This is a genomic window from Polaromonas sp. (genome assembly GCF_016185115.1).
In the GTDB taxonomy this organism is placed as follows: domain Bacteria; phylum Pseudomonadota; class Gammaproteobacteria; order Burkholderiales; family Burkholderiaceae_C; genus Polaromonas.
The window spans coordinates 57,391-170,862 of sequence record NZ_JACPOF010000021.1; the positions used below are offsets into that span (position 1 = coordinate 57,391).

General features: G+C 61.4%; 109 protein-coding genes (2 of these 109 cut by a window edge). 53 read left to right on the forward strand and 56 right to left on the reverse strand.

All coding sequences use genetic code 11. From position 1 onward, the window contains the following. Together HYX42_RS15665 and HYX42_RS15670 are read right to left on the reverse strand one after the other, a co-directional pair. Positions 1–1,155 carry the 5' portion of a type II toxin-antitoxin system HipA family toxin gene (locus HYX42_RS15665; protein ID WP_293404673.1) on the reverse strand. Its footprint begins 123 nt before the window's first position, so only the first 1,155 of its 1,278 coding nucleotides appear in the window; it begins with the start codon at positions 1,153–1,155; the stop codon falls past the left edge of the window. 12 nt (positions 1,156–1,167) lie between these two features. Next, entirely contained in the window at positions 1,168–1,488 is a 321-nt protein-coding gene (locus tag HYX42_RS15670) for a helix-turn-helix transcriptional regulator (protein ID WP_293404675.1), read from the reverse strand. Positions 1,489–2,131: 643 nt separating this feature from the next. On the opposite strand from HYX42_RS15670, the gene HYX42_RS15675 reads away from it, so the two are divergent. The 4 genes from HYX42_RS15675 (at position 2,132) to HYX42_RS15690 (ending at position 4,768) form a co-directional block, all read left to right on the forward strand. Next, a complete protein-coding gene (locus tag HYX42_RS15675; RefSeq protein ID WP_293405424.1) occupies positions 2,132–2,314 on the forward strand; it encodes a hypothetical protein in 183 nt (60 codons plus the stop codon). Between the two features lie 256 nt (positions 2,315–2,570). After that, positions 2,571–2,774, forward strand: a complete 204-nt coding sequence (locus tag HYX42_RS15680) for a hypothetical protein (RefSeq protein WP_293404676.1) — start codon at positions 2,571–2,573, stop codon at positions 2,772–2,774. Positions 2,775–3,011: 237 nt separating this feature from the next. Continuing rightward, positions 3,012–3,242, forward strand: coding sequence for a hypothetical protein (locus HYX42_RS15685; RefSeq protein ID WP_293404677.1), 231 nt, complete (start codon positions 3,012–3,014; stop codon positions 3,240–3,242). Between the two features lie 104 nt (positions 3,243–3,346). Beyond that, entirely contained in the window at positions 3,347–4,768 is a 1,422-nt protein-coding gene (locus tag HYX42_RS15690; protein ID WP_293404678.1) for an FAD-linked oxidase C-terminal domain-containing protein, read from the forward strand. Here the strand turns inward: HYX42_RS15690 and HYX42_RS15695 are convergent. Next, entirely contained in the window at positions 4,760–5,665 is a 906-nt protein-coding gene (locus tag HYX42_RS15695; protein WP_293404680.1) for a LysR family transcriptional regulator, read from the reverse strand. The two genes, HYX42_RS15690 and HYX42_RS15695, sit on opposite strands and share 9 nt — an antisense overlap. An 89-nt stretch (positions 5,666–5,754) precedes the next feature. Between HYX42_RS15695 and HYX42_RS15700 the strand changes: the two genes are divergently transcribed. Genes HYX42_RS15700 through HYX42_RS15715 form a run of 4 tightly spaced genes read left to right on the forward strand, consistent with a single transcriptional unit; the run spans position 5,755 to position 9,221 of the window. Beyond that, positions 5,755–7,095, forward strand: a complete 1,341-nt coding sequence (locus HYX42_RS15700; protein WP_293404683.1) for an acyclic terpene utilization AtuA family protein — start codon at positions 5,755–5,757, stop codon at positions 7,093–7,095. Positions 7,096–7,113: 18 nt separating this feature from the next. Beyond that, complete coding sequence (locus HYX42_RS15705; protein ID WP_293404685.1) at positions 7,114–7,440, forward strand: hypothetical protein; 327 nt, start codon at positions 7,114–7,116, stop codon at positions 7,438–7,440. 27 nt (positions 7,441–7,467) lie between these two features. Continuing rightward, positions 7,468–8,457, forward strand: a complete 990-nt coding sequence (locus tag HYX42_RS15710; RefSeq protein WP_293404688.1) for a tripartite tricarboxylate transporter substrate binding protein — start codon at positions 7,468–7,470, stop codon at positions 8,455–8,457. Beyond that, positions 8,454–9,221 carry an SDR family oxidoreductase gene (locus HYX42_RS15715; protein ID WP_293404690.1) on the forward strand — a complete coding sequence of 256 codons (768 nt, stop codon included), beginning with the start codon at positions 8,454–8,456 and terminating at the stop codon, positions 9,219–9,221. Before HYX42_RS15710 ends, HYX42_RS15715 begins: the two co-directional genes overlap by 4 nt. Before the next feature lie 27 nt (positions 9,222–9,248). Here HYX42_RS15715 and HYX42_RS15720 read toward each other — a convergent pair whose 3' ends face one another. The 8 genes from HYX42_RS15720 to HYX42_RS15755 all read right to left on the reverse strand — a co-directional run bounded on the left by HYX42_RS15720 (position 9,249) and on the right by HYX42_RS15755 (position 15,881). Continuing rightward, positions 9,249–10,187 carry a ParB/RepB/Spo0J family partition protein gene (locus tag HYX42_RS15720; RefSeq protein WP_293404692.1) on the reverse strand — a complete coding sequence of 313 codons (939 nt, stop codon included), beginning with the start codon at positions 10,185–10,187 and terminating at the stop codon, positions 9,249–9,251. A gap of 27 nt (positions 10,188–10,214) precedes the next feature. Then, on the reverse strand, positions 10,215–10,766 hold the full coding sequence (locus HYX42_RS15725) for an alpha/beta fold hydrolase (RefSeq protein WP_293404694.1): 552 nt from the start codon (positions 10,764–10,766) through the stop codon (positions 10,215–10,217). A gap of 66 nt (positions 10,767–10,832) precedes the next feature. Next, positions 10,833–11,618, reverse strand: coding sequence for a ParA family protein (locus HYX42_RS15730; protein WP_293404696.1), 786 nt, complete (start codon positions 11,616–11,618; stop codon positions 10,833–10,835). A gap of 25 nt (positions 11,619–11,643) precedes the next feature. Continuing rightward, complete coding sequence (locus tag HYX42_RS15735; RefSeq protein WP_293404698.1) at positions 11,644–12,270, reverse strand: LysE family transporter; 627 nt, start codon at positions 12,268–12,270, stop codon at positions 11,644–11,646. Positions 12,271–12,398: 128 nt separating this feature from the next. Continuing rightward, positions 12,399–13,061, reverse strand: coding sequence for a 16S rRNA (guanine(527)-N(7))-methyltransferase RsmG (rsmG, locus tag HYX42_RS15740; protein WP_293404700.1), 663 nt, complete (start codon positions 13,059–13,061; stop codon positions 12,399–12,401). After that, positions 13,058–15,058, reverse strand: a complete 2,001-nt coding sequence (gene mnmG, locus HYX42_RS15745) for a tRNA uridine-5-carboxymethylaminomethyl(34) synthesis enzyme MnmG (protein ID WP_293404702.1) — start codon at positions 15,056–15,058, stop codon at positions 13,058–13,060. The genes rsmG and mnmG overlap by 4 nt, the downstream gene beginning before the upstream one ends. 89 nt (positions 15,059–15,147) lie before the next feature. Further along, positions 15,148–15,642: a type II toxin-antitoxin system VapC family toxin gene (locus tag HYX42_RS15750; protein ID WP_293404704.1), complete on the reverse strand. Its 495-nt coding sequence runs from the start codon at positions 15,640–15,642 to the stop codon at positions 15,148–15,150. Continuing rightward, positions 15,639–15,881 carry a type II toxin-antitoxin system Phd/YefM family antitoxin gene (locus tag HYX42_RS15755; protein ID WP_293404706.1) on the reverse strand — a complete coding sequence of 81 codons (243 nt, stop codon included), beginning with the start codon at positions 15,879–15,881 and terminating at the stop codon, positions 15,639–15,641. Before HYX42_RS15755 ends, HYX42_RS15750 begins: the two co-directional genes overlap by 4 nt. A gap of 167 nt (positions 15,882–16,048) precedes the next feature. Between HYX42_RS15755 and HYX42_RS15760 the strand changes: the two genes are divergently transcribed. After that, positions 16,049–16,999 (forward strand): tripartite tricarboxylate transporter substrate binding protein, encoded by a 951-nt coding sequence (locus tag HYX42_RS15760; protein ID WP_293405426.1) that lies wholly within the window; start codon positions 16,049–16,051, stop codon positions 16,997–16,999. Positions 17,000–17,328: 329 nt separating this feature from the next. On the opposite strand, the gene HYX42_RS15765 is transcribed toward HYX42_RS15760, so the two are convergent. After that, entirely contained in the window at positions 17,329–17,760 is a 432-nt protein-coding gene (locus tag HYX42_RS15765; protein WP_293404709.1) for a surface-adhesin E family protein, read from the reverse strand. A gap of 225 nt (positions 17,761–17,985) precedes the next feature. Here HYX42_RS15765 and HYX42_RS15770 point away from each other — a divergent pair, with 225 nt between their 5' ends. From HYX42_RS15770 to hprK, 5 genes are all read left to right on the forward strand, one after another. Beyond that, positions 17,986–18,768, forward strand: coding sequence for a class II aldolase/adducin family protein (locus tag HYX42_RS15770; RefSeq protein ID WP_293404711.1), 783 nt, complete (start codon positions 17,986–17,988; stop codon positions 18,766–18,768). Next, a complete protein-coding gene (locus HYX42_RS15775) occupies positions 18,765–19,646 on the forward strand; it encodes a bile acid:sodium symporter family protein (protein WP_293404713.1) in 882 nt (293 codons plus the stop codon). Before HYX42_RS15770 ends, HYX42_RS15775 begins: the two co-directional genes overlap by 4 nt. 274 nt (positions 19,647–19,920) lie before the next feature. Next, the gene (gene raiA / locus HYX42_RS15780; RefSeq protein ID WP_293404715.1) at positions 19,921–20,262 is read left to right on the forward strand and encodes a ribosome-associated translation inhibitor RaiA; all 342 of its coding nucleotides are present in this window, start codon (positions 19,921–19,923) and stop codon (positions 20,260–20,262) included. A 120-nt stretch (positions 20,263–20,382) separates the two neighbouring features. Further along, positions 20,383–20,856, forward strand: a complete 474-nt coding sequence (locus HYX42_RS15785) for a PTS sugar transporter subunit IIA (RefSeq protein WP_293404717.1) — start codon at positions 20,383–20,385, stop codon at positions 20,854–20,856. Positions 20,857–20,897: 41 nt separating this feature from the next. Next, complete coding sequence (gene hprK, locus HYX42_RS15790) at positions 20,898–21,848, forward strand: HPr(Ser) kinase/phosphatase (RefSeq protein WP_293404719.1); 951 nt, start codon at positions 20,898–20,900, stop codon at positions 21,846–21,848. A gap of 143 nt (positions 21,849–21,991) precedes the next feature. Here hprK and fur read toward each other — a convergent pair whose 3' ends face one another. Continuing rightward, on the reverse strand, positions 21,992–22,411 hold the full coding sequence (gene fur / locus HYX42_RS15795) for a ferric iron uptake transcriptional regulator (protein ID WP_293404721.1): 420 nt from the start codon (positions 22,409–22,411) through the stop codon (positions 21,992–21,994). Positions 22,412–22,622: 211 nt separating this feature from the next. Here fur and HYX42_RS15800 point away from each other — a divergent pair, with 211 nt between their 5' ends. The 14 genes from HYX42_RS15800 (at position 22,623) to gshB (ending at position 40,932) form a co-directional block, all read left to right on the forward strand. Next, positions 22,623–23,126, forward strand: a complete 504-nt coding sequence (locus HYX42_RS15800) for an outer membrane protein assembly factor BamE (RefSeq protein WP_293405428.1) — start codon at positions 22,623–22,625, stop codon at positions 23,124–23,126. After that, a complete protein-coding gene (gene dapB / locus HYX42_RS15805) occupies positions 23,123–23,938 on the forward strand; it encodes a 4-hydroxy-tetrahydrodipicolinate reductase (protein ID WP_293404723.1) in 816 nt (271 codons plus the stop codon). Before HYX42_RS15800 ends, dapB begins: the two co-directional genes overlap by 4 nt. 5 nt (positions 23,939–23,943) lie before the next feature. Further along, the gene (locus HYX42_RS15810; RefSeq protein WP_293404725.1) at positions 23,944–24,588 is read left to right on the forward strand and encodes a MotA/TolQ/ExbB proton channel family protein; all 645 of its coding nucleotides are present in this window, start codon (positions 23,944–23,946) and stop codon (positions 24,586–24,588) included. A gap of 14 nt (positions 24,589–24,602) precedes the next feature. After that, complete coding sequence (locus HYX42_RS15815) at positions 24,603–25,061, forward strand: biopolymer transporter ExbD (protein WP_293404727.1); 459 nt, start codon at positions 24,603–24,605, stop codon at positions 25,059–25,061. A gap of 120 nt (positions 25,062–25,181) precedes the next feature. Beyond that, positions 25,182–27,851: a leucine--tRNA ligase gene (gene leuS / locus HYX42_RS15820; protein ID WP_293404729.1), complete on the forward strand. Its 2,670-nt coding sequence runs from the start codon at positions 25,182–25,184 to the stop codon at positions 27,849–27,851. A gap of 32 nt (positions 27,852–27,883) precedes the next feature. Next, positions 27,884–28,390, forward strand: a complete 507-nt coding sequence (gene lptE, locus HYX42_RS15825; RefSeq protein WP_293404731.1) for an LPS assembly lipoprotein LptE — start codon at positions 27,884–27,886, stop codon at positions 28,388–28,390. Positions 28,391–28,393: 3 nt separating this feature from the next. Continuing rightward, positions 28,394–29,500 carry a DNA polymerase III subunit delta gene (gene holA, locus HYX42_RS15830; RefSeq protein WP_293404733.1) on the forward strand — a complete coding sequence of 369 codons (1,107 nt, stop codon included), beginning with the start codon at positions 28,394–28,396 and terminating at the stop codon, positions 29,498–29,500. Positions 29,501–29,756: 256 nt separating this feature from the next. Continuing rightward, positions 29,757–30,764, forward strand: coding sequence for an HlyD family secretion protein (locus HYX42_RS15835; protein ID WP_293405430.1), 1,008 nt, complete (start codon positions 29,757–29,759; stop codon positions 30,762–30,764). Then, complete coding sequence (gene rbbA, locus HYX42_RS15840) at positions 30,761–33,520, forward strand: ribosome-associated ATPase/putative transporter RbbA (protein WP_293404735.1); 2,760 nt, start codon at positions 30,761–30,763, stop codon at positions 33,518–33,520. The genes HYX42_RS15835 and rbbA overlap by 4 nt, the downstream gene beginning before the upstream one ends. Positions 33,521–33,530: 10 nt before the next feature. Beyond that, complete coding sequence (locus HYX42_RS15845; protein ID WP_293404737.1) at positions 33,531–34,658, forward strand: ABC transporter permease; 1,128 nt, start codon at positions 33,531–33,533, stop codon at positions 34,656–34,658. A 55-nt stretch (positions 34,659–34,713) separates the two neighbouring features. Further along, a complete protein-coding gene (locus tag HYX42_RS15850; RefSeq protein WP_293404739.1) occupies positions 34,714–36,006 on the forward strand; it encodes a glutamate-5-semialdehyde dehydrogenase in 1,293 nt (430 codons plus the stop codon). Between the two features lie 460 nt (positions 36,007–36,466). Then, positions 36,467–37,762, forward strand: a complete 1,296-nt coding sequence (gene gshA, locus HYX42_RS15855) for a glutamate--cysteine ligase (protein ID WP_293404741.1) — start codon at positions 36,467–36,469, stop codon at positions 37,760–37,762. A 262-nt stretch (positions 37,763–38,024) separates the two neighbouring features. Continuing rightward, entirely contained in the window at positions 38,025–39,893 is a 1,869-nt protein-coding gene (locus HYX42_RS15860; protein ID WP_293404743.1) for a potassium transporter Kup, read from the forward strand. A gap of 82 nt (positions 39,894–39,975) precedes the next feature. Then, entirely contained in the window at positions 39,976–40,932 is a 957-nt protein-coding gene (gshB, locus tag HYX42_RS15865; RefSeq protein WP_293404745.1) for a glutathione synthase, read from the forward strand. On the opposite strand, the gene HYX42_RS15870 is transcribed toward gshB, so the two are convergent. From HYX42_RS15870 to HYX42_RS15880, 3 genes are all read right to left on the reverse strand, one after another. Beyond that, positions 40,929–41,732 (reverse strand): class II glutamine amidotransferase, encoded by an 804-nt coding sequence (locus HYX42_RS15870; protein ID WP_293404747.1) that lies wholly within the window; start codon positions 41,730–41,732, stop codon positions 40,929–40,931. The two genes, gshB and HYX42_RS15870, sit on opposite strands and share 4 nt — an antisense overlap. Before the next feature lie 2 nt (positions 41,733–41,734). Further along, the gene (locus HYX42_RS15875; RefSeq protein ID WP_293405432.1) at positions 41,735–43,186 is read right to left on the reverse strand and encodes an MFS transporter; all 1,452 of its coding nucleotides are present in this window, start codon (positions 43,184–43,186) and stop codon (positions 41,735–41,737) included. Between the two features lie 73 nt (positions 43,187–43,259). Next, positions 43,260–43,448 (reverse strand): 4-oxalocrotonate tautomerase, encoded by a 189-nt coding sequence (locus HYX42_RS15880; protein WP_293404749.1) that lies wholly within the window; start codon positions 43,446–43,448, stop codon positions 43,260–43,262. 381 nt (positions 43,449–43,829) lie between these two features. Here HYX42_RS15880 and HYX42_RS15885 point away from each other — a divergent pair, with 381 nt between their 5' ends. After that, positions 43,830–45,173 carry a putative zinc-binding metallopeptidase gene (locus HYX42_RS15885; protein ID WP_293405434.1) on the forward strand — a complete coding sequence of 448 codons (1,344 nt, stop codon included), beginning with the start codon at positions 43,830–43,832 and terminating at the stop codon, positions 45,171–45,173. A 22-nt stretch (positions 45,174–45,195) separates the two neighbouring features. Here the strand turns inward: HYX42_RS15885 and HYX42_RS15890 are convergent, their stop codons facing one another. Beyond that, positions 45,196–46,011 (reverse strand): fused MFS/spermidine synthase, encoded by an 816-nt coding sequence (locus HYX42_RS15890; protein WP_293404751.1) that lies wholly within the window; start codon positions 46,009–46,011, stop codon positions 45,196–45,198. A 72-nt stretch (positions 46,012–46,083) separates the two neighbouring features. Here HYX42_RS15890 and HYX42_RS15895 point away from each other — a divergent pair, with 72 nt between their 5' ends. Beyond that, positions 46,084–46,419 (forward strand): hypothetical protein, encoded by a 336-nt coding sequence (locus tag HYX42_RS15895; RefSeq protein WP_293404753.1) that lies wholly within the window; start codon positions 46,084–46,086, stop codon positions 46,417–46,419. A 22-nt stretch (positions 46,420–46,441) separates the two neighbouring features. Here the strand turns inward: HYX42_RS15895 and HYX42_RS15900 are convergent, their stop codons facing one another. From HYX42_RS15900 to HYX42_RS15915, 4 genes are all read right to left on the reverse strand, one after another. Continuing rightward, positions 46,442–46,726 carry a hypothetical protein gene (locus HYX42_RS15900; RefSeq protein ID WP_293404755.1) on the reverse strand — a complete coding sequence of 95 codons (285 nt, stop codon included), beginning with the start codon at positions 46,724–46,726 and terminating at the stop codon, positions 46,442–46,444. A 76-nt stretch (positions 46,727–46,802) separates the two neighbouring features. Next, positions 46,803–49,337 (reverse strand): DUF1631 family protein, encoded by a 2,535-nt coding sequence (locus HYX42_RS15905; protein WP_293404757.1) that lies wholly within the window; start codon positions 49,335–49,337, stop codon positions 46,803–46,805. Between the two features lie 485 nt (positions 49,338–49,822). Further along, on the reverse strand, positions 49,823–51,019 hold the full coding sequence (locus HYX42_RS15910; protein WP_293404759.1) for a metallophosphoesterase: 1,197 nt from the start codon (positions 51,017–51,019) through the stop codon (positions 49,823–49,825). A 134-nt stretch (positions 51,020–51,153) separates the two neighbouring features. Next, positions 51,154–51,510: an EF-hand domain-containing protein gene (locus HYX42_RS15915; RefSeq protein ID WP_293404761.1), complete on the reverse strand. Its 357-nt coding sequence runs from the start codon at positions 51,508–51,510 to the stop codon at positions 51,154–51,156. A gap of 259 nt (positions 51,511–51,769) precedes the next feature. Between HYX42_RS15915 and HYX42_RS15920 the strand changes: the two genes are divergently transcribed. Then, positions 51,770–52,336, forward strand: a complete 567-nt coding sequence (locus HYX42_RS15920) for a cob(I)yrinic acid a,c-diamide adenosyltransferase (RefSeq protein WP_293404764.1) — start codon at positions 51,770–51,772, stop codon at positions 52,334–52,336. Between the two features lie 8 nt (positions 52,337–52,344). On the opposite strand, the gene HYX42_RS15925 is transcribed toward HYX42_RS15920, so the two are convergent. Further along, the gene (locus HYX42_RS15925) at positions 52,345–53,190 is read right to left on the reverse strand and encodes a class I SAM-dependent methyltransferase (protein WP_293404766.1); all 846 of its coding nucleotides are present in this window, start codon (positions 53,188–53,190) and stop codon (positions 52,345–52,347) included. Positions 53,191–53,274: 84 nt separating this feature from the next. Next, positions 53,275–53,697 (reverse strand): hotdog fold thioesterase, encoded by a 423-nt coding sequence (locus HYX42_RS15930; protein WP_293404768.1) that lies wholly within the window; start codon positions 53,695–53,697, stop codon positions 53,275–53,277. Positions 53,698–53,836: 139 nt separating this feature from the next. On the opposite strand from HYX42_RS15930, the gene HYX42_RS15935 reads away from it, so the two are divergent. After that, positions 53,837–55,153 carry an AsmA-like C-terminal region-containing protein gene (locus HYX42_RS15935; protein WP_293404770.1) on the forward strand — a complete coding sequence of 439 codons (1,317 nt, stop codon included), beginning with the start codon at positions 53,837–53,839 and terminating at the stop codon, positions 55,151–55,153. Positions 55,154–55,198: 45 nt separating this feature from the next. Next, positions 55,199–55,534, forward strand: coding sequence for a hypothetical protein (locus tag HYX42_RS15940; RefSeq protein WP_293404772.1), 336 nt, complete (start codon positions 55,199–55,201; stop codon positions 55,532–55,534). Between the two features lie 21 nt (positions 55,535–55,555). Here the strand turns inward: HYX42_RS15940 and HYX42_RS15945 are convergent, their stop codons facing one another. The 3 genes from HYX42_RS15945 to HYX42_RS15955 all read right to left on the reverse strand — a co-directional run bounded on the left by HYX42_RS15945 (position 55,556) and on the right by HYX42_RS15955 (position 58,619). Then, positions 55,556–56,842, reverse strand: a complete 1,287-nt coding sequence (locus HYX42_RS15945; protein ID WP_293404774.1) for a solute carrier family 23 protein — start codon at positions 56,840–56,842, stop codon at positions 55,556–55,558. Between the two features lie 80 nt (positions 56,843–56,922). After that, the gene (locus HYX42_RS15950; RefSeq protein ID WP_293404776.1) at positions 56,923–57,807 is read right to left on the reverse strand and encodes an alpha/beta fold hydrolase; all 885 of its coding nucleotides are present in this window, start codon (positions 57,805–57,807) and stop codon (positions 56,923–56,925) included. 209 nt (positions 57,808–58,016) lie between these two features. Then, positions 58,017–58,619: a TetR/AcrR family transcriptional regulator gene (locus tag HYX42_RS15955; RefSeq protein ID WP_293404778.1), complete on the reverse strand. Its 603-nt coding sequence runs from the start codon at positions 58,617–58,619 to the stop codon at positions 58,017–58,019. Positions 58,620–58,717: 98 nt separating this feature from the next. Between HYX42_RS15955 and HYX42_RS15960 the strand changes: the two genes are divergently transcribed. The 8 genes from HYX42_RS15960 to HYX42_RS15995 all read left to right on the forward strand — a co-directional run bounded on the left by HYX42_RS15960 (position 58,718) and on the right by HYX42_RS15995 (position 68,586). Then, positions 58,718–60,733: an acetoacetate--CoA ligase gene (locus HYX42_RS15960; RefSeq protein WP_293404781.1), complete on the forward strand. Its 2,016-nt coding sequence runs from the start codon at positions 58,718–58,720 to the stop codon at positions 60,731–60,733. Between the two features lie 319 nt (positions 60,734–61,052). After that, on the forward strand, positions 61,053–62,003 hold the full coding sequence (locus HYX42_RS15965) for a tripartite tricarboxylate transporter substrate binding protein (protein ID WP_293404783.1): 951 nt from the start codon (positions 61,053–61,055) through the stop codon (positions 62,001–62,003). A gap of 88 nt (positions 62,004–62,091) precedes the next feature. After that, entirely contained in the window at positions 62,092–63,522 is a 1,431-nt protein-coding gene (locus HYX42_RS15970) for an FAD-dependent oxidoreductase (RefSeq protein ID WP_293404785.1), read from the forward strand. A gap of 9 nt (positions 63,523–63,531) precedes the next feature. Then, entirely contained in the window at positions 63,532–64,350 is an 819-nt protein-coding gene (locus tag HYX42_RS15975) for a hypothetical protein (RefSeq protein WP_293404787.1), read from the forward strand. A 1-nt stretch (position 64,351) separates the two neighbouring features. Beyond that, entirely contained in the window at positions 64,352–65,365 is a 1,014-nt protein-coding gene (locus HYX42_RS15980) for an electron transfer flavoprotein subunit alpha/FixB family protein (protein WP_293404789.1), read from the forward strand. A gap of 30 nt (positions 65,366–65,395) precedes the next feature. After that, positions 65,396–66,190 (forward strand): aspartate/glutamate racemase family protein, encoded by a 795-nt coding sequence (locus HYX42_RS15985; protein ID WP_293404790.1) that lies wholly within the window; start codon positions 65,396–65,398, stop codon positions 66,188–66,190. A gap of 82 nt (positions 66,191–66,272) precedes the next feature. Then, positions 66,273–67,253 carry a tripartite tricarboxylate transporter substrate binding protein gene (locus HYX42_RS15990; RefSeq protein ID WP_293404792.1) on the forward strand — a complete coding sequence of 327 codons (981 nt, stop codon included), beginning with the start codon at positions 66,273–66,275 and terminating at the stop codon, positions 67,251–67,253. Between the two features lie 13 nt (positions 67,254–67,266). After that, positions 67,267–68,586, forward strand: a complete 1,320-nt coding sequence (locus HYX42_RS15995; protein WP_293404794.1) for an MmgE/PrpD family protein — start codon at positions 67,267–67,269, stop codon at positions 68,584–68,586. A gap of 33 nt (positions 68,587–68,619) precedes the next feature. Here the strand turns inward: HYX42_RS15995 and HYX42_RS16000 are convergent, their stop codons facing one another. From HYX42_RS16000 to HYX42_RS16075, 16 genes are all read right to left on the reverse strand, one after another. Continuing rightward, positions 68,620–69,495, reverse strand: coding sequence for an N-acyl homoserine lactonase family protein (locus tag HYX42_RS16000; RefSeq protein ID WP_293404796.1), 876 nt, complete (start codon positions 69,493–69,495; stop codon positions 68,620–68,622). A 14-nt stretch (positions 69,496–69,509) separates the two neighbouring features. Beyond that, the gene (locus HYX42_RS16005) at positions 69,510–71,117 is read right to left on the reverse strand and encodes an FAD-binding oxidoreductase (RefSeq protein ID WP_293404798.1); all 1,608 of its coding nucleotides are present in this window, start codon (positions 71,115–71,117) and stop codon (positions 69,510–69,512) included. A gap of 21 nt (positions 71,118–71,138) precedes the next feature. After that, a complete protein-coding gene (locus HYX42_RS16010) occupies positions 71,139–72,689 on the reverse strand; it encodes a class I adenylate-forming enzyme family protein (RefSeq protein ID WP_293404800.1) in 1,551 nt (516 codons plus the stop codon). Beyond that, positions 72,682–73,185, reverse strand: coding sequence for a MaoC family dehydratase (locus HYX42_RS16015; RefSeq protein WP_293405436.1), 504 nt, complete (start codon positions 73,183–73,185; stop codon positions 72,682–72,684). The genes HYX42_RS16010 and HYX42_RS16015 overlap by 8 nt, the downstream gene beginning before the upstream one ends. A gap of 5 nt (positions 73,186–73,190) precedes the next feature. Then, entirely contained in the window at positions 73,191–73,742 is a 552-nt protein-coding gene (locus tag HYX42_RS16020) for a MaoC family dehydratase N-terminal domain-containing protein (RefSeq protein WP_293404802.1), read from the reverse strand. Beyond that, the gene (locus HYX42_RS16025; protein ID WP_293404804.1) at positions 73,739–74,704 is read right to left on the reverse strand and encodes a hydroxymethylglutaryl-CoA lyase; all 966 of its coding nucleotides are present in this window, start codon (positions 74,702–74,704) and stop codon (positions 73,739–73,741) included. Before HYX42_RS16025 ends, HYX42_RS16020 begins: the two co-directional genes overlap by 4 nt. Positions 74,705–74,736: 32 nt before the next feature. Further along, entirely contained in the window at positions 74,737–75,540 is an 804-nt protein-coding gene (locus HYX42_RS16030; RefSeq protein ID WP_293404806.1) for an aspartate/glutamate racemase family protein, read from the reverse strand. Between the two features lie 78 nt (positions 75,541–75,618). Beyond that, on the reverse strand, positions 75,619–76,602 hold the full coding sequence (locus tag HYX42_RS16035) for a tripartite tricarboxylate transporter substrate binding protein (protein ID WP_293404808.1): 984 nt from the start codon (positions 76,600–76,602) through the stop codon (positions 75,619–75,621). A 154-nt stretch (positions 76,603–76,756) separates the two neighbouring features. After that, entirely contained in the window at positions 76,757–77,212 is a 456-nt protein-coding gene (locus HYX42_RS16040) for a MaoC family dehydratase (protein ID WP_293404810.1), read from the reverse strand. Then, entirely contained in the window at positions 77,209–77,628 is a 420-nt protein-coding gene (locus tag HYX42_RS16045; protein WP_293404812.1) for an OB-fold domain-containing protein, read from the reverse strand. Before HYX42_RS16045 ends, HYX42_RS16040 begins: the two co-directional genes overlap by 4 nt. Beyond that, positions 77,625–78,785, reverse strand: a complete 1,161-nt coding sequence (locus tag HYX42_RS16050; RefSeq protein WP_293404814.1) for a thiolase domain-containing protein — start codon at positions 78,783–78,785, stop codon at positions 77,625–77,627. Before HYX42_RS16050 ends, HYX42_RS16045 begins: the two co-directional genes overlap by 4 nt. After that, positions 78,782–80,950, reverse strand: coding sequence for an acetate--CoA ligase family protein (locus tag HYX42_RS16055; RefSeq protein WP_293404815.1), 2,169 nt, complete (start codon positions 80,948–80,950; stop codon positions 78,782–78,784). Before HYX42_RS16055 ends, HYX42_RS16050 begins: the two co-directional genes overlap by 4 nt. Next, positions 80,947–82,104 carry an acyl-CoA dehydrogenase family protein gene (locus tag HYX42_RS16060; RefSeq protein WP_293404816.1) on the reverse strand — a complete coding sequence of 386 codons (1,158 nt, stop codon included), beginning with the start codon at positions 82,102–82,104 and terminating at the stop codon, positions 80,947–80,949. Before HYX42_RS16060 ends, HYX42_RS16055 begins: the two co-directional genes overlap by 4 nt. Positions 82,105–82,112: 8 nt before the next feature. After that, positions 82,113–83,312, reverse strand: a complete 1,200-nt coding sequence (locus HYX42_RS16065; protein WP_293404817.1) for an acyl-CoA dehydrogenase family protein — start codon at positions 83,310–83,312, stop codon at positions 82,113–82,115. 39 nt (positions 83,313–83,351) lie between these two features. Further along, a complete protein-coding gene (locus HYX42_RS16070) occupies positions 83,352–84,287 on the reverse strand; it encodes an SDR family oxidoreductase (RefSeq protein ID WP_293404820.1) in 936 nt (311 codons plus the stop codon). A gap of 3 nt (positions 84,288–84,290) precedes the next feature. Continuing rightward, entirely contained in the window at positions 84,291–85,322 is a 1,032-nt protein-coding gene (locus HYX42_RS16075; RefSeq protein WP_293404822.1) for a tripartite tricarboxylate transporter substrate binding protein, read from the reverse strand. Between the two features lie 283 nt (positions 85,323–85,605). Here HYX42_RS16075 and HYX42_RS16080 point away from each other — a divergent pair, with 283 nt between their 5' ends. Then, the gene (locus HYX42_RS16080; protein ID WP_293404824.1) at positions 85,606–86,493 is read left to right on the forward strand and encodes a LysR family transcriptional regulator; all 888 of its coding nucleotides are present in this window, start codon (positions 85,606–85,608) and stop codon (positions 86,491–86,493) included. 29 nt (positions 86,494–86,522) lie between these two features. Here HYX42_RS16080 and HYX42_RS16085 read toward each other — a convergent pair whose 3' ends face one another. Next, positions 86,523–87,056, reverse strand: a complete 534-nt coding sequence (locus tag HYX42_RS16085) for a flavin reductase family protein (protein ID WP_293404826.1) — start codon at positions 87,054–87,056, stop codon at positions 86,523–86,525. 74 nt (positions 87,057–87,130) lie between these two features. On the opposite strand from HYX42_RS16085, the gene HYX42_RS16090 reads away from it, so the two are divergent. Beyond that, entirely contained in the window at positions 87,131–88,072 is a 942-nt protein-coding gene (locus HYX42_RS16090) for a M14 family murein peptide amidase A (RefSeq protein ID WP_293404828.1), read from the forward strand. Between the two features lie 19 nt (positions 88,073–88,091). Here the strand turns inward: HYX42_RS16090 and HYX42_RS16095 are convergent, their stop codons facing one another. Then, positions 88,092–88,400 (reverse strand): hypothetical protein, encoded by a 309-nt coding sequence (locus tag HYX42_RS16095; RefSeq protein ID WP_293404830.1) that lies wholly within the window; start codon positions 88,398–88,400, stop codon positions 88,092–88,094. 241 nt (positions 88,401–88,641) lie between these two features. Between HYX42_RS16095 and bktB the strand changes: the two genes are divergently transcribed. Together bktB and HYX42_RS16105 are read left to right on the forward strand one after the other, a co-directional pair. Continuing rightward, positions 88,642–89,826 carry a beta-ketothiolase BktB gene (gene bktB / locus HYX42_RS16100; RefSeq protein WP_293404832.1) on the forward strand — a complete coding sequence of 395 codons (1,185 nt, stop codon included), beginning with the start codon at positions 88,642–88,644 and terminating at the stop codon, positions 89,824–89,826. Between the two features lie 24 nt (positions 89,827–89,850). Further along, positions 89,851–90,171, forward strand: a complete 321-nt coding sequence (locus tag HYX42_RS16105; RefSeq protein ID WP_293404834.1) for a hypothetical protein — start codon at positions 89,851–89,853, stop codon at positions 90,169–90,171. Positions 90,172–90,495: 324 nt separating this feature from the next. Here HYX42_RS16105 and HYX42_RS16110 read toward each other — a convergent pair whose 3' ends face one another. Both HYX42_RS16110 and HYX42_RS16115 read right to left on the reverse strand, forming a co-directional pair. After that, the gene (locus tag HYX42_RS16110) at positions 90,496–91,662 is read right to left on the reverse strand and encodes a PHB depolymerase family esterase (protein ID WP_293404836.1); all 1,167 of its coding nucleotides are present in this window, start codon (positions 91,660–91,662) and stop codon (positions 90,496–90,498) included. A gap of 242 nt (positions 91,663–91,904) precedes the next feature. After that, positions 91,905–92,468, reverse strand: coding sequence for a hypothetical protein (locus tag HYX42_RS16115; RefSeq protein ID WP_293404839.1), 564 nt, complete (start codon positions 92,466–92,468; stop codon positions 91,905–91,907). A gap of 356 nt (positions 92,469–92,824) precedes the next feature. Between HYX42_RS16115 and HYX42_RS16120 the strand changes: the two genes are divergently transcribed. Then, on the forward strand, positions 92,825–93,397 hold the full coding sequence (locus tag HYX42_RS16120; RefSeq protein ID WP_293405438.1) for a helix-turn-helix domain-containing protein: 573 nt from the start codon (positions 92,825–92,827) through the stop codon (positions 93,395–93,397). Between the two features lie 34 nt (positions 93,398–93,431). Here the strand turns inward: HYX42_RS16120 and HYX42_RS16125 are convergent, their stop codons facing one another. Together HYX42_RS16125 and HYX42_RS16130 are read right to left on the reverse strand one after the other, a co-directional pair. Continuing rightward, the gene (locus tag HYX42_RS16125) at positions 93,432–94,277 is read right to left on the reverse strand and encodes a metallophosphoesterase (protein ID WP_293404841.1); all 846 of its coding nucleotides are present in this window, start codon (positions 94,275–94,277) and stop codon (positions 93,432–93,434) included. A gap of 75 nt (positions 94,278–94,352) precedes the next feature. Next, a complete protein-coding gene (locus tag HYX42_RS16130; RefSeq protein ID WP_293404843.1) occupies positions 94,353–95,882 on the reverse strand; it encodes an ATP-binding protein in 1,530 nt (509 codons plus the stop codon). A gap of 193 nt (positions 95,883–96,075) precedes the next feature. Here HYX42_RS16130 and HYX42_RS16135 point away from each other — a divergent pair, with 193 nt between their 5' ends. Continuing rightward, the gene (locus HYX42_RS16135; RefSeq protein ID WP_293404845.1) at positions 96,076–96,258 is read left to right on the forward strand and encodes a hypothetical protein; all 183 of its coding nucleotides are present in this window, start codon (positions 96,076–96,078) and stop codon (positions 96,256–96,258) included. Positions 96,259–96,300: 42 nt separating this feature from the next. Here the strand turns inward: HYX42_RS16135 and HYX42_RS16140 are convergent, their stop codons facing one another. Then, a complete protein-coding gene (locus tag HYX42_RS16140) occupies positions 96,301–97,299 on the reverse strand; it encodes a tripartite tricarboxylate transporter substrate binding protein (RefSeq protein ID WP_293404847.1) in 999 nt (332 codons plus the stop codon). A gap of 85 nt (positions 97,300–97,384) precedes the next feature. Further along, on the reverse strand, positions 97,385–98,341 hold the full coding sequence (locus HYX42_RS16145; RefSeq protein WP_293404848.1) for a LysR family transcriptional regulator: 957 nt from the start codon (positions 98,339–98,341) through the stop codon (positions 97,385–97,387). A gap of 198 nt (positions 98,342–98,539) precedes the next feature. Here HYX42_RS16145 and HYX42_RS16150 point away from each other — a divergent pair, with 198 nt between their 5' ends. Then, positions 98,540–99,046 carry a hypothetical protein gene (locus HYX42_RS16150; protein ID WP_293404849.1) on the forward strand — a complete coding sequence of 169 codons (507 nt, stop codon included), beginning with the start codon at positions 98,540–98,542 and terminating at the stop codon, positions 99,044–99,046. A 106-nt stretch (positions 99,047–99,152) separates the two neighbouring features. Here the strand turns inward: HYX42_RS16150 and HYX42_RS16155 are convergent, their stop codons facing one another. The 4 genes from HYX42_RS16155 to HYX42_RS16170 all read right to left on the reverse strand — a co-directional run bounded on the left by HYX42_RS16155 (position 99,153) and on the right by HYX42_RS16170 (position 104,743). Next, on the reverse strand, positions 99,153–101,012 hold the full coding sequence (locus tag HYX42_RS16155) for a phosphoenolpyruvate carboxykinase (GTP) (RefSeq protein WP_293404850.1): 1,860 nt from the start codon (positions 101,010–101,012) through the stop codon (positions 99,153–99,155). A gap of 442 nt (positions 101,013–101,454) precedes the next feature. Beyond that, positions 101,455–102,996 carry a FecR family protein gene (locus HYX42_RS16160; RefSeq protein ID WP_293404851.1) on the reverse strand — a complete coding sequence of 514 codons (1,542 nt, stop codon included), beginning with the start codon at positions 102,994–102,996 and terminating at the stop codon, positions 101,455–101,457. A 29-nt stretch (positions 102,997–103,025) separates the two neighbouring features. Then, entirely contained in the window at positions 103,026–104,417 is a 1,392-nt protein-coding gene (locus HYX42_RS16165) for a hypothetical protein (RefSeq protein ID WP_293404853.1), read from the reverse strand. 155 nt (positions 104,418–104,572) lie between these two features. Continuing rightward, on the reverse strand, positions 104,573–104,743 hold the full coding sequence (locus HYX42_RS16170) for a hypothetical protein (protein ID WP_293404855.1): 171 nt from the start codon (positions 104,741–104,743) through the stop codon (positions 104,573–104,575). 109 nt (positions 104,744–104,852) lie between these two features. On the opposite strand from HYX42_RS16170, the gene HYX42_RS16175 reads away from it, so the two are divergent. Next, entirely contained in the window at positions 104,853–105,314 is a 462-nt protein-coding gene (locus HYX42_RS16175; RefSeq protein WP_293404857.1) for a glycine zipper family protein, read from the forward strand. Positions 105,315–105,450: 136 nt separating this feature from the next. Here the strand turns inward: HYX42_RS16175 and HYX42_RS16180 are convergent, their stop codons facing one another. Further along, positions 105,451–106,653, reverse strand: a complete 1,203-nt coding sequence (locus tag HYX42_RS16180) for a threonine ammonia-lyase (RefSeq protein ID WP_293404859.1) — start codon at positions 106,651–106,653, stop codon at positions 105,451–105,453. 206 nt (positions 106,654–106,859) lie between these two features. On the opposite strand from HYX42_RS16180, the gene HYX42_RS16185 reads away from it, so the two are divergent. The 4 genes from HYX42_RS16185 (at position 106,860) to HYX42_RS16200 (ending at position 112,459) form a co-directional block, all read left to right on the forward strand. Continuing rightward, positions 106,860–109,226 carry an ATP-binding protein gene (locus HYX42_RS16185; protein ID WP_293404861.1) on the forward strand — a complete coding sequence of 789 codons (2,367 nt, stop codon included), beginning with the start codon at positions 106,860–106,862 and terminating at the stop codon, positions 109,224–109,226. A gap of 203 nt (positions 109,227–109,429) precedes the next feature. Next, a complete protein-coding gene (locus HYX42_RS16190) occupies positions 109,430–111,061 on the forward strand; it encodes an FAD-binding protein (protein WP_293404863.1) in 1,632 nt (543 codons plus the stop codon). Beyond that, positions 111,058–111,387, forward strand: a complete 330-nt coding sequence (locus HYX42_RS16195; RefSeq protein WP_293404865.1) for a 4Fe-4S binding protein — start codon at positions 111,058–111,060, stop codon at positions 111,385–111,387. The genes HYX42_RS16190 and HYX42_RS16195 overlap by 4 nt, the downstream gene beginning before the upstream one ends. Positions 111,388–111,448: 61 nt before the next feature. Further along, positions 111,449–112,459, forward strand: coding sequence for an ABC transporter substrate-binding protein (locus HYX42_RS16200; protein ID WP_293404867.1), 1,011 nt, complete (start codon positions 111,449–111,451; stop codon positions 112,457–112,459). A 242-nt stretch (positions 112,460–112,701) separates the two neighbouring features. On the opposite strand, the gene HYX42_RS16205 is transcribed toward HYX42_RS16200, so the two are convergent. Further along, a protein-coding gene (locus tag HYX42_RS16205; protein WP_293404869.1) for a 7TM diverse intracellular signaling domain-containing protein crosses the window boundary here: on the reverse strand, positions 112,702–113,472 show its 3' end. 996 nt of this gene lie beyond the right edge of the window; the window shows 771 of its 1,767 coding nt (coding positions 997–1,767); its start codon lies off the right edge, out of view; the stop codon is at positions 112,702–112,704.

A 113,472-nucleotide genomic window follows, 5' to 3' on the forward strand; every position in this document is an offset into this window, starting at 1 on the left:
TGGCTGAATGCGGTAGTAAGCCGCTGTTGCCTTGAGTGCATCTATGTCGGGCTCTGCGGTCTTGCCGTCCCAGGTCAGTGCGTGCTGGTGTTTGTCGCGGTTGGGGTTCATGTCAAAGGCCGGGCTCAGGCGCCAGCCGTCGGGCAGGCGAACAAACCCGTGGTTGCGAAGATGATCGTCGCGGTTGCCGGCGAGCAGGTTGAAGACGGCGCGGCGAAAGAGTTGCGCGAGGTCTTCCGTCAGGCCTGTGCCGCCCTGGGTCTCCAGCACTTCCACAAGATCGAGATAGCTGGCGCCGGGATCGCCGTCGGTGCGCTCGAGCAGGGTCATGGCCGATGCGTACATGCGCCTTGCCTGCGGGTTGCCATTGACGTTTCGGTCGAAGCGCTGAACGCAGAAGGTGTGGTACCTGTCGCTGAGAGCGAGCCTGCTTGAGGCGGGCACGTGGATGCCTGCTTCACGCGCGAGCTGGTGGGTGAGGTATTCCCAGCTGCCCCAGTCATAACGGTCGTTGTGGGCGGGGAATTTCGCCAGCCACAGGGTGCCATCGGCGGCGGTGTAGCTTGCCTTGGGCCTGGCCCCGCCCAGCGAGCTGCCGGGGGCAATGAGCATGGCGAGCCACTGTTCGTATTCGGGCAGTTCTTCTACGCCGGGTGCGTCGAGCTTTTGCGCAATCGCGGCCAGCTCGCGCAGGTCGGTCAGCGGTGGCGCCGGCAGCGGGTGGTCGTCCATGAAAGGCGCGTCTGGCCCGGCGCGGTACCTGAGCGCGCCTGTGCGGGTGAAGTCGTGTACGCCGAGCATGAAGTCCAGGTCGTTCAGGTGGCGCATGGTGCGCCCTTCTTTTCTGGCCTGGCTGGCCTCGCGGCGCTCCATGAGCACCCGGCCCCAGCGGTGAGGTGCTGAATCCAGAAAGATGCCGAAGCCCCGTGTTTGCGCGGCGTGTTGCTCGCCGCCGTACAGGTCCAGTCGCGGGTCAAGCAGAAAACGCCGGGCGTTGCCCAGCCAGTCTGCGGTGTATTCGAACGAGGGGGCGAGATTGATGCGGGCGTCGTTGGGGTAGAGGGTGCCGATCTGTATGGCCTTGCCAAGTTCGGGTGCGTCCAGATGGATCTCAATGGCGGCCCGTGCCTGCTGTATGTTTTTTGGACTGGCCATGATGCGCCGGCGCTAGGGCTGTGGCAGCACGGGGGTGGCCCGGTGACCCAGTGATTTCAGGTCCTGCAGCTTGCGGCCCAGCTGGTCGTCACTGGCGATGCTGTCGAGGTCGGTCTCCAGCCCCAGCACGCGCATCGCCCGCAGGTAGGTGCCGAGAGAGACGTTGGGGTCGCCCTCTTCCAGCCGCTTGAGGGTGTTGCGGGAGATCCCCACTCTTTCGGCGAAAACGGTGGTGGAGAGTTCGCGCCTGCAGCGTGCGAGCTGAAGCCGCTGGCCCAAGGACCGGGCCAGCCTGGTCAATGAAGGCGAAAGCGGAAGGTGGACGCGGGGCATGGCAATACTTTGAGTAGAAAGCAGTTATTTTGCTCATTATATGTACGGCTGCTGGTGTGAACCACTTTGATTGGTTTATATATTGAACATAAATATCGATTTTGCTCAATATATGTGGCTGAAAATCTATAGATGCAGGGCTTACAAGCCTGGCGTGGCCGAATCAGGGTGGCGTGCGCTGTGGCAAAACGCCCTTGTTCGCACTGGCAAGTCGGGGGCATGGCGCTGAGCGATTTTGCTGCGTACGTTAATTTTTTAACGTACACGTTAATATTTTCGGAAAAGTTAAGTTCCTAGTTAACTTTTGCCATTTTGGGCGTCTGGAGCAGGTCAAAAATGCCTCCAAAAGCCGAAAAACAGGCCTTTTCAGGGGCCAAAAACGGCTGCAGGCCAATAAATACGCACGTGAGCTGCTACTAAAACAGTAGCAATTTGCTTGCCCGCGCCCGTCACACCCGCATACGGGGCGATGTCTGACACCCGCGCCAGGAGGCTTGCACAGAATGGACTTGTGCTCACCCGGGCACTTGTTCATCCAACCATCCCCAAGGAGACCCTCATGGCAGCGAAGCAGACCAAACGCATCAACACCCACGACCAGACCGCCCAGGCGCAGCAGGAAGTGAGCCCGCAGGAGGAGTCGATGGAAGAAAGCGGCAAACCCGCTGGCCATGGCGGCAAGGTGGAAAACGACCACAACCAGACCGGCGACAAAAAACCGACCCAGCGCAACGAAGGCCAGCGTACCGCCAACAGCCGCAGCGACCGTGAATCACATGTGGGCGGCGGCAACCAGCTGCAGTCGCGGCGCGGCGGGCGGCATTGAGACCGTTGAGCCCGGCCCTTCACGTGTCATCCCGGACTCGATCCGGGATCCATCCCCCTCCTCTGGTTTAGAGCACAGGGTCATGGATTGCGGATCGAAGTCCGCGATGACATCGCTCTTGCAAGGCGCACAGGACACCCGGTTGCGGCCTTGTCCTACAAGCGGAAATTTCTGCTTCCCCAGAATGAACTGCAAGGCGGCGGGTTGTCACAGCCAGACACCCGCCGGTAACTCAATGCCAATTTAAGGAAGCAGCATGGCAGACAGGTTTAACTCGCGTGACAGACAACGCCACCAAGGCGACACAGACAGCGAATTCGGCGGCCGAGTCAGTGTGCACCGCGCCCGCCAGATGAATGATGGCGACTACCGGCAGCAGGGCCACAGCGACCGCGACAAGCAGTTGCATGGCCGCGAGCCTGCCCGCCCCCGTCACAGCGACGGCTGGCACGCACGCTAGTCATAAGCAAGTTTCGAGGCCTGGGCCTGTCAGAGATGGCAGGCCCTTTTTTTTTCATCTGCACCAGTCGGCCTGTGTAAAGAAGATGCCCGGCAAACCGCGCCAGCGCAGCATTGGCGCAATTGCTTACAGGCGTCAACCTGCCAGACACAAGGCGTTTAACGGCGCCGTCCATGATGTCCTCTCCGGTTCACAAAACGGTTCACAAGAAGAAATCAACCGAAAGGATTCAACACTGTGAAAACCATCAACTCCCTGACCTTTTTTGCCCGCCCGCGCTACCTGCGCGCGATACCCTCGCTGGTGCTGCTGACCACCGCGATGGCCTGGGGCATGGCGCCTGACGGCACAGATGGCGATGGTGATGCTGCGCAGAAAAAAGCGCGCGTCACGATGAGCCACAACGCGCCGGCAACGGCTGGTGCACCCCAGTTGCCCGGCGTGTCGTCGAGGACTTTCAAAGGCTGACAGCACGGGGTTATCCGCCTCGCCCGCACGTGGGCCCTGCTCCATAATGTTTGCTGACAGCCAGTGCCCCGCGGCACCGGCATTGAAGCACCTGGAGAGACCCCATGAACGCCCCCCTGCCCAGCCACCTGCTCCCCGACATTGCCCAGCGTGAAACACCGCAGGCGCTGCTTGATGCATTGAAGGCGCGTTTTGGCGACCGCTGCTCCATCGCGCTGGTGGTGCGTGAGCAGCATGGCCGCGATGAATCATCGTTTGCCGCACCGCCGCCGTCTGCCGTGGTGTTTGCCGAGAGCACGCTTGATGTTTCAGATGCGGTGAAGCTCGCATCGCAATACAGCGTGCCGGTGATTCCTTTCGGCGTGGGCACCTCGCTTGAAGGCCACCTGCTGGCCGTGCAGGGCGGCATCAGCATTGACCTGGGCCGCATGAACAAGGTGCTGCACATCAACAACGATGACCTGACGGTGACGGTGCAGCCGGGCGTGACGCGCAAGCAGCTCAATGAAGAAGTCAAAAGCACAGGCCTCTTCTTTCCCATAGACCCGGGCGCTGATGCAACGCTGGGCGGCATGTGCGCCACGCGCGCCAGCGGTACCAACGCCGTGCGCTACGGCACCATGCGCGAGAACGTGCTGGCGCTTGAAGTAGTGACGGCCTCGGGCGAGATCATCCGCACCGGCACGCGCGCCAAAAAATCATCGGCGGGCTATGACCTGACGCGCCTGATGGTGGGCAGCGAGGGCACGCTGGGTGTGATCACTGAGGTCACGGTGCGGCTTTACCCCCTGCCCGAAGCGATATCGGCTGCGGTGTGTTCATTCCCCAGCATTGAGGCGGCGGTGTGCAGCACGATTGAAGTGATACAGATGGGCGTACCGATCGCGCGCGTCGAGCTGATAGACCACAACACCGTGCGCATGGTGAATGTGCATTCAAAACTGAATTTGCGTGAAGAGCCCATGCTGCTGATGGAGTTTCACGGCTCGCCTGCCGGTGTGAAAGAGCAGGCCGAGCTGGTGCAGGAGATTGCCAGCGGCCACGGCGGCAATGCGTTTGAATGGGCCAGCACGCCTGAAGAGCGCACACGGCTGTGGACCGCGCGTCACAACGCTTTTTTTGCGGCGATTCAATCGAAGCCGGGCTGCAAGGCGATCTCGACCGATACCTGTGTGCCGATCTCGCGCCTGGCCGATTGCCTGCTTGAATCAGTGAGCGAGGCCGATGCCAGCGGCATTCCGTACTTTCTGGTCGGCCATGTGGGTGATGGCAACTTTCACTTCGGCTACCTGATTGACCCGAACTCGCAGGCCGAACGCGAAACCGCTGAGGCGCTGAACCACAAGCTGGTGTCGCGTGCGCTGGCGCTTGAGGGCACCTGCACCGGCGAGCACGGCGTGGGCCTGCACAAGATGGACTTTTTGTTGAGCGAGGCCGGTGACGGCGCGGTCAACATGATGCGCACCATCAAGCGTGCGCTTGACCCGAAGAACATCATGAACCCGGGCAAGATCTTTTCACTTTAAGTTGGTGGTCAGCTGACGGCCTGCTTCGGTGAGCCGCTTCCACATTTCTGCCGCGGCCACCGACAGGCTGCGGTGTTTGCGCTTGATCATGTAGATGGGCCGGCGCGCCTTGGTGTCACGCACGGGCACCACCGCAATGCCGGGACGCCGGCACAGCTCCACCGCAAACTGCGGCACCACGCTGATGCCGAAGCCGTTGGCGATGAGGCCGGACATGGTCGCGAATTGCGTGACCTCCAGCCCGCTGTCGCGTATGCCGGCCGCACTTACCACCGGCAGCATCTGCTGCCAGACGCTGCCGCTGCGCACGCTGTGGATGAACTCGTGGTGCCGCAGGTCTTTCATGCGGACGCTTTTGTTTTGCGCCAGCTGGTCGCCTGCCTGGCAGATCAGGTAGAGGCGCTCATTGAACAGCAGCTGCGCCTCGAACTCCAGCACGTTGCCGCGCTGCGCATTGAGGCCGAAGTCGACCTCGCCGCGCGCCACCATTTCAAGGCAGCGGTCTGACACCACATCATGCAGGCGCATCGCAATGCCGGGGTAGTCGCTGCGAAAGCTGGCCATCTGCTGCGGTAGCCAGGATGCGGCGAGTGAGGGCGGGCCTGCAATGCTCACCCGGCCGACGTTGCGCTGTGCGCGGTCGCGCAGCTCGTGCAGGGAGGCATCCATCTCGGCGGCGATGCGGTGCGCACCCTGCGAGAACACCTCGCCCTCAGGCGTCAATGCCACATTGCGCGTGTCGCGGTCAAAGAGGCGCGCACCGACCTGTTCTTCAAGGCGGCTGATCATCTGGCTGAAAGCCGACGCTGAAACGTGGCAGCGCTCGGCAGCCACGGCAAAGCGCCGGGTTTCTTCCAGCGCCAGAAAGGCATCAATCAAACGGCCAGACAGATTCATCAGGAAAACGGGATAGTCCTTTGGATAATTTCAGTTTACATACATAAGCCAAAGGTGCAAAGTCAGGGGCTGAAAAACAAGGACGTGTGATGGAGACATTGGCCGTAGGTTGCGGTGCCGGATTTTCTGGCGACCGGGTGGATGCAGGTGCGCCTGTGGTGCGAACCCTGATAGCACGTGGCGGCCCGGCTGCGCTGATATTTGAAAACCTGGCCGAGCGCACGCTCGCCACACAGCAGCTGGCCAAACGCGCCAATCCGCAGGCAGGCTATGAACCACTGCTTGAGTTGGAACTGCGCCCCGTGCTGGCCGATTGCCTGAAGCACGGCATCACCATCGTCGGCAACTTCGGTGCGGCCAACCCTGACGGTGCGGCGCAACTCATACAGCGGCTGGCGAAAGAGCTTGGTCTGCCCACGCCACGCATCGCCGTCGTCAGGGGCGATGACCTGTCAGATACCAAAGGCCGCGCCATCGTCAAGCAACACCTGGGCGCGGGTTTTGATGAAGCGCGTTTTGTGTGTGCCAACGCTTACCAGGGCGCGTTTGAAATTGCAGAGGCCATCAAGGCCGGTGCGCAGATTGTGGTGACTGGCCGCGTGGCCGACCCGTCGCTGACGCTGGGCCCGGCGATGGCACATTTCGGCTGGGCGCACGACAACTGGGACGCGATGGCGGGTGCGACCATGGCCGGGCATTTGCTGGAGTGCGGCGCGCAGGTCAGCGGCGGTTACTTCGCCGACCCGGGTAAAAAAGATGTGTCGGGGCTTGAAGACGTGGGCTTTCCGATTGCGGAGATTTCTGCAGACGGCAGCTGCGTCGTCACCAAGGCCAGCAATACCGGTGGCCTGGTTGATGAGCGCACGGTGAAGGAGCAGCTGCTGTATGAGCTGCATGACCCGGCGACCTACATCACGCCTGATGTGGTGGCCGATATCACCGGCGCTACCGTGACGCAGCTTGGGCCTGACCGCGTGCGGCTTAGCGGCGTGCGCGGTCACGCGCGTACCGCCACGCTGAAGGCGAATGTGTTTTTTGACGGCGGCTGGTTTGGTGAGGGCGAGATCTCTTATGCCGGGCCCAACGCCGAAGCGCGTGCGCGGCTGGCGATGGACATCATGCAAAAACGCATGGGCCCATTGCTGCCGCTGCGCTTCGATTTGATAGGCGTGAGCAGCGTGCTGGGCGATGACGGTAACCGCATGCTGGGCGCTGCGCCTGTGGGTCAACTCACAGACCTTCGTTTGCGCGTGGCAGGCCAGCACCTGGAGCTGGCGGTGATTGACCGCCTGCTGCGCGAGGTCACTGCGCTATGGACGGGCGGGCCTGCGGGTGGCGGCGGTGTGCGTGTGGCCAGGCGCCAGCGGCTGTCGACACAGTCATGCCTGATTGCGCGTGCGCAGGTGCCGGCATCCTTCAGCTTTGCCTGAACCACATCAGCGAACACCATGAAACAGAACACCCTTTACGACTACGCCCACGCACGCACCGGTGACAAGGGCAACAAGGTCAACATCAGCGTGATTGCCTATACGCCTGAAGACTACGACCTGCTGGTGCAGCAGGTGACAGAAGCGCGTGTGGCTGAACACTTTGCGCATCGCAAGCCGACAAAGGTTGTGCGTTACCTGCTGCCGCTGCTGGGCGCGATGAATTTTGTGATTGACGATGTGCTTGATGGCGGGGTCAATGATTCATTGAACCTGGACATGCACGGCAAGGCGCTGTCGTTTCACCTGCTCACGCTGGGCATTGATGCATCTGCAAAAAACTGATCAACGATTCATAACAAAGGAGACAAGATGAAAAAACTGAACAAGCGCTCTGTGCTCAAGGCATTGGTAACTGCGCTGGGCGCGGCCTCTCTGGTGGCTGTCACCATGGGCAGCGCGCAGGCGCAGGGCTTTCCGGCCAAGCCTGTGCGGCTGGTGGTGCCCTTCCCTGCCGGTGCTGCAACTGACCTGGCCGCGCGTGTCGTTGGCCAGCAGTTGAGCGCTGTGCTGGGCCAGCCCTTTGTGGTCGACAACAAACCCGGTGCGGGCGGTTCGATTGCGGCCATGGAAGTCATACGCGCTGCGCCTGATGGCTACACGTTGCTGTTTTCTTCGAACTCTGCGATCTCGTCAAACGTGGCGCTGCTCAAGAAAATTCCGTATGACCCGAACAAGGATTTTTCGCCGGTGGCGGGCATAGGCGAGACCGTGCTGGTGCTGATGGTCAAGGCCAACGCGCCGCAAAAAACCGTGCAGGACCTGGTGGGTTATGCAAAGCAGCGGCCCGGCAAGGTGACGGCGGGTTATGGCTCGTCAAGCTCGCAGGTGAGTATTGCGGTGCTCAACAAGCTGGGCGGCATGGAGACGCTGCCCGTGCCTTACAAGGGCATTCCGCTGGCGGTTAATGATGTGCTGGGCGGCACACTTGACTACACCTTTGTGGATGCGGGCAACGCACTTGCGCAGTCCAAAGGTGGTGCGATGCGCGCGCTGGGCGTGACGTCGCCCAAACGCACGCCACTGGCGCCCGACTGGCCGGCACTTGCCGAGGCGCTGCCCGGCTTTGACGTGACGGCATGGTTTGCCATCGTCGGCCCTGCAGGTTTGCCCAAGGATGTGGTCGACAAACTCAATGCGACGACCAACGCCGCGCTCGTGCAAGCCGAGCTGAAAACAAAGCTGGCCGGCATAGGCATTGCACCCATGCCCATGCAGCCGGACCAGCTCAAGACCTTTATCGGCACCGAAGTTATCAAGTGGACACGGCTGGTGAAGGAAGCCAACATCCAGCCTGAATGAGCACACTGATGGGCAAGGCCAAAAAAACAATGCTGGTCACGGGCGCCAGCCGCGGCATAGGTGCAGAGATTGCGCTGCTGGCAGCACGCTCGGGTTACCGCGTGGGTGTGAATTACCTGCGCAGCGAGAAGGCCGCGCACGATGTGGTGAAAGCCATCGCGGAGGAAGGCGGCGAGGCTGTTGCGCTGCAGGCTGACGTCAGCCGGCTTGATGAAGTGGTAACCATGTTCGAGCGGCTGGATGCTGCGTTTGGCAAGCTCGATGTGCTGGTCAACAACGCGGGCGTGCTCGCCAACTTTCGTGTCGATGCTGTGGATGAACACAACGTGGCCGATGTGTTTGCGGCGAATGTGTTCAGCACTTACTACTGCTCGCGCGAGGCCATCAGGCGCATGTCCACCATGCAGGGTGGCAAGGGTGGCGTCATCATCAACATGTCATCAGTAGCGTCGCGCCTGGGCGGGCTGGGCGGTGGGGCTGCGTATGCGGCATCAAAAGCGGCGATAGACACCTTCACGCTGGCGCTGGGCAAGGAGGTGGGCGGTGAAGGCATACGCGTGAATGCGATACGCCCCGGCCTGATTGCGACCGAGATTCACGATCTGCACGGCGGCATTGAAAAAATGCAGCAGATGGCCAGGACAGCTGTGCCCCTCGGGCGTTCGGGCTCTGCGGCGGAGGTAGCCGATGTGGCGCTGTGGCTGGCGTCGGATGCCTCGTCTTATGTGCACGGCACGGTGATTGATGTGGCGGGCGGGCGCTGAAAGACGCCGCGCTCTCAAACTACATGACTACTTCGAGCCCCTGAGCCGCTCGATCAGTCCGTTCAGTTCGTCCATTGAGCCGAAATGAATGGCGACCTCGCCCACGTCCTCGCGCCTGCCGTTGCGCTTGACCTGCTTTTTGATGCGCACCTCGACCTCGGCCGTCAGCAGGTCGGCAAGCTCTTCTTCCACCCGGCGCGTGTCGCGGGATTTCTCCTTGCTGGCCTTTTGGGGCTGCAGCGAGAATTCGGCGCTGAGTTTTTTGACCAGGCTTTCGGCTTCGCGCACTGACATCTTTTTGGCGCTGATCTGGTTGGCCGCCGTGATCTGGGTGGCGCGGTCCAGGCCCAGAAGCGCCCGGGCGTGGCCCATGTCGATGTCACCGGCCATCAGCATGGTCTGCACCGGCTCGGCCAGGTTCAGCAGGCGCAGCAGGTTGGACGCTGCGCTGCGCGAGCGACCGACGGCTTGCGCTGCAAGTTCATGAGTGAGCCCAAACTCTTTCACCAGACGTTGCAGGCCATGGGCTTCTTCAAGCGGGTTGAGGTCTTCGCGCTGTATGTTTTCAATCAGCGCCATGGCGGCGGCGGACTCGTCAGGCACGTCGCGCACCAGAACCGGCACGCTGTCCAGGCCGGCAATTTTGGCCGCGCGGAAGCGGCGCTCACCGGCAATGATTTCGTATTTGCCGTCGTTAGCGCCGCTGGTTAGCCGCCTGACCAGAATGGGCTGCATGATGCCCTGGACCTTGATGGACTCGGCCAGCTCGTACAAAGCGCCCTCGTCCATACGGGTACGCGGCTGGTACTGGCCGGCCACCATGTCTGAAAGCCGCAGCGATGCAGGCAGGCCGGGGCCGCTCACGCTGCTGGTGTTGTTGTCGGCATCGGATGAGTTTTCACTGACCTTGGGGCCCAGCAATGCTTCGAGTCCGCGGCCCAGGCCTTTTGGTTTTTTGGTGACCATGCTTGTGTTTTCTTTCTGGATGTCGGTTCAGGCGGCAGGGCTGCAAGCCATGAGTTGTTGTAACTGTGCAAACGCTTCGGGCCATTCGCCCAGGCCGCTTTCGCTGTTGAGGTGACCGAGTTCGCCGGTATTGTGTAACTGCGAACCCCATGCGTTAGCCATCTGCCGGGCGCGCTCAAAGCTGCACCAAGGGTCGTTGCTGCTGGCGAACATGACGGAGGCAAATGGGAGTTTGTTCATCGCCACGGGTGTCCAGCTGGACAACATCTGGCTGAGGTCTTCACGTTCAAGGTCAGGCGGCGCGGCGAACAAGGCTGCTTTCACGCGGTGCGTGTTTTTTGAATGTGAGGCCCATGCGGCAGCATGGATGCAGCCCAGGCTGTGGGCGACCAGCACGGCAGGCTCGTCACACGAAAGCAGCACATCTTCAAGCCGCGAGAGCCAGTCGCCGCGCAGGGGCCTCTCCCAGCTGTGCTGCTCGACCCGCGTATAGCCGTGCGCGTTTTCCCACAGGCTCTGCCAGTGGTCCGGGCCGCTGTTGTGCCAGCCGGGAAGAATGAGGACGTTGCGCGGGTTCATGCTCGAATAAATCTGCTATTAAATTTGTAGCGCCCGTGGTTTTTGATGGCCACGGCGGGGGTCTGCCTACATCGCCTTGATGCGGGCGACCATTTCTTCGGCGAAAGCTATGAAGGCCTGTGCACCCTTGGAAGATGGGTCGAAAACCACGCCCGGCAAACCATAACTCGGTGCTTCGGCCAGCCGCACGTTGCGCGGTATGACGGTGTTGAACACCTTGTCGCCAAAGTGGTCCTTGAGCTGGTCGCTGACCTGCTGCTGCAAGGTGATGCGCGGGTCGAACATGACGCGCAGCAGGCCGATGATGGCCAGGTCTTTATTGAGGTTGGCGTGCACCTGCTTGATGGTGTTGACCAGGTCGGTCAGGCCTTCGAGCGCAAAGTATTCACACTGCATGGGCACGATCACGCCATGCGCGCAGCACAGGCCGTTGAGCGTGAGCATGCTCAGCGATGGCGGGCAGTCTATGAGGACAAAGTCGTAGTCCTTGTCGGCTTCAGCCAGTGCCAGCTTGAGGCGCTTTTCGCGGCGCTCGACATCGACCAGTTCAACCTCTGCACCTGCCAGCTCACGATTCGCCCCGAGGATGTCGTAGCTACAGCCGCCGTCAATCAGCTTCTGGCTTTTGACGCGCGCTTCTGCAATCGTGGCGGACTCAAGCAGCACGTCGTACACCGTGTGCTCCAGCTTGCGTTTGTCCACACCCGAGCCCATGGTGGCATTGCCCTGTGGGTCGAGGTCAATCATCAGCACGCGCTGGCCGACCTTGGCAAGTCCCGCGGCCAGATTGACAGTCGTTGTGGTTTTGCCGACGCCGCCTTTTTGATTCGCGACACAGAAAATTTTGGCCATGTGTATACGTGCTTCTTGTTATTGCTTATTTGGACATGGCCAGTTTGAGACCAAAACCGATGAGGAAAATACCCGCTGCCTTGTTGAGGAAGGCCGAGACTTTTGGGTTGGCTCGAATGCGTTCAGCCAGGTAGTAGGTAATCAGCACTGAGGTCAGGCCATACATAAAGGTCAGCACGGCAATGGTGGCAGCCATGACGCCGAAAGTCTTGAGGCCCTGGTGTGTGGCCGGGTCAACGAACAGCGGGAAGAAGGCCATGTAGAAAACAATCGCCTTGGGGTTGAGCAGGGTTATGAGCAGTGTCTGGCGGAAGAAATGGCGGGGCTTCATTTGCAGGATGGGCGCGTCACCCGGTTTGGCCATCAGTAACTTGATGCCCAGCCAGGCCAGGTACACGGCACCCGCCCACTGAACGATATGAAAGGCGGTTGGGTAGGCGGCCATCACGGCGGATACACCGGCCACTGCCGCCCAGAGCAACACCTGGTCGCCAGCGATCACGCCAAAGGTGGCGCCCAGCCCGCCGGGAATACCGCCCTTGCTGGTCGAGGTGATGAGTGCGAGGTTGCCTGGCCCGGGAATCAGCAGAAAAACAATGATGGCGACGACAAAAGCGCCGTAATCTGCGACGCCAGCAAATGAGCCGAGCATGAAAACCCTCTGAAAGTGGAGGTGTGAGTTTAAGGCATGGCCCCACGCTTTTCACTTCGTGTAAGGCGCTGCCCCCCGAGGGGGCGCATTTTTTCTTGGGGCGGCCCGGCGAAAAAACATGCTGCGGTCTATTGGTCTGCTTTTTGTCGCATCCAGACGATGCAGCGCTCGGCATCCAGACCCGGAACGTTCAACTGTTCCACGTGAAACACCTCAACCGTAGCTGGCAGGGTCGCAACCTCGTCTGCCGGATGTTTGCCCTTCATCGCCATCCATACCCCGGAGGATGAAAGTGCGGCGGCCGACCAGTTGGTGAAGTCAGGCAGTGAGGCGAAGGCGCGGGAGCAGATCACATCGAAAGTCTCGGTGATGTTTTCGACCCTTGAATGCAGCCCTGTCAGGTTGGGCAACTTCAGGGCCAGTGCCGCTTGCTTGATAAAGGCGGCCTTTTTGGCGACGGTGTCCACGCAAGTCACTGCGACATTCGGGCAACAAATGGCAATCACCACACCGGGCAGGCCTGCGCCCGAGCCAACATCGAGCAGTCGGCTGCCCTGCTCCAGTCCGGCTTTTTGCAGATGCCGCATCAAGGGTGTGATCGCGGCGAGGCTGTCGAGCAGGTGATGCGTCATCATCTCTGCCGGGTCTCGCACGGCGGTCAGGTTGTAGACCCTGGTCCATTTGGCTATCAGGTCCTGATAGTCCAGCAGCTGGCTTACCTGCACATCGCTCAATTGAAGTCCAAGCGTCGCCAGCCCCTGCCTGAGGGTTTGTTCCGAAGCTCCGCTCATGCTTCAGCGGAGTCCGTAGCTTTGACCGGAACAGTGTTCTTCCACAGGTTCTTTTTCAGGTGAACGAGAAGGAGCGACACGGTTGCGGGTGTGATGCCGGAGATTCGCGAGGCCAGGCCCAGGGTTTCAGGCCGGTGTTTGGCGAGCTTCTGCCGGGCCTCAAAACTCAGGGCCGACACCTGCAAGTAATCCAGGTCCGGGGGCAGTTTGAGGTTTTCGTAGTGCGCGGCACGCTCGACTTCGGTCTTCTGCAGGTCGATATAACCGGCGTACTTGGCGGTGATCTCGATCTGCTCGACCACACTTTTCACCAGATCCGGCGGCAGCATGGTGGGGCTTGTTTCACGTGAAACGTCTGCGTTGAGGGGAATGTCCGGGTTGGCGTACTTGCCTTCGCCCAGTGACATCAGCCCTGCATAGTTCACATCGGGGCGTCTGAGCAAATCCGCAAAGTTGTACTCACGCTCGATGGCCTTGCCCAGAACGCGCTCGGCCTCAGGCGCAGACAGGGTGTTGGGGTTCACCCAGATGGCGCGGAGCCGTTCTGTTTCACGTGAAACAGCGTCGCGTTTGCGGTTGAAAGCGTCCCAGCGCTCGTCGTCCACCAGCCCCAGCTCCCTGCCCTTTTCGGTCAGGCGCATGTCGGCGTTGTCTTCACGCAGCATCAGGCGGAACTCGGCCCGGCTGGTAAACATCCGGTAAGGCTCGGTCACGCCCTTGGTGATCAGGTCGTCGACCAGTACGCCGAGGTAGGCTTCGTCGCGCTTGGGCAGCCAGCTTTCCTTGCCCTGGCACTGCAGCGCGGCATTGATGCCGGCGAACATGCCCTGGGCGGCGGCCTCTTCATAACCCGTGGTGCCGTTGATCTGTCCGGCAAAGAACAGCCCTCCGATAGCGCGTGTTTCAAAGCTGGTTTTCAGTGCGCGCGGGTCGAAGTAGTCGTACTCGATGGCGTAGCCGGGCCGCAGGATGTGGGCGTTTTCCATGCCCGCCATGGAGCGCACCAGCTCGTACTGGATGTCGAAAGGCAGGCTGGTCGAGATGCCGTTGGGGTAAATTTCGTGGGTGGTCAGGCCTTCCGGCTCCAGGAAAATCTGATGGCTGTCCTTCCCGGCAAAGCGGTTGATCTTGTCTTCAACACTCGGGCAATAACGCGGGCCCACGCCGTCTATCTTGCCGGTGAACATGGGGCTGCGGTCGAAACCCGAGCGGATGATGTCGTGGGTACGCTCATTGGTATGGGTGATCCAGCACGGCACCTGCCTCGGGTGGGCAATCCTGCCGCCCATAAAACTGAAGACCGGCACATCACCTTCAATGCCCCCGGGCATGCCGTCGCCGGGTTGTTCGGTGCATTTGCTGAAGTCTATGGTCCGGCCGTCTATGCGCGGCGGCGTGCCGGTTTTCAGCCTGCCCTGCGGCAGCTTCAATTCCTTCAGCCGCGCCGAGAGCGACACAGCCGGCGGGTCGCCCGCCCTGCCTGCTGAATAGTTCTGCAGCCCCACATGGATCTTGCCGTCAAGGAAAGTGCCTGCCGTCAGTACCACGGTGCGCGAGCGGAACTTGATACCGACCTGGGTGACGGCGCCGATCACGCGGTCGCCCTCCACCATCAGGTCGTCCACCGCCTGTTGAAAGAGCCAGAGGTTGGGCTGGTTCTCAAGTTTGCGGCGTATGGCGGCCTTGTACAAAATGCGGTCGGCCTGCGCCCGGGTGGCGCGCACGGCCGGGCCCTTGGAACTGTTGAGGATGCGGAACTGTATGCCGCCCTCGTCGGTCGCCAGCGCCATCGCGCCGCCCATGGCATCGACCTCCTTGACCAGGTGGCCCTTGCCTATGCCGCCTATCGAGGGGTTGCAGCTCATCTGCCCCAGCGTCTCGATGTTGTGGGTGAGCAGCAATGTCTTGCAGCCCATGCGTGCCGAGGCCAGCGCGGCCTCGGTGCCGGCATGGCCGCCGCCGACGACGATGACGTCAAATTCCTGTGGGTAAAACATCAAGGCTCCGTAGGGCCGCCCCAGGGACGACTTGCGCCCCCTCGGGGGGCAGAGAGGCGGCAAAGCCGCAAACGTGGGGACAACATTTTTTAACTTTCTATCAATTCAGTCTGCAAACCCATGCCGCGCGCGACCTGGGCCTGGCGGCGGTCAGCCGTCACAAACAAATCCACACGGGTGGCCAATGCGCTCCCCACATGCAGGGCATCCATGCCGCGCAAGGGGCCCTGCTCCATGGCCGCAAAGGCAAAACGCTCGACATGCACATCCAGGGGCACCAGCGTCATGTCGGCCACATCGCGTTGGGCTGCTGTCCAGGCGCGGTCAAACTCGGACGCCGGCAGGCTGCCCTCGCGTCGGCGGCGAAGCAGCGCGGAGGCCACCTCTGTTTTGCAATGCGCCGCCACCAATAACTCGCTGGCAGCCTCGAACAAGGCCAGCACCCGCTCGCGCCCGGCTTCGCTGGCATAACGTTTGGTCAGCGCCGAAGCGTCGAACATGAGCCGGGCGTCGCCATCACGGGCCGTCACACGCGTGGGCAATGAAGCCGTAGCGTAGGCAGCTTTTGCGGCTTTGGCCTTCAAAACGGCGCCTCATTGCGTTCGTCCAGAACGGCTTGCGACAGCGACACACCTTCCGGCAAAACCACCGGTTCAAAGGGCCGCTTCCAGCTCGGCACTTTGGCGGGCTCTTCAGCGGCCACCGGCACCAGCTGCGCCACAGGTTTGCCATGCCGCAAAATGCGCACGGTTTCGCCCTTCTGGACCAGGTCCAGCATGGCAGAGGCGTTGGCGCGGAATTCACTCAGGGGAATGGAATGCATATTTGTACAAATTCATGATTTTGTACATTTTAGCAGTTTGGTCGCGTTGCCGCCCGCTGGCATTTGATTCCCGCACAGCTATGGTGAAATGTCCTGATCAACAGGAGACAGACATGCACATCAAACGCCGTCTCGCGGTCCAGGCCGGGCTTAAAACCGGCGTCCTCATGGCTGCGGCGATTGCGCTGCCGGGGCTTGTGGGCAAGGCCCGGGCCCAGGGCGCGTGGCCCAGCAAACCGATACGCCTGCTGGTGCCCTTCGCGCCCGGCGGCAGTTCTGAAATCGTGGCCCGCTCCGCTGCCAACGAGCTCACCAAAAGCCTGGGCCAGAGCGTGTTTGTCGAGAACAAGCCCGGAGCCAGCGGCAATATTGCGATGCAGGAATGCGCCATCGCCAGTGACGGCCACACCATCATCCTGGGCCACATCGGCACGCTGGCGGTGAACCCCTATATCTTTGAGCGGCTGCCCTTCGACACCAACAGGGATTTCAAACCCATCTCGCTGCTGGCCAAGGTGCCCAGCCTGTATGTGGTCAACAGCGAGGTGCCTGCAAAAAACCTCAGGGAGTTCATCGCGCTGGCCAAATCAAGACCCGGCCGCATGAATTACGGCTCTGCGGGCAACGGCAGCGCCGGCCACCTGGCGTTTGAATACCTCAAGATGGCGGCCGACATCTATGTGCTGCATGTGCCCTACCGCGGTACCGGCCCGCAGTTGACCGACCTGCTGGCGGGCCGGCTCGACGCCGCCGCCGTGGGCGCACCTGCCATCCTGGCGCATATCAAGTCGGGCAAGCTGCGCGCGATTGCCACCGGCACCAAAGAGCGCCTGCCCCAGTTGCCCGACGTGCCCACAGTGGCTGAAAGCGGATACCCCGGCTTCGAGATGACACAGTGGTACGGCCTGAATGCGCCTGCCAGCATGCCCCAGTCTTCCATCGACAAAATTGCCGAGGCCTGCGGCAAGGCCATGCGAAACGCCAGCGCCACCGAACGCCTGCGTGGCGACACAGCCCAGCCCGTGGGCGACACGCCGGCGCAATATGGCGCCTTCATCACTGCCGAACAGGCGCGCTGGAAGCAGGTGGTGGCCAGGGCGAAGATCAAGCCCGATTAGGGCACGAATTGATTGCTATCGATTTAATAGCTACTCACGTGCGTATCTATTGGGCTTGAGGCCGATTTGATGCCTGAAAACACCTTCAAAACCATTAAAAGTTAAGTTCCATATTAACTTTTTGGGTTTTGGCCGGGCTCAATGGCCCAAATGTTAACTTCCATATTAACAATTCACGGTTTTCAGGGCGATTTCAGGTGCCAAATATGGCCCTGGGCCAATGAATACGCACGTGAGCAGCTACTGTTTTTATAGCAAATCGCTGCCGCAATGGACGTGCGAGGCGGAGACGACCCTCGAGCTGATCCGGTTCAAGGCTTTGCCCTGATTTATTTCCTGTCGCCGTCAGTCACCACGCAGGCCGCGCGGATGATGCGCGCGCTCGGGTTGGGGCTGACGTCGCGGAACAGCATGGGGCGCGGCGTGCCTGTGGTGTAGTCAGCCGTTTTGTGCGACTCGCCCTTCCAGAGCGCCTGCATGAAGTAGGTGATGGACACATACCGTGCGCTGCGGTTCACGCAGTCAAAGGTGACCAGTGAGCGGTATGAGCGGTATGGCACATTGTCCCAGCTCGTGCGCGTCGCCGCGCGGTTAACCCGGACGCGAAGCGTGCGCATGTCACCCGAGGTCATCGATTCGGGGTCGACCTGTATGGTGTCAAGCGCAGCGTCCCTGTCGTCCCCGATAACGGTGAACCAGTGCGCCTGGGCGTGTGCCCCGGAAGCACCCAGCAGACAGAGCAGAGCAGCGATGATTCTCATGGAGGGCCCTGTTGTGGGGATGGCGTGGTGCAGACGGCACGGCGCAAGGGGAAATCATACCCAGAGCTGTCAACGCCTGCAATGCTCCATGACATGCCTGCAGCCCTGTTGCCACATGCTGCGGTGTCGCCGGTTTGCCTGGCATGCGGCTGGTTTGTGGGCTACAGTGGCCCGAAAAGAAGCCGGGCTCATTCAAGCAACGCCCCACAACAGGAGACAAGGCACATGCACATCCCTTCACTGAAAGAAGCCGTCAGCGCGGAAGAATGGCAACTGCGCTGCGACCTCGCGGCCTGCTACCGGCTGGTCGCGCTTTATGGCTGGAGCGACCTGGTTTTTACCCACATCACGGCCAAGCTGCCCGAATCGGTGTCCGGCTCCGGGGGCCATCACTTCCTCATCAACCCCTACGGCCTGATGTTCGACGAGATCACGGCGTCCAGCCTGGTCAAGGTTGACGGCCAGTGCAACAAAATCATTGAATCACCCTTCCCGGTCAACCCTGCGGGTTTTGTGATTCACAGCGCGGTGCATGAGGCGCGCGCGGACGCGGGCTGTGTGCTGCACACCCACACGCGCGCCGGCGTGGCTGTCAGCGCGCAGAAGTGCGGCGTGCTGCCCATCAGCCAGCAATCGACCTTTGTGCTGGGTTCGCTCGCGTATCACGAGTACGAAGGCGTGGCCTTCAGGGATGAAGAAAAACCGCGCCTGCAGGCCGACCTCGGCAAGGCCAACTTTCTGATGCTGCGCAACCATGGCCTTCTGGTCGTCGGCAAGACGATTGCCGATGCGTTTCTGAGCATGTACACCTTCGAGAACACCTGCCGCATACAGATAGACGCCCAATCAGGCGGATACACGGGCGGTGAGCTGACCAGCGTCAACCCGCAAATCGTCAAGGGCGTGGCCGAGGCGATGCGTGTGCAGACCGGCGGCCTGGGCGGCTCCTTTGTCTGGCCGTCGCTGCTGCGCAAGCTCGACAGGATTGATGAAGGCTACAAGTCATGAACGGCAACCTTCTCGTCACACAGTTGCTGGTGATCGCGCTGGCGCTGGTGATGTTCGGGCTGGGCCTGTCGCTCAGCACGCAGGACTTCACGCGGTTGCTCAAGCACCCCAAAGCGGTCATCATTGCGCTGGCGCTTCAGATCATTTTGCTTCCGCTGGCCTGCTACCTGCTGATCGTGGCGCTGAATGTGCCGCCGCTGTTTGCGGTGGGGCTGATGCTGCTGGCCGCCTCGCCGGGCGGCATCTCGGCCAACCTGTTCAGCCACCTGTTCGGCGGCAATGTGGCGATGAACATCTCGCTGACGGCGATCAACACCGTGCTGTCCATCGTCACCCTGCCCGTCATCAGCAACTGGGCCATCAATACCTTTGCGAAAACCGGCCAGGTCGTACCGCTGCAGACCGGCAAGGTGGTCGAGGTCATCGTCATCGTGCTGGTGCCGGTGTGCATTGGCATGTGGGTGCGTACCTGGAAACCGGCTTTTGCGGCGCGTTCTGAAAAGCCCATGAAGATCTTCAGCGCCGTGGTGCTGGCCGTGGTGGCGATTGGCGCGCTCCTGAAAGAGTGGCAGGCGCTGAGTACAAGTTTTGCCAGCGTCGGCCCCGCAGTGGTCGCTTTCAACATCGTCAGCCTGCTGGCCGGTTATTACCTTTCGCGCGTCGCCGGCCTGGACAAACCCATGTCAACTGCCATCAGTTATGAAATCGGCATACACAACTCGACGCTGGCGATTTTTATTGCGCTGGCTGTGCTGAACAACTTCCAGCTGGCGCTGCCTGCGGCGATTTATTCCGTCAGCATGTATGTGACGGCGACGCTGTTCGGTCTGCTGGTCCTGAGACGCGGTGATACGTCAGCGGTGATCGCCCCGCACTGAACTGCTGGGCAGGGGCTGCGCGCCCTGTTTTACGCGCCGGGAATTTGCCCAATAGATGATTTTAGGCAGTTATTTGGCTGCAAACATACCCGCAAGCCCTGTCCACCGCGGGTTTTTGAGCCAGCGCAAATAGTTGCACTTATTGTGCGCTGCAGGATTGCTTTTGCCCGGCTTCAGGCGCATAGTGAATTCAAGAGAGTGTCCCGTTGCCACTCGCCTTGATGGGCAGGTGGCTTTTTCAACCCGTTCCATTTTGTGGAAAAGGAGTCTCTTTATGAACTTGACGATCAGCGGTCACCATCTTGAAGTTACGCCCGCGCTGCGTGGTTATGTGACAAGCAAGCTGGATCGGATTACCCGGCACTTTGACCAGGTAGTGGACGTAAAAGTCCTGTTGACGGTAGACAACATGAAGGAAAAGGAAAGACGCCAGCGTGCCGAGTGCAATGTGCATGTCAAGGGACGCGATTTGTTTGCCGAATGTTCCCACGCTGATCTCTATGCAGCTGTTGACGAGTTGACCGACAAGCTGGACCGCCAGGTGAGCCGGTATAAAACAAAAACCCAGGACCACCACCACCAGGCCACCAAACGACAGGAAATACCGCTGGCCTGAATACAACGGACATGGGCAGTAGAGCCCCAAAAAGCAAGCCGCCACTGCCTGGCGGCTTTTTTATGTGCGCAATGGCGTCGAACTCACGGTAAAGTGCATAATTCGCCCTCTAACAATGCCATGAACCGTCTTTCGCAAATTTTGCCTCCCTCGCAGGTGCTGGTCAGTGTTGAAGCAACCAGCAAAAAGCGCGCTTTTGAAGAAGCCGGGCTGCTGTTTGAAAATCTGCACGGACTGAACCGTGCGCTGATTACAGACAGCCTGTTTGCCCGCGAGCGCCTCGGTTCCACCGGCCTAGGCCATGGCGTGGCCATACCGCACGGGCGCATCAAGGGGCTCAAGGCGCCCATGGCGGCCGTCTTCCAGCTGCATGCGGCCATCGGGTTTGATGCTCCGGACGAGCAGGCCGTCGCCCTGCTGATCTTTTTGCTGGTGCCCGAAGCGGCGACGCAAAAACACCTTGAAATACTGTCTGAAATCGCCGAGTTGCTGAGCGACAGCGTGCTGCGTGAACAGCTCAAGACCAGTACCGATGCGGCAGCCCTGCACCAGCTGATTTCGTCCTGGCGTTCGGCCCATCAGGCCAGCGCCTGATTCCGGTTTTCTTTTTTCCCTGATTTTTTGAGCCCGCAGGCATGAAGCCCACCGCCATCAGCGCCGACGTCCTGTTTGAAGACCACAGGGCGGCACTGAAGTGGGAGTGGGTCGCCGGACTGGGGGCTTCCGAACGGCGTTTTGACGAAGTGGCGGTTCGTGCGGCACGTTCCGGCGCCGACCTGGTCGGTTACCTCAATTACATCCACCCCTACCGGGTGCAGATTCTGGGCGAACGCGAAGTTGCGTACCTGACCAGCGCCAGCCCCGAGGACTGCGCCCGCCGCATCTCGCGCATCATCACGCTGGAGCCGCCTGTGCTCATCGTGGCCGACGGCCAGACTGCGCCAGACACGCTGTTGTCGATGTGCGAACGCGCACAGATGCCGATGTTCGCCACGCCGGAATCGGCCGCGTTTGTCATTGACGTGCTGCGCGCCTACCTGTCAAAACACTTTGCCGACCGTACCTCCATGCACGGTGTGTTCATGGACATCCTGGGCATGGGTGTGATGATCACGGGTGAGTCCGGCCTTGGCAAAAGCGAGCTCGGCCTGGAGCTGATCTCACGCGGCCACGGACTGGTGGCCGACGACGCGGTTGACCTGTACCGCATCAACCAGACCACGATTGAAGGGCGCTGCCCCGACCTGCTGCAAAACCTGCTGGAAGTGCGCGGCATAGGCCTGCTCGACATCAAGGCGATTTTTGGCGAAACGGCTGTGCGCCGCAAGATGCGGCTCAAGCTCATCGTGCACCTGGTGCGGCGCGAAACGCTGGAGCGCGAGTACGAACGAATTCCCTATGAACCGCTGACGCAGGACGTGCTGGGCATACCGGTGCGCAAGGTCATCATCCAGGTGGAGGCCGGCCGCAATATCGCCGTGCTGGTCGAAGCCGCCGTGCGCAACGCCATCCTGCAGCTCCGCGGCATCCACACCTACCAGGAATTCGTCGAACGCCACCGCCGCGCGATGGAACAAGACGAGTAGCTAAAGGCGCTCGATTATCCGTCCCCGTCTTCGCAAGCAGGGGCCGCGGAACTGGCTTCGCCAGGCCGCAGGCGCAGCGGCCCCCTAGGGGGGCAGGGCGCTACACGAAGTGAGCAACCGTGGGGGCTATTTCCGTGGGGTCTCTACTTCTTTTCAGCGCAGGTTGAGCACAAGCCGTAAAGCGACATGGCGTGATCCTGCAGGATCCAGCCTTTGGCCTTGGCCACTATTTGCTGGCGTTTTTCGATTTCGGCGTCGTAAAACTCTTCCACCCGGCCGCATGAGGTGCAGATGAGGTGGTCGTGATGGTGGCCTTCGTTGATTTCGTAAACCGCCTTGCCGCTCTCAAAATGGCTGCGGCTCAGGATGCCGGCTTGCTCGAACTGTGTCAGCACGCGGTAGACCGTGGCCAGCCCGATATCGGTGCGGTCTTCGAGCAGGACACGGAACACGTCTTCAGCTGTCAGGTGCCGCCGCGTGCTTTTCTGGAACACATCCAGAATCTTCAGCCGCGGCAAAGTGGCCTTGAGCCCGGTGCTTTTGAGTTCGTCGATGTTGCTCATTGAATTTCTCTCGGAAATGCGGCCCGGTCACCCGTCTGGCACCCCCCGGCCGGGACGGGCGCAGAGGTACCCAGCCGCTACAATGGTCAATCATATCGCTACACCCCATCCCATGCCCGAAAATCATCGTTACAGCATTCGCTCAGTGTTTCAGGTGTCGGCGCTTGCGTCTGTCGCCGTCCTGATGACGGCGTGCAGCTCCTTCAAGGGCATGAGCGCCTCGTCCGTCAATCCGGTGAACTGGATCACGCCCTACAAGGTTGATGTGGTTCAGGGCAACTTCATTTCCAAGGAACAGGTTGATCTGCTCAAGCCCGGCATGACGCGCGCGCAGGTCAAGGATGTTTTGGGTACACCATTGCTGACCAGTGTTTTTCATGCTGACCGCTGGGACTATGTTTTTACCCTGAAGCGCCAGGGCACGGAGCCCCAGTCGCTCAAGTACACCGTGTATTTCAAGGGTGATGTGCTGGAGCGGTCCGAAGGCGACACCATGCCAAGCGAGGCAGAATTCATCTCCAAGCTCGACGCCCGCCGCAAGCTGGGCACGGTGCCTGTGCTTGAAGCGACTGAAGAGCAGCTCAGGAATGCGGCCGCGAAGGCCCCCTCCACCATTCCGAATGCGGGCGCTCCCACGGCACCCCGCACCAGCGGCGCTGCTGCCATTGGCGCCCCGTCCGCGGCTTACCCGCCACTCGAAAGCCCGTTGCGGTGAGCGGCGCGGCGGTACACAGGCTGGCAATTGCCGGCGCCAGCGGGCGCATGGGCCAGATGCTGATAGAGGCGGTCAAAAACAGCGATGACTGCCGGTTGGGCGGTGCGCTTGATGTGGCGGGCAGCCCGGCCATAGGTACTGACGCTTCGGCGTTTTCTGGCCATGCCAGCGGTGTGCTGATCCAGTCGGACCTCCGTGAAGGCCTGAAAAACGCCGAAGTGCTGATTGACTTCACGCGCCCGGAAGGCACCATGGCGCACCTCGCGGCTTGCCGCGAGATGGGTGTCAAACTGGTCATAGGCACGACAGGGTTTTCGGATGCCCAGAAGGCTGAAATCGCTGCGGCATCCAAAGACATCGCCATCGTCATGGCGCCCAACATGAGTGTGGGCGTGAACGTCACGCTCAAGCTGCTGGAGATGGCGGCCAAAGCGCTCAACTCCGGATACGACATCGAAATTATCGAAACGCACCATCGTCACAAGATCGACGCTCCTTCAGGCACGGCGCTCAAAATGGGCGAGGTGGTAGCCCAGGCTTTGGGTCGTGATCTTAAAGGCCATGCGGTGTTTTCCCGCGAAGGCATCACTGGCGCGCGCGATCCTTCGGCGATTGGCTTTTCCGCCATTCGCGGCGGCGATATTGTGGGCGACCATACCGTGATGTTTGCCGGTATTGGCGAGCGCATTGAAATCACCCACAAGTCATCGACCCGCGAAGGTTACGCCGACGGCAGCCTGCGTGCGGCACGCTTCCTGGCTGGCCACAAGACGGGCCTGTTCGACATGTTCGACGTCCTGAACCTGAAGTAATTCATATGAACCTGCCCGGCGTTCTGGCTCAGGGAGGCCTCATCAGTGTGCTGGTGGCCGTGCTGCTGCTGCTGATGTCTGTCGCCAGCTGGGTGGTGATTGTCTGGAAAGCCTGGATGCTGCACCGCGCTGTCGGCGATGTCGCCCGCAGTACCGCAGCCTTCTGGCAGTCCGCCTCTGTCGAAGAGGCTGGTGACAAGGTCGCCGCCTTTGACCGCGAGGCGCTGGTTCTGCCGCTCATAGAGGCTACAAAAATCAGCGCCAGCGGCACGCTGGCCACGGCCGGCGACAAATCGCAGCAACTCACGCGCGTTCTGCGCGATGCACTGCACGCCGTGCTGCACAAGCTGCAGTTCGGCCAGGTGCTGCTGGCGACCGTGGGTTCGATTGCGCCGTTTGTCGGGCTGCTGGGCACCGTCTGGGGTATTTATCACGCACTCATCGGCATCGCATCTGCGGGCCAGATCACGATCGACAAGGTATCCGGCCCGGTGGGCGAGGCGCTCATCATGACGGCGGCCGGCCTTGCGGTGGCCATACCCGCAGTTCTGGCTTACAACATCTTCGGCCGTTTTATCGGCCGTATCGAAGCCGACCTTGAAGGCTTTGCCCGCGATCTTCGCGAACTGCTGGCTGGCCCGCGCGGCTGATCATTGGTGCCGCAATGAGTTTTGGTCGCCTCGAACGAACTCCTGGCTCGCAGCCCATGAGCGAGATCAACGTCACGCCGCTGGTCGATGTGATGCTGGTGCTGCTGGTGATCTTTATCCTGACCGCACCGCTGCTGGCCAGCGCCATACGGCTGGACCTGCCCAAAACCGATGCCGCCAAACCAGCCGATGCCCCCAAATTCGTGACCATTGTGGTGGACCAGGCCGGGCAGGTTTTCCTCAACGACAAGCCCATCGCCACTGAACAGCTGGCCAGCCGCCTGAAAGAAACCGCCACGCAAAACCCGGACACCGAAGTGCAGCTGCGCGCCGACCAGGCCGTGCCTTATGGCAAGGTCGTCGAGGTCATGGGCGTCGCGCAAAAGGCAGGACTCAACCGCATTGGCTTCGTCGCCGACACGCCTGTTGCACAGCCGGTCTCGCAGTCCGCTGCGCCTTCCGGCAAACCCTGAACGGCGCAGCAGGGGCTGCCGACCCCTTAACGCCTAAAATCCACCTGTTGCCAGCCCGGGCTGCCCGCCAGCCTGCATCCTGACTTCTTCTGAATTCCCTGATTCCGCCCCCCTTCCCCCATGCAAGAAAAATACAACCACATCGAGATCGAGCGCAGCGCTCAAACGCACTGGACGGCTGCCGACGCTTACCGCGTGGAAAACCACGACGACCCGAAAAAGCCGATGGGCAAGTACTACGCCTGCTCCATGCTGCCCTACCCCAGCGGCAAGCTGCACATGGGCCATGTGCGCAACTACACCATCAACGACATGCTGGCGCGCTACCTGCGCATGAAGGGTTACAACGTGCTCATGCCCATGGGCTGGGATGCGTTCGGCCTGCCTGCGGAAAACGCCGCCATGAAAAACGGCGTGCCGCCTGCGAAGTGGACCTACGACAACATCGCCTACATGAAAAAGCAGATGCAGGCGATGGGGCTGGCCATTGACTGGAGCCGCGAAGTCGCGACCTGCGACCCGTCATACTACAAGTGGAACCAGTGGCTGTTCCTGAAGATGCTTGAAAAAGGCATCGCTTACCGCAAGACCCAGACCGTGAACTGGGACCCGGTAGACCAGACCGTGCTGGCCAACGAGCAGGTGATTGACGGCAAGGGCTGGCGCACGGGCGCCACCGTCGAGAAACGTGAGATCCCTGGCTACTACCTGAAGATCACCGACTACGCCGAAGAGTTGCTGGACAGCGTGAGCACCAAACTGCCCGGCTGGCCCGAGCGCGTCAAGCTCATGCAGGAGAACTGGATAGGCAAGAGCGAAGGCGTGCGTTTTGCCTTCCCGCATGACATCAGGGATTCATCGGGTGCGCTGATTGGCGACGGCCGCATGTATGTCTTCACCACACGCGCCGACACCATCATGGGCGTGACCTTCTGCGCCGTCGCGCCAGAGCACCCGATTGCCGCACAAGCCGCAGCGACGAACCCGAAAATCGCCGCCTTTATCGAAGAATGCAAATCCGGCGGCACCACAGAAGCCGAACTCGCCACGCAGGAAAAGAAGGGCATGCCCACCGGCCTCTTCGTCACGCACCCGCTGACAGGCGACAAGGTTGAGGTCTGGGTCGGCAACTATGTGTTGATGAGTTACGGCGATGGGGCAGTCATGGGCGTGCCCGCGCATGACGAGCGCGATTTCGAGTTCGCCCAAAAATACGGCCTGGCCATCAAACAGGTCACCGATGTCAAGGGCCAGCCTTACAGCCTCGATGCCTGGGCCGACTGGTATGGCGACAAGCAGCAGGGCACGGCCATCAACTCCGGCAAGTACGATGGGCTGCCTTTCAAGGCGGCTGTCGACGCAGTAGCGACCGATCTGGCCGCCAAAGGCCTCGGCGAGAAAAAAACCACCTGGCGTTTGCGCGACTGGGGCGTGAGCCGCCAGCGTTACTGGGGCACGCCCATCCCCATCATTCACTGCGAAGAGCACGGCGCCGTCCCGGTGCCCGAAAAGGATTTGCCCGTGGTGCTGCCGCAGGACTGCGTGCCCGACGGCTCCGGCAACCCGCTGCACAAGCATGTGGGCTTTCACGCCGGTGTGGTTTGCCCGGTCTGCGGCAAGCCCGGCCGCCGCGAAACCGACACCATGGATACCTTTGTCGATTCGTCCTGGTACGTGATGCGTTACTGCGACCCGCGCAACGACCAGAAAATGGTGGCCGAAGGCGCTGACTACTGGATGCCCATGGACCAGTACATAGGCGGCATCGAGCACGCCATCCTGCACCTCTTGTATGCGCGCTTCTGGACAAAAGTCATGCGCGACCTGGGTCTGGTGAAGATCGACGAGCCCTTCACCAAACTGCTGACGCAGGGCATGGTGCTCAACCACATCTATTCACGCAAGGCCGAAGGCGCAGGCATCGAGTATTTCTGGCCCGCCGAGGTCGAAGACACGCACGATGCGTCGGGCAAGGTCACAGGCGCGAAGCTCAAGGAAGCCAAGGGCGCACTGCCCGCGGGCACCCCCATCGTCTATGAAGGCGTGGGCACCATGAGCAAGTCCAAGAACAACGGCGTGGACCCGCAGGATTTGATCGAGCGGTACGGCGCCGACACCGCGCGCCTGTACACCATGTTCACGGCCCCGCCCGAAGCCACGCTGGAGTGGAACGATGCCGGTGTGGAGGGCAGCTACCGCTTCCTGCGCCGGGTCTGGAATTTCGGCGTGAAACTCGGCGCAATGACTGCCACCTCCGGTGATGCAGGTGACGCTGGTGCGTCGGCAAAAGACATCAAGGCGCTCAGGCTGGAAATCCACATAGTGCTCAAGCAGGTGGATTATGACTACCAGCGCATGCAGTACAACACCGTCGTCTCCGGCGGCATGAAGCTGCTCAACGCGCTCGAAGACTTTAAGGGGGGCACGTCAGCCGCCTCGCTCGAAGCGCTGCGTGAAGGTTTCGGCATCCTGCTGCGCTGCATTTACCCGGCAACGCCGCACATCGCCCATGCCCTGTGGGTCGAGCTCGGCTACGCTGCTGCGCAGGGCGACCTGCTCGACGCGCCCTGGCCCGAAGTTGACGCCGCAGCCCTGCAGCAGGACGAGATCGAACTTATGCTGCAGATCAACGGCAAGCTGCGCGGTTCCGTGACTGTCAGTGCAACGGCAGACAAGGCGGCTATTGAAGCTGCGGCGCTGGCGACCGAAGCATTCCTGAAACAGGCCGCGGGCGCAGCGCCGAAAAAAGTGATTGTGGTGCCGGGCCGGCTTGTGAATATTGTGGTCTGAGAGGCCGCCAGAAGAAGTCAAAAAGGAAAACCATGCAACGCCGTCTCCTGCTCACCTTCATTGCCACCGGCACTGCTCTGGCTGTTGCCGGCTGCGGTTTCGAACTGCGCAAGGCGCCCAACTTTCCGTTCAAGACCATCTACATCCCCTATGCGGTAGGCACGGCGCTGGGCATCGAGTTGCGGCGCTCGCTGGAGTCCGGCGGCAACGTGACCGTCATCACCGATGTGCGCTTCATCGACCAGGCCGAGGTGATTCTCGATGTGGCCAGCGAGACGCGTGAAAAGACTGTGGTCAGTCGCAATGCCCAGGGTCTGGTGCGCGAGTTCCAGCTGCGCCTGCGTTTTGTCTTCCGCCTGCGCACGGCCAAGGGCAAGGAGCTGATTCCCAACGCGGAAATCCTGCAGCAGCGCGACATCAGCTTCAACGAATCCGCAGTGCTGGCCAAGGAGTCTGAAGAGGCGCTGCTGTACCGCGAGATGCAGAGCGACACCGTGCAGCAGATCATGCGCCGCCTTGCGGCCGTGACCGAGCTATAAGACATGAACCTGCAGCCCGCACAACTTCAGGAGCACCTCAAGCGCGGGCTCAAAAGCTTGTACACGCTGCATGGTGACGAGCCGCTGCTGGTGCAGGAGTTTGCCGATGCGCTGCGGGCCGAGGCGCGCCAGCAGGGTTACACCGAACGCACCGTGCACACGGTGGCCGGTGCGCACTTCGACTGGAGCGAGGTGTTGGCCAGCGGTGGCTCGCTCAGCCTGTTTGCCGACAAACAGATTGTTGAAATAAGAATTCCCAGCGGCAAGCCGGGCAAGGACGGCTCGGTCGCGCTTCAGCAGATCGCCGAGCGCGCCCAGGGCGATGACGCCACCCTCACGCTGGTGATGCTGCCAAAACTCGATGGCATGACCACCAAGGGCGCGTGGTTTGGCGCGCTCGACAGCTTCGGCGTCACCGTCAAGTTCGACCCCATAGACAGGCGCAATTTGCCGCAATGGATTTCGCAGCGTCTGCAGATGCAGGGCCAGCGTGTGGCCGCCGGGGAAGAAGGCCAGCGCACGCTGCAGTTCTTCTCAGACCGCGTCGAAGGCAACCTTCTGGCTGCACACCAGGAAATCCAGAAGCTCGCGCTGTTGTATCCTGCGCAATCGGGCGCTGGCGATGGCACGCTGAGTTTTGAACAGGTTGAAAACGCGGTGCTTAACGTCGCGCGTTACGACGTCTTCAAGCTGGCGGAAGCCGTGCTCGGCGGCCAGTCAGTGCGTGTTGCGCGCATGCTCGAAGGCCTGCAGGCTGAAGGCGAATCGGAAGTGCTGGTGCACTGGGCCCTCAGCGAAGACATCCGCAGCATGAAACGCGTGAAAGACGCCATTGCGGCCGGCCGGCCCATGCCCATGGCCCTGCGCGACAACCGCGTCTGGGGCGTGAAGGAAAAGCTCTTCGAACGCGTGTTGCCGCAGATCGACGACACCACGTTGTCCAACCTGCTGCAGGCCGCGCACAAGGTCGACGGCATCGTCAAGGGTTTGAAGCAGCCCGACTGGCCGGCCAGCGGCTGGCAGGCCTTGCACCGCCTGGCGGGCATGGTGTGCGAGCAGTGCGCGGCGGCGCCTGCCGGCCGCGCGGCTGTGCAAGGCCGCGCACGCTGACGCAGCGTCCTGAGGCAGCGCGGACTTTTTGCGCTGGAATTGACGAAAGACAAGCTTGTTCGCATTAGCCGGGTCGCGGGCTATGTCCGGAAGGCGTGCGGTGGGAGAATCACACGAAGATGTTCTTCGCTGGCCCGGGATCTGCGGCTGTCCCATGGCGCGGCAGTGGAAAAATGTATTCCGGGGGATGCCCATGAAAACAGGTTTGAAGACCGCCCTCACTGCGGCGGTGTTGCTGGTGGCGGCTGCGGCCGGTATGCTGGCGTGGGCACCCTGGCGTGCGCGGGGGCCGGGGGAGGGCTTCATCAGCGGCAACGGGCGTATTGAAGCCACTGAAATTGCAGTGGCCACCAAACTGGCCGGACGGGTCGAGAAAATCCTGGTCTCCGAGGGCGACTTTGTCAAAGCCGGGCAACCGCTGGCACAGATGCAGATTGAAAGTCTGCAAGCCCAGCGGCAGGAGGCGGTGGCTCGTTTGCAGCAGGCCCGGCAGGCCGTGCTCGGAGCCGAAGTACAGGTTAACCTGCAGGAGAGCAATTACCAGGCCGCACTGGCCGTGGTGGCCCAGCGCGAGAGTGACCTGGCGACTGCGCAGCGCAGACTCCCTCGCTCGGAAAAGCTTGCGCAGGAAGGTTTTTTCTCCAGCCAGTTGCTCGATGACGACCGCGCCAGGGTGCGCAGCCTGCAAGCCAGTGTGTCGGCAGCCGAGTCGCAGGCCAAGGCGGCCAGGGCTGGCATCACCGTCGCGCGCAACCAGATCGAAGGCGCACAGTCCAATGTCCGGGCGCTGGAGGCCACTTTGGCCCGCATCGACGTTGAGCTGACGGACAGCGTTCTCAAGGCGCCGCGCGACGGGCGCGTGCAGTTTCTGGTAGCCCAGACGGGTGAGGTGCTGGGCGGCGGCGGGCGGGTGCTGGGCCTGCTCGACCTGTCGGATGTCTACATGACGTTTTTCCTGCCGGAAACGGTGGCAGGCCGCGTGGCGCTGGGCAGCGAGGTGCACATTGTGCTGGACGCAGCGCCCCAGTACGTGATTCCGGCCAAGGTGTCCTTCGTGGCCAGTGCAGCCCAGTTCACCCCCAAAACAGTGGAAACTGCCAGCGAGCGGCAGAAACTGATGTTCCGCGTCCGCGCCCAGATTGACCGCGCGTTGTTGCAGCGCCACCTGGAGCAGGTCAAGACCGGCTTGCCGGGCGTGGCCTGGCTCAAGCTCGACAAGGACGCGGCCTGGCCCGAGCATCTGGCGGTCAAGGGGAATCAATGACCCAGGGGCAGCCCGCCCCACCCGTGGCGCGCCTTACCGGGGTGACGCTGCGTTACAGGAAGAACACGGCGCTGGATGCCGTGACCCTGGACCTTCCCGCCGGATGCATGGTGGGGCTCATCGGTCCGGATGGCGTGGGCAAGTCCAGCCTGCTGGCACTGGTGGCGGGGGCCCGTGCGGTGCAGCAGGGCCGGGTCGAGGTGCTGGGGGGTGACATGGCCCTGCGCCGGCACCGCCAGGACGTATGTCCCCGGATCGCCTATATGCCGCAGGGGCTGGGCAAGAACCTGTACCCCACGCTCTCGGTGGAAGAAAACCTGCAGTTCTTCGCGCGCCTGTTCGGCCACGATGCCGCCGAGCGCCGCCGCCGTATTGACGAACTCACACGCAGCACCGGCCTGTACCCCTTTCTGGAGCGGCCCGCCGGCAAGCTCTCCGGGGGCATGAAACAGAAACTGGGGTTGTGCTGTGCGCTCATTCACGACCCGGACCTGCTGATCCTGGACGAGCCCACCACCGGTGTGGACCCGCTGGCGCGGGTGCAGTTCTGGGACCTCATTGCACGCATCCGCAGCCGCCGTCCGGACATGAGTGTGGTGGTCGCCACGGCCTATATGGAAGAGGCACAGCGTTTTGACTGGCTGGTCGCGCTGGACGAAGGCCGCGTGCTGGCCACGGGCACGCCCGCCGGGCTGATGGCGCGCAACGGTGTTGAATCGCTGGAGGCGGCATTCATTGCCTTGTTGCCGGAGGAAAAGCGTCGCGAACACCAGGCCGTGCACATTGCACCGCTGGTGCTCGATGCCCAGGCCGAAGTGGCCATCGAGGCGCGCGATCTGACCATGCGCTTTGGTGACTTTGTGGCGGTGGCGCATGTGAGCTTTCGCATCCAGCGGGGTGAGATCTTCGGCTTTCTGGGCTCCAACGGTTGCGGAAAATCGACCACCATGAAGATGCTCACCGGGCTGTTGCCGGCCAGTGAGGGCAAGGCCTGGCTGTTTGGCCAGGAGGTGGATCCGCACGACATGGCGACACGGCAGCGCGTGGGCTACATGTCGCAGGCGTTCTCGCTCTACACCGAGCTGACGGTACAGCAGAACCTGGAGCTGCACGCACGGCTTTTCCATGTGCAGGCGGCCGATCTGGCGGGCCGCGTGGCCGAATCGCTGACCCGCTTCGGCCTGCAGGACGTACGCGACGTGTTGCCAGACCGGTTGCCGCTGGGCGTGCGCCAGCGCCTGTCCCTGGCGGTGGCGACGGTACACCGGCCCGAGCTGCTGATTCTGGATGAACCGACCTCGGGCGTGGACCCCATCGCACGCGACAACTTCTGGCGCCTCATGATCGAGCTGGCCCGCCGGGACAAGGTGACCATCTTCATCTCGACCCACTTCATGAACGAGGCCGAGCGCTGTGATCGCGTGTCGCTGATGCACGCCGGGCATGTCCTGGAAAGCGCATCCCCCGCCGAAATCATCCGCAAGCGCGGTGCCGCAACGCTGGAAGAGGCCTTCATCGGGTATCTGAAAGACGCTGACGGCGATGCGGTCAACGATGCCCAGGTTACGCCGGAGGTGGATGTGCCGCGCGTTGATAGGCCGGCGCCGTCGAACAGCCTGCGCGCCCGATTCGGCCGCAGCCTGGCGCGTATGTACAGCTACCAGTGGCGGGAGTCGCTGGAGTTGCGGCGCGACCCGGTGCGTGGTGCGCTGGCCCTGGTCGGCTCGCTGCTGCTGATGGTGGTGATGGGTTATGGCATCAGCATGGATGTGAGCAGCCTGCGGTTTGCCGTGCTGGACCGCGACCAGACCACATTGAGCCGTGACTACATTCTCAACCTCGCGGGCTCACAGTATTTTTCGGAACGACCGGTCATTGCCAGCTATGCAGAGCTGGACCAGCGCATGCGCAGTGGCGAGCTGTCACTGGCCATCGAGATTCCGTCCGGCTTTGCGCGGGATGTGGCACGCGGGCAGGCCGTGCAGATCGGGGCCTGGGTGGATGGCGCCATGCCGCAGCGTGCCGAGACGGTGGTCGGCTATGCGCAGGGCATGCACCAGCACTGGTACGCGCAGCTGGTGCACGACCAGACGGGTCTGACGCCCTCTGCGCTCGTGGGCGTGGAAACGCGCTACCGCTACAACCCGGATGTGCGCAGCCTGCCGTCGATGGTGCCCGCGGTCATCCCGCTGCTGCTGCTGATGCTGCCCGCCATGCTCACGGCGCTGGCCGTTGTTCGCGAGAAGGAGCTGGGCTCCATCATCAACCTGTACGTGACCCCCGTGACGCGCACCGAGTTCATGCTGGGCAAGCAGCTTCCGTATGTGGTGCTGGCGATGGTGAACTACAGCCTCATGTGCCTGGCCGCCGTCACGGCGTTTGGCGTGCCCATGACCGGCAGTTTTGTCACCCTGACGCTGGCGGCGCTGATTTTCAGCGTGTGCTCCACCGGTATGGGCTTGCTGGCATCTACCGTGACGCGCAGCCAGATTGCGGCCATGTTTTTCACCATGATGGTGACCATGCTTCCCGCCGTGCAATTTGCCGGCCTGATCAACCCCGTATCGTCGCTGGAGGGTCTTGGGCGCTGGATTGGCGCCATTTACCCGGCCAGCCACATGCTCACCATCAGCCGGGGTGTGTTCAGCAAGGCGCTGGACTTTCAGGATCTGCGCAGCTCGTTGTGGCCCATGCTGGCGGCCGTGCCGGTGATCCTGGGCCTGGCCATTGTGCTGCTGCGCAAGCAGGAGGCCTGAGAGGTCCGACATGCGCAACCATATGTTCAACATCTATCGCCTGGGTATCAAGGAGCTGTGGAGCCTGTGGCGCGACCCGATGATGTTGCTGCTGATCGTCCACACTTTCACGCTGGCCATCTACCTGGCCGGTACGGCCATGCCCGAGACCATGCACCGCGCGCCGATTGCCATCGTGGATGAGGATGGCTCGGCCCTGTCGGCGCGCATTGCGGCAGCCTTCTATCCCCCGCAATTCACCCTGCCCGAGCGCATTTCCCTGCCGGACATCGACCCCGGCATGGACTCGGGCCGCTACACCTTTGTGCTCGACATTCCGCCCAACTTCCAGCGCGACGTGCTGGCGGGGCGCACGCCGCAGGTGCAGCTCAACATCGATGCCACCCGCATGGCCCAGGCGTTTTCAGGCAACGGCGCCGTGCAGCAGATCGTGATGGGCGAGGTCAATGAATTCGTGCAGGGCTACCGCAGCACCGCCGTCATGCCCGTCGAGCTGGTCACGCGCGTGCGTTTCAATCCGGCCTTGCAGCCTTCGTGGTTTGGCTCCCTCATGGAGGTGATCAACAACATCACCATGCTGTCTATCATCCTGACTGGCGCGGCACTGATTCGCGAGCGCGAGCATGGCACTGTGGAACATTTGCTGGTGATGCCGGTCACGCCCACCGAGATCATGCTGTCCAAGGTGTGGTCCATGGCGCTGGTGGTGTTGGTGGCGACCCTGGTGGCCCTCACGGTGGTCATCCAGGGGGTGCTGCATGTCCCCATCGACGGCTCCATTGCACTGTTTATTGCGGGAGCCGCCCTGCACCTGTTTGCCACCACGTCCATGGGCATCTTCATGGCCACATTGGCGCGCAACATGCCGCAGTTCGGGATGCTGTTGATCCTGATCATGATGCCGCTGCAAATGCTCTCCGGCGGCATGACGCCGCGCGAGAGCATGCCCTTGTGGGTGCAGCATGTCATGTCGCTCGCACCCACCACGCACTTCACCGAGCTGAGCCAGGCCATTCTCTACCGGGGCGCCGGGCTGGAGGTGGTGTGGACGTCGTTTCTGGCATTGTTCCTGACGGGCGGGGTGCTGTTTTCACTGTCGCTGGCGCGCTTTCGCAAGACCATTGCACAGATGGCCTGAGGCGGGGGCCGCCCCCCAAAACCCCAAATCCCGCCCAATCTGCGAAAATCCGGTGATGAACGCGACCAACATCACCGAATACACCCACACTCTGGGTTCGCAGGCAAAAGTGGCTTCTGCCCTTATGGCGCGTGCGCAGTCGGCGACTAAAAACGCAGCGCTTCGCACACTGGCGCGACTGCTGCGCGAGAACACCCAGGCGCTGCAGGCGGACAACGCCAAAGACATTGAGCGGGCAATTGCCAACGGCCTGTCCGCGCCCATGGTGGACCGGCTCAAGCTGACGCCCAAGGTGCTGGAAACCTGCGCGCAGGGCTGCGAGCAGCTGGCTGCGATGGCGGATGTGATTGGCGAGATCATTGGCATGAAGCAGCAGCCCAGCGGCATTCGCGTCGGGCAGATGCGCGTGCCGATTGGTGTGTTCGGCATGATTTTCGAGAGCCGCCCGAACGTGACCATCGAGGCGGCCAGCCTGTCGATCAAGAGCGGTAACGCCTGCATCCTGCGTGGCGGTTCGGAGGCGATCGAGTCCAACAAGGCACTGGCCCAGCTGGTGCAGCAGGCGCTGCTGGAAAGTGGCCTGCCCGCCGACGCGGTGCAACTGGTGCAGACCACCGACCGCGAGGTGGTGGGCCAGCTCATCGCCATGCCGCAATATGTGGACGTCATCATCCCTCGCGGCGGCAAGGGCCTGATCGAACGCATCAGCCGTGACGCGAAGGTGCCAGTGATCAAGCACCTGGACGGCAACTGCCACGTTTATGTCGACGACCCCTGCGACATCGCCATGGCCGTGACGGTGGCCGACAACGCCAAGACCAACAAGTACAGCCCCTGCAACGCCAGCGAAGGCTTGCTGGTCGCCAAAGGCGTGGCGGCGGAATTCCTGCCGAAAATCGCCGCCATCTATGCCGACAAGGGCGTGGAGATGCGCTGCGACGCAGCCGCCAGCGAGATCCTGAAGGCCCAGCCCGCCATCGCGGCCAAAGCCAGCATCAGCGCCGCGACCGAGCAGGACTGGTATGAGGAATACCTGGCGCCCATCATCAGCATCAAGGTGGTGGCGGGCATCGATGAAGCGATAGCCCACATCAACCAGTACTCCAGCCACCACACCGACGCCATCATCACGCGTGACCACATGAATGCCCAGCGCTTCCTGCGCGAGGTTGATTCAGCAAGCGTCATGGTGAATGCGAGCACCCGCTTCGCAGACGGTTTCGAGTTTGGCCTGGGCGCTGAAATAGGCATTTCGACCGACAAGTTCCACGCCCGCGGCCCGGTGGGCATTGAAGGCCTGACTTCGCTGAAATATGTGGTGCTGGGCAACGGCGAAGTGCGGGTCTGAGCGCCAGGCGGTTCGTCCGCAGGGGCTTGGGCCAGCTTTTTTGCTATTAATTCTGTAGCTGCCGACGTGCGTATTTATTGGTCTGGAGGCCGATTTGGCACCTGAAAATGGCCTTTTTGGGCTGTTTTTGATGCCCCTGCGGGCAGAAAGCGGCCTCCAATCCCAAAAAGTTAATATGGGAGTTAACTTTTTGCCAATTTTTAGCGTACACGCTAAATTTTTGCCGTATATATTAAAATTTGCTGAGATGGTCAAACGGCAACTGTCCGGGCAAACCCAGGCAAAAAGTTGTGGCTCGCTGTTGTCGTTACACCCCGTTGTGCCCTCACACCTGCGGCGGTTTACTTTCTCGCACCATCGCCGTTACCCCTTGTAACCTCAGGGCCAAGCCCCAACATCCCTAAAATCAAGAGTGTTATAGCCACACCGCATAACAAAATCCTCAATCGAAAGTGGCCGCATGGTTCCGCATCTCATCACCGCCCTGAACGGCCCCATCAACGAACTTGAACAGCGCATCCTTGACTCCATGCCGGCGATTGAGCGCTGGTTCCGTCTGGAGTGGATGGAGCACACACCGCCGTTTTACAGCTCTGTGGACGTCCGCAACGCCGGCTTCAAGCTCGCGCCTGTCGACACCAACCTTTTTCCCGGCGGATGGAACAACCTGACGCCCGAGATGCTGCCGCTGGCCGTGCAGGCCGCCATGGCTGCGATTGAAAAAATCTGCCCCGAGGCGCGCAACCTGCTGATCGTGCCCGAGAACCACACACGCAACAGCTTCTACCTGTCCAATGTGCTGCAGCTCAAGCGCATCTTCAACCAGGCCGGCCTGAATGTGCGTTTTGGGTCGCTGTCCTCCGAGATCAAGGAGCCGACCACGGTGACCCTGCCGACCGGCGAAACCATCACCATAGAGCCGCTGATCCGCACTGACCGCCGCCTGGGGCTCAAGGATTTCGACCCCTGCACCATCCTGCTGAACAACGACCTGTCGGCCGGCATTCCCGGCATCCTGGAAGACCTCAACGAGCAGTATTTGCTGCCACCCACCCATGCCAGCTGGTCGGTGCGCCGCAAGTCGCGCCACGCCAAGGCCTATGAAGAAATCTCCAAGCGCTTCGGCAAGCTGCTGGGCATAGACCCCTGGCTGATCAACCCGATGTTTGAAAAGTGCAGTGACGTCAACATCGCCGAAGGCGGTGGCATGGAGTGCCTGACCACCAACGTCGATGCGCTGCTCAACAAGATTCGCCGCAAGTACAAGGAATACGGCATCAACGAAAAGCCGTTTGTCATTGTCAAGGCCGACAACGGCACCTACGGCATGGGCATCATGACCGTGCGCGACGTCAAGGACCTTGAAACGCTGAACCGCAAGACCAAAAACAAGATGAGCACCACCAAGGACGGCCAGCCGCTGACCGAAGTCATCATCCAGGAAGGCGTGCTGACCAACGAGCGCGTGCAGGACGCCGTGGCCGAACCGGTGGTCTACATGATGGACCGTTATGTGGTGGGTGGCTTCTACCGCGTGCACCCCGACCGCGGCATCGACGAAAACCTCAACGCCCCCGGCGCCAGTTTTGTGCCGCTGGCCTTTGCGGACAGCGGCCGCCTGCCGCAGCCGGGTGAAAAACCAGGCTCCAGCAGCCCCAACCGCTTCTATATGTATGGCGTGATCGGCCGCCTGGCCATGCTGGCCGCCAGTTATGAGCTGGAAGCGACAGACCCGGATGCCGAGGTTTACGACTGAGAACCAAAAAAGAGCCCGCAAAGCCCCGAAAGGGGCTTTTTTAATGCCTGCAGCGCATCCCGACAGGCCGATGCCCGTTACAAGTTGTTGCGGTGCAACAAAGCCGCCAATAGTTCGCTTTTAGGGGTTCAGGCCGACTTGTAAGCCCCTTGCGGAGGCGCAAAATAGCGTTCCCAAAGGTAACCATTCCCGCCGCTGCCGGCCGGGTCTGCCGCAGGCCCTGAAGCCCGCAGACCGCCACAGCCAAAGGCGGGAAGTTTTTGTGTCAAGTAAAAAATCATCTCTTGCGGCGCTCACCCTGGGCGCCATTGGTGTCGTCTACGGCGACATCGGCACCAGCGTTCTGTATGCCATGAAGGAAGTGTTTGGTTCAGGCCATGTACCCTTCACACCAGAAAACGTTTACGGCATCCTCTCCATCTTTTTCTGGACGCTGACGGTCATCGTGTCCATCAAGTACGTCGCGCTGGTGCTGCGCGCGGACAACAATGGTGAAGGCGGCCTGATTGCCATGCTGGCGCTGGCGTCAACCGCCGTCAAGGACAGACCCCGGCTGCGCCGCGTGCTGCTGATCGTCGGCATCTTCGGCACATCGCTTTTTTATGGTGATGGCGTCATTACCCCGGCGATTTCGGTGCTCTCGGCGGTTGAGGGGCTTGAAGTCGTGTCGCCGGCCTTCAAGCAGGGTGTCATTCCCATCACGCTGGTCATCCTGTTTGGCCTGTTTGCCGTGCAAAAGCACGGGACTGCGGGCATAGGCAAGCTTTTTGGCCCTGTCACGCTGGTCTGGTTCGGCGTGATCGCCCTGCTCGGCGTGTCGCAGATCGTCACCCATCCCGAAATTCTGTATGCCGTCAGCCCGCATTACGCGCTGCGTTTCATGTGGGACAACCCTGGCACCACCTTCATCATCCTGGGCGCCGTGGTGCTGTGCGTCACGGGCGCCGAGGCGCTGTATGCCGATCTGGGCCACTTCGGCAAGCGGCCGATTCGCCTGGCCTGGTTCACCGTGGTCATGCCCTGCCTGGTGCTCAATTATTTCGGCCAGGGCGCGCTGCTGCTGAGTAACCCCGACGCCGTCAAAAACCCCTTCTACCTGATGGCGCCGGCATGGGCGCTGCTGCCGCTGGTCGGCCTGGCCACGCTGGCCACGGTGATTGCATCGCAGGCGCTGATCACCGGCGCCTTCAGCGTCACCAAGCAGGCGATACAGATGGGCTATCTGCCGCGCCTGAACATCCAGCACACCAGCGTGCGCGACACCGGCCAGATCTACATGCCCTTTGTGAACTGGGGCCTGTTCGTCACCATCGTGCTGGCGGTTGTCATGTTCCGCTCTTCCAGCAACCTCGCAGCGGCATACGGCATCGCCGTGTGTACCGACATGCTGATCACCACCGTGCTGACTTTCTTTGTGATCCGTTACGGCTGGAACTACCCGCTCGGCCTCTGCATCGCGGCCACAGGCGTGTTCTTTGTGGTCGATTTCGCCTTCTTTGCCTCCAACCTGATGAAGCTGTTTGCCGGCGGCTGGTTCCCGCTGCTGATAGGCGGCGTGGTGTTCACGCTCATGATCACCTGGAAGGAAGGGCGTTACATCCTCAACGAGAAGCTGCGCACCGACGCGATCGACCTGCCAAGCTTTCTGGATGCGGTGTTCGTCAGCCCGCCTGCGCGGGTTGAAGGCACGGCGGTCTTTCTGACCGCCGAACCCGGCACCGTGCCCAACGCCCTGCTGCACAACCTCAAGCACAACAAGGTATTGCACGAGCAGAACCTGTTTGTCACCGTGCGCAATCACGAGGTGCCCTGGATAGGCATGAACAAGCGGCTGGAAATCGAATCGCTCGGGCATGATTGCTGGCAGGTCAAGGTGCATTACGGCTTCAAGAACGACCCTGATCTGCCCAAGGCGCTGCAGCAGATCAAGGGCCGCGGGTGCGAGCTCGAAGCCATGAACACCAGCTACTTCCTGTCGCGCGACACCGTGGTGCCGACCATTGGCGGCGGCATGGCGACCTGGCGCGAAAAGCTCTTCGCGCAGATGCACCACAACGCCAGCGGTGCGGCGGATTTTCTGAACCTGCCGAACAACGCGGTGGTCGAGCTGGGCAGCAAGATCGAGATATGAAGAACCCGGCGGCTGTGCGGTGATGCGCTTTGTAGAACAATAGGGCGCACTGCCGCTCCCGGCGCATCCAACACGTGTAGCCATGAACATTCTTTTTGTCGCCGACCCGCTCGAATCCTTCAAGATCTACAAGGACACTACCTTTGTCATGATGCGCGAGGCGCAAAAGCGCGGCCACCGCATCAGCGCCTGCGAGACGCAGGACATCAGCTGGCAGACCGGCGGCAAGGTCAGCGCGCATGTGCGCCACATCACTCTCACGGGCGAACCTGTCAGCTGGTTTGTGGCTGATGACAGGCGCCCCGACCAGCTTGAAGTGCTCTCCGGTTTCGACGCCGTGCTGATGCGCAAGGACCCGCCGTTTGACAGCGAGTTTTTCTACAGCACCCACCTGCTGGAGCAGGCCGAACGTGAAGGCGCAAAAGTCTTCAACAAGCCGCGCGCCCTGCGCGACCACCCTGAAAAACTGGCGCTGCTGGAGTTCTCTCAGTTCAGCGGCCCGACGCTGGTCACCCGCAACGCCGCCGACATCAGGCGCTTTCACGCCGAGCACAGGGACATCATCCTCAAGCCGCTGGACGGCATGGGCGGCATGGGCATCTTCCGCGTCACAGATGAGGGCATGAACCTGGGCGGCATCATCGAGACCCTGAACAAGGGCGGCGCACAAAGCGTGATGGTGCAGAAGTTCCTGCCCGCCATTGCGCAGGGCGACAAGCGCGTGCTGGTCATAGGCGGCAAGCCTGTGCCTTACAGCCTGGCGCGCATTCCCCAGGGCGGGGAAGTGCGCGGCAACCTGGCGGCCGGGGGCAAGGGGGTGGCGCAGCCGCTGTCGGCGCGCGATGCCGAGATCGGCAACACACTGGGGCCGGTTCTGGCTGCGCGTGGCCTGCTGCTGGCGGGGATTGATGTGATTGGTGACTCGGTGACCGAGATCAACGTCACCAGCCCGACCTGCTTCCAGGAAATTTATGACCAGACCGGCTTCGACGTGGCCGCGATGTTTATCGATGCCCTCGAAGCGGCCTTGACTGCCTAGGCGCCCAGCAGCGCACCGCCTGCAAACACCTTGAGTTCGCCCGGCGCAAACGCCGTCCAGTTTTCGTTGGTGGTTAGCGGCGCGGTCACCACGACGGCGACCCTGTCAGTCCGGGCGGCGTGGTCAGCGAAATTGATGCTGACGTCTTCATCGCTCAGCGTGGCATGGGCAAACGGATGTTTGCGCTCAACGTAATACAGGATTTGCGAATCGGGTTTTGACGACGCATGGGCCCACAAAGCCTCGCCGTTGCTCATCAGGAAGTTGAAGGTGCCGTGCGTGGCAATCTTGGCTGCGAGTTCGCGCAGGGTGATGCTCAGTTCCTCAACGCTGGGCACGCCTGCATGCGATTTGGCCATCTCCTGCATGATCCAGCAGAAGGCGCGCTCGCTGTCCGTCGTGCCTACGGGCCTGAAATTGCCGTGCAGGCGTGGCGCAAAATCGGCAAGGTCACCATTGTGTGCAAACACCCAGTAGCGGCCCCAGAGTTCGCGTACGAACGGGTGGCAGTTCTCAAGAGCCACCCGGCCCTGGGTTGCCTTGCGGATGTGGGAGATGACGTTGCGGCTCTTGATGGGGTAGCGGCTGATCAGCTCTGCCACCGGCGAGGTCGATGCGGGCTGGTGATCCACAAAGTGCCGCAGCCCCCTGTCGCAGTCCTCGCAGGCATCACCTTCAAAAAACGCAATGCCCCAGCCGTCAGCGTGGTGGTCGGTGTTGCCGCCGCGCTGCGCAAAGCCGCGAAAGCTGAAGGTCACGTCCGTCGGCGTGTTGCAGTTCATGCCCAGTAGCTGGCACATGGTCAGTCCTTCGCCGCCGCGTCTGCACCGGCCGCAGGCGGTTCGCGCAGTTGCCACGCAGCCAGCATGGCCAGCGCGCACAGGGCGGCCAGCATCATGAACGATTCATTGAAGGCCGCCAGGCGTGCCGGGCTGCTCACCGGGTTGACCAGTGAATCGCCATGCACGCTCAGGCGCCATTCCAGCACGATGCCGCACAGGCTCACGCCAATGGCGCCGCCCAGCATACGCACAAAACTGATGGCGCTTGAGCCCTGCGACAGCAGGCTTTCATGCAGCGGGCGCAGCGAGCCGAGGTTGAGCGAGGGCAGGATAAAACCCAGTCCGATACGGCCGACGATGGAAAGCATGACAAGTATCCACAGGCCCGATGTCAGCGTGATGGTGGTCATCAGCGCGAAAGACGCAGTCAGGAGCCCCAGGCCTGTGCCCACCAGCAACCAGGTCGGCTGCTTGTCTGCGAGTCGCCCCACCCCTGCAATCGTGACGGCCAGCACAAAACCGGCGGGCAGCAGTATGGTGCCCACATGCGAGGCCGACAGGTTCAGGCCCAGCTGCATATAGACCGGCAGCAGATAGGTTGATCCGAACAGCGCCGTGCCGTAAATGAAGGCCACCATGCTGCCCATCGCAAAAGGCCTGAAGCCGAACAGCGCCATGTTCATCAACGGCGCACCGCCGTTGGCCGACTGGTGGCGCTGCCACCAGACAAAGCCCGCGAAAATCAATGTGGCGGCAATCAGCAGGGCTACGGCCTGGGCGCGGTCGTTGCCGTGCAGCTCGACCATGCCATTGAGCAGACACAGGGTGCCCGCTGCCCCCAGCACCAGGCCGCGCCAGTCGAGCCCCGCGCCGTTGCGGTCGGCAGTTGCGCCACCCGGTGAGGTCATGGGTACATAGCGGTAGGCCATCCAAATAGATACGATGCAAAACGGCACCACCATGAAAAAGATGGAGCGCCAGCCAAACAGGTCCACCAGCACACCGCCAATGCTGGGGCCTATCGCGGGCGCCAGCACCACGCCCATGCCAAACAGGCCGCTGGCGCGTCCCTGCTCATGCGGCGCAAAGGCCCGCATGATGATGATGGCCGGTATCGGTTGCACCACGCCTGCGGCAAGGCCCTCGGCCACCCGCGCGGCCAGCACCAGGCTGAAGTTGTTGGCAAGCCCGCCCACCACGCCGCCGGCCAGAAGCAGAACCATGGTACCCACATAGGTGTAGCGGTAACCGTAGCGCCCCAGCAGCCACGGCGTGGTCAGCATGGACACCGTCATGGCCACCATGAAGCCGGAGGTCACCCACTGCGCCCTGTCCTGGCCCAGCACAAAGTGGTGGCTCATGTCGGGAATCGCCACATTGATGATGGTCGATGACATGATGGATGCCATCGTGCCTATCATCACCGACAGCAGCAGCAACCAGCGGTAGCGCTCGCCATACAGGGCGCGCATTTCAGGCAGTGAGGAGGGACGGCTCAAAATGGGCGTCTTGAAGATTCAGGGATCTGACCTGCGCTGACGGGTGTCAGCTGCGTTCCGACCACAGCTTGCCGCCTGTGGCCCAGTTCTCGCGCTTGATGTCGGTGATGAGGATGTCGACGGATTCAGGCGTGCTGCCCAGGATGTCTACCGTGGCCTGTGTGATGGCCTCGACCAGTTTTTTCTTCTGTTCGACGGTACGGCCTTCCATCATTTCGATGTGGTAAGTAGGCATGGTGATTCCTTGGCTATGGGTTGATGTGTAGTGAAAACACCGCAGCAATACCGCGATGACAGCCCCAATGATAAAAGCTTGGGCCTGCCCGCTGACCGCGATGGGTCAAAACAAGGCGTCGGTCCTTTCTGACAAGGCAAGGGGCAAAAGCGCCATGGTGCCAAATGCCGCCCGTGGCAAACTGAATCTCCCCATTATTCGTGCCCTGACCTTTGCTGCGGACCGTTCCCTCCCGCTTGATGCGTCCCGGGGCTCACGAGCCAATCCAGTTCGAACAGAAAAGCCCAAAGCCGCTTGCCACTCATGTCTCCTGACAGTCAAATATCCCCACCTGCTGGTCCGACGTCGACCCCTCCCACGCCGGCGCCACATCTGGCGTCCCTGGCTGGTCGCGCCTACCGCTGCAAATGCGGTGTGCCGGTTTTTTTCCGCAACAGTGAATGCCTGGCCTGTGGCACGCCGCTGGGGTATGACCCCGAGCAGGCACGCCTGCTGCCCCTCATGCCCGGCGAGGTGGCAGATACCTGGGTGGTCTGGCAGGCAGATCCGGCCAGCGACGCAGATTCTGGTGAGCAGCCTCAGCCTCAAAGCGACACCAATGATGTGCTGCCGCCGCCCGCCCGTGCCTACACGCGTTGCGTGAACCTGCAGACCCCGGCCGCCTGCAACTGGCTGGTCCCCACAGAAACATCGCTGAACAGCGCCAACCCTGTTTTGTTGTGCCGGGCCTGTCGCCTCAACCGCATCATTCCCGACCTCAATGACCCGGAGCACCCGGACAACGGCCTGCTCTGGGGGCGTATTGAGCTGGCCAAACGCCGGCTGATCTCGGCACTTCTGGCGCTGGGCCTGCCGGTCGCTTCGCGCATCACCGAAGACACCGAACGCGGCATGATGTTCGATTTTCTGCGCTCACCCGACAACGGCCCGCACATCATGACCGGCCACAACACCGGCCTGATCACGCTCAACCTCCAGGAGGCCGATGACGCCGTGCGCGAGGCGGTCCGCAAGGCCATGCGCGAGCCCTATCGCACGCTGCTGGGCCATTTCCGGCATGAAGTGGGCCACTACTACTGGGACAGGCTGGTCAGCGGCACCCCGTGGATGGACGGCTTTCACCAGCTTTTCGGCGATGAAAACCTTGACTACCTCGCCGCCTTGCGCCAGAACTACGAGCAGGGCCCGCCCGCCGAATGGTGGTTGCAGTACGTCAGTGCCTACGCCAGCACCCATCCCTGGGAAGACTGGGCCGAATGCTGGGCGCACTACCTTCACATGCGCGACACGATTGACACTGCACTCAGCTTCGGCATGATGGCTGACAGTGCGCCTCTGGAGTTCACGCCCTTCACCATTGATGCGCTTTACCAGCCCGATCACCCCGAGGCGCAGAATTTTCTTGATTTCCTGAACGACTGGACGCGCCTGACAACCATGCTCAACGAGATGTCGCGCAGCATGGGCCAGCCGGACTTTTACCCCTTCGTGTTGCCGCTCAATGTGGTTGCCAAACTGCACTTCATACACCTCCTGGTCACGTCAGCCAGCTGGTTGCCGGAAGATGCCGGCGTGGTGCGGGCGGCGCAGGAAGAGATGGACCAGCAGATGGGCGCCCAGATACAAACACAAACACAAACGCAAAGCCAGGGGCAACAGGCCCAGGAGCCATACCAGCCCCTGCAGTTCAATGATGAACAGGAAACGACCACCCAGAACGCCTGAGTGGCAGCGCTTCAAGCGCTGCTCAGTCCTCGTCACTGGTGCTGCGCATGCACCACACCATACGGGCGAACTCCGGCTGCAACTGCTTTCTGGCCTCGCGGTCCATGCCTGACAGGGCTGTGCGCAGGTCCAGGCGCTGACGCGAAGGCAGCAGCGTACGCGACGCAAACACGATGCAGTTGCTTTTCTCGAGCGCGGCTGCTTCGATCACATTGCCGGCAAAACTTCTTTGCAGGCGGGCCAGGCACAGCGCGTAGTCGGGGCTGTCATGGTGCAGGTTCACCGCCAGCACGCCATCGGGGCCCAGGGCGCGTGCGCAATCATCATAAAAAGCCTGTGAACACAGGGCAGGCGGTTGCCCCTGTTCATCGAACCCGTCCACCAGCAGCGCGTCAAGGCCGTCCGCCTGTTCCGCCACAAAGGCCGCCCCGTCGCATTGCAGCACCGTGAGCCGGTGATCGTCATCGGGAATCATGAACTCGCAGCGCAGTGCAATGATGTGCGGGTTGATCTCTGCCACCGTGATGCGGCTTGCGGGCAGGTGCCGGTAGCAGAATTTCGCCAGTGAGCCGCCGCCAAGGCCGATCATGCCGATATGCGCTGGCGCAGGCCTGAACATTAAAAACCCCATCATGGTCCGCGTGTAGTCCACCTCCAGCAGCCAGGGCTTGCGCTTGTCCATGCGGCTTTGCAGTTCGTCAAGCGAGAAGTAGAGCGACTTGCCGTCAGCGTCATCACGCACAAACGGTATGGAAGAGAGCGCTGGCAGAGCTGCAGGGCGCACTGCGCGAGGTGCGATGGATATATCTGAAAGCCTGTCAAGCGTTGGCCATTGCATGTGGTGGGTTGGGGCCTCGTTGTTATATGCCTCACGCAGCCGGTGGGCAGCTGCTGATTGTAGGATGCACCCATGGCCAGGGCACCGCGCAGTCACCACTACCACGTCTATGTTGTCGAGCTCGCGCCCGAGGTCTGGGACATTGCGCGTTTTCGGCGCGCCAACCCGGACTATGTGCTTGGCAAACCGTTTGTCTATGTCGGGATGACGGGGCTGGATCCGGACGTGCGCTTTGACAAACACAAGGCCGGCATTCAGGCCAATCGCTATGTGCTCGACTTTGGTGTGCGGCTTTTGCCCAGGCTTTATGAGATGTACAACCCCATGCCTTACGAAGGGGCGCGGGATATGGAGGTCGAACTCGCCATTGGTTTACGCGAGGCCGGGTACGGCGTCTGGCAGGCTTGACCGATCTGGCGTTTGCTGGGCGTTATTCCAGTGCGCTGACCGTCAGCCCGTGGCTTTCGCTGAAGGCTTTCAGCACCTCTGCCAGTTCTGCGTCCTGCAAGGTGGTGGTGATCTCGACAATCCGGTTATTGCTGCCCTTGTGGCTGTCGCTGACGATCACTCTCGCCGCGCTGTCCTTGGCAGCCAGCAGGCCCTGCAGCTCCGGGCCCAGGTTTGGCATCACGCCGTCGCCGGCATGTTTGCCCTTTGACGCCTGGGCGTAAAAGATTTCAAAAGAGAAATTCGTTTTGGGGCTGATGTTCGTCATGACCTGATTGTCCCGCTGGCCGTACCAGAAGCCGCGTCGGACAAGGCCGCCAAACCGCGTTTGTGTGTTGGTGGTTTCAGGCGGTTTCAAACTCGTCCTGCGGCGCAGACGACGGTTCAAAATCCGGGCGGACTGCGGCCTTCCTTTTTGCTCTGGCACTGGCGTTTGCTGTGACGGTGTCGAGCGCCTGTGCCACCACCGCCTGCGCATCAACAGGCCGCAGCCAGCGCTGCATGATGAGTTTTTCGCAGCTGCGCCTGGTCATGGAGTGCGGCTGGCCGCCGTGGCTGAGGAACATGAACAACGTCGCCCTGGTGCTGGCCCATATCAGCTGGGCGCGCAACCAGCGGTGTTTTGAGTACAGGTCAACCCACTGGCCGGTGCGCAGCCGCATCAGCATGGCTTCCGCCTGCTGGTTGCTGACGCCTGGGCCAGTGATGTCTTTTTCATGAGGCGCTGCAGACAGGTCTGCGGGCTGGGGGTTGGCCATCACAGCCACCTCCTCTTCTTCCATGGCCACAAGCTCCCCGGGCGCGGTTGGCAGCGTGTCTTCAAAACCGGCGGCATCGAGTTCGTCGCGGCCCAGCCAGGGCTGTCCGGCGGCTTTCGCGCGGCGCTGTTCGGGTGTGGCCGGCAGTTCTTCAGGCTCCAGCGTCATGGCGCCTGACTCCTCGGCGTCGCGCATGCTCTTGAGCCGCCTGAGCTTGAGGACCGGCCTGTGCAGTTTCATCAGTGACTCAAAAAACTTCTCGTTTTCCTGCGGCTTCTGGCCCAGCATGTCCAGGCCGGCATGCAGCTTTTCAAGCAGAGCCGGAATCATCTCAATCAGGCGTGCCGGGCGCTTGAGGGTCACGTCGCGCTTGACGCTCCACAGCAGATCCGGCACGACGGAGCCAAAACCCTCCGGGTCCACCTGGTTGCGCGTGTCTGTCAGCCTGGCGTGGGCCATGGCCAGTGACCAGGGGCCAAACAGGAAGTCCAGCACCACGCCGGGCACGTTGTCCAGGTCGGAGCGCGAGCTCATGTCGAAGGCAATCTGGTCGGCGAGCTCCTGCCGCTCCTCGGCAAAGTGCAGTGCCTTGAGCACCTTTTGCCGGCGTTCAAATTCGGCCTGGTCCTGTTCATCCCAGGCGCGCTCCAGCCCGGCCAGCACCATGGCGAAGGGCCGTGCGTCTGCGATCGCCAGCGCATTGAGCTCGTTGAAGGCGCGTGTCAGCGCAGCAAAAAAGCCTGCAAATTCGGCGCTGTATTCGTCGTTGTACTTGAAGCTGCGCTGCGCAACGCGCTCCATCAGCCGGCGGCCCGCATGCCTCTCATCACTGAAAAAGCGCGGGTCCACCATGGCCAGGCGCAGCAAAGAGGGTTCCAGCGCCACGATGGCCTCACGCACAGGCACCAGCAGGCGCAGGTCCTGCGCCACCTGGTTGACCAGCTTGCGCACCACCTCCAGGCCCAGCACCTGGCCGACCTGGGTGGCCTCCTTTTTGAGCTGCGTGCGCACGATGGCGCGCTCGCGCGAGCGGCCATAGCTGCCCCAGACTTTCGGGCTCAGCGGGCTTGATACATCCACATGCCGTGCCGGCCTGTCGACGGCTGCCAGGGCCCTGTAGCTGATGTCGTCTTCTTCGGCGGGTTCTGTACCCTGCAGTTCGGCAGCTGCAGAATCCGGTGCGGCTTTCAGTGAGCTGAGCTCTTCTTCGACGGTGGCGTAGTAAGAAGGCGCCAGCCCCTGCTGCGCGTTGCTGCCGCCGTGAAACAAGAACTCCTGAAACAGCTCGTCCCTGATTTCATAGTTCGAGAGGTCGGCGTATTGCGAGGGCTGCTTCCACCCTTGTTCGCTTTCGCCTGCATCGCCGGGTGCGCCGCGAGCCCCGGCCTTGCTGCCGCCTGCGCCCTGCCCCTGCCTGCCAGCGGGCGTCTGCAGCACCCGGTAGTGGGCGGCCTGTACATGCGCCAGCTCCAGCCGGTGAATGACGCGGCCGTAAATCTTCTGTATCTCGCGCGTCAGGGGTTCGGCCAGGTGTCTGATCCACAGCGCCATCATGGCCGCGTCGCCCTGGCTGCCGGCCATGATGTCCTGCAATACACGCGCAAATATCTCCGGGCGCAAGGGGTTGAGCTCGGGCCTGACGTTGGCCAGCCCCTGCGCCGAGCTGATCAGGCTGTCGAGTTCGGCCAGTGTCTGCTCCACACGTGGCAGGATTTGCTGCAGCAGGCGTGATGACGCGATGGCCTGGGTGACATCGGCATCATCGACCAGTGAAAATGTTTCCGTGCCCAGCAGCCGGCCGGCACTTCTTGGGGGAGTGGTGCTGCCTGCGGAATCAGATTTCGGCAGGTGCTGCAGCCGCACCTCGGCTGCGGCAATGTTGGCGCACTCACCGAAGGCGCACAGGAGCTCTGCCGCGTAGCGCGTACTCCAGGCATTCTTGCTGTCCTGCAATGTGCGCCAGGCCTGCGCCAGTTCATCGCGTTCGGCCACCCTCATGCTTTTGAGCTCTGCATCCTGCAGCCCCGCGACGGCCGCGTCCATGCATTGCGTCAGCGCCGACCCGGCAGCGTGGGCCGCCTCCTGAAGGCATGGTTGAAGGACGTCGGATTGTGAAGCCATCGGCAGGACACTTCCGGAAAGTGGGTATGCGCAGGTCATCAGCCGCCAGCGCCATCAGGGCTGGTACGGGCTGGCGATGAATTTCAGGCTAGGGTAAGGGCCAATCGCGGCGCAAGCGCAAAGCTTGCAAAGAGTTTCAATCGGTTTCGCCTGCATACATATGACTTAATGCGGCGCGTGGAGCGGGAGCTTGAGAGATGGGGTTGCAGCCTTGTCGTTGCTGACCCAGGCCCGGGAAGCGCCAATTGGTGCGTATCCAGCTGCTTAAACCTGATTTTTCATGTACACGTTAAAAAATCATCAAAAGTTAAGTTGGGTATTAACATTTCGGCCGCTGAAGGCGTTTCACGGCGATTTGGGATCGAAAAATGCAAAAACCAGGCCATTTTCAGGCATCAAATCGGCCCTCAGACCAATAAATACGTGCGTGAGCAGCTATGAAATAAATAGCAAAATCGGCGCCGTGCGGTGGCTGGCAATGCGTGTCAGGCGGTCACCAGCCGTATCAGGCTGATCTCCGACGGCGCGCCAAAACGTTTGGGCGGCCCCCAATAGCCTGTGCCGCGGCTGGTGTAGACCCACAGGTCTTTCAGGCGGTGCAGGCCGTGCGAGAAGGGCTGCTGGAACTGCACAAACAGGTTCCAGGGATAAAACTGGCCGCCATGCGTATGGCCTGACAGTTGCAGGTCAAAGCCCGCCTCTGCTGCTGCTGCGGCGCTGCGCGGCTGGTGCGCCAGCAGCAGGCGTACGGGCGCTGTCTGGGGCGCACCCTCCAGCGCGGCCTTGGGGTCGCTACGGTGGGATTCGTCGAAATGGTGGGCGCTGTAGTCAGTAACCCCGGCCAGTACCAGCGGCGCCATGATCTGCGAATCGTCCTGCGGGTCGCCGTGGGGCACCATGGCCGTGTTGGCGGGCTTGCCGTGGTGCAGCACCACATGCTCGTTCATCAGCACCGTCAGGCCCATGCGCCGCAGCTCTGCTACCCAGGCATGCGCGCCGGAGTAGTACTCGTGGTTGCCGGTCACCACATAGGTGCCGTGGCGCGATTTCAGGTCTGCCAGCGGCGCAATATGCCCGGCGAGGTCAGCCACCCTGCCGTCCACCAGATCGCCGGTCACGGCCACCATGTCAGCCTCCAGGCCGTTCACCTTGCTGACAATACGCTGCAGCCAGGCGCGCTTGATGGTGGGGCCGATGTGGATGTCGCTGAGCTGCGCCACCGTGAAGCCGTGCAATGCAGACGGCAGGCGATGGATGGGTACATCGACCCGTACCACTGCGGGTGTACGGCGCGCATTGAGGAAACCGAGCACCGTGACCAGCAGGGCCAGCGCGGGCACGGCCTCGGCCGATACCCGGCTCACCGACTGAAGCGGCAGCGGCAGGCCGGCGGCGCTGGCCAGCCACAGCACAAGAAGGGCTGCATCGCGGACCAGCGTCATCACAAACAGCGATGAAAACAGTCCCATCAGCAGCAGGCCAATCCAGCTGAGGCGATCTGCCCAGGGCTGCTTCATCGTGCGGCCGGCGGCCAGCCCCAGCGGCATCAGCAGTGAAGACAGCACCAACAAGGCCAGCATGAGCACCTGCAGGCGCGGATACGCCCCAAGACCGGGCACGATACGCCAGCCAATATAGGCATGCAGCAGCGCGGCGAACGCTGCGAGAGGATAAAAACGCATAAATTTCCGGTGGAGAGACCCGCAGGTGGGTTCTCTGCGCCTGGTATTCAAGTGCCGGTATCAAGCACTTTCGATGCCACCGGAAGATGGCCGCAGCCTGAGGGGCCGCGGTGAAGCCGGATTTGGCCAGCCGGTCAGGGCGAACCTGTGACAGCTTTGGCGAACTCTTCGCGCGAGATAAAGGTGTCGTGGTTGGTATCTATCTGTTCAAAGCGTCTGGATACTTCAGGAAAGCGCTCGGCTTCCGCGCGCGTGAGGCGGGCGTCATGGTTGTCGTCGGCACGGTCAAAGGCCGTATTCACCTCTGTGCTGGTTGCCTGCCGTACTGCTGCGGTGCCGCCGCCGCTGGCTGCCGCCGTGGCTGGCGGCGTTGCCGGTCTGGACGGTGCTGCTGTCTGTGCATGGGCTGCGCCTGCTGCGGCCAGTATGGCCGCAGCGGCAAAGCCGCAAGCCGCCATGGTGCGGACCGCTGGTTGATAGAGGGCGGGCATAGAATGGACATGATGCTGGCGCGCTGACGCAGCCGGGGAATCTGGCGGCAAGCCTTGGGAAATGCTGGCGGTGGAAAGTGTCATCCGAAATCATCCTCTTGAAAGTTGGAAAAGGCCATTCGACCCCATCGAATGGCGCTTTGCCAGCACTCTTTCCTCATGTTTCCCCGCTGACATCATCACGCACAAGGACACATTTTCTTGCCTTTGCACGGGCGTGCCGCCCCTGCATTTCATTTCAACCGACAAGTGGATTCTTATGGCCAACCGACTTTCCCAGATCGCCACCCGCACCGGCGACAACGGCACGACAGGGCTGGGCGACAACACCCGCGTTTCAAAGGACAGCCTGCGTGTTCACGCCATGGGTGATGTGGATGAGCTCAATTCCAATATAGGCGTGCTGCTGTGTGAAGAAATGCCCGATGGCGTGCGCGAGCTGCTGGTTGAAGTGCAGCACCAGCTGTTCAATCTGGGCGGGGAGCTCAGCATCCCAGGCTTCGAGCTGCTCAAGCCTGAAGCCGTGGCCCTGCTTGATGCGGCGCTGGAAGAACACAACGCCACCTTGCCGCGCCTGGCCGAATTCATACTGCCAGCCGGATCACGCGCCGCCTCGCTGGCCCATGTGTGCCGCACGGTTGCCCGGCGTGCCGAGCGTGCTGTTGTCGCGCTCGGCGTCGAAGAAACACTCAAGGACGCACCGCGCCAGTACCTTAACCGCCTGAGCGACCTGCTGTTTGTGCTGTCGCGCGTGCTCAACCGCATGAATGGCGGCGATGACGTCTACTGGAAGAGCGAAAGGCTGGCGAACGCCGGCCAGAAATAGCGCGGAAGTTACTTTTTGGTAAACCCGACGGCGCACCAGAATGGCTGGCCTGTCGAGAACTCGACATGTTCAAACCCGGCCGTCGTGAGCATTTTCTGGATGGAGCCGCGGGAAAAGCGTTGCTCCAGCCGTGTACCGAAGCGGTCCAGCGCATCGGTGCGCAAAACATAAAAGCCCATGTTCCGGTAAGCCGCCAGCGGCCAGGACGCCGGCAGTATGCCCATCTTGTCGAGCAGCCAGGCGGTGCGCGACAGCGGGACATAGGCCGTCACGGCGATGACGTCGCAGCAGAAGTTCTTGAGGGGGTTGGGCAACAGCGAGATGACGCGGCGGAACATGTCGCTGACTTTCCAGAGGCCCAGAAACCACCACGGCCTCTGATCGAACGCGTAGTAAAGGTAGATCAGGAAAGGGGCGCCGGGCTTGAGCGCCTTGCGTATCGATACCATGGCCGCATGTGTGTCGGGCACATGGTGCAGCACACCCAGCGAATAGGCGAAGTCGAGGCTGGCCGGCGCAAAAGGCAGGTTGTCCACAGACCGTTCATGAAAGGTGGTGTTGGCGCAATCCTTCAGGTTTTGCCGCGCCACGTTCAATGCCTCTGCGCTGGGGTCGACCAGATGCAAATGGCCTACACGGGGCGCCGCCAGCACCGCCCACCGGCCGCTTCCGCAACCGATGTCCGCGCCGACCGAATCGGGAGGCAGATTCGCCCACGGAAAGACACGGAAATAATCGTTGAACAGGTTTTGCTGGTCTGAGCCCGACAGCCTGGTCTGGTCGAACCGGCTCCATTCCGCGCCGAAATCCTGGACGACCTGGTGATCAACGTTTGTTTTGTGTTCCGAACTCACCGGCTCTATCCCGAATCTGTTTGTCTTGCTTCAGGCCGAACCATGTGCTGGAGTCGACTTTGCCACGATAGCATGAGAAAGCATCTATTTTGGCACCAACACCGCCATGGTCAGGCGCGACACGCAAACCATCTCGCCTGCCTCGTTGGTAATTTCGATGGCCCAGACCTGGGTGCTGCGGCCTACATGCACCGGCCGGGTGATGCCGGTCACCCAGCCGCTGGATGCACTTTTGAGGTGGTTGGCATTGATGTCCAGGCCCACGACGCGGTGCCCCGGCGGAGCGGCGAAAGCTGCGCCGCAGGAGCCCAGCGTTTCAGCCAGCACCACCGACACGCCGCCATGCAGCAGGCCGTAGGGCTGTACCGTGCGGTGATCGACAGACAGGCGGGCGCGAATGAAATCGTCGCCGACCTCCAGAAACTCAATGCCCAGATGGGACACAGCGGTGTTGACGGAATTTGCGGTCAGCACCTCGACGGAGATGGCTTGTTTCCAGATGGGCATGGGGTGTTGGGGTAGGTGGTGCGGTGTAGTCGGTTACAACTATAAGGCGGCTGCCTACAGGCTGCGAGCCTGTTGTCGCGCCCATGGGGGCCCTGCGCCGTTTTATGCTGGAAGCAATGGCTCGTAGAAGACACCATTCATGACACGCGGACGCAAATGGCTTGTGGGCCTTGTCGCGTCTGCGTTTGTACTGGTTTTTGCAGTTGCCATTCTTTTCAGTCTTCTGCCCTCTGATGAAGAGCTGGCGAACACTGCGGCCGTCAAACTCGGGGCAGCCCTGGGCGCAGAAGTTCGTATTGGCACTGTGCAGTGGCGCCTGTTTCCCTCACCCGCGGTGATGGTCCAGGAGATGTCTGTCGCCAGTCAGCAACCCATCACGTTCAAGTCCCTCGTGCTCTATCCGGATCTGCGTGCGCTCTGGAGCAGGCGTGTCAGGTTCAGGCAGGTCACCCTCACCGGGGCGGTCGTGCCGCAAATGTCCCTGCGCAGCCTCGGAGCCCACGGCGAAACTTTTGCAGGAGACGACGGGCAATGGACGGTTGATGCGTTGCCACTCGCGCGTCTTGTTTTCAGCGACGTGACCTGGATATCACGGCGCGGCATACCGGTCATCTATGACGGTGAGGTCGATTTCGATGTGAACTGGCGTCCGCGTGCCGCCGCATTGAGGAGGCCTGGCGTCAATCCGCCCGCCGAGTTATTGCTCACCCGCAGTGGCGATGAAGACCGCTGGGCAGTAGATATCCGTGTGGGCGGCGGGACGGCCAATGGTGAAGTCAGCCTGCAGGAGCTTGCCGGCGGACGCATGAAACTGACAGGGCGGCTCAAGCCCGACAAGGTGGAAGTCGCCAGTGCGCTGTCGGCCTTCAACCGCCGGCCGACCATCTCCGGTCTGGCCAGTGGTGACACCACCCTGTCTGCCGAGGGCGGGACGGTCCTGAATCTGGCGCAGTCGCTCAATACCAAAACGCCTTTTGTCATGGGGCCCGGCAAGCTCCTGCGCTTTGACCTGGACAAGGCGGTCAGGACCCTGGGCAAGGACCACACGGGCCAGACCCCGCTGGACTCTGTGACCGGACTGCTGGAAACGCAGAACACACCTGACGGCATGGTGAGTTATTTCAGGGACATACGTGCGAAATCCGGTTCGCTCAGTGCATCGGGCAACGCAAAACTCTTCAATCGGCACATTGATGCGGAGCTGGCGGTTGACCTTGTTGACGGCATAGTGGGTGTGCCGCTCAGGATCAGCGGGCCGACCACGGATGTCAAGGTCAGCGTACCGCCGGGTGCGGTGGCCGGCGCGGTTGTCGGGACGGCGGTGCTGCCAGGCATAGGCACAGCCATAGGCGCACGTATCGGTGCAACGCTGGGCAAGCTGTTCGGCCCGGCAGCTGGCGCATCGGCGCCCAAAAGCAGTACCCCGCCTGGCCCGATGGGCCGGAAAGCCCCTTAAATACTATTTTGTTATCCTAGTGCCCCGCAAACCACGCTTGAACCCATGTCACAACAGACCGCAACACCCCCGGCGTCGACGCCCCTGGAGCGCGCACTGGACCAGAATGAAGGCGTCAAGGATGTCGTCGAACAGTCCGCCGCCGAACTGGTCGTCATCAATGCCGTGCTGAAACAGGAAATACCCGACCACGCACAGGTTGGCGAAGTGGCGCAGGCGCTGATCAAAACAGACGAGCTCGAAACCCGCATCACCGAAACTGCGCAGGAGCTCGCCGACGTCAACGAGGTGCTCGCGCAGGAGATCGACGAACGCGCCGACCTTGAGCGCGAGCTGGCCGCGACCAAGGCCCAGCTTGAAAAGGCCAGGAACAAGTCCTGACCCCAGCCCCTTTGCCCGGGTTTACTTGCCGCGATTGAGCAGGGCGTAGAGCAAAATCGCGCCGAAGGTGGCGGTGCCAATGCCGCCCAGCGCAAACTGGCCGAACTTCAGCGTGAAATCACCAGTGCCCAGCACCAGCGTGATGGCCGCCACCAGCAGGTTTTTGTTGTCGGAAAAATCAACCTTGTTGTCGACCCAGATGCGCGCACCAGCCACCGCAATCAGGCCGAACACCACAATGCTCACCCCGCCCATGACGGGCAGCGGAATCGCCTGGATCAGGGCGCCGAACTTGGGGCTGAAGCCCAGCACGATGGCGATCAGTGCCGCCACGACAAACACAGCTGTCGAGTAGATTTTGGTCGCAGCCATGACGCCTATGTTTTCTGCATAGGTCGTCACGCCGGTGCCGCCTGCGCTGCCCGACACCACGGTTGCAATGCCGTCGCCTATAAAGGCGCGGCCCATGTACTGGTCCAGGTTCTTTCCGGTCATCGCCGTCACGGCCTTGATGTGACCCAGGTTTTCGGCCACCAGGATGATGGCCACGGGGGCGATCAGCAGCATGGCGCTGGCGCTGAAAACCGGCGCCGCAAAACCCGGGATGCCGACCCACGCCGCACTGGCGATGCCTGACAGGTCTATCGGTTTGCCCAGGCCCAGGCCGTTGGTGAGCACTGCGTAGATCACGCTCGCCACAACCAGTCCGACCAGAATCAGGAGGCGCTGCACCATGCCGCGCGTCATCACTGCGACCAGCGCCACGCTGACAAATGTGACCACCTGCATCCACGAATCGAAATTGCTGGATGCCATGTTCTTGATTGGAATACCTGCCAGGTTCAGGCCGATCACGGCAACAACAGCGCCTGTGACCACTGGGGGCATGAAGCGTTCTATCCAGCCGGTGCCAACTGCCTGCACGAGCACGCCTATCAATATGTACACCACACCGCAGGCAATGATGCCGCCCAGTGCGACACCCAGGTTGGTGTTGGGCCCCTTGCCTGCATAGGCGCTGGCTGCAATCACCACACCAATGAAGGCGAAGCTGGAGCCGAGGTAACTGGGCACCTTGCCGCCCGTGACGACAAAAAAGATCAGTGTGCCTATTCCGCTCATGAGGATGGCGATGTTCGGGTCAAAGCCCATGAGTATGGGCGCCAGCACCGTCGCACCGAACATGGCGATCACGTGCTGCACACCCATGACCGCCGTTTGTGGCCACGGCAGGCGTTCGTCAGGCGCAATCACGCCGCCCTGCTGTAAAACGTCGCCGCTTTTTTCTGTCCAGTCCAGCATTCCCATATCGCCCACTCCTCGTTGTTGATGGGTACATCCTAAAAGCAAAGAATGGCCCGCGCAAGGAAGGCGGCGACGGCGGGACTTCAGGCCATGAAGGCCGCCACTTCGCGCAGCACGGCTTCATCCTTCAGGATGCGCCTGTGTCCCAGGCCCTCGGTTGCCACAAGCCGTGCGCCGTCTATGGCCTGGCTGTAGGCCACGCCGTCGGCAAACAGGTTGATGCTGTCCTGCCTGTCATGCACCACCAGCGTGGGCAGGCTTATGCGTGCGCCCACGGCATGGGGCTCGAACTGCGGCATCAAAACGCCCTCACGCGCCTCAATGCGCCGCTGCATGGCAGCGCGTGTGGTCTCGCGCAGGCCGAAGACCCTGGCAAACAGGCGTGTGTATTCAAGTGGCGATGCCGGTGGCGCGATCAACACCAGGCGGCCGATGTCCAGGCCACGGCTGGCAGCATAGGCACTGGCGTTGGCAGCCAGCGAATGCGCCACCACGCCATGCAGCGCATAACCCTGCTGCTTCAGGCGTGCGGCCACATACTCAAGTGCACGCGCAAACTGCGGCAGGTTGCTGGTGGCCCCATCGCTGCGGCCATGCGCCGGCATTTCCACAATCACGGGCAACAGGCCCTGTCGGCGCAAGGTATCGGCCAGCGCCAGCATCTGCCCGGCATGTCCGCCCCAGCCATGCAGCAACAGCACCACGCGGTCGGGCGCGCTGCTGGTCGGCGCATAGAGCGTAACGCTGGCGTTTTCAAACGGCCACTGCTCAATGCTCCAGTCAGCGGGCCATTGGCGCCTGCGGTTGATCCATTTCGGCGGCAAGGGTGTGCCGAAGAGGCGGTAGGCCGCGCGAACAGCCAGCGCAGGCCAGATGCGCTCTGAAGCTGCAAGGCCAAAGCGGAACAGCCGCGTCATGCGGCTGGCGCTGTAAAAATCCGAGGTGGCATCAAGCGATGTGCGTGTCATGTCGTCTGCCTGCTCAGTACCAGACCCAGTCCTCGTTGCTGCGCGGCAGGCTGCGCAGCGATGCGAGCGCAGCCTTGCCAGCACGAAAAATTCCGTAAACCCCCAAGCCCACAAATAAAACCAGCATGACTTTCTCCTTTTATCGCACGGTTGTGCGAAATTTACACCTGCGAAAACACATCAAAACCCACTACCCCCCTCCTGCAAATTCAGGCGCGGTAACTTCTCAAAAGGCGTGTCCACGAGGCCTTGGCGCGCTCTGCCGACGTGGTGTCGCGCAAAAAGCGTGCGTCATGAATCATGCCCAGCGCCAGGTTGCTGATCTCGCCTACAAACTGGTCGGCATCAAGATCAGCCTGCAAATGACCGGCCTCGACGGCCTGTATCACCGTGCGCCGCAAGGCAGAACGCCAGCGCGTGACCTCTGCATAAAGCATGTCGCGCAATTCGCCCTCGCGGTCGTCTAGCTCGAACGCCCCGGCAGAGAAAATGCAGCCCGATTTGGCCTCCACGTCACGCATGCGCACAATCCAGCGCTGGACAATCATGTCCAGGCGCGGCAAGCCCTTGGGCTGCTGCATGGCAGGCACAAACACATCTGCAAGAAAGCGCCGGCCATATTCTTCAATGACCGCTTTCTGCAAGGCCTCTCGCGAGCCAATGCGCGAGAACACTCCGCTCTTGGACAAACCAATGCGGTCAGCCACCGCCTGCAGCGTGATGGCCTCCAGCCCTTCAGCAGACGCAAGGTCAATCCCCGCGCCGACAATGGCAGTGCGGGTCATCTCGCTTTTCTGGGTTTTTGCGTCCATGAGCCAATATTAGCACACCTGTGCGAAATTGAGCAAGCACTCCCTTTTCGGGCAATTCCCGATTCTTGATCGCCTGACATGCGGGTAACCTCGGGTGCATGAGTTCACCTGATATTCCGCAGATCCGCCTTTACCAAAACTGGCTTCGCGACGCCCGCGGTCTTTCGTTTGACAGCTACGACGCCCTGTGGCGCTGGTCGACGACAGATCTGGATGCCTTCTGGCAAAGCATCTGGGACTACTTTGACCTGCAGTCGCCCACGCCGCACAGCGCCGTGCTCGGCAAGCGACAGATGCCGGGTGCCGAGTGGTTCCCGGGCGCGCAGGTCAACTACGCACAGCACATCCTCAGCCATGCGGGCAAGGCCCATGCGGCTGGCCTGCCCGCGCTGGTCAGCCACAACGAGAAAAGCCTGGCAGCGGACCTTGCACCGCAAGAATTGTCATGGCCTGAACTGAAGCGTCAGGTGGCCTCGCTGGCCCTGCATCTGAAAGCGCAGGGCGTTGAGCCCGGCGACAGGGTCGCCGCCTACCTGCCCAACATCCCGGAAACCATCGTTGCCTTCATGGCTGTCGCCAGCATAGGCGGCGTCTGGAGTGTCTGCGCGCCCGACATGGGCACCAACTCTGTCCTTGACCGTTTCAGGCAGATAGAACCCAAAGTCCTGATCGCCTGCGATGGGGTGACTTATGGCGGTCGCGACATGGACCGCACTGCTGTCGTGGCCGAACTGCGCGCCGCCCTCCCCAGCGTGCAGCATGTCATCGTCCACTACAACCTCGGCACGGTAGGTGTGGTGGCAGGCAGCACCCGGTTCACCGACGCAACTGCCAGCAGCAATGCCCAAACGCAGGCGTTCGAGCCGATGTGGCTGCCCTTTGACCATCCGCTATGGATCGTCTATTCAAGCGGCACCACCGGTTTGCCCAAACCCATAGTCCATGGCCATGGCGGCGTGATGATCGTGGCGCTGGCCTTGCTGCGCCTGAACAACGACGTAGCCCCCAGCGCTGCGGGCAAGGGCACACCCGAGCGCTTTTTCTGGTACAGCTCCACCGGCTGGATCATGTGGAACGTGCAGGCAGGCGCCTTGCTCAACGGCACGACCACCTGCATCTTTGACGGCAACCCCGCAGGCAGCAACAAAGACCAGCCCGACTGGACCACGCTGTGGCGTTTTGCGGCAGGCACCGGCGTCACCTTTTTCGGCGCGGGTGCGGCGTTTTATGCCAATTGCATGAAGGCGGGCGTTGATCTTTCTGCCTGCGGTAATCTTTCAAAAACCCGCACGCTGGGCGCGACCGGATCGCCACTCTCGCCCGAAGCGCAGAGTTGGGGGACTGAAGAATTCCGCAAACTCCACATTGAAATCTGGTGGTGCAACATTTCGGGCGGTACTGACTTTGCCGGAGCTTTCATTTCGGGAAATCGCGAGCTACCAGTCGTCCCGGGCGAAATGCAATGCCGCGTTCTCGGTTGCGCAGTAGAGGCGTGGAATGAAAAAGGTGAGGCGGTGATTGATGAAGTCGGCGAGCTGGTGTGTGTACAACCCCTGCCCTCCATGCCGCTCCATTTCTGGGGTGACCAGGGCAACCAGAGATACCTCTCAAGCTACTTCGACATGTACCCCGGCGTCTGGCGGCATGGCGATTGGCTCAAAATCACGCCGCAGGGCAGCTGCATCATCTATGGCCGCAGCGACGCCACCATCAACCGCTACGGCCTGCGCATGGGCACCAGCGAGTTGTACAGCGCGATAGAGGCGCTGCCCGAAGTGCTTGATTCAATGGTGGTGGACCTGGAGTTTCTGGGGCGCGAAAGTTATATGCCGCTGTTTGTGGTGCTGCGCCCGGGCATGGCTCTTGACGACGCGATGAAAACAAAACTCAACAACGCCGTCAAAACCGCATTGTCCCCGCGCTTTGTGCCCAACGAGATCTTTGCGGTGCCTGAAATTCCACGCACCCTGTCGGGCAAAAAGCAGGAGCTGCCCATCAAGAAGCTGCTGCTGGGCGAGTCGATTGAAAAAGTCATCAACCGCGACGCCATGGCCAACCCGGGCAGTCTCGACTGGTATGTCGATTTTGCGAAGCTGCGTGCGGCGCAAGGATGAATAGCATTCCGTACGATGAGGCGTTGTGATTTCCCTTGCTTGGAGCTAGTCGCAGCAACGGGTATTAGTCCGACGGTTCTGTTGTCGGGAGCGGACTAGGGTCTGTCCCTCACTTGCTGGATTCTGGCTCGTCGTGACGGGTTTGCTGAAGGTCTACACCCCGCTCCGTATCGTTTACATGCAATATTCTTATGAATATTCATGGTTGCGGCGATGGTAGCTTATTGAGGACACGCTGATACTCCACAGAGGCAGAGAAGCCCAAGACTTATAAAAGGAGACAGACATGCCCTCAAGTTTCGATTTGAAGCAGAGAGTTGTGCGCGCGCTGACGGCCCTTCTTGCCACGGCCACATTCGCAAGCGCCGCGATCGCCGCCTATCCGGACAAACCGATCAAGATGATTGTTCCCTGGCCTCCGGGCGGGGGGTCCGATTCGGTTGCTCGAATCATCTCCAAGCGGCTTTCCGAGCGCCTTGGACAGCCGGTGGTTATCGATAATCGCGCCGGCGCCACAGGTCTGATCGGCACCGATGCTGCCGTGAAGGCGGTGCCGGACGGGTATACCCTTGTTTTTATTGCAGACTCCTATCTGGTGAGTCCGCATGCATCCCCCAAGGTTGCGAAATACGATCCGAGAAAAGACTTCACAGACATCAGCATCGTTGGTTACGTGCCTTTTGTGCTGGTCGTCAACGCGGAAAAACATCCGGGCGGCCTGGCGCAGTTCATCGAGGAAGCCAAAAAGCCGGGATCTAACCTGACCTATTCGTCATGGGGCGTGGGCAGCTCCGGCCAGATGGCAATGGAGATGTTCAAGACGGAAACCGGCGCACGCCTGACCCACGTTCCATTTCAGGGCGCAGCTCCCGCCATGACGGCAGTGCTGGGTGCGCAGGTTGACGCACTTTTTGTGCCGCTGGTTGTGGCTCTCCCGCATCATCGTTCGGGCAAAGCAAAAATCCTGGGCGTCGCTGCCAAGCAGCGCTTCTCCGGAGCGCCTGACTTGCCGACGATGACAGAGCAGGGTGTTGGTTCGTGGATATCGTGGATGGGCGTGCTCGGCCCCGCCAAGATGCCGGCCGATATTGCAGCGCGGCTCAATGCGGAACTCAAGGCCATGAGCGAGGAACCGCAGATACGCGAGGCCCTGCTCAAGGCGGGGCTTGATCCCGCCTACACCACCCAACAGGAACTCAGCCGTTTCGTCGGCTCTGAATACGATCGCCTGGGCAAAGTGATCCGCGACGCAAAAATCACGGTCGACTGAATTTCCCCGGGTTTTCCCCGGCCACCATTGCGTTACCCGCACGTGCCCGCAAGCCGGGCGGGATGGCAGCACCTACAAGGACGGCAACATGACAATGCACACAGACATGCTCGTGATAGGTGGCGGAATGGCGGGGTTTTGCGCCGCGCTTGAGTTGGCAGAAGCCGGCCGCGAAGTACTGTTGCTTGAAAAGATGGGCTACACGGGCGGCTCCTCGGCCATGAGCGGTGGCTGCCTGGCGCTGGCCGGGACCGGCCTGCAGGAAAAAAACGGCATCGAGGACTCCAACGAACTGCTCACCAAAGACCTGCGCGAGGTAGGCCAGCAGGAGGGCGATGAAAACCTGATCAAGGCCTATGTCGACAACCAACTGGAAACCTACAACTGGCTGTGCGCGCACGGTGTGGAGTTCAGCCCCATAGTGGCGACGCTTTCAGGCCAGTCGGTGCCGCGTGCCCACGCGCTTGATCCTGCGGACACCATACGTCTGCTGGAGGCGCGCTGCAAGGCGACGGGCAAGGTCACTGTCATGCTGTCGGCCCGCGCCGAGCGTTTTGCCTATAACGAATTGACCGCGCTGGTCGAGGCCGTGCGCGTTCAAACGCCCTCGGGCACGCAAACGGTTGCGGTATCCGGCAAAGTAATCCTTGCAAGCGGGGGTTTTTGCCAGGACAAGGAGATGGTTCGCCGTTTTGCACCGCACTATGCCGAGGCCGTGTTTGTTGGCGGCGCCGGCAACGTCGGTGACGGTTTGCGCATGGCTTGGAAACTGGGTGCCGACTTGCGCGACATGGCACACATCAAAGGCACCTACGGCAAACACCCCGTGGACATGACCAATGACCACAGTTGCCTGGCAGCCTACAAGGGCGCAGTCATCGTCAATCAGGAAGGCAAGCGCTATGTTGACGAATCGCTTTCCTACAAGCTCCTCGGTGACGCGGTCATGAAGCAAAGCGACCACACAAGCTATCAGGTATTTGACCAGCCCATCTTCGATAGCGGCGATGACCGCGTGAAGATTCTCGATTTCAACCGCCGGCTCGAAGAAGGCACCCTGCTCAAGGCAGACACGCTGCAGGAGCTGGCGCAGATGATAGATATTCCTTACGAAGTACTCAAAAGTACGCTGGACACCTATAACGGTTATGTGGACGCAGGGCACGACCCCGACTTCGATCGCAAGGCGCTGGTACACCATCATGGCGAACTGGTGCGCGTCGAAACCGGTCCGTTTTACGCCTATCCGTCTACCGCCGTGGTGTTTGGCACCTATTGCGGCCTCCGCATAGATGCCCAGATGCATGTGCTGGACGTTTTTGGCGACCGCATCGGCGGGCTGCTTGCTGCGGGTGAAGTTGTGGGCGGCTTTCACGGCGGGGCTTACATGACCGGCACGTCGCTGGGCAAGGCCGCGATCTTCGGGCGCATCGCGGCGAAAACGGCGTTGGCGGAATCCCCGCCCCAACCTGGCAAACAGGCTGCCCGCCTGGTCGAGACTGCCGGCGCATCGGTCTGAGATCGCAGCGTGAGCATTCGAATTGCAGTGCTGGTGGCGGGCATCGCCGACGTCAAATGGCGCGCCACTGAACTCGGCTTGCCGCTGGATGGCGCGGTACAAGGCCCTGCAGTGGCACGAAAGCTCAGTCCCTTTGACGAGGCGGCCCTCGAGTGCGCCCTGAAATTGCGTGACGCAGACGCCTCAGTCCACCTGCGATGCATAGTTGCCAGCGATAGTGCCGATGCGGGGCTGCTGCACGCCGTGTCTGCGTACCGGCCATCGAGCCTGCAAGGCGTGGTGATATCACAGGAAAGGTTTTGGGACGCCCAGGCCCTGGCTATTGAACTGGCCGCCACCACAGTTTGCGAATCCGGCCCGGTGGACCTGGTACTGGTTGGCCGCGAGTTTGGCGATTTTGATGACGGCGTTTTCGCGCCATCGCTGGCGCAGGCACTGGACCGCCCCTTCGTGGCGCTGGCCCAGGAAATCCACAGTCAGGGAGATGGCCTTGTGTTTGTGAGGGAGCGGTCAAGCGCGCGCGAGTGCATAAACACTCAAGGTCCGATAGTCGCGAGCATGACTAACGCCAAATCCAACCGCCTGCGTTACCCGCTGATGAAAAACGTGATGGCGGCCAAACGCGAGCCAGTGCAGATGCCATCACTCGCGGCGTCGCAACGGTCCCCCACTCGCCGTGCGGTTTCGGTAACAGCGGTCGTTGCGAAACCCCGTAATGAGGTGCCTTGCCGCATGGTGCCGGGCACCGAAGACGAACAGGCCAGGGCGGTGGCCGACTTTCTGGGCCGGCTCCTCAATGCCGGGGCTTCAGCGCGAAGCCCACTTTGATATGAGTGATGTGAATACCTTTGTTGTCATCATTCCCGGTGACGAGCAGGCCGGCGATTCGGCGGGCTTGCTGGCTTCGGCGCGGCGCATCGCTGCTGCGTCCATGCCCGGCAAGGTGCACGCCATAGTGCTTGGTTCGCCGGGTGAGGCCGCCATGCCACAAAAACTCCTTGCAGCGGGCGCGTCGTCGGTATTACTCGTCTCGCATGAATCGCTGATCCAGCCGGTGCAAGGCGGACAACTGCTGGATCTGTTGCTGGCGGTACTGTCCGACGCCACGCAGGACTCGGCCAAAAACAAGCCGTCATTGTTCCTGTTTGCAGCTTCTCCCCTGGCCGATGAGATCGCGGCCGGCGCGGCCTTTCGCACCGGCGGCACGGCATTGGGCCGGTGTTCAAGCATCGAGATGCAGGGCGAGCAAATCGTGGCGAGCCGCGCGGCGTTTGGCGGGCGCATCAAAGTCGACCTTAGCGCGCTGGCGTTGCACTGCTTTGCGTGCATACGGCCGGGTGAGGCTTGTGTGCCTGTACAGGCAAGTGATGCAACCGTCGGGCAAGTGCGTGAGATCACATTGTGCGGTGCCTTGTCAATCCCATTAAACGCCACGTTTGAAGCGCAACCTGCAAGCAGGCGTCGCGTGGACGCGGCAAAGGTTGTGGTTTCCGGCGGCCGCGGCATGGGCGGCCCGGAAGGTTTTGAGCAGCTTGATGCGCTCGCCAGCGCGCTGGACGGCGCCCTGGCAGGCAGTCTGCCGGCTGTTGATGCCGGCTGGGTGCCGGTGACCTCGCAGGTCGGCCAGTCCGGCAATTACGTTACGCCGCTGGTGTATGTGGCGGTGGGCATTTCAGGCACGTTGCAGCACCTTGCCGGCATAGGCCCTAACGTCCGCATCGTGGCCATCAACAACGACCCGGAGGCCAACATCTTCCAGGAGGCGCAGCTTGGCGTTGTCGCTGACTGGCGCGTTGTTGTTCCGCTCATCACGGCGCACCTCCGGGCTGAAGCGGCCAACTGAGCAACCGGAAATCAAAGCAAAGGACTTGAAATGAAAATCTGGTACCAGAGCTCCAGCAGCTACGGTTTTGAGCCTGTCTGGGACGAATACGGCAAGACGCTTGAAGACCAGTGCCGAGCAGTAGTGCGTCCCGGCACCGACGTGCATGTTGAGGGCATCCCGGTCATGCTGCGCGACGTTGAAAACTGGAAAGCACTGCAGTACTACCAGAACGCGCAGTCCATGAAAAACATGATGCGCGCCCAGGAAGAAGGCTATGACGCCTTCGTGATAGGCTGCACGCTGGATGTCGCGCTGGCTGAAGGTAAAAGCATGCTCGACATTCCCGTGGTGGGCATCAGCGAGGCGGCGTATCACATGGCCATGACCATGGGCCGGCTGTTTGCAGTGGTCACCAGCTCGCCGGCTTTGTGGGAGGTTTACGGCGAGCAGGTCGAGCGCTACGGTGTCGCCAGCCGCAACATGCGCGGCCCTTACGTCGTTCATGCGTCTGAAGAAGAAATTGCCATTGCACTTGCTTCACCCGACGGCTTGATGGCCAAGTTTGCCGCCGAGGCACGCCGCGCGGTGGCCGACGGCGCATCCGTCATCATCCCCAGCCCGGCGTTTATCGCGACCCTGGCACACCGCTCGGGCATCACCCAGATAGACGGCGCGCTGGTTCTGGACACGGTGTCCGTCGCCGTCAAACGTGCGGAGATGCTGGTCGACCTGCGAAAAGCCGGCGTGCAGCCTTCGCGTCGCATCGGCGTCTATTGCCAGCCGGAGGCGGCCATGCGGGACGACGCGCTCAGGCAGTTTGAAAAAGTTTTCACCATACGCTGACCGCCTCATTGCACGCGGTACTTTCGAGCCCGGACCATCCGGGGCGGAGAGTGCGCTGAGCAGGACATAAAGGAGATTGATCATGAAACGAAATACACGGCAGCTTTTAATGGGTGCTTTTGCAGCTGCGGCATTGATGGCGTCTGCCCTTCCTGCATCTGCGCAAGAGTTTCCAACAAGGCCCCTGCGCATGCTGGTGGGCTTTCCGCCTGGCGGCAGCACCGACGTGATCGCGCGCGACATTTCGGCGGAGTTGTCAAAAGTCCTGGGCCAGCCTGTCGTGGTCGAAAACAAGGTTGGTGTCAACGGAATCCTGGCCTCCGATGCGCTGGCCAAATCACCGCCCGACGGCTATACCCTGCAATTGGTCATACCGTCCAATGTGACGAATGCCTTTATCTACTCCAAACTGCCGTACGACCCGCGCAAGGACATGACGCCGGTCGCGGTGGTCGCCAGTGCGCCCATGGTGATGGTTGTGTCGCCCGGGCTGGGCGTAAACACATTGAAAGAATTCATCGCGCGTGCCAGAGCGGCGCCCGGCGCCATCAACTCCGGTGCGGCCGGGACCGGCTCAACCCCCAGCCTTGCGCTGGATCTGCTGGGGCAGACGGCGGGCTTCAAGACCACGTCTGTCAATTACCCGGGCAGCTCGCCGCAGATGCTGGGTTTGCTGAGGAATGACGTGCAGGTTGCATTTGCCACCACTGTGCAGGCCTTGCCCTATGTCAAGGACAACAGGCTCAAGGCGCTTGCTGTCAGCAGCGCTACGCGCCACCCGCTGCTGCCGGATGTCCCATCGGTACAGGAGGCCGGCGTGCCGGGTTATGAGAGCGTGGCTTGGTTCGGCGTCTTTGCCGCGCCCGGAACACCCGCGCCCATAGTGGCCAAACTCAATGCCGAGTTGACGCGCATCTCCAGCCTGCCTGCCATGCAGGGCCGCCTGCGCGCTCAGGGCGCGGACCCGGCTTCCAGCTCGGCGCGGCAGTTTCAGGATTTTGTCGCGGGCGAGTTTGTAAAGTGGGAGCAGTTTTTCAAGCTCAACCCCATGAAGCTCGACTGACCGCAAGGCTGCCTTGAGCCTCAGCAAGCAACTCGTTGATTGGGCTTTAGCGCAGCGCGCGTACGGCCTTGATGCAGCTATTGAACGCAAAACTCGCTTGCACTGCGCCGACAACATCGGCATTGCCATTGCTGCGCGCGCCAGAAGCCCTATTGCTGGGCAGCTCCGCAAGGCACTGGACGGCGCGGAGGCGCTGTCCCCGGCCTCGTTTGCCTTTGCCGCTTCCGCGCACAGTCATATGCTGGACTTTGACGATGTGCACGACATGGCGCGTGTCCATCCGACGGCGGTGACCATGCCGGCTGCACTGGCTGTCTTGCCGCTTTCATCAGCCGGTGGGCGCGAGGTCCTGGAGGCGGTTGCCCTGAGCAACGAGCTCGCCTGCCGGCTGGGCATGATCTGGTTGCCAAGCGGGGGAGGCCCGGGCAGCGACTGGTTTTTGACGCAGCTTTTCGGCTACTTTTCGGCCGCACTCTCGGCCTCCCTGGTGCTGGGACTGGACGCAGCGCAAACGCAGTCTGCCATTGGGCTTGCCTATATGCAGGCTGCCGGCGGAAAGGAAGCTGGCGTAGGCGCGGGCGGCACGGCCCGCGCCATTTACCCTGCGTTTGCCGCCATGGGTGGCGTTCAGGCGGCCTTGCTTGCGCGGTCGGGTGTGCAGGGCCCGCCTACCGCGCTGGACGGCAAGGCGGGTTTCTTTCACCTGTATTTCGGCCGCCAGCTAGACAGCGGACAGACCGCTCAGCTTCTTGCACCGCATGGATGGTTCTGGCAGGACACCTGTTTCAAGCTCTGGCCTTGCTGCAGGCATTCGCATCCCTATGTCGTGGCTGCCCAGGCGCTCGGGGCGGGCGTCGACGTACAGAACATTGAAAGGGTCGTAGTCCGGGTGAATCCCACTGCCGCCAAGTTATGCACGCCCATCGAGCAACGCAGGCGCCCCCAGACACTGCAGGATGCCAAGTACAGCATCCCTTTCCTCGTGGCACTGGCTTTGACCAGGCGTGAAGTCAGCCTGCAGTCGCTTGACGAATCTTCCTTGACTGACCCGCAGGTGCTGGCAGTCGCGCAATGTGTAGCCATCGAAAACACAGGCCATGATGAACCGGGCATGCCACACGCAAGCATCACATTGACCAGCCGGCCCGAGGGTGCCGGCCGAACGTTCGAGTTGCCTTTTGCCGAGCCCCAGGGCGAAGATATGTTGCACACCAAATTTTCAGCCTGCATGGCCTACGCAGGCTGGACACCCGCACAGGCTGCCGGAATGTGGGCATGCGTGCAGGCGCTGGACGTTTCCGGGCTGGAGAAGATCCGCGGCCTGATGGCCTGAGGGCTCACGGTCCTTGCCGTGATGCGCGGACGGTCAGGCGCTGTGTGCAGGCTCTTCTTCCCTGTAGCCGGCTTCCGTCATCCGACACCAGCAACCGTTGGCGCCGCAGCCTTCGCCATCGACATCGCTGGCGACGCGGCCTCGGTCAATGATAACCGGCATGTCGTGGCTGGGGAAAAGCTTGAACCGCGGAGCCGTGGCCAGCAGGCGCTTCAAGGCAGCTTTTTCTGATCGCCGCGATACGACAACGTTGGCGCTGACGGCGGGGTCAAAATCCAGGATGCGGGGCATTTGCAACTGGTGCTTGACGCTGTAGATGAGGTCGCCACAGAAAACGGCCGGGCCGTCCGTCGTGTCCACCGTGATCACCATGGAGCCCTCGGTATGCCCACCTGCGGCGACGCAATGGATGCCGTCGAAGACATCTTCGCCGCCTGTCAGTTCCAAGTCCAGCAGCCGTAACGCGCCCGGCGTGTGCATGCGATCGATCATGTGCTTGATGTCTTCGGGCGGATAGGACGGCCCCGATAATCCGGACGCCGCATATTCCAGTTCGCGCCGATTGACGACGGCGGTTGTCGTATCCGGAAATATATCGGTCTGGCCTGCGTGGTCTATGTGCAGATGGGTATGCAACACATAACGGACGTCGGCCGGCTTCAGGCCGTGCAAAGCCAGTTGCTCCCTGACTCGCTGCACAGGTGTCTCGACACCTTGCGCACGGTCACCCAGCCGTTTCAGGATATCCGGGTGGCGAAAACCGGTGTCGATCAACACAGTATGTTTCGGCCCGATCAGCAGCCATCCCTGCACGGGTGCATGCATGAGCTTTCCCGGCTCCGAGCCGTAAAGCATCCTGCTTTCATTCAGCACAACCTGACCCAGGTCAAGCGTCTTGATTTCCCACATACAAAACTCCTTTGTCAGTGTGTGCCGAGACCCAGCACGCCGGGGTTCAGGGTGTGGGCGGGATCGGTGATGTCCTTCAACTGCTGTAGGAAATCCCAAGTCGTGCTGCCTTCCAGGGCATCCTTGTAGGGGTAGCACTTGGCCCACTGTACGTGCAGCGAGCCCATCTCGCGGAACATGCGCGTGACGCGGTAGCGAAAGTCGATCGCCGCCGCTGTTCGCGAGGCGTCCTCGGTAAGTTTGAGGGAACGCTCGCGCCGGTCTTGCGTCGCGTAGTGCATGCGGTAAGGCCCCAGCGGTCGGCGCCACATAATGACCGGCTCAATGCCCCAGAAATGCCCGTGCAGCAGCGAGTTGCAGCCGACACGTATATCGTGCTTTTTCAGGAGGGCGTCATTTTCGGCAAGGAAGGATTCGAAGGCGCGCATCGCGTCCGCCGCTTTCGAGGCCGGGAATTTGGCGTTGATCGGAAAATTCACTTCGCCGGCCCGGTTGGCCATGATTTCGCCAACGTTAAGAAATGGCCCGTAGCGCAAGCCGAAAGGAATGGTGGTGGGCACCGCTTTGCCGCCATGCTTTTTGCAGATGGCTGCGATCTTGCCCTCCATGCGATCCGCTGCCGCCTGGTCATGCGCCTCGGCGCTGTAGTACATGACGTTTTTCAGGCCGGTCAAAAACCCCAGTCCCTTGGGATGCCAGGCACGCAGCAGGTTGCGAAAAGCCCTGAGCTTGTTGGGGTGCTCCGACAGGAACTGCCTGACCATCTGCTTTTTCTCTTCAGCGGGCGGAGTGGGGTGTTTTGCATATTCGCTGACGAAATGGCCGTCAAATGCAAAGGCTTCGGTCTGCAAACCTGTCTGGGCGATTTCGGCCTGCGCCTTGACCAGATCCACCCGGTCCTCGAATGCCACGCAGCCAAACGAAACCTTGGGCACCGGCTCCAGCAGCAAATGCACCTTGGTCTTGATGGCAAACGCGCCCGAGTCGCACAAAAACATGCCGGTCAGGTCAGGCCCGTTATAGCGGTAAAACGGCGCGGTGTTGCTGGTCGACCAGGAACCGGTGCGCATGATCCTGCCGTCGCCAAGTACAACTTCAAGGCCCAGCACATGCTCTGCAAGCGTGACCCTGCCCATGCCGGTCGCATTTTGCGACAGGCCCCCTCCGACGGTGGCATAGTTGCCCGACAGCGTGCCCAGGTAGGGCACGCGAAAACCTGTTCCGCGCAAGGCGGCGCGCAACTCGCGCCAGCGCACGCCGGTTTCGAGGGAAACATACCTGTCTTTGGTGTTGATCTCGAGGATGCGGTTGAGCCCTGTTGCATCCACCATGATGGTGTCCGGCCTGACGGGCACGTGGCCGCGCGTGTATGACATCGCCCCGCCCCGCGTATTGACCGCAACGCCTGCCTCGTTGGCTATGCGGACAATCGCTGCAACGTCTTCTGCGCTCTGGGGCTTGACGACCGCCATGGCGATTTCGCCCGGCTCTTCCGAAAAATCAAGCGAATGGAACACCCGCTCTTCAAGTGAGGTGAGTACACGGTCTGCACCAACCAACTCGCAGAGCTGCCTGATGACGGTTTCCGAAACGTCTGGCAAGGTGATGGGATTTGCACTCATGGTGGCTCCTTTGGGGCTGGGTCAAACGACGCGGGTCAACTTGCTGTCTGCAATGAGTTCCTTGAGGACGGAACGCTGCACCTTGTTGGTCGCGGTGGTTGGAAAACTTTCAGCCAGGTAGATTTCCCTGGGTATCTTGAATCCGGCAAGATGGCTGCGCATCGACTGAAGGACGGCAGACCACTCCACATTTACTGCACCGACCACCACTGCCGCAGGCACTTCGTCCAGCCGCAGGTTGGGAACCCCGAGTACGCAAACCTGCGGCAGGTTGCAATGGTCGCGCATGACCTGCTCTACTTCGGCGGGCGCAAGGTTTTCGCCGCCGACACGAATGATTTCCTTCAAGCGCGCGATGTACACCAGCTCCCCGCTGTCGGTGAGCTGGCCCAGGTCCCCGGAGCGAAGCCAGCCGTCGGCGGTGCGAGCCGCTGCGTCAGCCTCGGGGCGGTTGAAGTAGCCCGGGGACAGTGTGCTTCCGCACATCTGTATTTCCCCCGTCTTCCCGCGAGGAAGGGCTTCACCGGTTTCGGGATCTCCCAGGCGCAGCAGGTTTCCCGGTTGCGGCCTTCCATTGGCAGATATCCGGCTTTCCAGCGGATCATCAGGACACCACATCGTGTATTGGCCGGCGGTCTCCGTCATGCCATAGATGTTGGAAATACCCGCCAGGCCCAGTTCGTCATGCAGCCCCAGCAGGTATTCGCGTGTACCGAGGTCATGGGTGACTCGCATTGAGCGGAGCTTATGCCTTGCAATGCTGCGGTTCAGGCTGAGCACGTCCCGGTAATAAACCATGTGGGAGACGTCGCACTGGTGTGTCTCGACAAGGTCAAGGTAATGCTCAGGATCCCAGACTGACATCGAGGTCAGCGTGCTGCCCGCAAGCAGGCACGTGGTGATGGCGTGCATGCTGCCGCTGCAATGGAAAAACGGTCCTGCGCTGATGAACTCTGTGGATGGCGTAAGTCGCTGGCATCGGGCAACGTAGGCCGCTGTCCGCAGGTAGCCCTCATTTGTCAGCATCACCCCTTTCGGTGTCGACGTGGTGCCTGAGGTGTACTGGATGCAAAAAAGGCCCGCCGGTCCCACCAGAGGTGCTTGCGTTCGCGATGAACCTGAAATGCACGGCCAGGAAGCCGGGGGCAGGTCGTCGGACGCCGAGAACACCGTCGTCTGGCACCCCTTGAGTGCTTCCATGGCCTCGTCGATATAGGCCCTTCCACGGTAGCTGTTCGTGGTAATCAGCACCTGTGCGCCGGCATCTCCGACGATGGTGAGCAACTCGGATCCGGTCAGACGCGTATTCACTGGAACAGAGACCGCACCCAGGGCATTGAGGGCAATGAAACTGGCGACCCAGGAAAAAGAGTTGTGCATCCAGAGCACGACACGATCGCCTCTTGCAACATGCGGGGAGAGAATGCTCCTGGTCTGGTCGACCAGGGCCTGCAGTTGCGCATAGGTGATCGAGTGGCCATCAATGCGCATGGCGTTGCGCTGCGGAAAATGCCCGCAGTTATGCAGGAAAACGTCGTGAAGGGTCAGCGCTGCAGCGGAGTTTTCATTCATCAGCAGGCATCCGGACGGCCTCATACGCCGCAGCCTCTACAAAAGGATACGGCACCTCTTTGCCGCCGCGGATCGGCAGTACGCCGATGGCGGTACCCGCCGTAGACACTTCGCCATGCTGGTTGACCAGCTGCACCTTCAGGGTCACGAATCCGAAGCCGCCGGCCTCCTGCTTGGCCGTGATTTCGGCAGTTCCGCGTACGGTATCCCCGGCGATATCCATCTTCTTGTATCGGAAGTTAAGCTTCCAAAGCCATCCGCCCGGGCCAAAACCATCCTTGATCATCTGTATCAGGATGTGCTGCTTCCATGATCCATTGATCAGTACGCCCGGCAGTTTGTCGTGGCCGGTTGCAAAGGGCTGGTCGTAGTGGATGCGGTGGAAGTTCTCGATTGCCGCCGACCAGCGCATGATGTGTGTGGTCGTCATGGTGCCCTTGTCGATACTGCCTATCCGCTGTCCGACTTTTACGTCGTCAAAATAAAGCGTGTCCATCACGGTCATCTCCAGATCAGGGTTTGGCGATTGACCAGCAGCATTTCGCCTTGTTCGGTACGGTAAGTGGTTTCAACGACCACCAGCAGGATGAAGCCGTTCTTGCCTTCCTTGAGCTTGACATCTGCATAGCGCGGCGTGACCACGCAGCGCTCGCCCAAGGCTAGAGCGCGGTAGAAGGTCAGCTCATTGCCGCCGTTGAGCAGCCGCTTGTAGGGCGAGGGAATCTCGGGCAGGCCGTAAAACATGCCCTCGTTGCCGGCGGTGCCGTCGCTATCCGGGTTATCGGCAAATATTTCAAACGGGTCGGGCGCCCCTGCGGCTGTGCGAAAGGCATGGGCAGGGTAAAGCGGTGGCGCCACCACCTGGGCAAAGCGCGAGGCCTTTGCCGCGCGCTCGTCGTAATACACCGGGTCCGGGTCCATGATCGCCTGCGCAAAGCGCCGCAGCGTGTCGCGCTCCAGCGGGGTATGGGCAGTCTTTGGCTCGCCCGTCATGCCGATGTAGCGGTCATAGTTGGCCTGCGAGTCGCGCGCGGCCTGGGCCTGTGCTGTCATGCCGCTACTGCCGCGGCCTTGTCGCGGTAAGACTGCAGGATGCCGCCACGCATGACCTTGCCGGGCAGAGGGTGGCCGACTATTACCTCGGCTTCACGAGCGACTTCCACCAGCTTGTCCAGGTCAACGCCTGTCTCCACGCCGATCTCGTTGCACATGTGGACGAGGTCTTCGGTCGCAATATTTCCGGGCGCGTCCTTGAACCCTGCATAGGGACAGCCGCCCAGGCCAGCCACCGCGGAGTCAAAGTCGTCCACGCCCATTTCCATGGCAGCGAAGGCATTCATCAGGCCCATGCCGCGCGTGTCGTGCAGGTGAAGGTTGATGCGTTTTTCAGGCCAGCGGTCCTGCACCATGCCTACCAGCCGCCGGATGCTGAGCGGGTTGGCCCAGCCCATGGTGTCGGCAAGCTGTATCAGCTCAGCAGAAATCCCGTAGTCCTGCCCAATGCCGATCAGCCGTTCAATCAGTTTCACCACATGTTTCGGATCGATGTTGCCCTCGTAGTTGCAACCGAAGGCCGCCATCACGCTGACCTCTTTTGCAGCGACATTCATCGTCTTTAGCGAGTCGATGCGGCGCTCTGCTTCGACAAGTGTTTCTTCAATGGTGCGGTTGGTGTTTTTCTTTGAAAATGTCTCGCTTGCCGTGACGCTGAGGCTGCCTTCCACATCCAGCCGTCCTGTCTTGACCGCCCGTGCCAGCCCCTGCGAATTCAGGTAGACAGCGGTGTAGCGCGTACCGGGGTGTTTTCTAAACCCCGCGACGACATCCTCCGCATCGGCCATTTGCGGCACCCATTTGGGACTGACAAAGGATGTGACTTCTATCTCGTGGAAGTTGCATTCCGACAGCCGGTCTATCAGGCGAATCTTGTCCGCTGTTGACACGGGGTTTTTTTCGATCTGCATGCCCTCACGGGGGCCCAGTTCATGAATGAGGATTTTCTTGGGGAGTGCCATGCTATGTATTCCGTGCAAAAAATAAGAAGGGTTTAGTGGCCGAGCTTGTCCAGCCCATAGAAGGACAGGAGCTGGCTGACGCGTTCCGCTGAAGGCGCGTCGCCGAAGAAGCCGTGCCGGCTCTGCTTCATTCCCACGCTTTGCCGCAAGTCAACAAAACATTCGGTGAGCTTCATCGTGATGGCCAGCCCGTCAATGACAGGCACGCCGTCCACCTGGGTCACGCCGTTCCTGGCGAGCAGGATGTTCAGGGGCATCTCGCCCGGCATGATGACTTCGGCACCATCGCGGATCAGGGCACGGGCGCTTTCATGAAAACGCTCCAGCACGGGCTCGGGTTTGGTGAAGGCGGGAAGGACATCTTGAAACGTGAAACCCACCGGCTTCACGCCGGCGCAGCGCGAGGTCAATCCATAACCCGCAATCTGCTCATGAAACAGCGGGATCATTTTGTCGATGAACACCAGCATGCCGAAGCGGTGCCCGAGCATGCAGGCCATATGCATGGATGCTTCGCCGTAGCCGATGACCGGCATGTCCACCAGGCTGCGGATTTCGCGGATCAGCGGATTGGGAAGCGTGGCCATGGCATAGGCATCAAAGCCCTCGCGCTGCGCCTTGAGCGCCTGGATGATCCACTGCGCGCCATGCAGGTGATAGAGGGCGGCGAAACCCAGGTCGGTGCCGGGGTAGTTGGATGGGTAGGTGCCAGGCAGCTGGCCATGCATGACGACTTCCGTATCGGGGCGTACAACCTTTTTGATGTGGATCCGCAGCGCTTCGGCGTAGGCCGGCAAGTCCTCAAGGACGGTAAAACTCTGGTGCCAGATTTTCATGGTGGGTACTTCGTTGTGCAGGTTGTGGAGAAGGAGTGCAAAGTCCTGCCGCGCCACGCGCAGACATGCAGCCTGGCGTCAATTGACCTTGATGTTTGCCGCGGTGATGGTTTTGCCCCACCGGTCATATTCCGCGTCCAGCAATGCCCTGAAGGCCGGCTGGGAACTGGTGGCCGGATCCAGGCCGTTCTTGATCAGTGTTTCACGCACCTGCGGATCCTGCAGCGCGGCGTTCAGTTCGCGGTTGAGTTTCTCGACAATATCCTGCGGCACTTTGGCCGGCGCAAGGATGCCGACCCAGGGCGCAGAGTTCAGCGGTATGCCCTGTTCGGCAAACGTTGGCGCATTCGGCGCACCCGCAAATCGCGTGGGCGTCGCGGCGCCCAAAAGCCGGACCTTGCCGGCCGCGTCGTTCGGTACCGCAAGGACAAGCGGCACCATCATGGCGTCAACCTGGCCTGCCATGAGGGCGGCGATGGCAGGGGCTGCGCCCTGGTAGGGTACGTGCAGCAGTTCAACTCTGGACTGGATATTGAGCATTTCCATGGCCACATGGCCGGAACTGCCGACACCGAAGGACGCGTAGGTCATCTTGCCGGGGTTCTTGCGCGCCAGGGCGAGGAATTCAGCTACGTTTTTGGCCTGTACCTGGGGACTGACGATCAGCGCAATCGGCAAGGAACCCACCTGGGCAACCGGGGTGAAGTCCTTGCGCGCGTCGTAGGTGATTTTTGGGTAGACGTGCGGGTTGATCGAGTGGGTATCTGCCGCCGTGAACATGATGGTGTAGCCATCAGGCGCCGCCTTGGCGACGTAGTCCGTGCCTATCATTCCGGCAGCCCCTGCACGGTTTTCAACCACCACGGCTTGCTTGAGCCTCTCGCTCAGCCGCTGTGCCACGGCACGCGCCGTTACGTCGGTTGCACCGCCTGGCGGATAGGCCACTACCAGCTTGATCGGGCGATCAGGGTACTCGGCCAGCGCCGGCGCTGCCAGCGAAAGGGCTCCGGCCATCAAAAGAAAAACTGACACCAGCCGGCGCCGGCATGCGGATTTCTGCATTTTTGTCTCCTTGCTTTTTATTGGGCAGCCTTTGCTTTCAATGCGAGTATGGGAGTGGATCAAATAAGCTACCAGCACCACAACCATCAATATTCATAAGAGTCTTGCATGTAATGGCTCAGCGGCTCGTGCCCGCAAAGTACCGGCCTGGCGATCAGGTGTAACGCCTGCTGATGGACTCTGCAACGCAGGCTGGTTTGGTGCTGCCCTCCACTTCGACGGTCATCTCGATCACCATCTGCGCGCCGTTTCCGGGAAGGTCTTCATAAGACAACAACTTTGAATGCGCACGCAGGCGGCTTCCGGAGACAACCGGCGACATGAAGCGCACACGGTTCAGCCCGTAGTTGATCCCCATCTTCACATCCCGGATGCCAAAGGTCGTGCGCAGAAATTCAGGAATCAGCGACAGTGTGAGAAACCCGTGCGCAATGGTCTTGCCAAAAGGGCCGTTTGCCGCACGTTGTTCGTCCACATGGATCCACTGGTGGTCGCCTGTGGCTTCGGCAAAAAGCCCGATCTGCTTCTGGTCAATGGTCACCCAGTCGCTTGTGCCAAGCGAGTGGCCCGTCATTTCGCGGAGATCGGTGAGTTTGTCAAAAGTTTTCATGGCGCCTGTTTCCCTTCTGCTGAAGCCAGCCTGAACATGGGGACGTGCTGCCCGTTGTCACCTGCAATGAAATCAACTGTCACTGCCGCGCCAATGGCCGCTTGCAGCGCGTTTTCGCCCACCACATTTGTCATCATCGTGACGCCCTCTTCAAGGCGCACATAGGCAATGACCTGGCAGGGTTCAGTGCGCCGGTTGAGGGTAAGGGTGTAGATGGTGCCTCGCCCGGAGGCTTCAAACCATACGGTGTTCCCGCTGAAGCAGAAGGGGCAGAGTGTCCTCGGGAAGTAGTGGACCTCATGGCAGTCCTCGCAGCATTTGAGCAGCAGGCGGCCGCCTGATGCCGCAAGCCAGAATTCCGCAGCTTCACCGCCGGCCTGTGGCAGCGGCTGTGTGGATGGAGATGTGTGCATCATTGCGCCCCCAGAATGACGGTGGCGCTCGCATGCCGCGTGGCAATCGAGCCGCCCATGCCCTGCGCGAGGGCAAACTCGCAATTGGGTATTTGCACGGCAGGGTGGGCCTCGCCGCGGAGCTGCCGCACGGCCTCGATGATTTTTGTCATGCCGCCCCGATTGGACGGGTGGTTGTTGCACAGGCCGCCGCCGTCGGTGTTCACGGCCAGGCGGCCGGCACCGGCTATCAGCGCGCCATCAGCCACAAACCTGCCGCCTTCCCCTTTGGCACAAAAACCCAGGTCTTCGAGCTGAAGCAGTACGGTGATCGTGAAGCTGTCATAGATGGAGGCATACCGGATGTCGGCAGGCGTAAGGCCGGACTCGGCAAAGGCAGCACGCCCGGAAGCGGCAGCCGCGGTAAAAGACAGATCGACCTTGCCGCCGCTCAGGCCCTTGACAGACTCGCCGCAGCCCAGCACCGACACGCTTTGTCTTTTTAATGATTTGGCGATTCCCGGGCTAGTCACTATGATCGCGCCGCCACCATCGCTGATGACACAGCAGTCAAGCCGGTGCAGGGGGTCGGCAACCAGTGGGGAGGCGAGCACCTGCTCAACGCTGACCGGGTCTCGCAGCATGGCGCGCGCATTGTGCTGTGCATGCATGGACGCTGTCACCTTGATCCAGGCCAGTTGTTCGCTGGTTGTGCCGAACTCGTGCATATGCCTTTTGGCTGCCATGGCATACAGGCTGACAAGGTCTGCGCCATAAGGTTGTTCAAAGGGACTGTCAGGCCAGTCCAGCGTGGTGTGCGAGCCCGGTTTGCGCTGGCTTGACCGGGGTGTGCCGGCCAGGGTAATCAGTGCGACCTCACATTTGCCTGCGGCAATTGCATTGGCTGCGTGGGCTACATGCACAAGGTAGGAGGAACCGCCAGTTTCCGTGGAGTCGACATGCCGGATGGACAGGCCCATGTAGTCGGCCATGTTCAGTGCACCCAGGCCCGGCGCATCACCCGCACAAAAATATGCGTCCACATCGCCTTTTGCAAGGCCTGCGTCTTCCAGGGCGCCCTTGGCGCATTCTGCATGCAGTTGCGCGACGGATTGACCGGTAGCCTTGCGGATCGGGTGCTCGTAAGCGCCGGAAATCATCGCTTTTGGATGCCTGTTCATGAGTGTTCCGCTGTGGCCGGCACGCCGGTTGTTGATGAGCCCAACTGAACCAGCGCATCGACAGCAATGACGCCCTCGCCTTCGCCGCGAACGATCACGGGATTGATGTCGATTCCTTCAAGCCAGGCTGCGTTGGCGCAGGCATAAGCTGAAACCGCAACAAGCGCCTGTGCCAGCGCGTCGATATCTGTCGGCGGCCGACCGCGCACCCCGAGCAGCAGGCCTATGCCCTTGAGGCTGTGAATCATCTGAAGCGCCTTGCGATGGCTGATGCGTCCGACGGCGATGGCGGTGTCCTGCAGTACCTCGACAAGAACTCCCCCAAAGCCTATGACGGTGATGGGGCCGAAGACCGGATCGTGCTTGACGCCCATGATCATTTCAACGCCCGAGCCTATCATCGGGGAAACAAGCACGCCTTCAATATGCGCATGCGGCACAGCCGCTGTTACCGAAGCGAGAATCCGCGAAAATGCGTCGCGGGCCGAGGCCTCATCAACGATGGAAAGCACAACTCCCCCGACATCCGATTTGTGAGGCACCTGCACGGAGAGCACCTTCATTGCGACCGGAAAGCCTAGCTCCCTTGCCGCTGTGGCCGCGCCATCAGGCGAAGTCACGGTCTTGTGCCTGACAACGGGAATACCTGCCCGCTCGACAAGGGCCCTGGACGCTTCTTCGTTCAGGGTGGCCATTCCCGCAGGCCGAGGCTCTGAACCCGGGCCTGCGGGAGCCGATTCTTCCTCAATGGCAAACGAGCGTGCGTAATCCCGCAGGGCTGCGATGGCCGAGATACAGCGCGTGGGTTCTTCATAAACCAGGTATCCCATGCCTTCGTAACGCCTCCTGACCGGGGGGGTCATGATTGCAGACATCAGCAGCAGCTTGTCTTTGTGCTGGGCAGCAACATCTGCAAGGCAGCTGTCTACCTTGGCCATCAGCTTTTCAGATGTGCCCGTGGCTCCCAGATAACACACCATCGAATCATGGTGCCGAAGGACGGCGTCGAAAGCAGGTCCGACGATGGCCGAGTCATTGATGAATTGGGCGGTGACGTCCAGCGGATTGCGCGTTCCCGCATAGGGGATAAAAGTCTTTAGCTGCGCCTGCGTTTCCTCAGGCAGCGGGGGCACTTCAATTCCTGCCTCGCTGGCAGCATCGGCCAGCGCAATGCCGAACCCGCCCGAGATGCTGAGGATGCCGACAGTGTTGCGCGCCGGGAATTTTTGCGCACTGCATGCATAGCCGATGTCGAAAAGCTCCTCGATGGTTTTTGCACGGCGCACACCGCTGGCCAGAAGGACCTCGTTGAAAATGTCATCCGACCCCGTGAGGGTTGCGGTATGGGTTGCGGCTGCCTGTGCACCCACATCCGAGGTACCGATTTTCATCATCACGACTGGCACGCGCTTGCGGCGCGCCTTCTCCAGGACCCGAATGAAACGTGCGCCATCCCTGACGCCTTCAACGCAGCCCACGACCACCTTTGTCTGCGGGGCGTCGATCATGTATTCCAGCACTTCGGAGAACTCGACATCGACCTGGTTGCCAGTTGTTCCCCACAGTCCGAGTCCCAGTCCGCGCTTGAGCATGAGTGCAATGCAGTGAATGCCAAATGCACCGCTCTGGCTGACGATGCTGATGCCGCTGGGATCCGGCTTGTCAGGGCCGAGGATGCTCGAAAACGTGCCGTAGAGACCAAGGGCCGGGTTCATGATGCCCATGCAGTTTGGCCCCACGATGCGCATGCCGCTTGTGCGGGCAAGCTCCTGCATTCGTGACTGCATGGCGGTGCCTTCACCGCCCAGCTCGGAAAACCCCGAGCTGAACACCAGGGCATTGCGCACGCCCGCCTGCGCGCACTCCTCCATGGCGTCCAGGACTTTTTCTGCGGGCAGCGCAATGATGGCCAGGTCCGGCGCATGGCCGATGTCACGGACCGACGGCAGGCATGCCAGGCCCTGTACTTCTGTATGGCGCGGATTGATGGGATAAAGCAATCCCTTGTAGCCCCAGTTAAGTGCGCCCAGCAGGGGACGCCCGCCTATGCGGGATGCATCGCCGGATGCGCCGATGATGGCAATGGAGGCGGGTTCGAACAGCGTGGCCAGACCCGGACCCAAGCTGCGCGATGCCTGCATGTGAACATGTTCATCAGGCCTCATGCAAATTGTTCCGGGTGTGCGTCCTGGGTTTGTATGAATCGCTCCAGGTGCGAGTCGGCATCACCAAACAGGATGGCCAGTGTGAACAGCCGCTTTGCCATATGTCCGCAAATGTATTCGTCCGTCACCCCGATTCCGCCATGCAGCTGTATGGCCTGCTGCGCCACGAATTTGCCCGCCTTGGCGCCCATGACCTTGGCCGCAGAAACAGCCACGCGGCGGGCCGCGGCATCCGTGCCCGCAGTCCGGATGGCGGCAAGGTAGGTCAGCGAACGGGCCTGCTCCATCATCACGACCATGTCCACCAGCCGGTGCTGCACCGCCTGGAACGAGCCGATGGTTGTTCCGAACTGCTTGCGCTGTTTGACGTAGTCCACGGTGAGCGCATGCAGCGCATCCATGATGCCTACGGCTTCCGCGCAGCAGGCAGTGGCTCCCTTGTCGCAGGCAAGCTCGATGTGTTCCACGATTTCCGCATCGCCACCGAGCTGGTGTGACGCGGTGACTTCAACGTTCTCAAGCCTGATCTCGCCGGCGCGTGTGCCGTCCATGGTCGTGTAGTCCCTGATGGACAGGCCGGCCGCAGCAGGGTCAACCAGAAAAAGCGCAATGCCTTCTGCGGCGTCCACCGTGCCGGATATCCGCGCCGAAACAATCAGCTGGCCGGCCTGCGTTGCATGCGGAACAACGGACTTTGCGCCGTTGAGCTTCCAGCCTCTGGATGTGCGCTCTGCAGATGTTGCGACACGGGAAAGCTCATAGCGCGATTCGGGCTCCGCATGAGCCAGCGTCATGGTCAGCCTGCCTTGCGCGATCGCAGGAAGCATCTCTGACTGCTGCTGCTCCGAGCCCAGCGCCTCCACCAGTGAGGCGCTCACGATACAGGTTGGCACCAGGGGCTCCAGCAGCAGGGCCGGGCCGAGCGCATTCATGACAAACATGGCGTCAACCGATGACCCTCCATAGCCGCCGCGCTCCTGCGCAATGGTCAGGCCCAGCACGCCGAGGTTCGCCAGTTGCTCCCACACATCTTCGCTGTAGCCCTTGTCCGATTTCTGGTGTTCGCGCCTGAGTGCCAGGGTGTATTTTTCCGACACCATTCGCCGCAGCGAATGGTCAAAGGCAAGCTGCTCTTCACTGAGGTCAAAGTTCATCAGGCTTCCTACAGGCCAAGGGCGGCTTTTGCATAGATGTTTCGCTGTATTTCGCTGGCGCCGCCGAAAATCGTCAGCTTGCGAAGGTTGAGGTAAGTGGGAAACGCATGGGCGGCATAGTCCGGGCCGACAGGGTCGAGGTCCTCCACCGCCTCCAGCACGTCATAACGAAACGGCAGCGCGTAGGGCCCCATGGCCTCTACCAGCAGTTCCGACAGTGCCTGGTGCACCTCGGAGCCCTTCAATTTCAGGATTGACGACTCCACGCCCGGCTCCTTGCCCCCGTTTTGCATCGCCAGGAACCGGAGGTTGGTCATCTCGAGACCCATGAATTCGATTTCCAGCATCGCCAGCCGATCGCGAAAGCGCCTGTCCTGCGTCAGCGGTTTGCCATCTGCGCTCTGCGCTGCTGCAATGCGTTTGAGGCGCGATAAAACGGTTCGCGCAACGCCGATCCGGGCTATCGAGCTGCGCTCGAATTTCAGCAGGTACTTCGCGCATGACCAGCCCCGGTTCTCCTGCCCCACAAGGTTTGCCACGGGTACGCGCACGTTGTCAAAGAAGGTTTCGTTGACATCGCAGCCACCGTCCAGCGTCCTGATCGGCCGAATCGAAATGCCGGGCGACTTCATGTCGATCAGGAGCATTGAAATGCCGTCCTGCTTGCGGGGCGACTGGTTGTCGGTCCTGACCAGCGCAAACATGTAGTCCGCCTGATGGGCCAGCGAGGTCCAGGTTTTCTGCCCGTTGATGATGTAGTGGTCGCCGTCGCGGACAGCGCTGGTACGCAGCGATGCCAGGTCCGAGCCTGCATTCGGCTCTGAAAAGCCCTGGCAAAACCATATCTCGCAATTCAGGATGGGCGGCAGGAAGCGCTGCTTCAGCTCCTCGGTGCCATACGCAATGATGGTTGGGCCGAGCATGGTTGGGCCAAAGGGGTAAACCGGCGGCGCACCCAGCTGGCATGACTCATAGTCGAAGATGTGCCGCTGTATCGGCGTCCATTCGCATCCCCCGTAGGCCTTTGGCCAGACGGGGGTATACCAGCCTTTTTTGCTCAGGATCTTGTGCCAGCGTACGTAATCGTCCTTGACAAGATACCGGCCCTCCAGAACCTTTGTCCGGATGTCCTGCGGCAGATGTTCCTTGACGAACGCCCTGACCTCATCGCGAAAAACTACTTCCTCTGCAGAAAACTCAAGATCCATTGGCAAACCTCAACCGTTGCTCGTACATATCCCCGTCTTTCAGATCGGGTCCCAGGAAAAAACGTCCCGGATGCGCTCCAGCGGCGTCAGGGAAGTGCGCCATGCCGGCAACATCTGCTCTGCCAGTGCCGCCGGCGTCCACCCGTCTGCGCGGTGCAGTGTCCGGATGGGGCGCGGCTGGCTGTATAGATACATCTCGTTGCCGCGGGCGCCGATGATCTGCCCGGTGATATCGGCCGCCGCATCGCTGGCGAGAAACACCGCCAGTGGCGCGACCTGTTCAGGGCGCACCTTCTCGCGCAGCTTTTTCTCGAATGCAGCCTGCTCTTCCGGTGAAGCAGCGGGCAGGCCCTCGGTCATGCGGCTGAAAGCTGCCGGCGAGATGCAGTTCGAGCGTATGCCGAAGCGTGCCATGTCGATGGCAATGGACCGTGACAGTCCCGCGATACCCATCTTGGCTGCCGCATAGTTGGCCTGCCCCAGATTGCCGATCAGCCCGCTGGTCGAGGTCATGTGGACGAAGGCACCCGAGCCCTGCTTTCGCATGACTGCTGCGGCCGCCCTGCTCAGATAAAAGCTTCCATAAAGGTGCACCTTCACCACTGCATCAAACTCTTCGGGAGACATCTGGTGAAAAATTTTGTCCTGCAGGTTGCCTGCGTTGTTGACGACAGCGTCTACCCGGCCGAAATTCGTCATGGCCAGTTCGACCATGCGCTGCGCACCCTCCCAGCTGGCCACACTGTCAATGCAGGCGACAGCACGGCCGCCGCTGCCTGTGATCTCACCGACCACGTCCGTCACCGGCGAAGCCGTCGTGCTCGCGCCGTCCTGGCCGCCGATGTCGTTCGCAACCACCAGCGCTCCCTCGGCCGCCATTGCAATTGCAATCGCCCGGCCTATTCCACGCCCTGCCCCTGTCACGATGACGGCGCGGCCTTCCATGGACCTGCCCGCCGTGTTGTTGTTTGCCATGTCTTATGCGTCCATCTTGATGTCGAGCTCGCGGATGATCTTGCTCCAGCGAATGTTTTCCTCGGTCATGAAGCGATTGAAGTCATCAATGCTTCCGTCGGCGGCTTCCATGCCGTAGCTGAGCAGAAGCTCCTTGACCTCGGGTTCCCGGCGTATCGCATCAAGTTCACGCGCGACGCGTTCAAGAAGGGGCCGCGGTGTTTTTGCCGGCGCCACAAGCCCGATGAAAGTCTCAACTGCAAACCCCGGCACGCCCTGCTCGATGAAGGTGGGTACCTCCGGTGCCTGCGGCCAGCGCTTTTTGCCCGCATAGCCAATCACATGCAGCTTGCCCGAGCGGATATGCGGCAACAGCGCCTGGTAAGAGTCGAACATCAGGGTCGCATGTCCGCCAATGACATCGGCCAGGGCCGGGGCGACGCCCTTGTAGGGAACGTGCTTGATGTTCACGCCTAGGGAACGGCCGAGGAGCTCGCCGGACAAGTGGGCCAGCGAGCCCGTGCCGCTGGTTGCCAGCGTCAATTTGTCCGGATTCTTTTTGCCGAACTCGACGATATCCTTGACGTTGCGGATGGGAAATTCTGCAGACGCGACCAGAACCTGCGACAGCCTGACGAACTGGGATACCCCTGTCAGGTCCTTCAGCGGGTCATAGCGCATCTTGGGATAAAGCGCAGAAAACAGCGGGTGACCGCCGGGCGCAACGAAAAATGTGTAGCCGTCCGGCGCAGCTCTGGCAGTGAACTCGCCGCCTATAAGGCTGCCTGCGCCGGGTTTGTTGTCAATGATGACAGGCTGCCCCAGCCGGTCTTTCAGCCTCGTCGCAAACAGGCGCGCCAGCGTGTCGTTCGGCCCACCCGGGGTGTAGCCAACTACAAAATGTATAGGTTTTGAGGGATAGGCCTCGGGTGTCTGCGCCAGCAGGTCCAAAGGCCCCAGCGCTCCCGTCAGCGTAAGTGATGCCGCGGCGAATTGCCTGCGCGAAATGCCTGCGTTCTTGCGGCCCTCTTCGGCAGACGGCTTTACAAAAGTCATTTTTGTCTCCTTCTATAGTTGTCAGGGCATGCGTGCAGCCCGGGGCAGGCATGCACAAGAGACGCTCTTGAGACGTCTTCCTGCAAACAACAGGCCTTCCGCTGAACAAATTATTGACCCCCGAGCAATAAACTGAAACTGTATAAACCATGAATATTCATAAGAAACATGCATGTATTACTCAGGTTTACGAGCAAAGGGTTTTTACGGGAATGCTCAAACTCTTTCGCGTTGCAAGATAAGCGGCAGCTGATAAATCAGCCTGTTCCCATAAGAGATTCACATGGAAACCCGACACCTGCGCTATTTCCTTGCAGTTGCTGAGACTGGAAGCCTGACCCGTGCTGCGGAAACACTGGGCGTGGCGCAGCCTGCCCTCAGCCAGGCACTGGTGCGGATGGAGGGTTTGCTGGGGGTCAAGCTGTTTACGCGTTCGCGAAGGGGTGCTGAACTCACTGTGGCAGGCCAGGCAATTCTTGAGGATGCGCGCCTGAGCCTGGCCCGCATCGACGCAGCCACCGAGCATGCGCGGCTGATTGGCCAGGGCATTGCCGGCCGGCTCACCATTGCCTTTGTAGCCACGGCGTCACTTCAGTTGCTGCCCGAGGCGCTGTATGCGTACCGGCAAAAAACGCCCCGTGTGGAATTCATCCTGCGCGAGATGACCGACCTCGACCAGGTCGCAGCGCTGGAAGCCGGCACCATCGACGTCGGGCTCCTCTACACCCCCATTGAAATCCATGCGCGCATGAAGCAGCGTGTCATTGCCCGCTACCGCATGGTCGCGGCAGTGCGTGAAGATTTTCCTGTCGGTGCCGATGGCAAGGTGTCACTTGCCGACGTGGCGCGCGGCGGCCTCGTGCTTTTTGGCACGCACGAGGCTCCGGCCTTGAGGGCGGCGGTGCTGACCGCGATCCGCAAGGTGGGGGAGCATGCGGAGATTGTTCAGGAAGCCAGCCGCACCACCACCGTCCTCGCCTGCGTTGCTGCGCATTGCGGCAGCGCGCTGGTCTCAAGCGCCACCGCCCGGGTGTCTTTCCCGGGCGTGCGTTATGCCGAGGTGCGCGAAGTGCACATGCTGCCGACCATGGAGCTCAGCGCTGTCTGGCCAGCGCGTTCAAAGCCCATGCTGGCAGACAACTTTGTCGATCTGCTGCCGAGCGCAGGGTAAACAGGTGCAGAGCGGCGGCGGGGCCGGCCTTAAAGCGGATGTTCGCTGTAGAACCGGCCGCCGTGAAACAGCAGCGGTGATGCGCCGGGGCGGTGGTTGCAGCGTTCCACCTCGCCGACAAAAATCGTGTGGTCACCCTCTGCATAACGGCTGCGGTTAAAGCACTCAAACGTGGCCGCCGCGCCGGTAATGAGCGGCAGGCCTGCTTCGCTCTCTGTAAAGGCCACATCTGTCCAGCGGCCTTCGCGCTTGCCGGCAAAACGCTCGGCCAGAGCCTTCTGGTCTGCCGCAAGAATGTTGATCGCGTAGTGCGAGCCGGCGCTGAAGATGGCCATTGAGCTGGCTGCATGCGCCAGGCTCCAGAGCACCAGCGGCGGGGTCAGTGATACCGAATTGAAGGAGCTGGCCGTCAGGCCTATGAGTTCGCCGCTTGCCGCGCGTGCCGTGACGATGGTGACGCCGGTGGCAAACATCGCCAGCGATGCGCGAAATTCCTTTTGTGAGAAACCCGGCGCCTTTGCTTTGACTGGCTGAGCGGAAGCCTTGTTATTGGTTAAAGCCATTGGGCTAATTTACCCCAAGCCCCCAAGCCTTGCCGGATCGTCCTGTCATGGCCGGCAGTTAAACTTGGAAACCGATGTCTTTCATGCTCCTCCTGCGCGCCAGTACTGCTCCATCCACTCTTGCCGCCCTGGCCCTGTTTTGCGTGGCAGGCGCCGTTACCGGCAATGCGCAATCTGCCGAGCCCTGCGACGAATTTGTCGCCCGTCTGCCCAACGTCACAAAGCACTTGTGTGAATCGGCAAAATTGCAGCCCACCACGGCGAAGTCGGTCAATGGCCGCGCCCTGTGGGTTCGCGACATCAACCCCGGCAACGCCACTGTCAGGGTGCTGGTGCTGGGCGCCATTCACGGCGACGAGCTGTCGTCTGCGTCCATGGCACTGCAGTGGATACGCATGGCCGAGCAGCCTGCCGACATGCCGCAGGTGGTGCACTGGCGCTTCATACCGGCACTTAACCCTGACGGCCTGTTCAGCAAGCCGCCCAAACGTGTCAATGCCAACGGCGTGGATCTGAACCGCAACTTCCCCACGCCGAACTGGGAGCGTGATGCAAAAATCTACTGGGAAAAGCGCACCCGCAAGGACCCGCGCCGCTTCCCCGGCCCGAAGCCGCTGTCAGAGCCCGAGTCGCGGTTTTTGATTGAAGAAATGCAGCGCTTCAAGCCGCAGCTGATTGTCAGCATCCATGCGCCTTACGGCGTGCTTGACTTTGACGGCCCGGCAAAGGAAGGCTTTGTGCCGCCGTCCAGGCTGGGCCGGCTTTACCTTGACCAGGTGGGCATCTTCCCCGGCTCGCTTGGCAACTATGGCGGGGTACACAAGGGCGTGCCGGTGGTGACGATTGAATTGCCCAACTCGACCCGCACGCCGCTGGACGCGGAGATGCGCCAGATGTGGCTGGATTTGCTGCGCTGGATCAGCGAACGCATGGGCCCCGCCAATCGTGCCTTGCAGCCCGGTGTCGATGTGCCTGAAACGCCACCGGCAGCCGCGCGTACCCTGAAAACACCTTGAAGCGCCGGCGTGGCGCGCCTTATTTCTGCTTCTGGTAGGCCGTGTTCATCTCGGGCGCCTTGCTGGTGTCCTTCTTGCCGCTGTCGATGTCCTTTTTGGCCTGTTTGATGGCCGGGTCGGGTTTGTCGCTGGTCATGTCGGTGGACTGGTCGCGCTCATGCGGCATGGCCAGGCTGGCTTCATCCGACACATCCTGAGGCGTGTGTTCGAGGTCCGCGCTCTCCCTGTCCCTGCCGGGATGAGGCACCCTGACGGGCATGCCCTTGCCAGTGCGGGTGGTGTGGCTGATGTCGGGCTGTGTGTCCTGGAATTGCGGTGTCTTGGCCATATGGAGGCCCTTTCCTTGTCTCTGTGATGGCCTTATTTTCCGTCTCATGCGATGGGGGCAATGTAGTCACGGGAAAGCGGCAGGCGTAGGCGCAAAACGCATGCGCCCTGGCTCATGAAACCGCCTTTGGGGGCCGGGCGGCGTAACAGTCAGTAAGATGGCGGGTTGCCCCGCCGTGCAGAGGGTGGCTGTTGCCCATGTCTGCCGGCCCCACAGGTCATTCATTCACAAGGAGATTCCCATGAGCCGTGAAGTTGTTGTTGTCAGCGGTGTGCGCACCGGTATTGGTACTTACGGCGGCAGCCTGAAGGACATTCCACCCATAGAGCTGGCCACCACCGTTGTGCGCGAGTCATTGGCACGTGCCGGCGTTGAAGGCAAGGACGTCGGTCATGTGGTCTTCGGTCATGTGGTCAACACCGAGCCGCGTGACCTTTACCTGTCGCGCGTGGCCGCCATCCAGGGCGGCTGCCTTGAAGGCACGCCGGCGATGAACGTCAACCGCCTGTGCGGCTCCGGCCTGCAGGCCATCGTGTCCGCAGCGCAGACCATCATGCTGGGCGATGCCGATGTCGCCATTGGCGGCGGTGCAGAAAACATGAGCCGCGGCCCCTACGCCAGCCTCAACACCCGCTGGGGCGCACGCATGGGCGACACCAAGCTGGTTGACATGGTGCTGGGCGCGCTGCACGACCCTTTCAAGACCATACACATGGGCGTGACGGCAGAAAATATCGCCGCCAAATGGGGCATCACCCGTGAAGAGCAGGACGCCATCGCGGTTGAAAGCCACAACCGCGCACAGCGTGCCACCGAGGCCGGCTACTTCAAGGACCAGATCGTGCCCGTCATGCTCAAGAGCAAAAAGGGCGAAGTCGCTTATGTGGCCGACGAACACTTCCGCCCCGACTGCAGCCTGGCCGACATGGCCAAGCTCAAGCCCGTCTTCCTGAAAGAAAACGGCACCGTCACCGCAGGCAATGCATCCGGCATCAATGACGCTGCTGCAGCGGTTGTGCTGATGGAAGCCGGCGCAGCCAAGGCCAGGGGCGCCAAGCCGCTGGCCCGCCTGGTCGCCTATGCACACGCAGGGGTCGATCCGCAATTCATGGGCATAGGCCCCGTGCCTGCGACCAAACTCGCGCTGCAAAAAGCCGGCCTCAAGATCAGCGACCTTGATGTGATCGAAGCCAACGAAGCCTTCGCCGCACAGGCCTGCGCGGTGACCCGCGACCTCGGCCTGGACCCGGCCAAGGTCAACCCCAACGGCTCGGGCATCTCGCTCGGCCACCCGATTGGCGCCACAGGCGCGCTGATCACCGTCAAGGCCATTCACGAGCTGCAGCGCATCAAGGGCCGCTACGCGCTGGTCACCATGTGTATTGGTGGCGGTCAGGGCATTGCTGCGATTTTTGAGCGTATGTAAGGCTGCCGGCGCGCTGCATGCGGCGTGCTGACTTCAAACCTTGATTCCGTGAAGCTGCGCACCAAGGTGTTGATGGCCCTTGCCGCTGCCGCGGCGGAAACGCTTGTGGCGCTCTGGGTCACGTCAGGCACCTACACCTCGCCGGGCAAGGTACTTCATGCGGCGGTGCTGGTTCCTCCATACGTGCTGGTTGCAAAAAACGAAATAACAGGGTTCGCCGCAACGGCGATTCCCTTCCTCACCTATTTCGCAGCCTCGCTGTTGCTGGTTTTCTGGCTTTTTCGCGAAAGAGGCACGGGCTCGCCGGATGGGCAGCGTGCGGCCTCAAGGCCCAAGCAGTCCTGACCGGGAGGCCTAGATTGCTACGCTTTTAATAGCTACTCGCGTGCGTGCTTATTGGCCTGAAGGCGGATTTGATGCCTTAAAAAGGCTTCTGGACGCCAGTTTTGCTGCTCCCTGTAGCCGTTTCAGGCAAGCGAGATGAATAATGCGTCATAAATAAATCCTTAAGTGAATAAGGTGTTATTTATGACGCATTATTTTCAAGCGGCTCTCTGGGGGAGCCATTTGCAGGCTGAAAAGCTGCTCAAAGGCCTGTTTTGAGGGTTCATTTTGGCCTCCAAGCCAATAAACACGGACGGGAGAAGCTACAAAATTAATAGCAATTACTCAGGACTTGAGGCTGTGCTGCAGAAAAAACGCCAGCATCGCCGCAGAAGCCGACGGCCCGTCCGGATCTGTGTATGAACCTGCCGAGTCGCCGCCCGACCAGGCGTGCGGGCCGGCGTCTATGCGCCAGTGTTCTACATACGATGGCCCGTCGGCGACGCGGTAAACCGTCTTCTCGGTGCTGGTTTCCTGTGTGTCGGCGCCGACCTTGCTGCGGCTTTTGACCAGCGGCAGGCCTGATGCCTTGAGTGCCGCGAGGGCCGCATCACTGATGTGGTCGCCGTTGTCGGGGTGCACGGTTTTGTCGCCGCTGCCGTGAAAGACGATGGTGGGCATGGGCGGTGTGGCCGAACCCTTGGCGCCGCGGCGCATGGCGCCGAAGGCGGACATCAAATCCTGCGCCGCGCCCGAGGGCAGGCCTGAATGCACGCCGACGGCGGCAAAGATGTGAGGGTAAAGGCCTGCCACCACGGCGGCCATCGCCCCGCCTGCCGACAGGCCTGCAATGTAAACCCGCGATGGGTCGGCGCGCTGGCCGTTGTAGTCGTTGGCCAGCACCTGCTGGGTCAGGGCGGCAATCATGCCGGGCTCGCCTTCATCAAGCTGCTGGTGTCCGGGTTCAAACCAGTTCCAGCAGCGATGGGCGTTTGATTTGGAGATCTGCTCGGGGTAAAGCACCATGCAGCCCTGCTCCTCTGCCAGCGCGTTCATGGCGGTGCCTCGGGCGAAGTCCTGCGCGTCCTGCTTGCAGCCGTGCAGCAGCACGATCAGCGGCATCGCCGCCTGGGCTGCGGCATCGCCGCCTGCGGGCGGAGCGGGTATGTAGAGGCGGTAGGGGTAGCGCTCGCCATTGAAAGTGAATACCCGCTCACTGAAAGCGGCCTTGCGTGGCCGGGGCGTGACGGGCGCTTCTGTTTCTGTGCCCGGCTTATCGACCACCATGACGTCTTCGACATCCGTGAAGGTGGTTGCGTCTGGCTTTGCCGGTCTCGCGGCGGGGCGGCGTGCCCTGGCAGGCGTTGGCCTGAGAAAGGGGCTGAAGTCCGGGCTGGCGACGGGGTTGAGCAGGGTGCGCTGGATGAGCCGGGTGGCGTCCATCAGGCTGCCCACGCCCACGGCCCGGCTGGCTTTCAAAAAAAGCTGGCTGAGTGTTTTTGGCCTGCGCATGGATTACCTCTTTTCTATGCAACCAAAGAAAATGGTGCACTGCAGCAAAGAATACGCTTTTTTTGGTTTGTGCGTGTAGGCGGGAGGCGCGCGGTGGGGAGGTTGTCAGCTTTTGGACAAGCTTTACCATCGCGCACAGAGGGGGCGCAACGTAGGTTCGCCTGGGGTTGGCGAGATGGGCGTATGGAGTGCGTTGTGGCCAAAGAGGCCGCGCAAACGGGGGCCGGAAAGGCCCGCCAGGGTTACAAGTTCTGTGACTTGAGCGTTTCGCGCAGGATTTCCGCCTTGTTGGCGTCAAACTGCCCTTCAACCCGTGCCAGCACGTCACCGTCGCGGTTGACCACCACGGCATAGAACTGGTCGGTGCCCTTCAGGCCTGCAGAGCGCACAAAATCGGCCCGATCTGCAAAAACCGGCACCAACCTGGCGCGGTCCCCCGGGCTGGCATAACGCTGAAGAAGCCTGGTTTCGACGGCACTGCGGCCGCTGGCGGTGCCCGGGTCGTTCAGCACCGGCATGCGCATCCACGCAATGGTGCTGTCGTTGTTCAGGTTGAGGCCGTGTATCCAGCTGTCCGCCAGGGCGCGCTGGCTGCGCTCGAAAGTGATGAGCGCCAGGGTTCTGTCAGAGGGCAGATCAGTGGAAAGCGACAGCGGCTTGTGCGCCAGCGCATGCGACATCATCTCGGGCAATCGGCCCATCACGCTGGATTCACTGGGCGACGCGACCGCGAGACCCAAAGCCAGACCGGTCGCGGCCAGCCAGGCTGTCACGTAGGTCAGAGGACTTTTCATGTCGATCTTCATGGTGCTCTCCTTGGGCCTGGCAACACTGTTTCAGGAGTGCGAACGCCGTGCCAGATGCGTTTGCCTGCATGTTCCACATCTTCATGCAAGATGCATGCAAGATACTCTCCGATGCTGCACATGCGCAATTTAAAAATTGGAACAATTGGTTAAATACTGTTTGGTAACTTCGCAAGTTCACAGGCCAGAAAATGGGTGTGCCATCTGTTTTCAGACCTTCAAGCCGCTTTATGGCTGCTGCTGACTAGAATGTTCCCATGTCCGTCAAGCCCAGTCTGTCAGCCAAATCCGCGATTTCCAGTTCCCCACGCAAGACAGAGCCTGCCCCGCCTGTAAAAGTTTCATTCAAGGCGCAAATGCTGCTGGCGCGCGAAGACGCCATCGTGCTGGCCGTGAACCGCCTGCTGGCTGAAAAGGGCTTTGACCTGATGACGGTGGACGAAGTGGCCACCGAAGTCGGCATTGCCAAGGCCAGCCTGTACAAACATTTCTCAAGCAAGGAAGACCTGGCCGCCGCCGCCATGGTGCGCATACTGCGTCTGGCGCAGGACTTTCTGGCGACCTTGCCGGCAAAAGCCAAACCGCTGGCACAGCTGGAGGCAGTGGCGCGCTGGATGCTGGAGGTGCATCTGGCGGGCGAGATGCCCATCCTGCCGAGCCAGAACTCCAGCCTGCGTGCCAACCTGATGGGCAACAAGGATTACCTCAACCGGCTCATGGCAGTCAGTGACCACATCGGCAACTGGATTGAGGCGGCGCAGAAAGACGGATCACTGAACCCGAAAATCCCCGCGCTGGTGGTGCTTTATACGCTGTATGCGAGGGCCTGCGACCCGGTGCCCGGGTTCCTGAAAGCCGGCGGCACGCACTCTGATGCAGAGATTGTTGATCTCGTCATGGCGACCTGTTTCAACGGGCTGAAAGCGTGAACGCGCCCAGGGCCTGGTAACGGGTCAGGAGGCCCTAAATCGTCACACAGAAGTCCGGCCTGAAGGCCTCCTGCTCGCCCTTGCCGGCATAACCCAGCGGGTTCGCGACCACGCGGCAACCCTGAGAGACATAGTCAATGGCACAGTGCAGGTGGCCGTGCATCCAGACATCGGCCATTGGCAGCAGGTCGTCCAGTGAATTGCAGAAACCAGCCGTACCGGGCACCAGGCCATAGCGCGGATCAGCGCTCAGCAGGCTGGGCGCAAAGTGGGTGATGACCACCGTCTTGCCATCAAACGGAAGCGCCAGCGCCGCCCTGAGCCAGGCCTGGCTCTTCAGGCTTTCTTCACGCATGGCCTCGGCCAGCATGGGCTCGCCCCCGCGCAGCGTGTGGTAGCTCTTCAGATAGAAGTTGGCCGCGCGGAAGGCTTTCTGGCGCTCCTTGAGTTGCGCACCCAGTGTCACCTCGCCGCCTGCGGCCTGCAGTGTGGTGAGGGCGTCAAAGTCCGTCCAGAGCACACAGGCGATAAAACGCACACCGCTCCAGATCAGGCTCTCACGCTCCATCCAGGTGATGCCCAGGCATTCGCAGGTCTCGCGCAGGCGCTCATGTGTGGCATCGAAATCGAGCCCGTCGTATTCATGGTTGCCGGGGATATAAAACACAGGCACCGGCCAGTCTGCACCGCCCTGCGCGACGGGCAGCGGCGAAAAACGCGCCAGGCCAAAGTCGGCAATGCCGCGTTCGGCCAGCAGCGAGCCTTCCTGGTAGGAGCCGATATCGCCGGCGAGGACCAGCAAATCGGCGCCTGGCGCAGGGGCAACAGTGAAATGCGGGTGGGATTCGAGGTGCAGGTCGGAGATAAGCTGGATATTCACCCTGCAATTGTCCAGTAAAGAAGCCGGTGAACCGCAGAGTGTGCGAATGTCAGGCGAGCGAACGTGGGGGCCATCTCACACAAGCGGGGCGAGTAGCTGGACCGTGAAGGTTGAGCCCTTGCCCGGCTGGCTGCTGACCTCAATCGTTCCCTGGTGCAGGTCCACGCACTCCTTGACGATGTGCAGCCCTATGCCTGTGCCGGCGATGTTGCCGACATTGGTGCCGCGGTGAAAGCTGCCGAACAGGTGCGGCAGGTCGGCCTCGGGTATGCCTATGCCCTGGTCGCTGATGCGCAGGTGCAGGTAGTCGCCTACACCCGAGACTTCAAAGGTTACGGGCGTGTCGGGGTCTGAATATTTGAGGGCATTGCCCAGCAGGTTGACCACCACATGCCGCAGCAGTTGCTGGTCGGCAGCGCGCGGCGCATCAAGGCCGTTGCAGGTGAGGGACACCCGTTCGCCCTGGCGATTGCCCAGCTCGAACTCGGCCATCATCCTCACCAGCCATTCGGGCACTGCCAGCGGCTTTGCCTCGAACTTGAAGGTGCCCAGCTCAAGCCTGCTGGTCAGCAGCACCTGCTCGACCATGCCGGTCATGCGGGCCACTGCGGTCTTGATCTGGCCCAGCAGCTCGCGGCGCTCTTCGGCCGGGAAGCTGGCGCCGTAGGCATCCAGCAGCTCGACTGACGACAGGATGGCGGCAAGCGGCGTGCGGAATTCATGCGAGGCCACCGCCACAAAACGCGACTTGAGTTCGGACAGTTCACGCTCATGCGCCAGTGCCTTGCGCATGTCCTGCTCGGTCTGGCGCTTGGCGGTGACATCCGTTAAAAAGTTGAGCGTGGCCGGCTGGCCTTCCCATTCAAACGCAACGGCGCTGATCTCCAGCCAGCGCAGCGGGCTGTCCGCATGCTGGACGCGGAACTGGTAGTGGTTGTCGACCACTTCGCCGCGCGAACGCCGCATATGCCTGTCAAGCACCATGGCCCTGTCGTCGGGGTATATGAACTCGATGAAGGGCCTGGATTTAGCGGTTTCTTCATCCAGCGCGGTGAACTCCAGCGCCTTGGGGTTGGCATACAGAATGCGCCCTGCTGCGGTGACCAGGATGCCTTCACTGACGTTTTCCACAACAGCGCGGTACTTGGCCTCGGAGTCCTGGCGCTTGTCGATTTCGACACGCAGCTGTTTGGAGGTGTCTACCTGCCAGGTGATGTTGGTGGCCAGGTGGATGATGCGCAGCAGCTCGCCTGACGGGCCGCACATGGGCAGTGCGCGCTGGCTCAGGCGTGCGACTTCGCCGCTGGGGCGCCTGACCCGGTAGTCTTCCGTTCTTGGGCTGGAACTGGTTTGCAGCTTGAGCACGCGTTCACGCTCGCCCATGTCTACATATTCCAGCCACATCCAGGGCGTGTCTGCCAATGCTTCGGCGGACAGGCCCCAGAACTTTTCAAAGGCGGGGTTGGTGTATGTGATGCGTCCGGCCCTGGGATCCCATGACCACAACATCACGTCGATGTTGGCGGCAATCTGCCGAAGCAGCGCCTCGCCGGGCAAGGCGCTGGTGGCAGGTTTGGCCTGGGTGTGTGAAGAAGGCGTCGGCATGTCAGGAGCATAGCGGCTTGGTCAGGCGCGCCGCTGGCGGGTTCATTGCCCCGAAGAGGCGTTTATGCCCTGTCATGGCGGCGTTCATGCGGGTTTGGCATGGATCTGGGCCGGATGGGGGCTTGCAACCCTAGGGAAAACCCTTATTCTTGGTTTATCGCAACTTTGCACCGCCAGCCTGGTGCCTTTTGATATGAACAGCCTTCTTGCCCAAATCGTTCGTTTGATGCCTTTTGCCCCTGTGGCGGGCACAGGCGATGCTGACGGCGTCGCCCAAAACCTGCTGGAACGCGCAGAAGCGCGTGCCGGCCGCAACCCGCAGCAGGCGCGTGAGCTGCGCCGTGCGGCTTTTGCCTACCTCAGCGTCGTACGCTGAGGTTCCCAGGCTTTTCAGCGTCGTACGCTGAGGCCCCGATCCTCACATCCTGACGCCCGCACCCTTTACCGTAGGTGCCAGGGCAGCGACCTGCTCCTTCACAAAGCCGGTAAAAGCCGCCGGGCTCATGGGGCTGGTGGTGATGCCCAGATCCAGCATCTTCTTTTTGATTTCCGGCGATGCCAGGATCTCGTTGCAGGCTGAATTGAGCCTTGCCACCACGTCGGCAGGCATTTTGGCCGGGCCGCTCAGGCCGAAAAAATTGTCCAGCACAAGTTTGCGGTAACCGAATTCGACCACGCTAGGCACATCCGGTACCAGCGGTGACCGTGTGGCCGATGTCACCGCCAGCGGCACCAGCTGGCCGCTCTTGAAATACGGCACATAGGCCGTCAGCACGTCCATGCCTATGGGAATGACGCCTGCAATCAGGTCCGTGGTCATGGGTGCGCCGCCGCGATACGGAATGTGCTGCAGGTTGACGCCCATGTTCTTTTTCATCAGCTCGCCGTAAATGTGGCCAATTGATGCCGGGCCCCCCGAACCGAAGTCCAGCCTGCCCGCCTTGCGTGCCTGGGCTTCCACGTCGGTGATGGTCTTGATGGGCACGCCGGGGTTGGCCATCACCACGCAGGGGGCGTTGCCGATCAGGGCGATATGGGTAAAGCCTTCAACCGGGTCATAGGGCTGCTTTTCAAGCGCAAAGGGTCCAATGGAAATGGGCGTGGAATTGCTCAGCATGAGGGTGTAGCCGTCAGCAGGCGCCTGCGTGACGACCAGCCCGCCGACACTGCCGCCCGCGCCGGGCCGGTTGTCGACCACCACGGCCTGGCCGAGTTTTTTGCCGAGCTGTTCCGCCATCACACGCGCCACGATGTCGCTGGCACCGCCGGCCGGAAAGGTCACGACCAGCTTGATGGGCTTGTCCGGCCAGTTTGCGAAAGCAGGCAAGGCCATGCTGGCCGCGCCCGCTGCGAATGTCTTGAGCGCGGTGCGGCGTGAAAAGTGGCTGGAAACGACAGGTTTGACGAGGTGTGGCATGGCGTGGCCTTCAGTGGATTGTGTGCAAAACTGTATGCAATATCCGTGCCCTCCCGCTGAATTTAATGACCCGGCCTGCCAGCTTTCAGACGGCGAAAGCCTTCTCTGCAGCCCGGCTGACGGCCTGCCTGAGCCACATGTGCGCGCTCAGTTGTTCAGAACGCCTGTGCCAGACGGCATCCACGTGCACGGGCGCCACATCAAAAGGCAGGGGCCGCAGCACCAGCTGTTCCGCAATGCCGGTCACCCGCACAAAGTGCCTTGGCAGCACAGTCAGCAGGTTGGAATTGGCCACTACCCGGCCGGCCGTGAAAAACTGGTTCACGGTCAGCACCACCTGCCGCTTGCGGCCCAGCGAGGCCAGTGACTCATCGATGAACCCGAACGGACGACCCGAGAAGCTGACCAGCATGTGGCGCGCCGCACAAAAACGGTTCAGCGTGAGGGGTCCGCTCGCCATCGGGTGGCCGGTGCGCATGACGCACACGTACTCGCCGTCATACAGGCGCAAATGTGAAAAAGCCACCGGCTCACCTGCCTGGGCACGGGCTGTCAGGTCGGCCAGGACCGGGGGGAAGTAACCCACGGCAAGGTCGGCCGATTCTTCGTCCAGCAAGCGGCGCGGGTCACGCGTGGTGAGGGGCACCACGCGTATGGAGACGCCCGGCGCTTCGTTCTCAAGAATGTCGACAAGTCCGGGAATCAGCTCTGCGGCAGTTGCATCGGCCATGGCCAGAACGAAGGTGGAGGTCGCATCGCCAGGTACGAATTCGTTGGGCACCAGTGATTCCTGCAGGCGTTGCAGGGCTTCGCGTACCGCCGGCCAGATGGCCACCGCACGCGGTGTGGGCGCCACGCCCTGGCCGCTGCGCTGCACGAGTTCGTCACCCAGCGTCTCGCGCAGGCGGCGCAGGGCATTGCTGACGGCAGGCTGGGTCAGGGACAGGTTGCGGGCGGCACGTGTGAGGCTGCGCTCGGCCATGACTTCGTCAAATACCCGAAGCAGGTTGAGGTCCAGGGTGCGGAAGTTCGGTGGATTCATGCGTATAGGCGCTTCTCTGATGGGAAACGAAGGCAAACGGAGGTTAAGGCCGCTTTTTCTGGCCGATTATGCCAATTCATCACCGATGTGAATGAAATACATCATAAATATAAAGTTGAACAGCATTAGTGATAACCCTAAGATACATGCACCAGAAGATATTGTCTCAACTGGTAAAGCTAACAAAGGGGAACCATCATGACCAGCTTCGTCCATCTCGAGTATTCAAACCAGCACCCAGGCGTTGCGCGTGTTGAATCGGCTGTGGAAGCCGTACAACAGCTGAGTCATGGGTTTTCCAGCACGCGTGGCCTCGCCACACTGCTGCTGTCCGCCGTTGCCGCCGCCGTCATGGTCGTGGCTTACCAGGTGATGGACAGCGTTGCCGAAGGGCATCTCATGGTGATGTGGATCGGCATGTGGGCCGTCGCTTTCGCCGTGCTGGCATCCTTCGCAGGCGCGGCACGCAATGTGGCTGTCCGTATCAAGGCTGGCCTGGACGCCTGGTCGCGCAGCATGGCTGCGTCGCGTGCCGACGAGCGCATGTGGTCTGTCGCCCAGTCCGACCCACGCGTCATGGCTGACCTGCGTATTGCAGTTACTCGCGAGGAAGGCGAAGCCTCTCCAGCACCGGTCGCCAAGGCGGCTCGCACTTTCAAGGCCGGCAGTGCAGTACTTCGTGCCTACCAGCGCAACTACATCTGATGCGCCTTCTGCCGTGATTTAAATATTGCGGCATAAAAAAGCCACCTCGCGAGGTGGCTTTTTTGCGTCCTGGATACACGCGAAACCGGCAGTCGCCGGTGCTTCTTCAGGCTGCCAGGCGCTGTTCGATGGCTGCCTTGGTGTCGGTCAACTCTTTAGGCAGGTGGTGCGCCAGTTGCTGGAACAACTCGGTATGCAGTTCCAGTTCCTTGACCCAGGCGGCCTTGTCGATGCTGGTGACGGTCTTGAACTGTTCGGCGCTGAAGTCCAGGCCGGTCCAGTTGAGTTCTTCGTACGACGGGCTGACGCCGAATACATTTTCTGAACCCTTGGCGCTGCCTTCGAGGCGATCGATCATCCACTTCAGGACGCGCATGTTCTCGCCATAACCGGGCCAGACAAACTTGCCATCCTCGCCCTTGCGGAACCAGTTGGTGGTGTAAATCTTGGGCAGTCTTGCGCCGGAGGCGGCGAGCTTTTCGCCCATGGTCAGCCAGTGCTGGAAGTAGTCGCTCATGTTGTAGCCGGTGAAAGGCAGCATGGCGAACGGGTCGCGGCGAACAACACCGGCCTGGCCGGTGGCTGCCGCAGTGGTTTCGCTGCCCATGGTCGCGGCCATGTAAACGCCTTCAACCCAGTTGCGCGCTTCAGTGACAAGTGGCACGGTGGTCGAGCGGCGGCCGCCGAAAATGAAGGCGTCAATCACCACGCCCTTTGGATCATCCCAGGCGTCATCAAGTGCCGGGTTGTTGACGGCCGCAACGGTGAAACGTGCATTCGGGTGCGCAGCCTTGGCGCCGGTTTCTTTCGCGATCTGAGGTGTCCAGTCCTTGCCCTGCCAGTCGATCAGGTGCGATGGCACAGGGCCGTCTTTTTCCATGCCTTCCCACCAGACATCGCCGTCATCGGTCAGGCCGACATTCGTGAAGATCACGTTCTTGTCGAGGCTGGCCATGCAGTTCGGGTTGGTGTGGAAGTTGGTGCCAGGTGCCACGCCAAAATAACCGGCTTCGGGGTTGATCGCGCGCAGCGAGCCGTCAGCTTGGGGCTTGATCCAGGCGATGTCGTCGCCGATGGTGGTGACCTTCCAGCCGTCAAACCCGGCTGGCGGCACCAGCATCGAGAAGTTGGTCTTGCCGCAGGCGCTCGGGAAGGCCGCTGCCACGTGGTACTTCTGGCCCTTGGGATTGGTCACGCCCAGGATCAGCATGTGTTCTGCCAGCCAGCCTTCATCGCGGCCCATGTTGGATGCGATGCGCAGCGCGAAACATTTTTTGCCCAGCAGCGCATTGCCGCCGTAGCCGGAGCCGAAAGACCAGATCTCGCGGGTCTCAGGGTAGTGCACGATGTATTTGGTCTTGTTGCAAGGCCATTTCACATCCTTTTCGCCGGCAGCCAGCGGGGCGCCAACGGTGTGCACACAAGGCACAAACTCGCCTTCCACACCCAGCACCTCAAACACGGCCTTGCCCATGCGGGTCATGATCTTCATGTTGACGGCCACATAAGGGCTGTCTGAAAGCTCGATACCTATGTGTGCAATCGGAGAACCCAGCGGGCCCATGCTGAAGGGCACCACATACATGGTGCGGCCCTGCATGCAGCCGTCAAACAGCGGTGCAAGGGTGGCGCGCATCTCGGCGGGGGCCATCCAGTTGTTGGTCGGGCCGGCGTCTTCCTTTTTGGCCGAGCAGATATAGGTGCGGTCTTCAACGCGCGCCACGTCGGTCGGGTCGCTGCAGGCCAGGAAGCTGTTGGGGCGTTTGGTTTCGTTGAGCTTTTTGAAGGTTCCGGCGTCCACCAGTTGCTGGCACAGGCGCTGGTACTCGGCGTCGCTGCCGTCGCACCAGTACACGCTGTCCGGTTTGCACAGGGCGACCATGTCGGCAACCCAGGCAACCAGCTTCGCATTCCTGACATAGGCCGGTGTGTTGAGGTTCAGGCCTTGCATCGCGGGGTGGTTCATCGAAATCTCCAAAGTTATAAAAGGCGCAATTTCGGCTAACGTCGCGGCAGGGTCCACAGGCTTCAGGTGAGCTGTGCTGCGACGTTAGTCGAAAGGGCGCATTGTTCAGGGCGGGCCAACGTCGGCAGGCCTCAGGGATCACACCATCTGAAAATCGCTGAAGGGTGCAAATCGGGGCGCAAAAGTCGGCCTTCGCTGGCTTTTTTTGGGTATCCGGACACCCGCCATGAAGGTCATTTTAAGAACTTCGCGACCTCACGCATGACGATTTGGGGTAAAAGTTATGCAAAACATGCATGACTTTATGCGTCAATTTTCGAGCCGCTGGGCGCGCTCCTGGTCCGCGGGAAAAGGGTGATTTGCCCCGCTGGGGTGAGCGCATTCGCCGCTGCGGGGCGGTTATTCCTGCGGGATGCAGGCTTTATGGGCGTTGCGTGGCGGGCTACTGCCGGGCGAAAGCGGCGACGGTGCCTGCGGCATTGGGTTTTGAGGTGTTCAACTGCGTGTTGGTCACCTTGATGGCCGCAGCGTAGCCCTGCATGTTTTCCCCAACGAATTTGCCATTGATGGAGGCTGCGGTGGTGCCTGTGCAGCCCGTGCAGCTGACGTTGGCCAGGTTGCTGTTGCCGCCACCTATGCTCCAGGTGTTGCTGGCGGCAACGGAGTACGTGGTCGCGGTGGCCTGCTGCGCGTTGGTGCCAAAGCTCATGGTCATGGCTGTGACGTTCTGGATTTTCCCGGTGCCATAGTTCACCATCAGGTTGCTGCCCGTGAAGGTGCCAACGCGGCCATAGTTGTCGGTAGGCGCTGTGCCCCCCACATAGTTGTATTGCGCAATACCCGATGCAGGCAGCGCGATGGTGGGTGAGTCGCCCCAGATGTGGTGGGACCCGACACTGTTGACGGAGCCTGCATTTGGTGCCTCGTACATCCAGTAGGCCCCTGCTGCCGCGCTGCTGCCAACTGTCCTGACAGGCGCAAACGCGGCCGCCAGTGTTTGTGCGTTGGTGAAAAATGAGTTGCTGACTTCCCTGGCCTCGGCCCTGATATCTGCGGGCGAGAAGTTCTTGAAGCTGATCTTCGTCTGGTCCGTGCCGGTCGGGCTGTAAAAGCCCTCAAAGTCAAGTACGGTGATAAGGCTGCTGCTTTTTGTGTTGATGACTGTTGCGGGCAAGTCGCTGGAGGCAACCGTCGTCAGGGGGGCGATGAGATTAACGGACGGCGAGCTTTGCTGAACCAGTTGTGGTGAAGTGGACACCCTGGCACCCGAGCTGGTGCTGGATCCGCTGCTGGCAGCGTCTTCCCCGCTGCTGCCGGCTGCGGCGGTGCTTCTTCCGCGGGCGGCAGCCATCCTGTCGTTCAGGATGGCAGGTGGTGCCAGCAGCCTGATGGGCGGGCTGCTGGCCGAGGGAACGTGAAAGGAGTCCTGCTGGCTGAATTCCTGGCTGCCTGCGCTGTTGGACACCGTGATGCGGCCATCCGTGACACCACCGAAAGTGCCGTTGCTCTCCATGGTGCCGTCAGGCCGCGCGCAGTCGTTGTTGCACGACACCACGCTGAAATGCGTGCCGCGTATGCCTATGGTCGAGGTGGCCGTACGCACGGCGTAATTGCTCTGGTTGGCCTTGCCGATCAGGCCGGTGATGGTGCGCATCCCGCCCTTGAGCAGACCCATCAGGGACTGGTCGCTGCCGGCCTGACCTTCAAACCGGTAGTTTTCTATCTTGAACTGGCTGTTGGCACGCAGGGCCACCACCGACTCGTCCGTGAAGCGGACCTGCAGCATGCTTTTGTCGCCCACTGTCAGCGTGTCGCCACTTTCGACCAGCGCGCCATTTTGCAGAGGGATCTGCTGGCCCGCCCGCTCCAGCGTGGCGCTGCCGGCGATGGCGAGGACCTTGCCCGCCGGCACCGCCCAGGCCGGCATACCCGAACAAAGTATCAGGATGGCGCCTGCAATCGTGCTTTTTTTGCCTTTGTTCATGCTGCTTCCCCGTTGTGTGCTGCGGTTGATTACCTGAACTCATAGCGAAGCTTGAGGGCAAGCTGGTCGCGGTTGTAGCTGAAAAACCCGATGGTCGATTGTTGCGCGATGCGCTGGTACTCAGTGCGCAGCAGCCAGCTGCGGTCGATGGCATAGCTGGCGGAAAGATCAAGCGCGAGGAATTCGTCCCGACGCGGCGACAGGCCGGGCGCATAGTCGCGTTCATAGCGGCTATTCTGGTAGCTCAGGCCGCCACCCAGGGTCCATCTGGCAATGGGCTGCAGGGTGATGCCGGTCCTGATGCCCCACAGCCCGCGCGACAGGTCTGGCCTGTCCTTGCGGTTTTTTTCCTCGCCCATGTTCAGGCCCAGCATGAGCTCCGGGCTCCATGCGTGTGAAAAGTTGCGCGTCCAGAAGCCGGAAATGTTGGACAGCCTGCTGTCGCGCACATCCGCACCGGAAGCCACCTTCACCGTCTTGTTGATGTCCAGCCAGGTGTCAATGTTTTTATAGGCCTGGTCGGACCACTGCAGGGAGACGCCGTAGCGGTTGAACTGGTCGCCCTGGTATTGCCATTCGCCCACCACGGTTGTCAGGTTCAGGTAGGGCTGGGTACCCAGCGCGAGGTGTGTGAAGTCAAGGCCCAGACGGTAGAGGCTGCGGCCCTGCAGCACTGAAACGCCGCCCTGCAGCGACAGCAATGACTGGTTGAAAACGTCGCTGTTGCCCTGGCGATGGATACGTCCCGACACCTGGCTGCCGCCATACAGCGCCACGCCGGGCGCCACCGGGTAGACGCCCTGGATGCCGGCGGCCACCGTGCCGAAGAGGTCGGAGCGCTTTTCTGAAGACTGACCCGGCGCAATGACGACGCCCGCCGGAAGTCCGGCCACCTGGCCGCTGGCGATGCCGCTGTTGATGTTGCTGTCATGGCCGCCGCCGATTTCGACAAAAGCCGACGAGGTGGGTTTGTAGCGCGACTCCCGGGCGCGTATGGCGTCCAGAAACAGGTTGATGTTGGTCAGTTCGCCGCCGGAAGCGCCGGCGACGAGTGCAGAAAATTCCTCACGCGCGCGGGTGTCCTCACCAAGGATGAAATAGCCGCGCGCAAGCTGGAACAGCGCCGACCGGTTGTCCGGAAACTGAAGCAGGTAACGCTCAAGCGCCAGCACACCTTCTCCGGGCACGCCTGCGTTGAGGGCGGCAATGCCGAAGTAAAAATCAAAAAGCGGTGTGCCCAGCGAGTCCGGTGATGCCTTGCCTGCCGCATAGGCTTCGCGGTCCTTGCCTTGTTCCAGAAGCGCCTTGACATCGTCTGCCGGCGCGGCTGCTGCATCAAACCCGGCAAGGCAGAGCGCTGCCGCCCACGCCGGCAACCCTGCGCTGGCAGGTATTTCATTTTTTGGTGTGCCCTGCCCCATGCTGCCCCTTTTTTGCAAAGGGTAGCACGGCAGCTTGGGTGAATGCTACAAAGTCAGTAGCGCTGAACGGCCGTTGTACGCAGCAATGTTGCGTGACGGCTGCAGTCCTGAGGAAAAAGCCCCGGTTTGGGGCGCTTTGAAGTGGCCCGGGCCGCTCAGGCCATGTAGACGGCGATGAAGGCCAGCAGGAACATCAGCACACCACCCGCCAGTGGCAGGATGAAAGGCGCAGCATGTGCAATGCCTTCAACGATGTCCTGCTCCTGCGCCGGTGTCGGGCTGGTATGGGTGGCGTTGGTGGTCTGTTCTGCTGCGTTGGATGTCATGGGAATTCCTGAACTGAAACTTGGGGACTGCAGCCGATTTTACATTCACCGACATTGAGGGGGCAATGCCGGGCTTTTCGTCGTCCGGACAGCTGATTAGACTGCGGGCATGAACATCACTTCAAGACCCGAATCAGTTGCAATCCTTCTGGCTGGCCTGCTGCTGCTGTCAGGCTGTGCCGCCACAGGCCCGAACAGCCCTTCTGCCAGGCCGGTGCTGTACCCCAATGCAACGCTTAACCGCGTCGGCCCTGCGCAGGGCCAGGCAGAAATTGATGCCTGCATCTCGCGCGCCCTGGCTGCGGGTTTGACAGCCGACGAGAAAAACAACGCGGTTGCCAGGCGAGCAGGGGAAGGCGCGGCGACGGCCGGCGTTGCCTCCGCCGTGGGGGCACTTCTCACGGGCCGCAGCAGCGATGTGCTGCGCTCAGGCGCCATAGGCGCGGCCGTCGGTGGCTCTGCAGGTGCGGTGTCAGGCGCTTTTCACAATGACAGGCCGAATGGCACTTATCGCCAGTTTGTGCAGCGTTGCCTGTCAGAACGTGGCTTTGACGTCATCGGCTGGAATTAGATGTTGGCCCCCACGTTCGTTCACTTCGTGTAACTCTCTGCACCCCGAGGGGGCGCTGCGCCTGCGGCCCGGCATAGCCGGTTCCGCGGCCCTGGCTTGCGAAGGCATCGCTTGGGTCCCGCCCTGATGCCAGTTTTCAATGCTGCTCGGAAGCTTCGAATCCCGCGGTGTTGAGGGCGGCAATCACCTGCGCTATGTGATCGCGGCCGCGGGTCTGGATCACCATTTCAATCTCCACGTTTTGCGCTGCCAGCATGGTGAACGCGCGCTGGTGATGCACTTCATTGATATTGGCGCCAGCCTCCGCAACAGTGGCGGTGATTTTTGCGAGTGAGCCTGGTACGTCGCGCGCGCTGACCGTGATGCGGGCCAGACGCCCTGCGCGAACCATGCCGCGTTCGATGATGGCGGCCAGCAGCAAGGGGTCGATGTTGCCCCCGCACAGCACCAGGCCAACTCTTTTACCGGCAAAACGCGCCGGGTATTTCAGCAGCGCAGCCAGTCCGGCGGCGCCCGCGCCTTCAACCAGTGTTTTTTCAATCTCAAGCAGCATCACCATGGCCTGCTCGATGTCGCCCTCATCGACCAGCAGCATGTCGTCGACCAGCCGCGCAATGATGGCGCGCGTGATGTTGCCGGGTGTGCCCACCGCAATACCTTCGGCGATGGAACTGGTGCCCTGCGGGTGATGTGTGCCCTTGATGGCATTGACCATGGCCGGGAAACGTGAGGTCTGCACGCCGATGATTTCAATGCCCGGCTGCATGGCTTTGGCGGCAGTCGCCATGCCCGCAATCAGGCCCCCGCCGCCCACGGCGATGACCAGCGTGTCCAGGTCGGGCAACACCCTCAGCATTTCCAGGGCCACTGTGCCCTGCCCGGCCACAACGGCCTCGTCGTCATAGGGGTGAACAAACACCAGGCCCTGTTTTTGGGCGAGTGCCAGCGCATGGGTCCGCGCCTCTTCCAGCGTGTCGCCGTGCAGCACCACCTCGGCACCGAAGCCGCATGTGCGTTCAATCTTCACGCCGGGCGTGAAACGGGGCATCACGATCACGGCGCGTATGCCCAGGCGCTGCGCATGGTAGGCCACACCCTGTGCATGGTTGCCGGCACTCATGGCGATCACCCCGCGTTTGCGTTCGTCGGCAGACAACTGCGCGAGCTTGTTGCAGGCGCCGCGCTCCTTGAAGGATGCCGTGTACTGCAGGTTTTCGAATTTGAGAAACACCTGTGCGCCGGTGACTTGTGACAGCGTACGTGATTCCACGCATGGTGTGTCGAGCAGATGGCCGTCCAGCCGTTTCGCAGCGCGCTTTATGTCTTCAAGGGAAAGCATGAATGTCCTTTGGGGCCGCCCGGGCTCTGTTCCGCGAGGCAACAGGCGCACCGTTTTGCCGGATTATGTGACCACCCGGCCCTTCCTGTAGCGTATTCCACACGAGTGTTTTGCAACAAGTGTCTTCCAACATTCCCAAAGCTGCGTTATGGTGAGGTGTCTGGAGGGGGTTCGGTCAACGTTCTTTACAAACTGGAGGTTTGTTCATGAGCAAGCGTTCCGTGAGTGACCAGTCGCAATGGCTTTTGTCACCGGGCCTGAAACAGGCTCCGGTGCTGGACCTGATGTGCTCGCATTTCGTGCTGACACTGGCCGCGCGCCAGGGCGCCAAGTTCAACGTGCGCCGCGACCTCAACAGCCTGCTGTCGCTGTCGGGCCGGCACCTTGTCTGGCCCCTGCCCGCCCTGCTGCGCCTGCGCGAATTTCTGGGCCGCCGGTGCAAGGACAACGAATTCTGGCGCGGCCACGAGGCACTCAGTGATGCAGAATTCCTCACGCGCCACGGCACCTGGCGCGGCCCTTACGAAGAAGGCACGCTGTTTTTCTATCTCGATGAACACGCCAAGGACCAGCCCAAAGACCTGCTCTCGGTGTTGAGCGCCACCGGTGAGTGGCTCACGCACGCGCTGAAAAAGCAGTCAACCCTGGTCGAGAAAAACATTGATGCGCTGGCCAACCTGCTGCAGCTCAACCGTGCCGAGCGCGCGTTGCTGCTCTACGGTACGCTTGCCCGCTATCAGCGCGACCTGCGCTCGCTGCTGGTCGAGTTCAAGGTCAACAACGCGCCCGAGGCCTACGCTGCGATTGCAGACGTCGCCGGCGTCAAGGCGCCTGACGTGGCCGAGGCCCTGCGTGCCGGCTCGCGGCTTGAGCGCATAGGCATGGTCGAAAACCTGATTTCCGAACACAACATCACGGACCTTGCCGACCTCATGAAGGTCAGTGAAAAACTGCCGCCCGTGCTGATGCGCGAGTACCGCGACCAGAACGAGCTGATGGCGGTCTTCACGCGCCCGGCTGCGCGCAGCGAGCTGGGCCTGAATGATTTTGCCTTTGTGCAGGAGGACGCCGACGTGCTGGTGTCCCTGCTGCGCAATGCGGTGGCCGGCAAGGAGCAGGGCGTCAACGTGCTGCTGTACGGCCCGCCCGGCACCGGCAAGACCGAACTCGCCAAGGTGGTCGCGCAGGCCGCGGGGCTCGACCTGTTCGAGGTTGAATACGCTGACCGCGACGGCAACTCGCTGAGCGGGCGTGACCGCTACCGCTCGCTGCAGATCGCGCAGGTCTTCCTCAAGGGCAGCACGCATTCGGCGCTGCTGTTTGACGAGGTGGAGGATGTCTTTCCGCCGATATCCAGCGAGGCCGCGCAGCTGCTGGCACGCTCCGAGCAGATGCCTTCACCAGTAAACGGCTCGGTCAATGGTAAGGCCTGGGTCAACCAGATCCTTGAATCGAACACCGTGCCCACGCTGTGGGTCACCAATCGCATTGAGCAGATAGACCCGGCCTTTCGCCGCCGCTTCGCCTATCACCTCGAGTTGCGTTCACCACCGCCTGGTGCGCGTGAGGGGGTGGTGCGCAAGACGCTGGAAGGCGTGCAGGTCAGCGAAGCGTTTATCGCCAAACTCACCGCACGCAAGGGCCTGACGCCGGCGCAGATACGCACGGCGGTGCGTTTCGCCCGGCTTGCCAGCGCACCCGAGGAAAAAATGGATGCACAGGTTGATGCAGCCGGCATGCAGGCCATCCTCCAGGGCGGGCGCCCCGCGCTGATGGAGTCGCTGATCGAGCGGCAACTCAAAAATGCCGATGTGGCGCTCGGCAACAAGGAGCCAGCCAAAGGCCGTCGCAGCGTCACGACCTATGACCTCGGCATGCTGAATGTCGAGTCGCGCTTTGAAGTGCCGCGCATTGTCGAAGCCCTCAAGAGCCGAGGCCATGGCACGCTGTGTTTCTACGGCGCGCCAGGCACCGGCAAGACCGCGCTGGCCGAGCACATCGCCAGGGCGCTGGACCAGCCCCTCATCATCAAGCAGGCCAGCGACCTGATGAGCAAATACGTCGGCGAAACCGAGCAGAACATGGCGGCCATGTTCAAGGAGGCCGAGCTTGAAAAAGCCGTGCTGCTGCTCGATGAAGCCGACAGTTTTTTGCAGGACAGGCGTGGCGCGCAGCGCACCTATGAAGTCACAGAGGTCAATGAAATGCTGCAGGGCATGGAGCGCTACGCCGGCATCTTCATCTGCACCACCAACCTGCTCGAAAGCCTGGACCAGGCGGCGCTGCGGCGCTTCACCTTCAAGATCAAATTCAAGCCCCTGACGGCCGTGCAGCGCGAGACGATGTTTGTGACCGAAGCCCTGGCCGGTGATGCTGCCTTGCTGACCCCAGAGCTACGCGCAAGGCTGGCGCAACTCGCGCAGATCTGCCCCGGTGATTTTGCGGCGGTCAAACGCCAGACAGACATCCTCGCCGCGACATTCACGGCAGAAGAGTTCATGAGCCAGCTCGAAGCCGAGCACCGCATCAAGCCCGAGGTGCGCGAGGCACGCAGCATGGGTTTCATGCACTGACGGGCTTCGCCCGCTGCACGCTTTCCTGCACTTCAGGCAGGAGCTTATGACGCATGTGTCTGTAGCGCGTGCCACCTACAGATAAGCACTAAGGATATAGAAATCCATTCGTTCCCATTTGAATGATCGCTTCCTAAACTGGCCCTCCGCTGCACGCTTCGACCTTTCGATGCGACACGCAGCTGATTCAAGGAGTGCGGTAAATGGGAACAAGGGATTTCGATACACAGCTGCTGTCCGGCGCTGCAGGCTCAGTGCGCCACGATGTTGATGTGCTGGTGATTGGCGGCGGCCCCGCAGGTGCATGGGCGGCGATCAGCGCGGCATCGACCGGCGCAAAAGTTCTTCTGGCTGACAAGGGTTATTGCGGCACCTCGGGCGCAACCGCACCCTCGGGCACAGGCCTGTGGCATGTGTCGCCTGAGGGAGATGCGCGTGAAAAAGCCAAGGACAGCCGCCTCGCCATGGGCGGCCACCTCGCCGAGCACGCCTGGATGGACCGCGTGCTGGCGCAGACCTGGGCCAATGTCGACAAGCTGACGGAATGGGGCTACCCCTTCCCCGTTGATGAAGATGGCCAGTTGCGCCGCACGTCATTGCAGGGCCCTGAATACATGCGCCTGATGCGCAAGCAGGTGAAAGCTGCGGGCGCCCGCATCATCGACCACAGCCCTGCGCTGGAGCTGCTGGTCGATGAACACGGCACCGTCTGCGGCGCGACCGGCGTCAATCGCCAGACCGGCGACACCTGGGTGGCGCATGCCGGTGCGGTGGTGATCGCCACCGGCGGCTGCGCATTTTTGAGCCGCGCGCTGGGTTGCAATGTGCTGACCGGCGACGGCCACCTGATGGCTGCAGAAGTCGGTGCAGAGCTGTCGGGTATGGAATTCTCCAACGCTTACGGGCTGGGCCCGGCGTTCTCTTCGGTGACCAAATCGCTGTTCTACAACTGGGCGACCTTCTATTACAAGGACGGCTCGCCGATTGAAGGCGCGGGTTCGGCGCGCGGGCGCAGCGTGATTGCCAAAACACTGCAGACCCAGCCGGTATTTGCCTGTCTTGATCGCGCCGACGACAACATCAAGGCCTGGATGCGCACCGCGCAGCCCAACTTTTTTGTATCGTTTGACCGCCAGGGCATCAACCCCTTCACGCAGCACTTCCCGGTCACGCTGCGGCTTGAAGGCACGGTACGCGGCACGGGCGGCCTGCATGTGGTGAGCGAGGATTGCTCGACCACAGTGCCGGGCCTGTACGCGGCAGGTGATGCCGCGACGCGCGAGCTGATCTGCGGCGGCTTCACAGGCGGCGGCAGCCACAACGCGGCCTGGGCGCTGTCATCGGGCTTCTGGGCCGGCGCCGGCGCTGCCGCATTTGGCCGCGATGCACGCAGCGGTGCCGCACGCATCGCCCTTCGCGCGGGCGGTGTGGCCCTGCAGGGCCGGGGCAGCCATGCACCCGACAGCGCAGAGGTCATTCGCGCCGTGCAGGCCGAGGTCTTCCCGTATGAACGCAATTGGTACCGGCGTGGTGATGTGCTTGAAGACTCGCTGCAGCGGCTCGATGCCTTGTGGGAACAGTTGCGCAGCGGTGCACCGGCTGCCAGCGCGCAGGAGGCCGTGCGTGCGCGTGAGGCGGCCGCCATGCTGGCGACCTCACGCTGGATGTACCGCAGCGCGCTGCAGCGCACCGAAACCCGCGGCATGCACCGCCGCAAGGAGCACACGGCAGTCGACCCGCTGCAGCAGCACAGGCTGGTCAGCGGCGGGCTGGATGAAGTCTGGGTGCGCAGGCAGGCCGTGAACTCAATCACCCCAACGGAGGCCGCGGCATGATTGAAATCGTGAGTGCCGAACGCTGCACGGCCTGCAACATCTGCGTGACCGCCTGCCCCACCAACGTATTTGACATGGTGCCGGGCAAGCCGCCGGTGATTGCCCGCCAGGACGATTGCCAGACCTGCTTCATGTGTGAGCTGTATTGCCCGGAAGACGCGCTTTATGTGGCGCCGATTGCCGACCATGCCTTCCAGGTTGAGGAGCACGAGGGCGACACCCGTGCACTGATGGGCAGTTATCGCAACGCCATAGGCTGGGGCAAGGGCCGCACACCCACCGCACGTATTGATGCGAGTTTTGAACTGCTCAAACGCGCGCATTGATTGCCCGGTTTAAACCACCGACCACCTTGAACAAATACAAATAGACAGACAGAACCCGAACATGAGCACCGCTAAAACAAATTTCCCCTCCCCTATGGTTTCAACCCGGCGCCGCCTGCTGGGTTCCGCTGCGGCAGCCGCCGCAACGCTGGCCCTGCCGGGCATTCTTCTCGCACAGACGCCTGCGCCAGCGGGCAATGTGCTGCGCCTGGGGTTTATCGGCCCCGGCAAAAAACCGTCGTCGGCCACCGGCTGGGCCCTGCAGCAGGGCAATTTGCAGCGTGAGCTTGCGCCGCTGGGTTTTACTGGCGTAGTGACGCGTGTCTTCCCGAATGGGCCTGACCTTAATGAAGCCTTTGTCGCCGGTCATCTGGATGTTGGCATTTACGGAGACACGCCCGCCGTGGTGGCGCGCGCCCAGGGTTTTGAGGGCGGCCTGCTGGGTTTTGACAACATCGGCCTGAATGCCTGGCTGCTCACGCCGCGTGACGGCGTCAAGTCAGTCAGGGAGCTGGAAGGCAAAACCATTGGCGTGGCGCTGGGCTCCTACATGCACCGCTACGTGCTGGGCTTGCTGAAAGAAAATGGGCTGCAGAAAAAGGTCAAGGTCGTGCACATGCTCCCGCGCGACGGCGAACCCGCGCTTGAGAAAGGCGCTGTGGCCGCCTTTGCCGCCCCCATCAACACGGGGCCAACCCTGGCGGCCCGCGGCTATCCGGTGATTGACGAAGCCGCAAAACACCCAACCCTGCGCGGCACCCAGGTCATCATCACTTCGCCAAAGCTGGTGGCCACTTCGCCCGGACTGCCCGCCGCCTGGGCGCGTGCCCGCACCCGTGCGCTTCAGGAGGTCCGCAAGGACACCGAGGCCTATTACGCCTTTCATGCGGAAGCCAGCGGCTTCCCGGTAGCGGCGGTGAAGGCGTCGTTCCCGATCTCGCAGTTCCCCGACACCGCCTATCCGGCGGAAGGTGTGGCGCTGATCGAGGAGGTCAAACGCTTTCTGCTGGCTGAAAACCTGATCCGCAAGGACTTCAAGGTGGCCGACTGGACTGTGGCGGGCGCTGCCTGAGTGAGTTCTGCTCGCCCTGGAACTGAAAGTTGCTATCAATTTAGTAACTGCTCACGCACGTATTTATTGGCCTGCAGCCGTTTTAATGCCCTAAAACAGGCTTTTTTTGGCCTTTTGGGCACCTCAAAACCGGTTTAAACCGCCTGAGACGGCCAAATGTTAATACCCATATTAACTTTTGACCAAATTGTTAATATGGAAGTTAACATTCGGGTCCAAACACCCGCCACAGGCCGGGAAGCCTAAAAACGAACCTGGCGTATCGCCTTGCCCGAGCCGTCATCCATGGTCTTGACGGTTTGCAGCATGTCCGCCAGCCGGTTTTCGGCCTTGCCGCCCGCCGCGGATGTACCCCGCCCCATGTGGCCGACCGCAATATGAAACATCAGCGGTTCGGCATCCGGCAACTGGCGTGAGGGCCGGAGTCCGCTGGCCAGGATCTTTGTGGCAACGTCGTTGGCCGAGTCGGGGTCAACCGGGCCCTCCATCAGCAATGCGAACTGGGCGTCGCCCACGCGGGCCAGCGTATCCGTGGCGTGCGCGATGCCCTGTATGCATGAGGCCGCCATGACCATGGCGCGGTCGGCGGTTTCCCGGCCGTGCTGTTTCTGCAACCCGGCCAGGTTGGCGAGGTTGATCACCAGCAGCGCAAACGGCAGCTGGTAACGCTCCCCCGTAGCCAGCGACTTGCGCAACTTGGCTGTCAGCACCTTCGCACCATAAAGGCCCGTCAACGGGTCGGTGTTGCGCAGCGCCGTGGTGCGCGCGCTGAGGTTGCGGCTCTGGGAAACACGCCGCCAGAGCCCGTAGAACAGGATGGGCGACCCCACCATCGCAGCCAGGATACGGCTGCCATCGGCCCAGAAGCCGGAAGAAATTGCGCCCAGGTTTCTGGCCAGAAGGATGAGCGCCGTCAGCAGAAGCGGCGAAAAACCCAGCGCCACCCAGCGTGTGTCGCGGTCACGTTCGTAAAGGCCTATGCCTATGCCAACCAGAAGTGCCGCCACCGCGGC

Coding starts and splice junctions, on each gene's coding strand:
- HYX42_RS15670 (WP_293404675.1), bottom strand. CDS start 1,488: ATGCCCCGCGTCCACCTTCCGCTTTCGCCTTCATTGACCAGGCTGGCC.
- HYX42_RS15675 (WP_293405424.1), top strand. CDS start 2,132: ATGGAAGAAAGCGGCAAACCCGCTGGCCATGGCGGCAAGGTGGAAAAC.
- HYX42_RS15680 (WP_293404676.1), top strand. CDS start 2,571: ATGGCAGACAGGTTTAACTCGCGTGACAGACAACGCCACCAAGGCGAC.
- HYX42_RS15690 (WP_293404678.1), top strand. CDS start 3,347: ATGAACGCCCCCCTGCCCAGCCACCTGCTCCCCGACATTGCCCAGCGT.
- HYX42_RS15695 (WP_293404680.1), bottom strand. CDS start 5,665: ATGAATCTGTCTGGCCGTTTGATTGATGCCTTTCTGGCGCTGGAAGAA.
- HYX42_RS15700 (WP_293404683.1), top strand. CDS start 5,755: ATGGAGACATTGGCCGTAGGTTGCGGTGCCGGATTTTCTGGCGACCGG.
- HYX42_RS15705 (WP_293404685.1), top strand. CDS start 7,114: ATGAAACAGAACACCCTTTACGACTACGCCCACGCACGCACCGGTGAC.
- HYX42_RS15710 (WP_293404688.1), top strand. CDS start 7,468: ATGAAAAAACTGAACAAGCGCTCTGTGCTCAAGGCATTGGTAACTGCG.
- HYX42_RS15715 (WP_293404690.1), top strand. CDS start 8,454: ATGAGCACACTGATGGGCAAGGCCAAAAAAACAATGCTGGTCACGGGC.
- HYX42_RS15720 (WP_293404692.1), bottom strand. CDS start 10,187: ATGGTCACCAAAAAACCAAAAGGCCTGGGCCGCGGACTCGAAGCATTG.
- HYX42_RS15725 (WP_293404694.1), bottom strand. CDS start 10,766: ATGAACCCGCGCAACGTCCTCATTCTTCCCGGCTGGCACAACAGCGGC.
- HYX42_RS15730 (WP_293404696.1), bottom strand. CDS start 11,618: ATGGCCAAAATTTTCTGTGTCGCGAATCAAAAAGGCGGCGTCGGCAAA.
- HYX42_RS15735 (WP_293404698.1), bottom strand. CDS start 12,270: ATGCTCGGCTCATTTGCTGGCGTCGCAGATTACGGCGCTTTTGTCGTC.
- rsmG (WP_293404700.1), bottom strand. CDS start 13,061: ATGAGCGGAGCTTCGGAACAAACCCTCAGGCAGGGGCTGGCGACGCTT.
- mnmG (WP_293404702.1), bottom strand. CDS start 15,058: ATGTTTTACCCACAGGAATTTGACGTCATCGTCGTCGGCGGCGGCCAT.
- HYX42_RS15755 (WP_293404706.1), bottom strand. CDS start 15,881: ATGCATTCCATTCCCCTGAGTGAATTCCGCGCCAACGCCTCTGCCATG.
- HYX42_RS15760 (WP_293405426.1), top strand. CDS start 16,049: ATGGCTGCGGCGATTGCGCTGCCGGGGCTTGTGGGCAAGGCCCGGGCC.
- HYX42_RS15765 (WP_293404709.1), bottom strand. CDS start 17,760: ATGAGAATCATCGCTGCTCTGCTCTGTCTGCTGGGTGCTTCCGGGGCA.
- HYX42_RS15770 (WP_293404711.1), top strand. CDS start 17,986: ATGCACATCCCTTCACTGAAAGAAGCCGTCAGCGCGGAAGAATGGCAA.
- HYX42_RS15775 (WP_293404713.1), top strand. CDS start 18,765: ATGAACGGCAACCTTCTCGTCACACAGTTGCTGGTGATCGCGCTGGCG.
- raiA (WP_293404715.1), top strand. CDS start 19,921: ATGAACTTGACGATCAGCGGTCACCATCTTGAAGTTACGCCCGCGCTG.
- HYX42_RS15785 (WP_293404717.1), top strand. CDS start 20,383: ATGAACCGTCTTTCGCAAATTTTGCCTCCCTCGCAGGTGCTGGTCAGT.
- hprK (WP_293404719.1), top strand. CDS start 20,898: ATGAAGCCCACCGCCATCAGCGCCGACGTCCTGTTTGAAGACCACAGG.
- fur (WP_293404721.1), bottom strand. CDS start 22,411: ATGAGCAACATCGACGAACTCAAAAGCACCGGGCTCAAGGCCACTTTG.
- HYX42_RS15800 (WP_293405428.1), top strand. CDS start 22,623: ATGAGCGCCTCGTCCGTCAATCCGGTGAACTGGATCACGCCCTACAAG.
- HYX42_RS15810 (WP_293404725.1), top strand. CDS start 23,944: ATGAACCTGCCCGGCGTTCTGGCTCAGGGAGGCCTCATCAGTGTGCTG.
- HYX42_RS15815 (WP_293404727.1), top strand. CDS start 24,603: ATGAGTTTTGGTCGCCTCGAACGAACTCCTGGCTCGCAGCCCATGAGC.
- leuS (WP_293404729.1), top strand. CDS start 25,182: ATGCAAGAAAAATACAACCACATCGAGATCGAGCGCAGCGCTCAAACG.
- lptE (WP_293404731.1), top strand. CDS start 27,884: ATGCAACGCCGTCTCCTGCTCACCTTCATTGCCACCGGCACTGCTCTG.
- holA (WP_293404733.1), top strand. CDS start 28,394: ATGAACCTGCAGCCCGCACAACTTCAGGAGCACCTCAAGCGCGGGCTC.
- HYX42_RS15835 (WP_293405430.1), top strand. CDS start 29,757: ATGCTGGCGTGGGCACCCTGGCGTGCGCGGGGGCCGGGGGAGGGCTTC.
- rbbA (WP_293404735.1), top strand. CDS start 30,761: ATGACCCAGGGGCAGCCCGCCCCACCCGTGGCGCGCCTTACCGGGGTG.
- HYX42_RS15845 (WP_293404737.1), top strand. CDS start 33,531: ATGCGCAACCATATGTTCAACATCTATCGCCTGGGTATCAAGGAGCTG.
- HYX42_RS15850 (WP_293404739.1), top strand. CDS start 34,714: ATGAACGCGACCAACATCACCGAATACACCCACACTCTGGGTTCGCAG.
- gshA (WP_293404741.1), top strand. CDS start 36,467: ATGGTTCCGCATCTCATCACCGCCCTGAACGGCCCCATCAACGAACTT.
- gshB (WP_293404745.1), top strand. CDS start 39,976: ATGAACATTCTTTTTGTCGCCGACCCGCTCGAATCCTTCAAGATCTAC.
- HYX42_RS15870 (WP_293404747.1), bottom strand. CDS start 41,732: ATGTGCCAGCTACTGGGCATGAACTGCAACACGCCGACGGACGTGACC.
- HYX42_RS15875 (WP_293405432.1), bottom strand. CDS start 43,186: ATGCGCGCCCTGTATGGCGAGCGCTACCGCTGGTTGCTGCTGCTGTCG.
- HYX42_RS15880 (WP_293404749.1), bottom strand. CDS start 43,448: ATGCCTACTTACCACATCGAAATGATGGAAGGCCGTACCGTCGAACAG.
- HYX42_RS15890 (WP_293404751.1), bottom strand. CDS start 46,011: ATGCAATGGCCAACGCTTGACAGGCTTTCAGATATATCCATCGCACCT.
- HYX42_RS15895 (WP_293404753.1), top strand. CDS start 46,084: ATGGCCAGGGCACCGCGCAGTCACCACTACCACGTCTATGTTGTCGAG.
- HYX42_RS15900 (WP_293404755.1), bottom strand. CDS start 46,726: ATGACGAACATCAGCCCCAAAACGAATTTCTCTTTTGAAATCTTTTAC.
- HYX42_RS15905 (WP_293404757.1), bottom strand. CDS start 49,337: ATGGCTTCACAATCCGACGTCCTTCAACCATGCCTTCAGGAGGCGGCC.
- HYX42_RS15910 (WP_293404759.1), bottom strand. CDS start 51,019: ATGCGTTTTTATCCTCTCGCAGCGTTCGCCGCGCTGCTGCATGCCTAT.
- HYX42_RS15915 (WP_293404761.1), bottom strand. CDS start 51,510: ATGCCCGCCCTCTATCAACCAGCGGTCCGCACCATGGCGGCTTGCGGC.
- HYX42_RS15920 (WP_293404764.1), top strand. CDS start 51,770: ATGGCCAACCGACTTTCCCAGATCGCCACCCGCACCGGCGACAACGGC.
- HYX42_RS15930 (WP_293404768.1), bottom strand. CDS start 53,697: ATGCCCATCTGGAAACAAGCCATCTCCGTCGAGGTGCTGACCGCAAAT.
- HYX42_RS15935 (WP_293404770.1), top strand. CDS start 53,837: ATGACACGCGGACGCAAATGGCTTGTGGGCCTTGTCGCGTCTGCGTTT.
- HYX42_RS15940 (WP_293404772.1), top strand. CDS start 55,199: ATGTCACAACAGACCGCAACACCCCCGGCGTCGACGCCCCTGGAGCGC.
- HYX42_RS15945 (WP_293404774.1), bottom strand. CDS start 56,842: ATGGGAATGCTGGACTGGACAGAAAAAAGCGGCGACGTTTTACAGCAG.
- HYX42_RS15950 (WP_293404776.1), bottom strand. CDS start 57,807: ATGACACGCACATCGCTTGATGCCACCTCGGATTTTTACAGCGCCAGC.
- HYX42_RS15955 (WP_293404778.1), bottom strand. CDS start 58,619: ATGGACGCAAAAACCCAGAAAAGCGAGATGACCCGCACTGCCATTGTC.
- HYX42_RS15960 (WP_293404781.1), top strand. CDS start 58,718: ATGAGTTCACCTGATATTCCGCAGATCCGCCTTTACCAAAACTGGCTT.
- HYX42_RS15970 (WP_293404785.1), top strand. CDS start 62,092: ATGACAATGCACACAGACATGCTCGTGATAGGTGGCGGAATGGCGGGG.
- HYX42_RS15980 (WP_293404789.1), top strand. CDS start 64,352: ATGAGTGATGTGAATACCTTTGTTGTCATCATTCCCGGTGACGAGCAG.
- HYX42_RS15985 (WP_293404790.1), top strand. CDS start 65,396: ATGAAAATCTGGTACCAGAGCTCCAGCAGCTACGGTTTTGAGCCTGTC.
- HYX42_RS15990 (WP_293404792.1), top strand. CDS start 66,273: ATGAAACGAAATACACGGCAGCTTTTAATGGGTGCTTTTGCAGCTGCG.
- HYX42_RS16000 (WP_293404796.1), bottom strand. CDS start 69,495: ATGTGGGAAATCAAGACGCTTGACCTGGGTCAGGTTGTGCTGAATGAA.
- HYX42_RS16005 (WP_293404798.1), bottom strand. CDS start 71,117: ATGAGTGCAAATCCCATCACCTTGCCAGACGTTTCGGAAACCGTCATC.
- HYX42_RS16010 (WP_293404800.1), bottom strand. CDS start 72,689: ATGAATGAAAACTCCGCTGCAGCGCTGACCCTTCACGACGTTTTCCTG.
- HYX42_RS16015 (WP_293405436.1), bottom strand. CDS start 73,185: ATGGACACGCTTTATTTTGACGACGTAAAAGTCGGACAGCGGATAGGC.
- HYX42_RS16020 (WP_293404802.1), bottom strand. CDS start 73,742: ATGACAGCACAGGCCCAGGCCGCGCGCGACTCGCAGGCCAACTATGAC.
- HYX42_RS16025 (WP_293404804.1), bottom strand. CDS start 74,704: ATGGCACTCCCCAAGAAAATCCTCATTCATGAACTGGGCCCCCGTGAG.
- HYX42_RS16030 (WP_293404806.1), bottom strand. CDS start 75,540: ATGAAAATCTGGCACCAGAGTTTTACCGTCCTTGAGGACTTGCCGGCC.
- HYX42_RS16035 (WP_293404808.1), bottom strand. CDS start 76,602: ATGCAGAAATCCGCATGCCGGCGCCGGCTGGTGTCAGTTTTTCTTTTG.
- HYX42_RS16040 (WP_293404810.1), bottom strand. CDS start 77,212: ATGAAAACTTTTGACAAACTCACCGATCTCCGCGAAATGACGGGCCAC.
- HYX42_RS16045 (WP_293404812.1), bottom strand. CDS start 77,628: ATGATGCACACATCTCCATCCACACAGCCGCTGCCACAGGCCGGCGGT.
- HYX42_RS16050 (WP_293404814.1), bottom strand. CDS start 78,785: ATGAACAGGCATCCAAAAGCGATGATTTCCGGCGCTTACGAGCACCCG.
- HYX42_RS16055 (WP_293404815.1), bottom strand. CDS start 80,950: ATGAGGCCTGATGAACATGTTCACATGCAGGCATCGCGCAGCTTGGGT.
- HYX42_RS16060 (WP_293404816.1), bottom strand. CDS start 82,104: ATGAACTTTGACCTCAGTGAAGAGCAGCTTGCCTTTGACCATTCGCTG.
- HYX42_RS16065 (WP_293404817.1), bottom strand. CDS start 83,312: ATGGATCTTGAGTTTTCTGCAGAGGAAGTAGTTTTTCGCGATGAGGTC.
- HYX42_RS16070 (WP_293404820.1), bottom strand. CDS start 84,287: ATGGCAAACAACAACACGGCGGGCAGGTCCATGGAAGGCCGCGCCGTC.
- HYX42_RS16075 (WP_293404822.1), bottom strand. CDS start 85,322: ATGACTTTTGTAAAGCCGTCTGCCGAAGAGGGCCGCAAGAACGCAGGC.
- HYX42_RS16080 (WP_293404824.1), top strand. CDS start 85,606: ATGGAAACCCGACACCTGCGCTATTTCCTTGCAGTTGCTGAGACTGGA.
- HYX42_RS16085 (WP_293404826.1), bottom strand. CDS start 87,056: ATGGCTTTAACCAATAACAAGGCTTCCGCTCAGCCAGTCAAAGCAAAG.
- HYX42_RS16090 (WP_293404828.1), top strand. CDS start 87,131: ATGTCTTTCATGCTCCTCCTGCGCGCCAGTACTGCTCCATCCACTCTT.
- HYX42_RS16095 (WP_293404830.1), bottom strand. CDS start 88,400: ATGGCCAAGACACCGCAATTCCAGGACACACAGCCCGACATCAGCCAC.
- bktB (WP_293404832.1), top strand. CDS start 88,642: ATGAGCCGTGAAGTTGTTGTTGTCAGCGGTGTGCGCACCGGTATTGGT.
- HYX42_RS16110 (WP_293404836.1), bottom strand. CDS start 91,662: ATGCGCAGGCCAAAAACACTCAGCCAGCTTTTTTTGAAAGCCAGCCGG.
- HYX42_RS16115 (WP_293404839.1), bottom strand. CDS start 92,468: ATGAAGATCGACATGAAAAGTCCTCTGACCTACGTGACAGCCTGGCTG.
- HYX42_RS16120 (WP_293405438.1), top strand. CDS start 92,825: ATGCTGCTGGCGCGCGAAGACGCCATCGTGCTGGCCGTGAACCGCCTG.
- HYX42_RS16130 (WP_293404843.1), bottom strand. CDS start 95,882: ATGCCGACGCCTTCTTCACACACCCAGGCCAAACCTGCCACCAGCGCC.
- HYX42_RS16135 (WP_293404845.1), top strand. CDS start 96,076: ATGAACAGCCTTCTTGCCCAAATCGTTCGTTTGATGCCTTTTGCCCCT.
- HYX42_RS16140 (WP_293404847.1), bottom strand. CDS start 97,299: ATGCCACACCTCGTCAAACCTGTCGTTTCCAGCCACTTTTCACGCCGC.
- HYX42_RS16145 (WP_293404848.1), bottom strand. CDS start 98,341: ATGAATCCACCGAACTTCCGCACCCTGGACCTCAACCTGCTTCGGGTA.
- HYX42_RS16150 (WP_293404849.1), top strand. CDS start 98,540: ATGACCAGCTTCGTCCATCTCGAGTATTCAAACCAGCACCCAGGCGTT.
- HYX42_RS16155 (WP_293404850.1), bottom strand. CDS start 101,012: ATGAACCACCCCGCGATGCAAGGCCTGAACCTCAACACACCGGCCTAT.
- HYX42_RS16160 (WP_293404851.1), bottom strand. CDS start 102,996: ATGAACAAAGGCAAAAAAAGCACGATTGCAGGCGCCATCCTGATACTT.
- HYX42_RS16165 (WP_293404853.1), bottom strand. CDS start 104,417: ATGGGGCAGGGCACACCAAAAAATGAAATACCTGCCAGCGCAGGGTTG.
- HYX42_RS16170 (WP_293404855.1), bottom strand. CDS start 104,743: ATGACATCCAACGCAGCAGAACAGACCACCAACGCCACCCATACCAGC.
- HYX42_RS16175 (WP_293404857.1), top strand. CDS start 104,853: ATGAACATCACTTCAAGACCCGAATCAGTTGCAATCCTTCTGGCTGGC.
- HYX42_RS16180 (WP_293404859.1), bottom strand. CDS start 106,653: ATGCTTTCCCTTGAAGACATAAAGCGCGCTGCGAAACGGCTGGACGGC.
- HYX42_RS16185 (WP_293404861.1), top strand. CDS start 106,860: ATGAGCAAGCGTTCCGTGAGTGACCAGTCGCAATGGCTTTTGTCACCG.
- HYX42_RS16190 (WP_293404863.1), top strand. CDS start 109,430: ATGGGAACAAGGGATTTCGATACACAGCTGCTGTCCGGCGCTGCAGGC.
- HYX42_RS16195 (WP_293404865.1), top strand. CDS start 111,058: ATGATTGAAATCGTGAGTGCCGAACGCTGCACGGCCTGCAACATCTGC.
- HYX42_RS16200 (WP_293404867.1), top strand. CDS start 111,449: ATGAGCACCGCTAAAACAAATTTCCCCTCCCCTATGGTTTCAACCCGG.